This is a genomic window from Acidithiobacillus sp. IBUN Pt1247-S3 (assembly GCF_041146875.1).
Classification (GTDB): Bacteria; Pseudomonadota; Gammaproteobacteria; order Acidithiobacillales; family Acidithiobacillaceae; genus Igneacidithiobacillus.
This window is the reverse complement of sequence record NZ_JBFRXP010000011.1, coordinates 1-98,558: the sequence shown is the minus strand read 5'-3', so window position 1 is coordinate 98,558 and position 98,558 is coordinate 1. Positions and strand designations below refer to the sequence as shown.

Here is a 98,558-nt window from a genome sequence, read left to right as displayed (position 1 = left end):
AACCAGCCGCGTCTCAGCAACTGACTCTGTTGTAGTGGAGCGTTTTAAAATCGCTATTCGCAATATCAATGAGTTATAAAATTAACTGTCGAACTCGGGGGGTCTATATGGAAGATTCAGTAAACACCAATATTCTGCAAACAGTAACCGGACTGCTTACCCGCCAAGTCGTGCTTGGCCGCGAGCAGTTGGAACAGGCGATCGGCGACATCGTTGGGCGCTTTACCGGACTGCATCAACGTCTATCCAGTGCCGTATCAACAACACTACAAGGCGATGGTGAAAGCTCCAGCACGGCAGAAGACGATACTGCGCAGATCTTTCAGGAGACCGAGCAGGAACTGCAGATGATCCTGAGGCACATCGAGAGCTCGGCGGAAAAACATGAAGCCAATCGGGAGACCATTCGGGCCCTCATGCAACAGGTGAGCACCCTTGAACAGATGGCAAGAGAGGTTGGTGAGATCGCCGCGCAAACCACGCTGCTAGCGCTCAATGCCGCAATCGAGGCGGCTCGGGCGGGGGAACAGGGGCGCGGTTTTGCGGTAGTGGCAGACGAAGTACGCAAACTCTCTTCGCGCTCCAAAGAGAGCAGCGTGGCGATGGCGGATAATGTAAAGGAAATCACCGGTGTCATTCGTCGGGTGGTCGCGGCCTCGGCCGAGTCCATCGAAGCCGAACGAGAATTTCTGAAAAATGCAAGGATTTCGACGCACAACGCCCTGGATCGAGTTCGACTCATAACCGACGAACTGCGGAGTTCTCGCACCCAAATGCAGCAGGAAGGCCAGGATATTGCCGAGGATATGGACCATCTGCTGGTTGCCCTGCAGTTTCAGGATCGGGTGAGCCAGATTTTGCAGCATGTAGAAGAAGGACTCGGGGAGCTACCGAAGCACCTGCACACGCAGGAATCCATTCACGATGTGCAAGCTTGGCTGGACGGTATGCAAAGTCGATATAGCACTGCGGAAGAACGCGCAGCCCACAGCGGCGAATACAGCGTCACGAACAGCGGCGACGACGACATTACTTTTTTCTAATCGATAAGGACAAGATCATGGCGAAAACGATTTTGATAGTGGACGACTCCGCATCCTTGCGGCAAGTCGTCGCCATCGCACTGAAAAGTGCTGGGTATGAGGTGGTTGAGGCCGGCGATGGAGTGCAAGGGCTCGCGCAACTACAGGCGGCGCAGAAAATCCACCTAATTATTAGTGATGTCAACATGCCGAATATGGATGGCATTACCTTTCTCAAAAATATCAAACAACTGCCAAACTACAAATTTACCCCAGTCATCATGCTCACCACCGAGAGTGGCGACGACAAAAAGCAGGCCGGGCGCGAGGCCGGTGCCAAGGCCTGGGTAGTGAAGCCCTTTCAGCCGCAGCAATTGCTTGCAGCGGTTGCCAAACTGGTACTTCCCTGACCATGGATCTGCACGAAACCCGGAATGGTGATTCCCTGCGCATCTCTCTGGATGGCGCGTTGGATATCTACGCCGTCACCACGGTACTAGCGCAGATACGTCCACTCCTGGCGAGCAACCATCAAGTAGAACTGGATTTGCGTGGTGTGGAAGAGTTGGACGGGGCTGGGCTGCAACTCCTGATGGCGCTCAAATCCGGGGCATTGGCGCTGGGATGCAAGCTGGGCATCAGCGGGCACTCCTCAGCCGTCATCCAAGCACTGGAACTTTGTCGGCTATTACCCTTTTTTGGCGACCCCGTACTCCTTTCGCAGGAGGGCAAACGATGATCGACATTGATCCCGCCTTGCAAGGCGCCCTGGAGACATTCTTTGTAGAGAGTCAGGAACTGCTGCAGGAGATGGAGAAAATCCTGCTCAGCGTCGAGCAGGAGGGACTCGATCCCGAGCGACTCAACGCGCTATTTCGCGCCGCACATACGATCAAGGGCTCAGCGGGGCTCTTTGGCCTGGACCCACTGGTACGTTTTACCCACCGTTTGGAAAACCTGCTGGACGGTGTGCGCGCCGGAAAGCAGGCGTTCGTGGCTCAGGAGATGGTCCCCTTACTTCTTGCCTGCGCTGATCATCTGGCTGCGTATCTGGACATGCTACAGGGCAATGACATTTTTCAGTCAGAATTTCTCGCCGAGGACGTCCGCCTCCTCGAGGCCCTAGAGGCCGTGCAGCGCAACGGCGCCGCCGTGGTCGAGCCGAAGCAAAGCCCAAACGCCCCCCCCGCCCTAACGGTTCCGAGCAGCCAACCAAGCAAGGCAATTCCGGTATCGCCGAGCGTCCCAGCCCAAGCAAACTGGCATATCTCCCTACGCTTTGGCACCGACACCTTTCGCGACGGCATGGACCCGTTATCTTTTCTCCAATATTTGCAACAGATCGGCAATATTGTAGGGCTGGTCACCATCACCGATCCGCTCCCCCGGCTGGAGGATTTTGATCCGGAAAGCTGTTATCTGGGTTTCGAGATAGCCTTTGCCGGCAATGTTGGTAAGAGAGAGATCGCCGAAGTCTTCGACTTCGTCAAGGACAGTTGCGTCCTCCACATCCTCCCCAGCCACGAACGCCTCGCCGACTACTTGCAGATGATCGCGGCGCTGCCCGAGACCGAGCAGCGTCTGGGAGAAATTCTGGTTGCGGTGGGTTCGCTGACCACAGAGGAACTCCAACAGGCTTTAGGAAAACAACAGGCCGCAGAGAAAAGCGAGGGCACCCATAAGCCCCTTGGCGAAATCCTGGTTGCGGAACAAATGGTGCAAGAGCCCCTGATACAAAGCGCACTCGCCAAACAACAACAATCTCGCGCCCAGCAACCCCGGCAAATGCTGCGCATCCAGGCCGAGGAACTGGATCAACTCATCGATTTAGTGGGAGAACTGGTGATCGCCAGTGCCGCCAATCGGATCCAAGCGGCTGACGAGGAGTGTGCGCGCGAATCGAGACTCGAGGCCGCAGTGCAGGTTGCCCGCTTGGTAGAAGAGATCCGCGATCGCGCCCTGCACCTGCGTATGATCGAGGTGAGTGAAATCTTCCAGCGCTTTCCCCGGGTGGTGCGCGATACGGCCAAGCAACTGGGGAAAGAAATCCAGCTCGAGATTCGTGGCGAGCAGACCGAACTCGACAAGAGCATGGCGGAAAAAATCGTCGACCCCCTCATGCATCTGGTGCGCAATGCCATGGATCACGGTATTGAACCCGTAGCTGAGCGATTGGAGGCCGGCAAGTCGGCCGCAGGCCGTATCATCCTCGAAGCACGTCACGACGCCAGCGGTATCATTATTGAGGTACAAGACGACGGCGCCGGCCTGCGCCGTGACAAGATTCTCAACAAAGCGATCGAGAAAGGCCTCGTAGCCGAAGGACAGAAGCTCACGGATAGCGAAGTCTACGCTCTGATCTTTGCTGCAGGCTTTTCCACGGCGGACAAGATCAGCGACATTTCCGGCCGCGGTGTCGGCATGGATGTCGTCAAACAAAATATCGAGGCGGTCCGGGGCAATATCGAGATCGACAGCCAACAAGGCAAAGGCAGCACCTTTCGCATCCGCCTGCCGTTGACTCTCTCCATTATCGACGGCTTCGTGGTACGGGTTGGTAAGGGACTCTTCGTCATCCCCTCCGATGTAGTAGAGGAGTGCATCGAATATCCGGCTACAAAGAGTGGTGGCTACATGCAACTGCGTGGCCAAGCCCTGCCGTTGCTCGATCTCGCCAAGACTTTTCAGGTCGAAGAAAAAGCCCACAGCCGGCGTAACGTGATTGTCGTCGGCCAAGGGGCCGAGCGTGTCGGGGTTCTGGTAGGTGCCATTCTCGGCAATCAACAAACCGTAATTAAACCCTTGGGGCGACTCTTCGAGTCGCTCCCCGGCATCTCTGCTGCCACCATCCTCGGCAACGGCGAGTTGGCACCCATTCTCGATATTTCCCATTTACTGCAACACCCGGCACGGTCCACCCGCAGCGGCCTGCCGAACACCGTCTGAAAGGAGACTCTCGATGTTCGCAAATCTACGTATTGGCCTGCGCCTGGGCTTGGCATTCGCCCTGCTTATCGTCTTTTTGATCGTGGTGGGGGGGATCGGCTGGTGGGGCGCACAACGCCTGCACTCCGATCTCGATACCGTTACCGGCCCCATAGCCACCAATGTCGACAAAATCAATACGATGATGTTGCACGTTGGGCGCATGAAAGCAGATTTCAATCTTTCCTATGGGCTACCCAATCTGGCGCCACAAGCATCGAGCCAAATCGCCAGGATCGATAAGCAAATTCGCACTTACTTTCCCTACCTACGGAAAAACTTGATTGATCCCAAGGCGCGAGCCAATCTTGAAGTCTCTTTCAGCACCTATGTGGACTTTTACAACGGGTCGCAACACTACCTGCAGATGCTCGCTGCAGCCCCAGCCAACCCAAAAGCACAAGCGCAAGCTATCACCGTCGCGAACCAGTACCTAGCCACGCATGTGACTCCGGTCGAGCAGCACCTCTTCCAAATCAATCACGAGTTACGTGCTGCGGCGGAAAGCACTCTCGCACACAAACGCGAGACCGGCGAAAATGACGCACAACTGGTCAACACCATAATTGTTGCGATTTCTATTGTCGCCATTCTCCTCAGCATACTCATTGCCTGGGGCCTGTCGCGCTCCATTACCCGACCGCTGCTAGAGGCGGTACGGGTGTCGGAGCGGGTTGCCAAGGGCGACCTGAGTATGCAGGTAGAGGCGCGCGGCAAAGATGAAACCGGCCGGCTGATGGCAGCGATGCGCGATATGGTACAGAACTTGACGCAGATCATTAGTGACGTGCGCTCTGCCGCCGACAATCTCTCCAGCGCCTCAGAGGAGGTCAGCGCCACCTCTCAATCGCTTTCCCAGGCAGCATCGGAACAAGCTGCCAGCGTCGAAGAGACCTCCGCAACGCTGGAAGAGGCCGCCGCCTCGATCAAACAAAACGCCGAAAATGCTCGGGTCACAGACGACATTGCCACCAATGCCTCGGCCGAGGCAAAAAAGGGAGGGACTGCCGTCGAGCAGACCCTACAGGCCATGAAAGATATTGCCGAGCGAATCAGCATCGTCGACGACATTGCCTATCAGACCAACATGCTGGCATTGAATGCCGCCATTGAGGCAGCCCGTGCAGGCGAGCACGGCAAGGGTTTTGCTGTCGTCGCCGCCGAAGTACGCAAACTGGCTGAACGGAGCCAGGTAGCCGCGCAAGAAATTGGCACCCTCGCCAGTGGCAGTCTCAAGGTTGCCGAAAATGCGGGAGAGGCACTAAAGGCGCTGGTCCCCGCCATTGGCAAGACCTCCGACCTGGTACAGGAAATCAATGCTGCCTCCAATGAGCAGGCTGCCGGCATCGATCAGATCAACATTGCCGTTGGCCAACTGAATCAGGTTACCCAACAGAACGCATCGGCGTCCGAGGAGTTGGCAGCAACGGCTGAGGAAATGAGTGGTCAGGCCGGTCAACTGCAGGAATTGATGGCGCAATTCCGCCTTGCGAGCGCCCAGGAGCGCCTGCCAGGCAGTAAAAAAGCTACGGCGAGCAAGCCTACAGTAGCGCACATCGAAGCCCATAAAGCATCGGGTAACGAAGAATTTGTGCGTTTTTAAGGAGCCAGATCATGGAGAATCTTCCTGCCTTAGCAAAATCTCCCGGAGGACTTTTCTCCGGTCAATATCTCATCGTGCAATTACAGGATGAGGCATTTGGTCTAGATATCAGTGTCGTTCGGGAAATTATCGCATATACCGTTCCAACACCCGTACCGATGATGCCGGGTTTCGTATTGGGGGTAATCAACTTGCGCGGCCAAGTAGTGCCAGTCATTGACATGGCATTACGCTTTGGACGTAAGGCAACGTCCATATTCAAACGCAGTTGCATTATCATTCTCGACTTTGAAGAAGGCGCACAAAAACAACGCCTAGGAATTGTCGTGGATGCAGTAAATGAAGTGATCGAACTCAGCGAACGACAAATTGAACCAGCACCACAATTCGGCACGGGGTTGCGCAGTGATTTCTTGCGCGGCATGGGAAAAATCGACGACCGCTTTATCGTCTTGCTCGATATGGAAAGGGTGCTTTCACTGGAGGAAATGGCACAGCTCGTCTCTCTGAATACTGACGAGGCAGAAGACAATGGATCGAAAAATTGAGATCAACGCTGCGCCAAGCCCGCGCGAATACCAAAAAATTCAGGAATTTATTTTTGCCGCATCGGGAATTACCTTAGGCCCCGGAAAACAGGCCATGGTCGCCGGGCGTTTAGGGAAAAGGCTACGCGCCCTCGGTAGTAGCAATTATGAAGATTACTTGCAACATCTGCTCCGCGACCCGCAGGAGAAGCAGCTGGCTGTAGATCTCCTCACCACCAATGAGACTTATTTCTTTCGCGAACCAAAACACTTTGCTTTTTTTTCCGAAAAGGTAATTCCTGAGTGGAACCATCTCAACAAACCGCGTATCTGGAGTGCTGCGTCCTCTTCCGGCGAGGAGGCCTTCAGCATTGCCATGGTCCTCGCCGAGCGCCGCGGACAAAGACCCTGGGAGATTTTTGCCTCTGATCTCAGTCAGAGCATCTTGCAAACCGCACAAGCGGCTACCTATCCTCTGCAGCGTGGCGAAAAAATACCCAAGCCCTATTTACAACGATTTTGCTTGAAAGGTATCGGCAGCAAAGAAGGGACCTTTCAAATTGATGCAGCGCTGCGCCAACGTGTGCAATTTCACCAAATCAACCTAATTAACCCACTGCCGGACCTGGGCGAGTTTGACATGATCTGGCTACGTAATGTTCTAATTTATTTTAACTTTGATACAAAGGCGGCGATTTGTCAGGAGATATTGCAGAAATTGCGTCCAGGAGGCTATTTTCTGGTGGGACACTCCGAAAGTCTGCAGGGGATAACTTCTGGCCTGGAAATGGTGCAGGCGGCTGTCTACCGCAAACCATGAATGCCCCACGCGAGGTTTTTCTTCAACCCGGCGACTGGCACTTCGGCGGCCCTGACCTCATTCTGCGCACACTGCTTGGGTCCTGCATCTCCATTACTCTTTGGCACCCGCAGCGCCGGATCGGCGGCATGTGTCATTTTCTGCTGCCGCAGCGCTGTGGCCCCCGCGACGCGACTCTCGATGGCCGCTATGGTGCAGAGGCCGTTGCCTCCCTCTGCACCACCATTCGCCAAAACCATAGCAAAAATAGTGAGTATCAGTGCAAAATCTTTGGCGGCGGCAACATGCTCCACAGTCAACCACCTCGCCCCGGTGTTGAAGAACCCTGCGCCGACGTCTCCTGCCGCAATGTGCGAGCGGCGGTACAACTCGTGCGCGACGCTGGTTTTACGCTGCACGCCCTGCATGCCGGTGGACGGGGACATCGCAACTTATCTTTCGACCTGAATAGCGGCGAAGTCCTGTTGCGCTTTTCCGGCACCGATGCACAGATCTGGAGGCGCGCGCCATGAGTCCCACCCGCGTTTTTTTGGTAGACGACTCGGCGGTAGTGCGGCAAGTATTGCAGGCAGCTCTGGCCCAGGATCCGGGCATCGAGATCGTTGGCTCCGCCCAAGATCCGATCTTTGCTTGGCAACGCATACAGGGAAACTGGCCGGACGTTCTCATCGTCGATATCGAAATGCCGCGCATGGATGGCATCAGCTTTCTACGCAAGATCATGGCCGAGCACCCCATGCCGGTGATCATCTGCTCCAGTCTGGCGGAATCCGGCACCCAGTTTGCCATCGACGCCCTCGCGGCAGGTGCCGTTCAGATCATTACCAAACCACAGTCAGGCGTAAAAGATTTTCTGCAGCGGGATGCACAGAGCTTCATTCAAGCCGTAAAAGGTGCCGCCCGCGCCCGCATTCGGCCAGCCCCGAGCCTACCGCACAATGCCGTGGCGCAAGCTCCATCAGCGCTGTTGAGTCAGCGCAGTACGGAAAAGGTGATCGCCATTGGCACCAGTACCGGCGGAACCCAAGCCCTGGAATTTGTGCTCAGTCACCTGCCAGCCACCCTCCCTGGCATCGTCATCGTGCAGCATATGCCAGAAAAATTCACTGCCGCCTTTGCTGCGCGGCTGAACACCGTAAGTGCGCTGGAGGTGCGGGAGGCGCGCGACGGCGATCGCGTGCTGAGCGGGCGCGCCCTGATCGCGCCCGGCGGCAAACACACGCGCTTAGTCCGCTCCGGGGCGCAATTTCAGGTACAAGTCTTCGATGGGCCAATGGTCAAGCACCACCGCCCCTCGGTGGATGTGCTGTTTCGCTCGGTTGCCGAAGTCGGCGGTCGTAACGCCTGGGGTGTGATCATGACCGGCATGGGCGATGACGGCGCGCAAGGGCTGCAGGCCATGCACCAGGCCGGGGCTCGGACCCTGGCCCAAGATGAAGAGAGCTGCGTCGTCTTCGGCATGCCCAAGGAAGCGATCCGCCTGGGTGGCGTCGATGACATTCTGCCGCTCGCGCAGATTCCGCTTCGCCTTATCCAGCTCGCGGGGTAGATCCATGGCACCTGAGTCTTCGCACAGACTGTTGACGGTAACGGAACCACAGATGCTGGAAAACGGATGCCAAACAGATCCATTGCGGCGACGCAGCCTCTTGCTCTACGCCGCATGGGCGGTATTTTTCCTGGCGCTGTTCGCCTTCACTTCTGCAGTTGCCTGGAACTGGCAAGAGCAGATCCATGAGCGAGCAGTCCATCGGCAGGATCTCGCTGCCGAAGAGAGCCTGCACCGCATGAGTGACTTGCTTGGCATCATGTTGCAAATCCACGCGCGCAATCTGCTGCCCTTCGTCGTTGCCGGTAAGCAGTATTGGCCAGCGCAGCTCCCGCGCTATGAAAGAGTGCACCCGTACACAGAACATCTTGCCTGCACCCGCTTCCAGGAAACCCTGCCGTTTCCCCTTACGGGTTGCTTGAGTGGACACGGGATGCCCGGGATGAGCTGCCAGATCGGCACACCGAAAACGCTCGCCGACGGCGACTTACATATTCCTATGCAGGTACAGGACTCCACTACCGGCCGCTCTTGCTCTGCCACCCTGCGCTTTAGTGGCTTGAGCACGCGCCAATCCGAGCAATTTTTTCTCTACGCCGGACACACGGCATTGGCAAGCTGGCAGAATGGCGCTTGGGGCGCGGCAGTAGCCGAACCCAAGCACTGGCTGCAGCGTAGTCATCCGGTGCAGGGAACACCGCTGGAAATGCGCGTCTTTTGGCAAAACACGCTCAACGCTACGGCGCGGCAAACCCTCCTGCGCATGCGTTCTGGTACGGCGATCCTGCTGGTGCTGGAACTGATCTTTGCGCTGGCGTCGCTGCTCTGGCTCTACCGGTACGACATGGATCTGCGCTTTCGCTGGGCGCAAGAGCAGATGCGCGCGCTGATGCTGCGTAACGTGTCCAAGACCAGGTTACTGCGTTCCCTGGTGGAACTGAGCGTGCACGTTACCCAAGCACACGGCGCCTACATAGCTGAACCCGATGCTACGCGCAGGTTTCTGCGCATTACTGCGATTTGCGGCATTCGCGAAGAAATTCATAACGCCTTACGGCAACTACCGCTAAATTTGGATGAAGGTGTTTCGCCTTGGGGTCAACTCTTCCCGACCCTGGCCTTTCACCGCAAGGAGCGAACCGATCGATACCGTCCTCATGTGTCCGGCGCATGGTCAAAGGTCTGCGCAGAATATCCCGCCCTACGCGGGCTGCGCGAGGTTATCGTCTGGCCCATTTTGTATTCCGTGAACCACGATCCGGCAGGGGTTTTCAGCCTGGAGATTCGTCGCTGGCAACGGTGGCTCTTCGGTCAGCAACTGATTGCGCATTGGGACCTGATTCTCAATGACCTGCGCCGACATCTGCAGTCGCAGCATGAGCAGGCGGAAAAAGAACGCTTGCAGCATTTCGACACATTGACGGGCTTGCCCACGCGACGGCATTTTTTGACCTTGGCCGAGGAAGTGTTGCAGAGCGCGCAGCCCTGCTGGTTGGGGATTCTTGATCTCGATCATTTTAATGAACTGAACACCATTTACGGTGACCAGGACACGGATCACTGTCTGGCGGAAATCGCCACCCAGATCCAATCGGCTCTGCCATCCGAGGCAATTATCGGTCGCGTTGGTGGCGACGAATTTGCGTTGTTGCTGTGTCAGGAAAAAAACACCCCGGCCCTGGCCAGCCCAAAGATCGCCCGTGCAATCGGTAGCGCCGGCAAGAAGGTGCTCTGCACCAACCTAAGCGGCTCTCTGGGTTGGGCACATTTTCCGAACGATGATAACAGTATCGGCAAGCTCTTCCATCATGCCAACGAGGCCCTGGCCCAGGCAAAGCGCAATGGTCGCGACGACTGGCAACTCTATGCTGGCCCCGTGCGGGAGCGCGCGCAAAGGCGTTTACATGTCAATCATCACTTTGCCAATGCCCTGCAAGACGGAGAAATCCACTTCTTTCTGCAAGGCAAAGGCGATTTGCAGACCCGTCGCATTACCGGTGTAGAACTCTTGGCGCGCTGGATCACACCAGACGGGCGACGGATCGGTCCTGGCAGGTTCATGCCCTATGTAGAGGAAAACCAGCACCTCATCCGGCTCCTCGGGCGTCATGCCCTTGCCGAGGCGGCACGCCTGCGCGCCAAGACAGCCAGCCTCGGCCTCGAAAATTGGTCGCTGTCTGTCAATATTGGCGCCCGACATTTCCTGGCGCCAGAGTTCATTGATGACCTCAAGGAGATTTGCCCTGATGGCCGGGGGCTGATTCTGGAGCTCACCGAAACTGCCCAGGTCTTGGGTAGTCGTCCGGCACGCCCAATCATGGAGAGCTGCCACGAGCTTGGATATCAACTTTCCATGGACGACTTTGGTACGGGCTATTCGTCGCTGCTCTCCATCGCCCGCCTACCCTTTGATGAGATCAAGCTCGATCAAGGTTTCGTCCGGCAATTTCGCTCCGACATTGCCAGTTTCAGCATTGCCGGCGCCGCGCGCCTGCTCAGTCACTTGAGTCATATCCGTCTGATTGCCGAGGGCATCGCAAGCCCCGCAGAGCTGCGCTTGTGGCAACAGCTTGGCGGGCGCTACGTTCAGGGTTATCTCCTCGCCCCCGCCCTACCGGAAAACGCCTTCTTCACCTGGCACGGCACGCTCATGCCGCAGCTTCTGCACCCGGAGCCCGTTGTGCCCTTACAAGATCTGAATTGGCTGTGGGAGCTGATGCAGAGCCATCAACCCAGCAAGCGCCGGCGTAACAGATAAGCGGCAAGCACGTACGCGCAAATAGAGTACGCCAGCAAGACCCCGATGTGCAGCGCTACCTGCTGTGGCACCTGTCCAGTGAGCAAGGGGCGCAACAGCAGGACAGCGTGGGTAAGGGGCAGTACCGCTGCGATATTCTGGGCAAAGTTGGGTAAGGTATGCAGCGGATAGAACACACCGCAAAACAAAAACATGGGCGTGACTGCCAGGGTGAAGTAGTACATAAAAAAGTCGTAGCTGCGCGACAAGGCGGTAAAGGCCAGCGCGATGGCGCCAAAGCTGAAGCCGGTGAGCAGGATGACCGGTAGCGCCAGTATGACCTGCCAATGCCAATCGATGGCACCGAAGAAGCTCGCCACAATGATGATCGCCAAGGCGCTGATGGCCCCCTTGACCGCGCACCAGAGCAATTCGCCCGTCACGATGTCACCAATCTGCAGAGGTGTGGCCAAAATCGATAAGTAGGTATTCTGCACCGCCATGCGCGTGTAGGCCGAATACAGACCCTCGAAGGTCGCGGTATTCATCGCCGAACTGGCAACAATACCGGAGGCGATGAAGGTGATGTAGGGCATGCCTTGCATCTTGCCAACGAAGTGCCCCAAGCCATAGCCCAGGGCCAGCAAATAGAGGAGAGGGTCGACAAAATTGCCGAGCAGGCTCGGCAGCAAGAGCTTGCGCCAGACCAAGAGATTGCGGCGCAACAACGCAAAAGCGCCCCAACCAGGTATGGCCCAATACCCGCCCATCAACCTTCCTCCTCACGCAGCTCGCGCCCGGTAAGGCGCAAAAAGACATCCTCCAAGGTCGCCGGACGTTGCAAGATTTGATATTGCGGATCAGCAGCAAAGTGAGCCCGCAATGGATCGAGTTGCTTGTCAAAGAGCAGCAAGGTATCTCCGGCCCGCTCGGCGGCCGCCACCCGTCCCTGATGCCAGTTTTCCGCATCCGGCATGGCACCATCGCGGCGGCGCAGTTCCAACACCTCACCCGGGATATGGGTACGAATCAACCCCGCTGGCGAATCTTCCGCGCGGATGCGTCCTCCATCGAGAATCCCCACCCGGTCGGCCAGGCGTTCTGCCTCATCCAGGTAATGCGTCGTAAGCAGGAGCGTGACGCCGCTACGCTGCAGTTCGCGTAGACGCTGCCAGAGTAGATGTCGCGCCTGCGGATCGAGCCCAGTAGTCGGTTCGTCGAGAAGGAGAAGCTGCGGCTGATGGATCAGGGCGCGTGCCACAGAGAGGCGTCGGCGCATCCCCCCGGACAAGGCATGAATGGGGCGCTTCGCAAAATCCTCGAGCGACAGGAAAGACAGCAGTTCCGCACTGCGGCTGCGAATCTCGCTTGCCGGCAGGCGAAAATAGCGGCCGTAGATCCACAGATTCTCTTCGACACTAAAATCTGGATCGAGTTGATCGCTCTGCGGCACCACACCAATCCGTCCGTGGCCACCAGCAGGCCAGTCCGCCAGCGGGCGCCCTTCAAGGCGAATATTGCCAGCATCAACAGGCGTCAAGCCCTGAATGCAGCGTACCGAGGTACTCTTGCCCGCCCCATTGGGGCCGAGCAGGGCGTAACATTCGCCAGCGGCCACACGGAAGGACAGCCCGCGCAGAACCGGACGTTCGCCATAGGCCTTAACGACCGCGTCGAGCTCAAGCCGGGGAGAAGGCACGGCAGGGCTTGGCGTCGTCGCGCTTCTCGGCACCCAACTGTGCCTGATAGGTATCCAGCAGGGCGTTCTGCAGCAGGTTCAATTTGCCATGAAAGAAATGATCGGCCGGCAGTTCAATACGCTCTGGCTGTACCTCCAGGCCTTGCAGCCAGGTCGCAACGTCCTGCGCTGGCACCAGCTCATCATTCTGCCCCTGTACCACGGTCCAGGGGCAACTCGGCTCGGCTATCGTAGAAAAATCGAAGAGATTGACCGGCGGAGCAACCGTCAACAGGCGTTCGACCCGCGCATCGCGACTAGCCACCTGATAGGCAACATAGGCACCAAAGGAAAAACCCGCCAGCCAGATGGGAAAGCCTGGGCGGCGTTCGCTCACCCAATCGAGGACCGCCAGGCAGTCGTCCATTTCACCGCGGCCAGCGTCATAGTGGCCGGCGCTCTTGCCCACCCCACGAAAATTGAAGCGCAGCGAGGGGATGCCGAGCAGATTGCAGGTGCGGCTGAGGTAGTGCACCACCTTGTTGTTCAGGGTACCGCCGTACAAGGGGTGCGGATGCAGGATCACCGCAACAATGCCGCGCGTCTCTTTTTCCGGACAAGCGGTCAGACCTTCCAAAATCCCCGCTGGGCCGGGGATCTCCACGACCTCACCCACACACTCAAGGGCAAGCTCGTCCTTACCGTCATAGAGATGGCTACGATCGATGGGCAGCATCAGATGCGCAACCGTTCTACCGGCTTGCCATCGCGCAGGTGCGATTCGACAATCTCTTTTACGTCTTCGGCATCGATGTAGGTGTACCAGACCGCATCGGGATAGACCACTGCAATTGGGCCTTCACTGCAACGCCCCAGGCAGCCGGCACGATTGACCCGCACTTGGCCGTCCCCATGGATGCCCAGCTTCTTGGCATGCTTCTTTGCTTGATGAAAGACTTCCTCAGCCAAGCCGCCGTTGTTGCAGGCCTGTTCGCCATTCTCGCGCTGATTGAGGCAGAGGAAGAGATGACGTTGGTAAAAACTCATGTTTGACCCTCCACTGACATGGCGCCATCATAACCTGAAATAGCAGCTCGGGTCAGATAGCCTATGAATATCCTTGATCAGGCAATACTCTCCGTCGATAACGCCCTGCGTACCCTCAGCGGACAAAGCCGCGGCAGTGGCCGGGCCAATCCCGCTGCAGAAGAGCAGGACAAACTGCTGCGCCCTTGGGAACGCCGCCGCGCCGGACGCATGATGCGCGTCAATCATGCCGGCGAGGTCATGGCGCAGGCGCTCTATACCGGGCAGGAAGCGGGCAGTGACGATCCCGAGCTCTGTGCAGCCCTACGCCGCGCCCGCAGTGAGGAAGAAGATCATCTGCGCTGGTGCGAGGAGCGCCTGGCAGAATTACACAGCCGCCCCAGCCTGCTCGGGCCACTCTGGTATGCGACGGCCTGGGGTATGGGCTATGCTGCCGCGCGCCGCGGGCGTGGCAGCAATCTCGGCTTGGTCGTTGCCGTGGAAAACCTGGTCGAAGAACATCTCAAGGAGCATCTGCAGGACCTGCCCCTGGAAGACGAGCGCAGCCGCCGCATCCTGGAGCAGATGGAATCCGATGAGGTGGGTCATGCGGAAAGGGCCGAAGAACTGGGCGCCGAGGCCCTACCCATCCCTCTGCGCGTTGCCATGCAGGGCCTGTCAAAAATCATGACCCGCAGCGCCCTCTGGATTTAGCAGGAGTTAAGCGGAGGCCTTCACGCGCAGTGTGCTACCACCGGGAAGGTGGATGCGATACTTCCCGGCGCGCACCGCCTCTGCCATGCTGCCAATAGTCTGCTGACTGAGCAGGTCGATGACTTCGGCCTTGAGCGGCTTCCAGGCGTAGTGCACCGGGCAAGCGGTGGCATCCTCACACTTCTTCAGTCCGAGAACACAGCCCTGCCCCAGGGGCTTGCGCTCGACGATCTCTACCACATCGAGGATATTCTTGTCCTCAGCGCCCGGCGCCAGCACAAAGCCGCCGCCGCGCCCTTTCCGTGATTCGAGGATGCCGCTTTTGCTGAGGTCTTGCAGAATTTTTGCGAGGTACTGGCGCGGTGGCACGCGCGGGTCATCGGGATCCTTGAGGTACTCCCAGATTTCGCCGCTCAACACCAATTCCCCAGGCGGTTGGGTCGCCAAATAAATCAATGCCTGCAGGGCATATTCGCTGGTTTTGCTCAATAACATTTCAGTCCACCGCCGTAATGGTATAGTCGTGGGTGATTTTTGCGGTCTTGCCGAGCATGATGCTCACTGAGCAATATTTGTCAGCAGAAAGCTGGATGGCGTGGGCTACCCGTCGCGCATCGAGTTCTTTGCCCTCGACAAAAAATTGCAGATGGATTTCGGTAAAGACCTTGGGGTCTTCGCTGGCGCGCTCCGCCTGGATTTCCACGCGGCAAGAGCGGATATCCTGGCGCGACTTCTGCAGAATCATCACCACATCAATACTGGAGCAGCCACCCAGCCCCATCAGGATCATTTCCATGGGCCGCGCGCCCAGGTTGTGACCACCAATGTCGGGGGAGGCATCCATCACCAGTCCATGCCCACTGTCGGCATGGGCGAGAAAGGCCATTCCTCCCGGCCCGGTCCATTCTACCGTCGCTTGCATATTGTTCTCCATCGAATAGCTCAGCGTATCCGATGATTACACTACCGCTGAGAACAAGATGCAATCAATTTGCAAACAGTTCTTGCAGCGCAAGCCCCGGACTCGGCGCGCGCATGAATCCCTCGCCCACCAGAAAGGCATGGATGCCGGCGCTACGCAGGGTTTGCACGTCCTCGGGACGGCGAATACCGCTCTCGCTAATTAGCAAGCGATCCGCGGGGACTTGCGGCAAAAGCTCGATACTGCGCTGAATATTGGTGACAAAGTGGCGTAGATCGCGATTATTGATGCCGATCAGTGACGTGCGCAGACGCAAAGCACGTCCCAACTCTGCGGCATCATGCGACTCGACCAGAACACTCATACCCAGTTCCAGGGCGCAGGCTTCGAGTTCGGCCATCTGCGCATCGGACAATGCCGCAACGATGAGCAGAATCGCATCGGCGCCAATGGCACGGGCCTCCCAAACTTGATAGGGATCGACGACAAAATCCTTGCGCAGCACCGGCAACGGGCAGGCCTCCCGCGCTGCCGTCAGGTAACTGTCGCTGCCCTGAAAAAACACCTCATCGGTAAGCACCGACAGGCAGGTTGCTCCATGCGCTGCATAATCGCGGGCAATCTCTACCGGATTGAAATCTTCGCGGATGACTCCGGCCGAGGGGGAGGCCTTCTTGATTTCGGCAATCACCGCCGCCTTTCCTGCCGCTACCCGCTCGTGCAGGGCCTGGGCAAAATTCCGTGGTGGCGCGACCAGATGTGCCGCCGACTGCAGATCGGAGAGCGGCAAGCGTTTTTGTCGCTGCGCCAGCTCGCGGCGCTTTTCTGCCAGAATTTTTTGCAGAATGTCTTCCATACTCAGACCTCACGCGCGCACTGCAGCAGGTCTTCCCACTTGGCCCAGACCGCGCCGCTGTCCATCACCTCGCGCGCACGCTTGACGCCAGCCGCCAGATCGGAAACCACATCGGCGGCGTAGAGGGCTGCCCCAGCATTGAGGAGAACGATGTCACGACGCGGACCTGCCTGGTTCTGTAGCACACCCAGAAAGGCCGCCGCCGCCTCAGCCACATCGGCAATTTGCAATGCTGCCAGAGGCGCCGCCTGCAGCCCAAAATCCCCAGGCTGCAGACGATAGCGATGCACTTCGCCGTCGCGCAACTCCGCCACTTCTGTAGGACCAGACAGGCTGATTTCATCGAGTCCATCGTGGCCGTGCACCACCAGAACATGGCGCTCGCCAAGCTCGCGTGCCGCTTCGGCAAGGGGTGTGAGCCACGACTCACTATACACTCCAAGAACCTGGTGCGGTGCTCCAGCGGGATTACTCAACGGCCCCATCAGATTGAAAAGCGAGCGAATTCCCAACTCCTTGCGCGGACCTACGGCGTGACGCATAGCACCATGATGGGCAGGGGCAAAGAGAAAGCCAATTCCCACATGATCGATACAGGCAGCCACCTGCTCGGGCCGCAGATCGAGATTCAGGCCTACCGCCTCGAGCACATCGGCACTGCCGCTACGCCCAGACACCGCGCGATTACCATGCTTGGCCACCCGTGCGCCAGCAGCGGCAGCAACCAGGGCCGCTGCGGTAGAAATATTGAACGTGTTGCAGGCATCGCCGCCGGTACCGCAGGTATCGACCAGATGGCTGCCATCGACCTCGACGCGGGTCATGAAGGCGCGCAGGGCGCGGGTGGCACCCACCAGCTCCTCCACTCGCTGCCCCTTCATGCGCAGGCCCATGAGCAGGGCGCCCATCTGCGCCGGGCTCCATTCGCCGCGCATAATAGCGGAGAAGATTGCCTCGCTCTCCCGCGCCGAAAGGTCCTGTCCGGCAACAATCCCTTCCAGGATCTCACGCGTCGCTTTCATCAAGCTTCCCCCACAAGAAAATGATGCAAAATTTCTTTGCCATGGGCACTAAGAATGGATTCGGGATGAAATTGCACCCCTTCCACCGCCAGGCTCCGGTGGCGCAAGCCCATGATTTCGCCTTCCGCCGTCCACGCCGTCACCTCCAGGCAGTCGGGGAGGGTGTCGTGGGCGACGATCAGGGAATGATAGCGCGTTGCCGTAAAGGGGTCGGGCAAGCCAGCGAAAACACCCTGGCCGCGATGATGGATGGGGGAGGTCTTGCCATGCATTACCTGTTGCGCACGCACGACCTCGCCGCCAAAGGCCTGACCAATGGCCTGGTGGCCCAGGCAAACACCCAGGATGGGGATCTTGCCGGCAAACTCACGGATCACGTCGAGGGACACCCCGGCCTCGTTGGGCGTACAGGGCCCCGGCGAGATACAGATATGCTCAGGGCTCAGGGCGCTGATCGCCGCGAGGTCGATAGCGTCATTGCGCTCCACCCGCACCTCAGCACCGAGCTCGCCAAAATACTGCACCAGGTTGTAGGTAAAGCTGTCGTAGTTGTCGATCATCAGCAACATGGCTTATCTCCCCTCAGGGTCGAGGCCATTCTCGGCCATATCGACGGCACGGAACATGGCGCGGCGCTTGTTCAGGGTCTCTTCCCATTCCGCCGCCGGTTGGGAATCGGCAACGATGCCACCACCGGCCTGAATATGTAGCTGTCCGTCCTGCACGACGGCGGTGCGGATGGCAATGCAGGTATCCATGTTGCCATTCCAGCCCCAGTACCCTACCGCCCCGGCATAGACCCCGCGCGCCACCGGCTCTAGCTCCCGAATGATCTCCATGGCGCGAATCTTTGGCGCCCCGGATACCGTCCCTGCCGGAAAGGTAGCGCGCAGGGCATCCATGGCGTCGAGATCGGGGCGCAATCGCCCGGTAACCTGGGAGACGATGTGCATGACGTGAGAATAGCGTTCGATAGCGAAGGAGTCCGTAAGCTGCACACTGCCAATCTCGGCAATTCGTCCCACGTCGTTGCGCGCCAGATCAATGAGCATCAGGTGCTCGGCGCGCTCCTTGGGATCTGCCAGAAGTTCTGCTTCCAGGGCCAGGTCGGCCGCTGCCGTCTTGCCGCGTGGGCGCGTACCGGCAATGGGCCGCACGGTGACTTCGCCCTCTTCCACCCGCACCAGGATCTCGGGGGAGGAACCCACCAACTGGGTGCGATCCAGGTCCATGTAAAAGAGATACGGGGAAGGATTGATACGGCGCAAGGCACGGTAAAGATCCAGCGACGCTGCGGTAAAGGGGATGGACAAGCGCTGCGATGGCACCACCTGCATCACGTCACCCGCGGCAATGTATTCGCGAATCTGTTCCACAGCCACCATATAGCCTTCGCGGCTGAAACTTGCCTGAAAATCGTCTTCGTGGACTTGGCCACGCCGCTCGCCCTTGCTGCCCGGTGGCAGTGGGCCGCGCAAGCGCTCTTCCAGTTCTGCGAGGCGGGTCAGGCCGGCAGCATAGGCGTCCGGGCGTTGCGGATCGACTTGGAGCAGGAGCCGCAGAGTGCCACGCAGGTTGTCGAAAATCAGAATCTCATCGGCTACCAGTAGCTGGATCTCGGGCAAATCCAGCGGGTCGGGCAATGGCTCGATGCGCGCAAGGCGCGGTTCGATATAACGCACAATGTCGTAGCCGAAATAACCGACTAGGCCACCCGTAAAACGATCCGCCAGATCATCCAGCGGCGCGGCGCGGAAGCGTTGGCGAAATTCGCTGACCCAAACCAGCGGATCAGCATGGGCACATTCTTCCTGCAAGACCCCGGCGACAAAGCGCTGGATTTTCTGCCCGCGGATCTCTATGCGCTCACTGGCGGGTAGGCCAATGATGGAATACCGCCCCCACTTCTCGCCGCCTTGTACCGACTCGAAGAGATAGGCATAAGGGCCATCCACAACCTTGAGAAAGGCGGATAGAGGGGTATCGAGATCAGCGGGGATCTCGCGGCTCAGGGGAATACGGTTGTAGCCCTCACGGGCCAGGGACTGGAAACGCTCGGCACTCAGCACGGGTCACCTCGAAAATTGGCAATAACAATCATGGACAGCCTGCAATCAGCAGCTGCGCCATCGCCAAATTTTCCACCCGAAACCTGTCATATCACCCGCATTTCCCTATCAAAATTTACCGCAAAAGCGGTAACAGCTGCGGCAGTGTATCGATAACAACATCGGCTGCCAAGTCTGCGAGGGGCATATCACCACGGTAGCCGTAACTCACGGCCACTACTGGCATCCCGGCCGCCCGCGCTGCCTGGGTGTCGTTGATCGAGTCACCGACAAGCAAGCCCCGTTCCGGCGACAATCCAAAATGTGCCGCGGCGTGCGTTAGCGGCAAGGGATCGGGCTTTTTGCGCGGCAGGCTGTCACCGGAGAGCACCAGATCAAAATAGTTGCAGAGTCCTAGACGTTCCAAGAGCGGCTCGGTAAATTGCCCGGCTTTGTTAGTGATACAGACCAGCTTGCGCCCCTGCGCATGCAATTCCTGTAGGGCCTCTTCCACCCCTGGATAAACAACACTGTGCGCAGTGAGATGTGCCCCATAATAGGCGGAAAACTCCGGCATGGCGGCGTCTACCTCGGCCTCCGTAGGCTCTGCCTCAATGGCCAGGGCGCGGCGCATCAACTCGCGCACGCCATTGCCAATGAAACCACGAATCACGGGCATCGGCGCCGGCGGGCGTCCCAAAGACTGCAGGACATGGTTAGCCGCCCCGGCAAGATCCGGGGCGGTGTCGATGAGGGTGCCGTCGAGATCGATCAGCACCATCTGTGCGGCAAAGCTCTGCGTCGTCATCTGCGCGTAACTCAGCCGGCCAAGGCGGCACGGAAGGCGCCGATGGTCGCCTTGTAATCCGGGGTGTTATAGATGGCACTGCCAGCGACGAAAACATCCGCCCCGGCATCCGCCACCTGGCGCACATTGTTTACCTTCACGCCACCATCCACTTCCAGTTCAATCGCTTTGCCGGTGGCATCGATGCGCTTACGGATTGCCTCGATTTTGCGCAGGCTGTAGTCGATGAAACTCTGACCGCCAAAACCGGGATTGACACTCATCACCAGGACCAGGTCGATGCTTTCAAGAACATAGTCCAGTACCTCCAGGGGGGTCGCCGGGTTCAGCGAAACGCCGGCCTTACAGCCAACGCTGTGGATGAGCTGAATAGTACGATCAAGATGGATGGTACCCTCGGGATGCACGGTAATAATGTCTGCACCGGCCTTGGCAAATTCGGGGATAATACCATCCACTGGCGAGATCATCAGGTGCACGTCCAGGGGCTTCTTGGTGTGCGGCTTGATGGCAGCGGCCACCAGCGGTCCGATGGTGAGGTTGGGGACGAAATGGTTGTCCATCACATCCACATGGATGTAATCGGCACCGGCCTCGTCCACCGCCCGCACTTCCTCGCCCAGGCGGGCAAAGTCGGCGGACAGAATCGAGGGAGAAATCTTGTACTGAGGCATATTACGACTCCTTGCAGACGACTGGAGCGCCCGCAGGCGCCCCAGTACAGCATGCCACCCAGAGGCGGCGGAGGGGGCGAAGAGACTTAGACGCCCTTGACCCGCGGATCGAGATCACCCGCCTTGTAGTGCTTGACCATGGTATCCATCGGGATCACCTTGATCTTGCTGGCCTGACCGGCAGAACCGAAGGCCTCGTAACGTGCCTTGCAGATATCACGCATGGCGTCGAGGGAGGCGGTGAGGAACTTGCGCGGATCGAAGTTCTTCGGGTTCTTGTACAGGCTCTGGCGGACGGCACCCGTCGCCGCAAGACGCAGATCGGTGTCGATGTTTACCTTACGCACGCCATACTTGATGCCTTCCTGGATCTCTTCCACCGGCACGCCATAGGTCTCGCCGATATCGCCACCGAATTCATGGATGATCTTCAGCCAGTCCTGCGGCACCGAGCTGGAGCCGTGCATTACCAGGTGGGTATCCGGGATACGCTCGTGAATTTCCTTGATACGGTCAATACGCAGGATTTTTCCGGTAGGCGGCTGGGTGAATTTGTAAGCGCCGTGGCTGGTACCGATAGCAATGGCCAGGGCATCGAGCTTAGTTGCCTTGACGAACTGGGCGGCCTCCTCAGGGTCGGTGAGAAGCTGGTCGTGGCTTAAACAACCTTCCGCGCCGACGCCATCTTCCTCGCCGGCCATGCCGGTCTCGAGGGAGCCGAGGCAGCCCAGCTCGCCCTCGACGGTCACGCCTACGGCATGCGCCATTTCCACCACCTTGGCAGTGACGGCGACGTTGTAGTCGTAGCTGGCGGGGGTCTTGGCATCCTCCAGCAACGAGCCGTCCATCATGACACTGGTAAAGCCCGAACGGATGGCCTGGATACAAACTGCCGGGCTGGCACCATGGTCCTGATGTAGCACCACCGGAATATCGGGGTATTCTTCCACAGCGGCAAGAATCAGGTGGCGCAGAAAAGGCTCGCCAGCATATTTACGGGCGCCAGCAGAGGCCTGCAGGATGACGGGGGCGTCGGTTGCTGCAGCCGCCTCCATAATCGCGCGCACCTGTTCCAGGTTGTTGACGTTAAAAGCGGGAATGCCATACCCGTGCTCGGCGGCGTGATCGAGCAGTTGCCGCATAGATACCATTGCCATAACGATTACCTCACTTGCAGTAGAAAAAACGGTTACGCTTCAAATCTGGCTGGCCGCACCCACACGTACCAGCTTCAGGGTATTTGTGCCCCCCGGTGCGCCGATCGGCTCACCGATAGTAATCAAGATCAAGTCGCCATCGCGCACTACCCCACGGCGACGCAACTCGTCTTCCGCCGCGCGCATGACCTGCAAGGGGTCATCATGCCGGCTTTGCGGGAAGTTAACCGGATGCACACCACGGTACAAAGTCACCTTGCGGCGCGTGTAGACCTGTGGCGTCAAGGCGTAGATCGGCACGCGCGAGTCCGTGCGTGATAACCACAAAGCCGTAGAGCCGCTTTCGGTAAAGGCGGCGATCGCCGCAATGGGTGCCCGTTGCGTGGCGAGGATCGCGGCGGCCGCAATCGTCTCATCCACGCGCTCCAGCGCGCGATTGAAGAAGGGTTCATCGGCATCGCAGGGCATCTGCCGCTCGACTTCGAGGCAAGTACGCGCCATCGCCGCGACCGCCTCTACAGGATACTGCCCAGAGGCCGTCTCGGCGGAGAGCATAACGGCATCCGTGCCGTCCAGTACCGCATTGGCAACGTCGGACACTTCCGCCCGGGTAGGAATGGGTTGATGGATCATCGACTCCATCATCTGCGTAGCCGTGATGGTGATGCGATTGTAGCGATGCGCCATGGCAATGATACGTTTCTGTACCGGTGGCACCGCCGCATCGCCAATTTCCACACCTAAATCACCACGGGCAACCATGACTGCCTCGGAGGCCTGCAGGATCTCCTCGATAGCATCAATCGCCTCGGCACGCTCGATTTTGGCCACCAAGGCACCATGCCCACCCGCTTCGCGGAAGAGACGGCGCGCTTCGTCCATATCGGCGGCGCTGCGCGGAAAGGAGACGGCGAGATAATCCGCTTCTAACTGCGCTGCGGTGATGATGTCCTGGCGGTCCTTGTCGGTGAGCGCCGGGGCGGTGAGCCCGCCGCCAGCACGGTTGATCCCCTTGTTGTTGGAGAGTTCACCGCCCTGCACCACCCGGGTGTGGATCTCGTTGCCCTGCACTTTGTCTACCCAAAGCACAATCATGCCGTCGTTGAGCAACAGGGTCGCGCCACGCTCGACGTCCTTCACCAACTGCGGGTAGGTTACTCCTACCCGCGTCTGGTCACCCAGATCGCAGTGGATGTCGAGGATAAAGGGGTCACCCTCGCGCAGCTGAATCTTGCCTTCGGCAAACTTGCCAATACGGATCTTCGGCCCTTGTAGATCGGCCAGAATACCGATGGCCCGGCTATGCGCCCGCGCCCGCTCCCGCACCAACTCTGCCGTGCGCAAGTGGCCCTCGGCACTGCCGTGGGAGAAATTGAGGCGCACTACATCTAGCCCCGCCTCGATCAAACGATCGATCACTTCGGCGGAACTACTAGCCGGTCCTAACGTCGCAACGATCTTGGTGCGGCGAATCATGGGTCTACCCCCGGGCACGAGCCTCAAGAATTTCAAAAGCCGGCAGGGTCTTGCCCTCGAGTACCTCGAGGAACGCCCCACCACCAGTCGAGATGTAACCAACACGGTCGGCAATGCCATACTTGGCAATTGCCGCCAAGGTATCCCCACCACCCGCTATGGAGAATCCAGTACTGGCAGCGACCGCTTCTGCCACCGCCTTGGTGCCACTGGCGAAGGCATCAAACTCAAACACCCCTACTGGACCATTCCAGACAATGGTCCCCGCTTTCATGAGCTGTTCGGAAAGCTGGGCCGCCGTCTTTGGGCCAATATCGAGGATTAGGTCGTCGGCGCTGACATCCGCGGCTGCCTTGACCGTAGCCTTGGCATCGGCGGCAAAGCGATCGGCGACTACTACGTCTACAGGGATCGGTACCGCAGCGCCACGCGCCTTCATTTTTTCGATGACCTTTTTGGCTTCCTCTACCAAATCCGCCTCCGCCAGACTCTTGCCAATGGGCAGGCCAGTGGCGAGCATAAAGGTATTGGCAATACCGCCACCAACGATCAGCCCATCGACCTTGTCAGCGAGACTCTGCAGAATGGTGAGCTTGGTCGATACCTTGGAGCCGGCAACGATGGCGACCAAGGGCCGCTTAGGATTGGCCAGCGCACGATTGATGGCGTCGATTTCCGCCGCCAGGAGGGGGCCGGCACAGGCAATGGGCGCATACTTCGCGATTCCGTAGGTACTGGCTTCCGCCCGATGAGCGGTGCCAAAAGCATCATGCACGAAGATGTCGCAGAGCCTGGCATATTTCTGCCCAAGCGCGTCATCGTTCTTCTTTTCGCCTTTGTTCAGACGGCAATTCTCGAGCATCACCACTTCACCGGGATGCAGCTCGAAGCCGCCATCGACCCAGGCCTGCTGCAAGCGCACTGGCTTGCCCAAGAGCTCGGACATACGTTGGGCCACTGGCGCCAGAGAATCTCGCGGATGAAATTCCCCCTCCGTCGGGCGCCCGAGGTGCGAGGTAATCATCACCGCCGCGCCGGCGTCCAGCGCCATCTGCACTGCCGGCACCGAGGCCCGCACGCGAGTATCCTCGGTGATTTCACCGGCGTCATTCAGGGGAACGTTGAGATCAGCACGGATGAAGACGCGCTTGCCCCGCGCCTCCCCGCGCTTGCACACTTCTGCAAAGGTCAGGATCTGCATGCTCGCCTCCCGTCTCAGTTGCTCGCTACGTGGTTGACGAAACGCAGCATGTTGCAGGTATAGCCATACTCGTTGTCATACCAGGACACGACTTTGACGAAGGTGGTGTCGAGTTGGATGCCAGCCTTGGCGTCGAAAATGGACGGCGCCGAGTAGCCGCGAAAGTCTGTCGAGACCACGGCATCTTCGGTGTAGCCGAGCACGCCTTTCAGTGGGCCTTCGCTGGCGGCCTTCATCGCCTTGCAGATATCCTCGTAGCTGGCTTCTTTGTTCAGCTCCGCAGTCAGATCGACTACCGAGACGTCCGAAGTCGGTACGCGGAAGGCCATACCAGTCAGCTTCTTGTTCAGCTCCGGAATGACCCGGCCTACCGCCTTGGCAGCGCCGGTGGAGGAAGGAATGATGTTCTCGAGGATGCCGCGGCCGCCACGCCAATCTTTGTGCGACGGGCCATCCACGGTTTTCTGCGTGGCGGTGGCGGCATGCACGGTGCTCATCAAGCCGCGCTTGATGCCGAAGTTATCGTTCAGCACCTTGGCCACCGGCGCCAGGCAGTTGGTGGTGCAGGAGGCCGCAGAAACGATCTTCTCCCCAGCGTATTTGGCGTGGTTGACGCCATAGACGAACATCGGGGTGTCGTCCTTGGACGGCGCCGATTGCACGACTTTCTTGGCACCGGCATCGATATGTTTCTGGCAAGTCTCCGTGGTCAGGAAAAAACCCGTGGACTCGATGACGATATCCACATCCACATCGCCCCACTTCAGGTCGGAAGGATCCTTCTCCGCCGTCAGGCGGATGGTCTTGCCATTGACCACGAGATTGTTCCCCTCGACCTGCACATCACCGGCAAAACGGCCATGCACGGAGTCGTACTGCAGCATGTACGCCAGGTAGTCGGCGGAAAGGAGGTCATTGATAGCAACCACTTCCAGATGACGGAACTCGGCCTCTTTGGCGATCGCACGGAAGGCCATCCGGCCAATACGTCCAAATCCATTGATACCCACACGAATGCTCATGGCAAACTCCTCAGATTTTTTGAATGAAAGTCTTACAGTGCCTGGTACCGGGCAACCACATTGTCCACGGTAAAGCCGAATTTCTCGAACAGGACCGGGGCCGGGGCCGAGGCGCCGAAGTGGTCAATACCTACCACCGTGCCTTGCAGACCCACATATTTGTACCACAGGCCCGTAGTACCCGCTTCAACTGCCAAGCGCTTGCTCACGGCCGCGGGCAACACGCTCTCGCGGTACGCCGCATCCTGGGCATCAAAGAGCTCCAGACAGGGCATGGAGACCACGCGCACGGCAATGCCTTGCTCGGCCAGTTTGGCCTGCGCTGCGAGGGCCAATTCCACCTCGGAACCACTGGCGAGCAGGATGCCGGCAGGCTTGCCACCCGCGGCATCCTTAAGGACATACCCGCCACGGCGCGCGGCTGCGACACTGGCATCATCATGCCCAAGGGCAGGCAAATTCTGGCGGCTCAGGGCCAGCAGGGAAGGCGTCCGCTCCTGCTTGACAGCAGACTCCCAGGCAATGGCCGTTTCCACCGCATCCGCCGGACGCCAGACGTGGAGGTTGGGAATCAGACGCAGACTGTTGACCTGCTCGATGGGCTGATGGGTGGGGCCGTCTTCACCCAGACCGATGGAGTCGTGGGTCATGACATACACGACGCGCAGGCCCATGAGGGCCGACATGCGAATGGCATTGCGGCTGTAATCGGAGAAGATCAGGAAGGTGCCGCCGAAGGGCAGGAAGCCACCATAGAGGTTGACACCATTCATGATGGCGGACATACCAAATTCGCGCACACCATAGTGGATATAGTTGCCATCGACCTTGTGCTTGCCCAGGTCCACCGCTTCTTTCCAACGGGTGTTGTTGGACGGACTCAGGTCCGCCGAACCGCCGATGAATTCCGGCAGCGCCGCCGCAATCCCTTGAATGGTCTTGCCCGAGGCGACACGGGTAGCGATTTTGGGGGCCTCGCTGCGGAAGTCGGCGATCACCTTGGCAATGGCCGCATCAAAGGCCGGGCTGGTCTTGCCCGCCAGCCGGCGCTCAAACTCTGCTGCCTCCTGGGGGAAGGCCGCCTGGTAGGCCGCGAATTTTTCCTGCCAAGCGGACTCGGCAGCCTTGCCCTTGGCCTTAGCATCCCAGCTCTGGTAGATGTCCTGGGGGACGAAGAAGGACTCTTCGTACTGCCAGCCCAGGTGCTTGCGGGTAGCCGCCACTTCGGCGGCGCCCAGGGCCGAACCGTGAACATCGTGACTGCCCGCCTTATTGGGCGAGCCTTGGCCGATAACGGTCTTGCAGCAGATCAGGGTCGGTTTGGCCGTCTGGCTGCGCGCCTCAATGATGGCCTGCTTCACCGCCGCGGCATCGTGCCCGTCCACCTTGCGCACTACATGCCAGCCGTAGGCCTCGAAACGGGCTGGGGTGTCATCGCCAAACCAGTTATCCACATGCCCGTCAATGGAGATGTCGTTGTCATCGTAGAAGCAGATGAGCTTGTTCAGGCCCCAAACGCCGGCCAGGGAACAAGCCTCATGGGACACGCCTTCCATGAGGCAGCCATCGCCCAAGAAGACATAGGTGTAGTTGTTGACAATCTCGTGCCCGGGACGGTTGAACTGACCTTCCAGCATCCGCTCGGCCAAGGCCATGCCCACGCCATTGGCCAAACCCTGGCCCAGGGGGCCCGTGGTGGTTTCCACGCCGGGGGTATCGCGATATTCAGGGTGTCCCGGAGTCTTGCTATGCCACTGCCGGAAAGATTTGAGATCATCCACGGACACGTCATAGCCCGTCAGGTGCAAGAGCGCGTACTGCAGCATGGAACCATGCCCGTTGGACAGAAGGAAACGGTCACGGCCCGACCAATGGGGGTTGGCCGGGTTGTGGACGAGGAAGTCGTTCCACAGCACTTCAGCGATATCCGCCATGCCCATGGGCATTCCGGGGTGGCCGGAATTGGCTTTTTCAACAGCATCCATACTGAGGACACGGATGGCATTGGCGAGGTCGGTGCGAGTCACAGTCATGCAAAGCTCCTTAAGAGGCGATCCGGCCGAGCCAGTCGCCTGTTCCCAGATGAAAATTAGTCGTCGGCCCGCTGATGGGTGCGCACCCGGCGCAGAATGCCATCGTGGCCAGAAATCACGAGGCTTTCGCTCTCGATGAAGAAATGCGAGCGCGAGACACCGTCGAGGATGTCGCCACTGGTAAGACCAGTAGCGACGAAGAGCACATCATCACTGGCCACCAACTCGTCGCGACCAATCCACTGGCCCACCTTGAGGCCCGCTTCGGCGATAGCCTCTGCCTCGCCCGGCTTCTGCGGCGCCAGAGCGCCAAACATCTCGGCGCCCATGGCACGCGCGGCGCAAGCGGTAATCACGCCCTCGGGAGTGCCACCGATACCCATCATCGCGTCGACCTTGGTGCCCAAAGCGGCCATGATGCCGCCACTAACATCGCCGTCCGTCTGCAGGCGCACCGTGGCACCCGCAGCCTGAATTTCCTTAATCATCGCTTCGTGACGTGGCTTTTTGAGCAAAAAGACACGCAACTCTTTGACATCCTTGCCAAGCGCCTTGGCCAAGGCGTGCAGCTTGTCTTTCATGGGCGCTTCCGGGTCGATCTTGCCGCGCGCCGGCGCCGGCACTACCAGCTTGTCCATATAGAAGGCCGGCCCGGGGCGAAACATGCTGCCCTTGGGGGCGGCGGCGAGAACGCAGATGGAACCAGGCATGCCGCTGGCGAGAAAGTTGGTACCTTCTACGGGATCGACGGCGATGTCGACCTCGGGGCCGCTACCGGAACCGACAGTCTCACCATTGTAGAGCATGGGCGCCTCGTCCTTCTCGCCCTCACCAATCACCACCGTACCGCGCATGGGCACCTGAGCGATCGCTGCGCGCATGGCATCCACCGCCGCCCCGTCACCCAGCTCTTTTTCCCCCCGGCCAATCCAGCCACTGGCAGCGCGCGCTGCGGTTTCGGTGACGGGGAGCAGGCTCAGAGCCAGATTGCGGATGGTGGCCATAGGGGATGTCCTTCAAGTGGCGATAGAAATAGGCCCAAGGATAAATCAAGCTTGGCTTTTTGGGAACTCGACGGCGAGATATTCCCGCCAAGCGATGTGCAATTGCGGGTCCAGGGTGGCCAAAACCGAGGTTTTCTGCAAATCTCGCTGCGGCAGCAGCGCAGCATCCAGGGTGCTCATCTGCCCACCTGCCTCTGTTAGAATCAGGCTTCCCGCGGCGCGATCCCAGAGTTGTTGTGCCCCATGCAGGTAAAAATGGTAACGCCCGGCCGCCAACCAGCTCCACTCCAATACACAACTGCCGAAGTTGCGCTGACTGTGGAAGGGTTGTTGGGTGAGCAGCCGGAGCGCAAGCTCACGCGTCAGGCGCTTGTAGTCCACCACGCCCACCGTCGCGCGCAGGGCAGGCGCCTCCCGGACGTGCAGCGCTTTGCCGTTCAGAAACGCACCAGCTCCGCGCAGAGCGGTGTAGAGGTCTTGGCGCATTGGATCGTAAATCCAGGCCTGCAGCGGTCCTGCCGCATCCATAAGCGCCAGACTGATGCCAAAGACTGGCACACCGGCAGCGAAATTGCTGGTGCCATCCAGAGGGTCCAGACACCAGAGAAGATTGCTCGAATCTAGCACTTGCTGCTGCTCAGCGGCGGACATTTCCTCACCAAGGAGCGGAATATTCGGGTACCGTTGCGCCAACTGGCCCTGCAAAAAGCTTTGACTGTCGAGGTCGGCACTAGTGACGATACTGCCGTCGGGCTTGCGCGCACTGGCTACCCGCTGGTAACCCGGCAAAATGATGCGCTCAGCGCAGGCTCGCAACTGCGCCGCAACCCAGTCCCCATCAATATCCATTCTCTCTTGCATTTTCATCAGCTAAGCATAGAGCAGCGCAAGGCCAAGGTCATCCGGCCTTTGCAGAGGCCGCCGAGATCCCCCAGAATAGCGTCATGCCTCGCATCCACTTGTTTAGCGAAATCACGCCCCAGATGGGTGCGTTTGTGCTCGCCGACGCGGCCAGCCATCACCTCCTGCGCGTGCTGCGGGCGCGCCGCGGGCAGGAGCTTACGCTCTTCACTGGCGACGGCTGGGAATACTCGGCGACGCTCGGCGGAGTGGCAGGAAAAGACGCCGTGCTAGAGGTAAGCGAGGCAATCTTCCGCAGTACGGCTAGCCCCCTTGCGCTGACTCTCGCGCTGCCTGTATTACGCGGGGAGCGCTGGGACTGGTTGTTACAGAAGGCCACGGAACTAGGTGTCGCAAGCATTCAGCCGCTGCACAGCCGCTACTGCCAGGTACCGCTGGCCGAGGCCAAGAGCGAAAAACGGCAAGGACGCTGGCGAGAAATTCTCGTTGCCGCCGCAGAGCAGAGTCAGGCCACCCATCTACCCATCCTGCTGCCAGCGGTGTCACTCTGCGACTATCTGCACCAGGCAAAAGCCCCGCTACGCGTGGCTTTCGATGCCGCAGCGCAACTGGGCATAAGGGATTTACCAACGCCGAGTTCGGCGCAAGCAGAACTCTTGAGCGGTCCCGAGGGCGGCTTGGCGCCCGAGGAACTGGAAGCCGCCGAGAAAGCAGGGTTTCTGCTGCGCCGCTGTGGGCCGCGAATCTTGCGCGCCGAAACCGCACCGATCGCCGCCCTCGCGATTCTGCAGGCACAATGGGGCGATCTCGGTTGACAGAAAGACGCTAGCGCCGGACCATGGGCGAAATCGTTTGGAGCCCAAACCCATGGATATCCTCTTAGCCAATCCGCGCGGCTTTTGTGCCGGCGTCAATCGTGCTATCCAAATTGTCGAACGTGCCCTGGAGCTCTTCGGTGCGCCCATTTATGTGCGGCACGAGGTCGTACACAACCGTCACGTAGTTGACGATTTGCGCAATCGTGGGGCCATTTTCGTGGAAGAGCTCGACGAAATCCCCGATGGTGCAACGGTCATCTTCAGTGCCCACGGCGTTCCTCTGGCGGTGCGCCAACGTGCCGAGGAGCGTGGATTGACGGTCTTCGACGCAACCTGCCCACTGGTTACCAAGGTGCACATGGAGGTCAAGAAATATAGCCGTGAGGGCATGGAGATGGTGCTCATTGGCCATGCTGGCCATCCCGAGGTAGAGGGAACCATGGGGCAGGTCGCGAGCGGCATGATGTATTTGGTCTCGAATGTCGAAGACGTGGCCCGCCTGCAGCCACGCGATCCGGAACGCCTCGCCTATATTACCCAAACCACTCTGAGTATGGACGATACCGCCGAAGTGATAGTGGCTTTGCGCGAACGTTTTCCCGCCATTCAAGGCCCGAAAAAGGACGACATCTGCTATGCCACCCAGAATCGCCAAGATGCGGTGAAAAAGCTCGTACCCGAAGTCGACATCCTGCTGGTAGTGGGGGCACCGAACAGCTCCAACTCCAGCCGTCTTGCCGAACTGGGCCAACGACTCGGTACCGCAACCCATTTGATTGAAGATGCCTCCCAGATGCGCAAAGAATGGTTCAATGGCAATCCCAGTATTGGCATCAGCGCCGGGGCCTCGGCGCCAGAGAGCTTAGTGCAAGAAATCATCGACACACTGGGTTCTTGGGGCGCACAAAAGCCACAGGAGTTACCTGGGGTGGAAGAAAAGGTAATTTTCAGTCTTCCCTTGGCCTTGGCACAGGCGAAACCGGCGGCAGATCGTCCGTAGCGCTGGTCGCTTCCGTCTCGCGCACCTGTAAGTTGCGCACTTGCAACTCTACGGGTTCCAGCGTGGAAATCTCGCGGTCGCCAATTGTCGCGCCGAGTTCGGGAAACTTCCGTGCCGAAACCAAAACCCGCGTTTCCAAAGATGCTGTGGCCTGATTATAGGATTGCACGGCACTTTGCAGTTGTCGCCCGGCCTTGGACCAATGTCCACTCAAAGTGAGCAGGCGATCGTGCAGCTCCCGTCCCAAGGCGCTAACGGCCTGGGCATTGGCGGCTACCGCTTCTTGCCGCCAGCCATAGGCCGCGGCGCGGAGCAGGGCGATCAGCGTCGTCGGAGTCGCCACGATCACCTTTTGTTCCATCCCATATTCAATCAGGCTTGGATCACTTTGCAGCGCAGCGCTGAAAAAATCCTCGCCCGGCAAGAACAGTACGACAAACTCCGGGCTACCCGGCAGTTGCTCCCAATAGGATTTCCTGCCGAGCTGTTGCAAGTGGGTGCGCAACTCTGCCGCATGCTTGAGCAGGTGACGCTGACGCTCGGTGTCATCGCGCGCCTCAACGGCCTGCAGGTAGGCGTTCAGCGGCGCCTTGGCATCGACAATGATCTGTTTGTTGCCAGGCAGGCGCACCAGCAGATCTGGGCGCTGTACCCCATCTTCCGTCTGTATCGATGCCTGTTCGATAAAATCGCAATGGGAGAGCATCCCCGCCATCTCCACCACGCGCTTGAGCTGCATCTCCCCCCAGCGTCCGCGCGCAGCTGGCTGCCGCAGGGCCTTTACCAAGGCAGCCGTTTCTTCATGCAAACGCGGCAGATGGTCCTGCACCAGCCCACGCAACTGCTCGGTGAGGGCACTATAGGCAGAATTACGCACCTGTTCGAGACCGTCCAGGCGTTCATTCATCTTGCCCAAGGATTCGCGGATCGGAGCAACAATCTGACCAAAGTTGTTCTGCCGACCCTCCCAATCCTGCCGTGCCTGCTCCTGGAAGCGGGTGAGATTTTCGTGAGCCAAGCGGAGAAAGTCTTCATTATTGCGTCGCAAGGCATCGCTCGATAAAGCGGCAAAGGTCTGGCGCAAACGTTCTTCCGCCTCGCTGAGCAGACGCTGCTTCTCCTCCGCTTGCCGGCGTTCCTGTAGCAGGCGCTCTTGTAGTTCGGCCAATTGCCCGCTTTGCCTGACACCCTGCTCTTGCAGTCGCCCGTGTTCTCCCTGCAACTGCTGCAGCTGTGCAGCCATCGTTCGCGCAGCCGCCAACTGCACCCGCGCGTCTTGCAGATCTGCTGTCAGCGACTGAAGCTCGGCACGCGCCTGGCACAGCAATTCCTCCGCTTGTAGCCTTGTTTCTTGTTGCTGAGCGAAACTTTGTTCCGCAATAGCAAGGCGGGTTTGCCAGGATTGTCTTTCACCCCGCCACCAAAGCCAAAAAACGAGTGCGCTCAGCAGGACGCCGATGCCCAAGGCAACGGCTATCCAAACTAGGCTAGACACCAGGATCAGACTCTACTCAGGAAGCCAGCTGCGAGGTGCAGTTGGGGCAACGGTTGGCAGCCAGAGGAATGGCCGTCGCACAGAACGGACAATCTTTGGTTGTGACGGGCGCGGCAGGTTTCGGATAGAGGCGATTGATACTATGCACGAGGAGAAAGATAACAAAAGCAATGATCAGGAAACTGATAATGGACATAATGAACAGACCATAGTTCCAGGTGACTGCGCCGGCCTTTTCGGCGGCGGCCAGAGTCAGGTATGGCCCCGGCGTTTTGCCCTCATGGAGTATGAGAAAAAGATTACTGAAATCCACTTTTCCCAGTACCAGCCCAATGGGTGGCATCACAATGTTGGTCACTAGCGACGTGACAATAGCGGAGAAAGCACTGCCAATAACAAACGCTACAGCCAAATCAATAACATTGCCGCGTTGTAAAAAGGTTTTGAAATCTTTCAAAAACTGTTTCATATTCCCTCCCTTGGGATTTTGTCTGACTGCTATTCGAGTCTAACAAAGTTGCTGCGGGGAGGAATAGAGTAAGGGCGACGTCCAGTTTACCGGGATGTTGCGTTGCCCTGTGCCGCACAGAATTGACTGACCGCGGCTTTCTGCCCCTGCATCTGCGTCTGATTGGCTTCTTGCAAGCAGTTTTGCACGCTACTGCGACAGAGCTGTGCCCAAGCCTGGGTCTGTTGGAAGAAATTTCCCGCCGTCTGCGCTGGTGCGGCGTAGGCATGCCCGGCAAACAGGCGTTGCAGAGCCGAATAATAGTCGCTCTTGGCACCAGCCCAGCTAGAGACTGCGTCCCAGCAGCTGCCTTGCTGCTCCGGTGTGGTATGCACACAGCCAATGGCATCACGACGCATCAAGTCGAGCGAGCTGCGCCAGGATTCACAGAAACGCGCCTCAGCCGCTTGGCGTTGGGCAGCGACGGCGGCAAGACGTTCCTGAGCGAGCTGCGCCGCCTGCTCGGCCTGCGCCGAACGCGTCTCAGCCACAGCGGAGCGGCTTGGCTGGGGCGCAGGGAGCTGGGCACAAGCGCCCAGTAGACCTACGGTAAGAAGTAGCGGCACTTGTCGTTTGCGCATGAAAGTTCCTCACTCTTTCGTTAGCGCGCATTTATACCATAGTTTTTACGAGCTTGCGTCTTTGTACGAAGAACGAGCGCGGCGCCGCGCGAAACGCTGAGAAAATCGTTCTTTGAGCCCCTCAAAAAACACATAGAAGGCTGGTGTCACAAAAAGCGTAAGGAACTGCGACACGACAATGCCCCCTGCCACCGCCACCCCCAGCGGTACCCGCGATTCTGCTCCAGCGCCAATACCAATGGCGATGGGCAGGATGCCCAGCACCGCCGCCAGATTGGTCATCATGATCGGGCGAAAACGGGTGATACAGGCATCGACCATGGCGTCCACCGCCGAGGCCCCTTCGCGCCGCCGATGAATGGCGAAATCCACCATGATGATGCCGTTCTTTTTCACCAGGCCCACCAACATGATGATGCCCACAAAGCTGAACAAATCCAGTTCCTGATGAAAAATCCAGAGCGCCAACAGCGCCCCAAAACCGGCCAGGGGCAGGGCGGTGAGGATGGTCAGGGGGTGGATGAAGTCCTCATACAGAATGGCAAGGATGGCGTAAATGAGGGCAATGGTGGCCAGGAGCAGCAGGGGCAGAGAACTGTTGGACTGCTGGAAGGCCTGGGCGGAACCACCAAAACTTCCTTGCACACCCGCCGGCAGGACCTGGGCAGCGATCTTCTGTACCGCTTGGGTCGCTTGCCCTATGGAGGTTCCCTGGGCCAGATTGAAAGATATCGTCACGCTGGGAATACCGTCATAGTGGCTGATGCTCAAGGGGCCAACACCATAGCCGAAATTCGCCACTGCCGAGAGCGGCACAAGACCTGCCGTGCCCGGCAGGGTAATAGCCCCCAAGGCGCCAATATTCTCCTGAAAGCGTCGCGCCAGATCGAGGATGACCTCGTACTGGTTGGTGGAGGCATAAATCGTCCCGACTTGCGTTCCGCCAAAGGCAAAGTTCAGTGCCTGTTCGATGGACTGCGGAGTAACTCCTAAGGCTTGCGCTCGGCGATGCAGCACGCGGACATCAATTTGCGGGTTGGCCACCTGTAGATCACTGTTCACCGCTTGCAAACCCTGCACCTTGCGCAGCTCTGCAACCAGTTTCGGCACTGCCGCATCAAGAGTCGCTTGGTCTTCACTTTGCAGTGTGTACTGGTAATTGGACTGCGAAGAGATGGGGCCCATCTGGATGGCGGGCGGCAGCATAAAACTCGCCTCTACCCCCGGAAAGTTTGCTACGGTGCGCCGCAACTGGGCAATGACCGTATCGCCACTGGCCCGATCACCCAAAGGCTTGAGGCGGATGATGAGCCGTCCGGTATTGGCCGAACCAAAGGCGCCTGCCCCCTGCCCAGCACTGGACATCACCGACGCAATGGCGGGATTTTTCTCCACTGCTGCCGCCACTCGCTCCTGCAGGGTTTCCAATTGGGCAAAGGAAATCCCTTGGGGATACTGGAGGTTGCCCATGATCATGCCGCTGTCTTCGCTAGGGATGAAGCCCTTGGGCAGGATCATAAAGAGCCCGATCATCCCCAGCAGGCTCAAGCCTGCCCCCAGGTAGATCCAGCCCCGATGCTCCAGGCTTTTCCGCAAGCTGCGCCCATACCAGGCACGCAGACGGGCAAAGCCGCGTTCAAAACGACTCGGCGCTTCGTGCTTCACCTGCAAGTAGCGGGCACAGAGCATGGGGGTCAAGGTCAGGGACACCAGACCCGAGAGCAGGATCACCACGGCAATGGTAACGCCAAATTCGCGGAACAGGCGCCCGATGATCCCCCCCATGATCAGGAAGGGCAAAAACACCACCGCCAGGGAGAGGGTCATGGACAAGACCGTAAAGCCAATCTCCGAACTGCCGGCGTAGGCCGCCTGTTCCGGTTCTTCGCCACGCTCCTCGTGACGGGCAATGTTCTCCAGCATGACCACCGCATCGTCCACCACAAAACCCACGGACAGGGTCAGGGCCAGCAAGGTCAGGGTATTGAGGGTGTAGCCCAGGTAGGAGATGACCGCAAAGGTACCAAGGATGGAGGTGGGGATCGCCAGGGCACCAATGAGGGTAGGGCTGCCCCGACGCAGGAAGAGCCAAAGCACCCCGGCCACCAACAGCGAGGCCAGGAGCAAGGTGTATTCCACCTCTTGCACCGCCGCGCGAATGTAGTCGGCCTTGTCGTAAATGATCTGCAGCTTGGCGCCACCGGGCAGGCCGGCGGTGAAACTGGGCAGGCGTTTCTGGATAGCGTCGGAGATCGCCACGGTGTCGGCGCTGGGCTGCCGCACTACCGCCAAAATCAAGGCGCGGTGCCCGCCCAGCCAACTGGCAATCTGGTCATTATCCACCCCATTGTTGACCGTCGCCACGTCCGCCAGGGGGACTACCGTCCCGCCGCTCTGCATCACCGGCATATTGCGGAAGTCCTGGGCATCGTTGAGCTGGCCGTGCACATTGACCGCATAATTGCGCGCCGTCCCCAGCAGGGTACCTTGGGGCAGATTGACGTTATGACTGCCCACCGCCTGATCCAGGGCCTGCAGGGAAAGTCCATGGGCCTGGAGGGCGAAGGGATTGGCATGGATGCGCACGGCATAGTTCTGCTCGCCAAAGATCTGTACCTGGGCCACCCCCGAAATGCCGGAAATGGCGGGCACTACCTTATCCACCGCGTAGGCATTAAGTTTGTAGATGGGCATATCGGGCGCCGTCAGGGCGATGAATTCAACGGGTGCCGCCGACGGATTCATCTGCTTGACGAAGGGCAGGCTGGGCATACCCGGCGGGAGAAGGTGCTGCGCCTGGGTAACGGCGTTTTCTACGTTTTGCGTGGCCACGTCGATGTTCTGACTGAGATCGAACTGCAGAATGATTCGCGTGGAGCCGACGCTACTGGTGGAGCTCATCGCTGACAGACCGGGAATACTGGAAAATTGCTTCTCCAACGGCGTCGCTACGCTGCTCGCCATGGTCTGGGGGCTGGCTCCAGGTAAACTAGCGGAAACCAGAACCGTAGGAAAATCAACGCTGGGGAGCATGGCCACCGGCAGGCTCTGAAAGGCGAAAATCCCATAGATGACCAAAGCGAGGCTAAGGATGATGGTCATCACCCGCCGGCGAATGAACAACGCCGAAATATTCATGCGCCACCCGCATGCCGGTGACCGTGCTCCGTCCTAGCAGGCGCCTTCTGGCCCGGCAAAAAGACATGAACCCCGGCATAAACCCGCGCCGGCACCGGATCGATCACCTGCGCATCCACCGGCAGACCGGAAATTACGGCCGTTTGGCCATCTTCCCAGAGCACCTGCACGGGGGTCGCCTGTACTACGCCTTTGGGTGCCTGATACACGAAGTTGCCGTTGCTACCCTGCTGCACCGCCGCCACTGGCAGGGTCAAAGCCTGCTTGACCTGCTGCACTGGCAGACGAACCTCGACAAATTCTCCCGGCCACAGGCCAGCGCCAGCGTTGTCGGCCTGCGCCTGCACGCTCACCGTGGCTGTCGTGGCGCTGACGCTGTTGTCGATGATGTGCAGAATGGCCGTATCCAAGCTCTTGCCCTGCTTCTCATCATCGACCATCAGCTTCCAGGCCTGTTCCTTGGCCATGCGTGCAGCGCCAAGCAGACTCTGTGGGATCTGAAAGTTTATGCCGATGGGGCTGATTTGGTTGATCGTCGCCAGTTGCGTTTGGTTCGCCACCACCAGGTTGCCGGGTTTGACCAAGGCCATGCCGATGCGCCCACTGATGGGTGCGGTGATGCGGGTGTAGCCCAAGGTGATCTGTGCCTGCTGCACAGCTGCGGCGTCGGCGGCCACTTGCGCCTGGCTCGCCTGCGCCTGGGAGACCGCCTGCGCGTAGCTCTGTTTGGTAATAAAATCCTTTTCAACCAGAGGCTGGTCTTGCTCAACCAAGGTCTGGTTGTAATGCGCCGTTGCGCGTGCCGAGGCTAGATTTGCCCGCGCTTGCGCCAGAGTCGCGGCGGCTTGCGCCGGATTGATGGTGAACAGGGTCTGCCCCTGCTGGACCATGCCCCCCTGGGTAAAGGACAGGCTAGCCAACTGTCCCGAGGTCTGCGGCACGATATTGACGGTCTGCAAGGGCGTCACCGTGCCCAAAAAGCTTTCGTAATGGATCATATCCTGGGCCTTGGGTTGGACCAGGGTAACCTGTACCGGCGCTGGCCCGCTCCGCTCGGCCTTTTGGCAGGCGGACAGAAACAAGGGCAAGGCCAGAAACAGGGCAATAGCGCCCCAACGATGTGCTTTCAAGGTTGTTTTGCTCCCACGGGCATGCCCACGGCCTGACTCAACTGCGCCAGGGCCACGTAGCTATTAACGAGATTGGCGATAAGGGTATAGCGGGATTGGGCCAGGGTAGATTCGGCCTGCAACACGTCCTGAATGGTCGCCTGCCCGACCTTATACTGCGCCAGCACCACTTCCCGGGCCTTACGGGCATTGGCCAAACTGCTACTGGCGCCGGGATAGGCCGCCAGATCGCCCTGAAAACCATGATAATCCTGCCAGATACTGGCCATGGTGCTGTTGCGCGTCGCCGCCAGCGTGTCCGCGTCTTGCCGCGCAGTGGCCTCGGCCTGGCGCACGGCATAATGATTGTTGAAGCCGGTAAAGAGCGGGACCGTTAGCGTCAGACCCACGCTCCAAGTATCGCCGGGCTGAAATCCACCCTGAAACTGATAGCCATAAGAACCCGTCACGCCCAAACTAGGTAAGCCTTGCGCGCGGGCAGAGTGAATATTGGCGTTGGCCACGGCCACCTGCGCGCGCGCCTGCTGCAGAGCCGGGTTCGCACTTTCCGCAGCATGCATCAGAGAATCCACCCCCTGCCGCAGCTGACCTGGCGACGAACTGTCAGCGGTCAAAGCCGCGATATGGATCACACTATTGGTAGGCAGACCCAAGTCGCTGGCCAGGGTACCCTGACTACTGCGCACCGTCTGCTCCTGGGCAGCGTAGGTGGACTGGGCCGTAGCCAAGGACGCCCGCGCCTGGTAGAGGTCGCCAATGGTGGCTTGCCCGGCACGATGCAACACCTCCGCCGCCTCCAGGGCCTTCTGGTTTTCTGCCACGGTCTTGGCATCGGCGGCCAGCAGGGCCTGATTGCCGAGGAGCTTATAATAGGCCTGGGTAACGTTGAAAATGACCGTCTGCAGGGTCTGGTTCTGGGTATAACCCGCCACCCACTCCTGCGCCTGGGCGGCATCGGTCTTGGCCGCGCGCAGGCCAAAGTCCCAGAGGGTGTAACTCAAGCTCAGGCTGGGCATCACGCTATTGCGCGCCGGCACACTGAAGCCCGCCGTAGACACCGCCTGGCGGCGCGACGCACTGGTACTGAGCGTAAGCGAGGGTAGCCAAGCGCTATCTGCCATGCCCAAGGCCGCTGCCTGCGCGCGCAAGCCCTCCCAGGCTGCCGCCGTTTGCGGATTATGGGCCAAGGCCCAAGAGCTAAGTTCGGGCAAAGTCCAGGTTTTGCCCGCGAGCGCAGCCGACCAGCTTTGCGGCTCGGGTAGGGCCGGCAACTGCTTGGGCACCCCCTGCCAAGCCTGTCCCGGTTGCTGTGGCAGGCCGCTATCCGTAAAAAAGGGATCGTCAAAGGCCACACCAACGCCCGCGTGCGCGGTGGCGCTCAACAGAAACAGGCCTAAAGAGATCCATTGCCAGCGCATGATTGCAGCATCTCGTCCGCGGAAATTTGCCGTATTGTCGACGATTTCCGAGCTGTGCGCACCCACTCGGCAACGGATAAATTATGTACATCTGCAACTGGACGTGTTGATTTTTGTAAGAATTTTTCACTGGCTTTCGTATCACTGGCGCACGTACTCTGAGCCTCGAGCAATTACGCTCGATTTTTCGGAGGTGCTCGTTATGCGCAAAACCATGCTTTCGCTCTTTACCTGGTCAGCTCTGGCTCTGGCACCCGTCGCCAGCATCGCGGCAGACATGCCACCACCTCCAGCACACGGACCGATGCAGGGCCCTATGCACGGCGGCCCGCGCGCTGAGTGGATGATGAAGAACGCCCCGGTGCCTATGCTCCTGCCCATCGTTTGGCGCCACGCCGTGGAGCTCAAACTTAGCCCGCAGCTGGAGACCCAACTGGAGACTTGGCGCAAGGAACAGAAAGGTCAGTGGCAGTCACAAATGGAAACCATGCGCAGTCATAACCGCGCGCTGCAAACTGCCCTCCTGCGCGGTGAACCGGACAATGCGCTAAAACCGTTAGAAACCGCTGTGTTGGCCGATCATCAGGCGATGCTACAACGCGGAATCGCACAAGTCGCTTTCGTGCACAAACTGTTGAATGCAGAGCAATGGCAGAAAGTAACGGCAATTTATGCGAAGATGGAAAAAGGCCCGCATTGGGGAGGATGGCACAAACCGTGAGTACTAGCGCCCGCATCTTGTTGGTGGATGATGACGCCAAGTTGCGCACCATTCTGACGCGTTACCTGGAGTCTCAGGGCTACACGGTTCATGGCGCCGCTTCGGCGGCGCAGATGGACCGGCTGTTGGAGCGGGAGCGCTACGATCTCCTGCTCCTCGACGTAATGATGCCCGGTGAGGATGGTTTTCAGATCTGCGAGCGACTGCGCGATCAGGAGTCGTTGCTGCCCATCATCATGCTCACCGCCCGCGGAGACCTGGATGATCGCATCCAGGGCCTCTCCATTGGCGCCGATGACTATGTCGCCAAGCCCTTTGAGCCTGCAGAGCTCCTTGCCCGCATCGGCGCCGTCCTGCGACGCAGTCAGGACAGCGGTACCGTCGAGCCGAGCCCCGGCGCCATCGATTTTGGTCCGTTTCATCTCGCCCTCGACTACCGTCGCCTGTACCGTGGCGATCAGGAAATCGACATCACCGAAACCGAATTTGCATTGCTGCGTGCCCTCGCCGAACATCCCTGGCAGACCCTGTCGCGCGACAAACTTCTGGGCATGATTCACGGCCATAGCGAGGACATCCCTGGCCCGCGAGGAATTGATGTCTTCGTGTCGCGCCTGCGCCGCCTGATCGAAGACGACTCGAGCAAACCGCGCTACCTACAAACGGTATGGGGACGCGGCTACGTCTTCGTTCCCGATGCCGGGAGTCCGGATAAACCCGCGTGAAGTTCTGGAGGCTCTGGTCCGACACCCTATTCGGGCGGATATTTTTGCTGATTGGCGCGCTGTTGTTGATGAGCCAGTTCGCTGTGTATTGGTACTTCACCATCTATCTAGGCAACCCGCAGGCGCGTCACCTGGCACAAAGCTGGGCGCAGATCCTGACCTTGAGCAGCGCCCTTGATGTCGGCGAGGCGGAATGGCTTGCCCCGCGCCTGGCCAAAATTGGCATTGCCTTTTACCCCGTTGACGAGATGAGCGGGAACCCGCCGCACAACCCAATCATGCGCAATGCGCAGCGACTCCTACACGACATGGGTTGGCCCCATGCTCAGGTATTGGAGGACAGTCGGCATCACCTGCTCTGGATCGATCCCGACCCCCATAGCCATGTCGCCGTCGCCATGCCCATTCCCAAGCCCCCCCCGGGCCCCTCACCGCAGTGGTTTAAGCTCAGCGCCATCCTGCTGCTCTCCCTACTCGGCGCCTACCTCATCGTGCATCAAATCACCGGCCCCCTGCGCCGCCTGGTGCACAGCCTCAAAGCCAACCGGAGTCGCGAAGGGCCGGTGGTATTGCCCATCGAAGGGCCAGAGGACATCAAACACCTGGCTGGAGAACTGAATAGTGCCTTGCGCGAGCGCTATGAGCTAGCGGAAGAGCGCGAGATGGTCTTGCTTGGTGTCTCCCACGACTTGCGCACACCCCTGACACGCATGCGTATGCTCGCCGAATTTCTCCCCAAAGAGGCGGCCGATATTCAGCAAGATCTGATTGATAACCTGTGGGAAATGGATGAGACCCTGCACCAGTTTCTCGACTATGCCCGCAGTGGCCGCGAGGAACTTGCGGAAGAGATCGATCTGCTCGCCTTCCTGCGGCAGTTTGCCGCGCAACAGGGCGATGATGTTCTCCTGCGTGAAGAAGTAGCACAGGAATCGCTTTACCTTTCCGTCACTCCGGTGGCCCTGCGGCGCGTCCTGCAGAACCTGGTAGAAAACGCCCGCCGCCATGGCAAGGCACCAATCGAATTGGCGGTGATGACGGAAAACAACGGAGTTGCCATTGAAGTCCGCGATCATGGCGAAGGGATCTCTGCAGAAAACCTGGCCATGCTCGGCAAACCCTTTGCCTTGGCGGGTCGCGGCGGCGGCACCGGGCTGGGGATTGCCATCGTGCAGCGCATCCTGCAACGGCTTGGGGGGTCCATCCAATTCAACAATGCGGCCGATAGCGGGCTACGGGTGCGACTGTTTCTGCCCCTGCACTCCAGCTGAAGCCGCTTGCTTCGGGCACAGCTTACGCAATTCCTTTAGCTCCTGCGGATCGAGCTTTTGCCAGGCAATATTGCCACAGCGACCCTCGATCGCGCCCTCGAGAGTCCCCTCCTGCGAGATCCCTGGTGCTACCACAAAGTCAGGCACCGAGACCGCACCACTCGTCGGGCTAACCGACTGCAACACCGATGCCGTGCTTGCCGTTTTGGCAACTGGCTGGACCCCAGGTCCCGCAGGCTGTAGCCAGAGAAAGAAAAATCCGACGAGGACGATCAACGCAAGAATCACAATGACTACCGCCATCCACGATGCCTTGCTGTTCGCGTCTGTGCTCATCTGTGCCCCTCCGTATTCTCCATCAGGATAGTCTTTCCAGACTCACAATGCCCAGCGCCAGCCATTTGGTACCGGAACTGAACTGGATTTGTACCCGCCCCTGGCGTCCACCCGACTCGTAATCGAGCACCGTCCCTTCGCCAAAAACGGGGTGGCGAATGCGCCCGCCCAAGGGGTAGGGGCAATCACTGCGCCGACTGCTCGCGGCCGGAATAGCGGGCGCCAGCGGCCGACTGATCCGTGCGCGCGGGCGTAACTCTTCGATCTCCTCCGTGGGCAGATCGCGCAAAAAACGTGATGCCAGCGCCAAACGTTCGCTGCCATGCAAACGCCGGCTCTCGGCATGGCAGAGGACCAGCTGCTGCCTGGCGCGGGTCATTCCCACATAACAAAGGCGGCGTTCCTCGGCGAGCCCCGCGGGGTCTTCCAGACAACGTTGGTGCGGGAATAGCCCCTCCTCCAACCCCACCAGAAAGACCTGGGCAAACTCCAGGCCTTTGGCACTATGCAAGCTCATCAGTTGTACCGCATCTTCCCAGGCCTCGGCGCCACCCTCTCCCGCCTCCAGGGCGGCGTGGGTGAGGAATTCACTGAGCATGTCGCCGGGGATCGGACTCAATTCGCGCAAGCTATCAGAGCTATCCTGCATCGTAAAACTGCGCGCCGCGTTGATCAATTCCTCCAGGTTCTCCAGTCGCCCTTCACCGCGATCACCATCGCGCGCATGCCAGTCACGCAAGGGGATCTGCTCAAGCACTAGCTGTACCTGCTCGTCGAGTTCCTGGTTTGCGCAGGCTTTAGCCAGCGTATCGATGAGGGTAAGAAAGCCGTTGAGTTTGGGCTGCACTATCTCACCCGCCGCCTGCCACAGCGAGATGCCGCGCTCCCGGGCCAGGCTGCGCAGGCGCTCAATGGTGACGGCACCAATGCCGCGCGCCGGCACATTGACCACCCGCTCGAAGGCGGCATCGTCGTGCCGCTGCAAGACCAAGCGCAAATAGGCGAGCACGTCCTTGATCTCGGCGCGCTCAAAAAAGCGCAGGCCACCGTAGACCCGGTAGGGCATTCCGGCACGTAAGAGCTGCTCTTCAAAGACCCGTGACTGGGCATTGGAACGATACAGTATGGCGCAGTCCGCACGCTTACCGCCGCCCACCACCCAGTGCTCGACGCGAGCAACGACAAAGCGCGCCTCATCCTCTTCGTTGTACGCGCGATAGAGCTGCACCGGACTGCCTTCGTTGCGCTCCGTCCACAGGGTCTTGCCCAAACGATCAGTATTCTGGGCAATCACGGCATTGGCGGCGGCCAAAATCGGCGCGGTGGAGCGGTAATTTTGTTCGAGACGAATCAAGCGCGCTGCCGGAAAATCGTGCTGAAAACGAAAGAGATTTTCCACTTCCGCCCCGCGCCAAGCATAAATCGATTGGTCATCATCGCCAACCACAAAGAGGTTTTTATGGGTCTCGGCGAGGCGTCGCAACCATTGGTATTGGACGGCATTGGTATCCTGAAATTCGTCCACCAAGACCTGCTGAAAACGCTCCTGATACTGCGCCAGGAGTTGCGCATCGTCCCACAGGCGCAAGGCATAGAGGAGCAGGTCAGCAAAATCCAGGGCACCAGCGCGCTCACGTAGCAGCTCGTAGCGTTGATAGATCTCGAGTAGCTGTGGCGGCACGGAGCGCTCACCAGAGAGATCTTGCGGCCCCAACCCGCCGTCTTTCCAGCGGCTGATGCGACCGGCAATCTGCCGCGCAGGCCAGTGTTTTTCGTCCAGTTGCAATTCCCGTACGGCTCGGCGTACCAAGCGCTGGCTATCATCGGCATCGAGGACAACAAACTGCGCTGGCAGGCCAACTGCCTCGTGGTGCATGCGCAGTAGACGATGGGCAATGCCATGAAAGGTTCCCATCCACAGGCTGCGCAGGTCCATATCGAGCATGGCCGCCAGGCGCTCGCGCATGGAGCGCGCGGCCTTGTTGGTGAAGGTCACAGCCAGGATCTGCCCCGGGTGCAGGCCATCTTCCAGCAAGTAAGCAATGCGGCTGGTGAGCACGCGCGTCTTGCCCGAACCGGCGCCCGCCAGGACCAGCGCCGGCCCTGGTGCCAGCAATACTGCCTCACGTTGCCGTTCGTTTAACTCCATGCTTGCCTCATCCCGCCGGTGACTTGAAAAAACACCGCTGCGCCCCCACTGTCGCATCAGGTCCATCAGTTGCCATCGCGGCATGATACGGGGGGTTCCCTTGGAATACAAAGACTACTACCAGATCCTGGGGGTGGCGCGCGACGCCGATGCCGGCGCAATCAAATCCGCATATCGGAAAATGGCGCGCAAATATCATCCCGACGTTAGCAAAGAGGCCAATGCCGAGGATCGTTTCAAAGACCTGCAAGAGGCCTACGAGGTTCTCAAGGATCCGGAAAAGCGTCGCGCCTACGACCAACTCGGCAGTAATTGGCGCGCCGGCCAGGATTTTCGCCCGCCACCAGGCTGGGAAAATTTTGCTGGCGGCTTTGCTGGCGGCCACGCTGGTAGTGCGGGCGGCCCCGACATTGGCGGCTTCAGCGACTTCTTCGAGGAGCTTTTTGCCCAACAGCGCGGGCGGCGCGGTGCCCATGGCGGGGCACCATTCCGCACGCGCGGTGAGGACAGCGAAGCCGAGATACAGATTCCTTTAGAGGATGTCTTGCATGGGGCAAAACGGGAGATCTCCTTGGAGGTGCCGGTCCATGGCCCAGACGGACGCATGTACCGGGAACGACGTCAGCTGAGTGTAAAGATTCCAGCAGGCATCGCCGAAGGGCAGCGTCTGCGCATGAGCGGGCAAGGGCAGCCGGGGCAAGGCGGCGGACCAAACGGCGATTTGTATCTACGCGTACGCTATGCGCCACATCCGCAATTCCGTGCCGAGGGCAAGGATCTGTACCATGATCTGCCCATCAGCCCCTGGGAGGCCGTACTCGGCGCCTCGGTGTCGGTACCCACTTTGGATGGACAATTGCGGGTGAAGGTTCCAGCCGGGAGTAGCAGTGGGCAAAAATTGCGGCTGGGGGCTAAGGGGCTACCCGCCCCCAAGGGCGACAAGGCGGGAGATCTCTACGCGGTCTTGCAAATCGTCGCCCCGAAACAGATTAGTGAGGCGGAAAAGGCACTTTGGGAAAGGCTCGCTGCCGAAAGCAGTTTTCGGCCGCGCAACGAGTGACGCTCAGGGGCGCGAAAACTCCACCACCTGATTGCGCCCCTGCCGCTTCGCTTCAAACAGAGCGTGATCAGCAGCTTGAATTAAGCCCTTTGCGCAAGACATCTGCGCATCGCGGCTCGCGACCCCAATACTTACCGAAACATCATGCTGCAGGCCAGTCCACGTTTCTATGGCGGCCAACCGCGCGCAAATTCGCTGCGCCAATACCTTTACACCGAGAGCATCCGTCTCCGGACAAATAATCAAAAACTCATCGCCGCCAACACGGCAGGGAATATCTTGATGGCGAGCAAAATCGTCCAGAACTCGCGCCACTCTGCTGAGCACCTCGTCGCCAACATCGTGCCCAAGTGAATCGTTGATATTTTTAAAATTGTCTAGATCAAGAAGCATCAGGGCTAGATTTTTGTCATGCCGTTCAGCAATCGTCCATTCCTGCTCGAGCCTTTCGTCAGCATAGCGACGATTGCGCAGGTTCGTAAGCGGGTCGGTTAGCGCTGCTTGACGCAAGTCCCGATTGATGCCCACCAAAGAGCCCGAGAACCGGCGCATGCGCTGCTGTCGGTGCAGGTATTTTTGCCTTGCCTCACGACGGCGTTGAGCGAGTTGCAAGTGCTTTTGCATGTTTTCAGACTGGAGAGGTTTGGACTCGTACGCATCAATGCCGAGGCGAAACAATTCAGACTCACTCTGCGCCTCGAGCTTCTCGCCAAAGAGCAAGACGTATGGCCCGAGCACCGGGTCCAGGCCGGTCAAATTCTCTGCTATCCACTCAACATTGTTTGGTTGGTAGGGGATAAATAGCAAATCCAGACCAGCGACATCATTGGCATTTGGCAGCGTTCCCAGCGGCAGATCTAAAAGTGACATCATTTCTGCGCACTCTACCGGTAACTCGCTCTGCTTCGCGAGGCAGGCGACCCGCAACTGCGAAAAATCGGTCGATCGAACATCCTTCTGACCCGTCAAACCATCCCAGTCAAATGGTTCCGAAAGCAAGGGAGCGGCTTCTAACAAAAGACTTTGCCAATACTCCCAACCCAAAAGCAGGCGCGAGACTTGCTCGCGGACGAGCATATCGTCCAAGCCGAGCTTGGCAATCTCTAGGGCCATTTGCTCCGCGTCATCCGATCGTTGCGTATTCTCGCGCAGACAGATTCCCGCCATGCCCTGACCGAGACGGAGAAGGCGGGCAAGAAAAAGGGACCGGCTCGCGTCAGGAAAGGAGCCCAATGCCTCCGGCTGCGATTGATGAAATACGGCCTCGACGAAGACCATCGGCAATCCCCATTCCTCTACCAGCAACGAAGATAACTCGTCATGGTCGATGCCATACTGCTGGCGTTCCGCACGCAACCGCGCATTAACATCGGATGGCGACGCGTTGCCGAGCAATTCCACATAACTCTCGGAAAACAAGCTCACCAAGGCGAGTTCTCCCACTTTGGCTAACAGCGCCACGACAAATATTTCGTCTGAATTGACCTGCCCAAGCTGCTCTGCCATTGCCCGCACCGCCAACGCCGACAACAGCGCAAGCGTCCAGAAACGGCTGTAATCAAAACCCGCCACTCGTGGAGTGGTCGATTGAATGAGAGCCAACGCCAAAATCAGGCGTTTAATTTGCGCTTGTCCAAGAACCAGAATTGCATCAGAAACCGCTACAATGGGGCGTGAGCGCGTCCGAATCGAGACATTCGCGAGCTGTAAGAGGCGCGCATTTGTTGCCGGGTCAGATTGCAGCACTCGGACAAGTTCGCGATTGTCGACTTCCTCTTGCTCCAGAAGCCGTAATGCTTCCAGATACACACCTTTAGGCGAGGGGAGTTTACCACCCTGGCGATACTGGGATAGCCAATCTGCATTCCTCGTTGCCATTTTCCTCCCCAGTCAACTACGCAAAATAACTAGCCTTATATATTAGGCTAGTTATTGCAAAATGCTGCGCCTACTAAATCAATTTGACCATGACTTTCGCTATGCCCGATCGCTACCGGCGCGGGTACAGACCGTTCCACCGCCATGAAGACGGGAACAACGGGTCGTACTGGGACCCCACCCTGAATACTGACGTGTTCCACTCCTCCCCAGGATAGCCCCAAATTTTGGCAGACGGCCTGAGCGTCTTTGACGAAGCGATGTACTACCGCCGCACGCGCCTGCTTTTGCGCGGCGGCAATGGCGGAAGTGGAGGCCTCGGACTGCAGCGAGCGCAACTGCAAACGCGACTGGAGTGTCGCCAAAACCGGCAGCAATAGCTTGGGTTCCGCGCGCAACGACAAGTCCCCTTCCATTTGCCAGCCCTTGTCGCCCTGGCGATTACTACTGTAGCCAGCCAATTGCCAGTGGATTTGTGGGTACGCTTGCAACTGTTGCTCTGCCCAGCGAAGGTCGGCATTGACCGAACTAGCTGCCTGATCCGCTTGTGCTCGGGCAGCCGTCGCGGTCAGGCGGGCGACGAGCTCACTATTCGCAACGGTGTATTTCTGCGTCAGTTGCAGTTCTACCTGTGGTTTTGCGCTTTGGGTAGCTGCCCAAGCCACGGGGGTGATGAAACAGGCCAACACGGCCAAACTGCACGTCAGACTTTTCATTCTGCTCTCCATGAGATGGCTACGGGAGCAACATCATTCACTCTGCCGTAGCTGTTCGGCAAGTCACCGCGCCCCGTCCCAACCAATCAACCTAAGCACACCCTTAGCACACTGCCCGGCAGTCTCTCTACGATCCTCGCAAATAGCTGTTGAAGCTCTCCACGGGCATCGGTTTACCGATGCCGAAGCCTTGGCCCTGCTCGGCACCTAGCTCACGCAACAAGCAACGTGTCTCCTCGTCCTCAATACCCTCTGCGGTGACGGTCACCTCCAAGGCCTGCGCCATCTGCAGCATGGCCTGCACCATTCGCCGGTGACGGCGGCTGTGGGCCATAGGTATGACGAAGCTATGGTCGATTTTGATCTGGTTGCAATCCAGCTCCAACAGATACTGCAGTGCCGCTGGCCCGGTACCAAAATCATCCAGAGCAAAATGCACCCCTATACCCCGACAGTCGGCAATCATCCGGGCCGTTTTTTGGATATCTCGCAAGGCGATGCGTTCCACTAGTTCCAGGCAAACCTTGGCGGGAGGAAGAGCGGGGCAGTCACTCAGGGTACTTCGTAGATCGTCGCAGAGGCGATGGTTTTCCACTTGGCGGGCAGCCAGATTAATGTGGATGTCGAGGTCCATACCCGCGGCATGCCAGATTTCTCCTTGACGGCAAGCGGTCTTCATCACCCACTGCCCTATGCGCTGCATAATCGGAGAATCTTCGGCCACCTCCAAAAAAGTGCCGGGCAAAAGCAGTCCATTGCTCGGGTGTTGCCAGCGCAACAACGCCTCAGCGCCCACACAGCGTCCCGTGCGCAAAGAGATGATGGGCTGCCAGTACAGGAGGAATTCAGACGCTTGCAGAGCGCGATCCAACTCGCTGCGCAGCCGTTGCCGCTCCAAGGCACTTTGATCCTCATTTTGATCGTAGATTCGCCAACTATTTCCGCCTTCATTTTTGGCTCGGTAGAGGGCTAGATCGGCGTGGTGCAGCAATTCTTCGGGGCTCCCTTCGTCCAGGGGATACACGCTGACCCCAGCACTGACGGAAACACTAATCCGTTGCTCGTGCAGACCCATGCGGATTTTTAAGGCCGTCATGATGCGGGTCATGAGCTCTTCAATTTCGCGTACGCGGCGCAAGTCCTCAGCCAGGAGAATGAACTCGTCGCCAGCGTACCGCACCAAAGTGTCCCCGGGGCGAACAACATCTTGGAGCCGGCTGACAATCTCCCGTAGCAGTCGATCACCCGCCTGATGCCCCATGGCATCATTGATGGCTTTGAAGCCATCCAGATCAAGCAGGATCACGGCTAATAGCGCTTCCTTGTGTTGCGCTCGAGCACAGGCTGCGGCGATGCGTTCTTCAAGCTGATAACGGTTGTGAATGCCAGTGAGGCTATCGCTCGTAGCGATGCGCTCCAAGTCCGACTCGATCCGCATTCGGTACCACGCTGCGCCCAACATGTCGGCCAAGAGCTCGGCCAAATGCAACTCGCTATCCGGAAGCTGCGACGGAGCGGAACGGAACCAGGAAACCGCCAAAATACCACTGCAACCTTCCGGACCATGTACCGGTATAGCCACGCTACCCCGTAAACCGGTTCCCACGTACTCGGGCATAGCCCAGATACTGTTGGGATAGTCCGGGGCGTAGATGGCCGTATCCTGGTGAAAAGCTTCGCCACTAATCCCCTCATCATCAGAAAAAACATGCTGCGACAAAGAGTTATAACTATCCGGTAGGCCATGAAAGAATAGATAGCGCAGAGAATTGCCTTCATGGACAATGAAGGCGGCGCCATCGGCGTGCAGGCTTTCTGCCGCCAAATTTGCGGCCATCAAGAAAAAGGCGGAAAAGTCATACTGCCGGCTTAATGCCCTCAGGCGCTCCAAGAAAGGGGCAGGAATCATCAGCAGGCTCGGTTCAGGGGACGCAACACCGTCACGCATAAGGAGAACTCGGCGCCACTGGTGCAGAGGCTACTGTGGCTCCAGCGATGGCTATTCGAAAACAACGCAGGCTGTAACCAAGCATGGGCCATGGACTCCACAATTCAAGAGCGACTCCACCCAACCGACTGGAAGGAATTGCAACGATCGGTGGCTGGAAAGTTTGTCCCATCTGCGCATCGTCATCTACTGCCAAAAAGTAATCCCTCTGTAAAAAGATGGCTGATCGCCCAGCCAGTTAAGCATTTCGATCATAATTAAGGGTTACGACACAGGTACCGGAAAACTTAAACGGATCTGTCGAGCAGGACATACCCACGACCCTGCACCGTAGCTATGTGCAGCTATTAGTCTATCCAGACCTGCTTTGTTCATAGCCCAAGTTGTCGCGGTTCATGATGGTGCCACGCAACGGGTAACTCAGCGTGGATAAGCCAATGTGGGGAGCAACACAGAGTGCTGCTCCCGATAAGGACAGGTCGAAGGCTTACCAGGTCAAGATGCGGCCAGCAGCGCCTAAGATCGGCATTGCTGCACTTGGGGTAACCAAGGGAATATCCCAGGCCAAATCCTCTTTGCTCATACCGTTGAGTTCCAGGGACTGGAGACAGCCGACGAATTGTACACCGTTATCTTCTGCGAGCTTCATAAAACCGGCCAAACTCTTGCCGCCAGGCATAGGGAAAATGGTCTCGGCTTTGCCCTTTGCCAATAATTCCGTCGCCGGGCCGGTAAAGTACATCAACACCGATTGCTCATTAGCCGCCGCCGTGGATGACAAGAAGAAAGCCGAAGGTAAACGCTTCGGATTTTCTGGGCCAGCGATCAAAATAATGACGAGATCAGGTGCTTGCTGTTCAGACATGATACTCTCCTTTCATCGTGAATCTGCCGATAAAATTTGGATAACTACTGAAGTGGTTATCGGCTAGACACCCCAGCATCGGGAACTACACTACCCACCTTTTTAGTGTAGACGATCAGTTCGCCTTGGCCAGTTTTTTCCTTGTACGCGGTGAGGTTGGTTACAGAACAATAATGTAACTTACTGTCTGCTCACTCCACCGTCACCGCCTTGGCAAGGTTGCGTGGACGATCCACGTCGGTACCCTTCACCAGGGCAGCATGGTATGCCAGGAGTTGCACGGGGATGGCATGCAGTACCGGTGAGAGCAAGCCGGCGTGGCGCGGTAAGCGAATCACATGCACGCCGTCACTGGCTTCATAGTGACTATCCAAGTCGGTAAAGACGTAGAGCTGTCCGCCGCGAGCATAGACCTCCTGCATGTTGGCTGCGACCTTCTCCAACAACTGATCATTGGGGGCAATCACTACCACCGGCATTTGCCGATCTACTAACGCCAAGGGGCCATGCTTCAACTCTCCTGCGGGATAGGCTTCGGCATGGATGTAGGAGATTTCCTTGAGCTTCAGCGCCCCTTCCAACGCAATGGGATAATGCAGGCCACGGCCCAGGAAGAGCGCATGTTCCTTGTCGGCAAATTGATTGGCCCAAAGCTGGATTTGCGGCTCCAGATTGAGAGCCTGCTGAATGCTACCCGGCAGTTGGCGCAAGGCCTCGCGATGCTCCTGCAGCGCGCTGTCGTTAACCCGCCCACGCAGTACCCCAATGCTCAAGGCCAGCAGATACAGCGCCACGAGTTGGGTGGTAAACGCCTTGGTCGAGGCGACCCCGATTTCCGGTCCCGCCCGGGTCAAAAAGCGCAGCGCTGAGGCCCGTGGGATTGCACTCTCGGCGACGTTACAAATCGACAAGGTCTGCGTATGTCCTAAGGCCTGCGCGTGGCGCAGGGCCTCGTAGGTATCCAGTGTTTCCCCGGATTGCGACAACGTAACGATGAGCTGGCGGGGGTCGGCGATACTCTCGCGATAGCGATACTCGTGGCCCAGCTCCGTTTGCGCGGGAACACCGGCGATGGATTCCATCCACTGGCGACCCACAAGACTCGCGTAATGGCTCGTCCCCGAGGCGAGGAAGAGGACGCGGTCTATCTGCCGCAGGCGTTCCGATGCGCCCTCCCCCCACAGCTGATCAATGGAGAAATCCCCATTCACGGCGGCCTCCAGAGTATCCGCAACGGCGCGGGGCTGTTCGTGGATTTCTTTCTGCATAAAGTGCCGGTAGGGACCGAGGTCGATGGCCGCGGAACTGAGCTGGCTCCAGTGCTCCTCCCGTTGCAGGGGTAAACCCGCTACATCTTGCAGAGTCAACTGCGTCTGCTGTAGTCGGGCAAAATCACCATCTTCCAAGTAGATTACCCGGCGCGTGACCGGCAGCAACGCGGCTACATCTGAGGCAAAATAATGTCCGGTTTCGGCGATGCCCAGCAGCAGAGGGCAGCCCTTGCGGTGCAGAATCAATTCCTCGGGGTCGCGACGACTGAGCACCGCGAAGGCGTACGCCCCCTGGAGCTCGCGACTGGTGGCCTGGACTGCAGCTAGCGGAGTCGGCAGCTGTTGGCGATACCAGTGCACCAGATGGGCTATGACCTCGGTATCGGTCTCGGAGCTAAACAGGTAGCCTAGGGACTGCAGACGACTGCGGATGCTCTGGTAGTTTTCGATGATGCCGTTATGGACCACTGCAATTTCGTCGTGGGACACCAGCGGGTGGGCATTGTTCTCGGCAATGCCACCATGGGTCGCCCAGCGAGTGTGGCCAATACCCACGCGACTATGAAAGCCCTCGCTTGCCTGCAAGGCCGCCAACTCCGCCACCCGGCCAACGCTGCGCCGCCGCTGCAGATCACCATCGCCATCGACAAAGGCCAAGCCTGCAGAATCGTAGCCACGGTATTCCAGGCGCCGCAGGCCCTCCAAAATGACAGGGACCACATCCTCTGCCGCAATCCCACCAACAATTCCGCACATGCCGCTTTTATCCTCTTCCGAGTTCGTTCAAGGTGTACAGGATTTTTTCGGACCCTGCCAGTGGGGCACCGATTTTTGCGGGCTACGGCTGAGGGTCAAACCGCCCTCCGGCACCGCACGGGTAATGGTGCTGCCGGCACCAATGGTGGCTCCGGCCCCCACGACCACCGGCGCAACCAACTGCGTGTCGGAACCCACAAAAACATCGTCGCCGATTTGCGTACGATGCTTGTGCACCCCATCGTAATTACAGGTGATCACTCCGGCTCCAATATTCACGCCGCTACCAATCTCAGCATCGCCCAGATAACTCAGATGATTGGCCTTGCTCCCTTCACCGAGGACGACTTTTTTCGTTTCGACAAAGTTGCCCACATGGGCACGCGCGCCAATCTCGCTACCCGGTCGAATACGCGCAAAAGGACCAATCCGCGCAGCCGAGCCAATGCGCGCATCTTCAAGCAAAGAGTAGGGTAGAATCTCCGCGTCGTCGGCAATTTCGCAGTCGCGCAAGATGGCCCCGGCACCGATCCGCACCCGATCCCCCAGGCGCACCTTGCCTTCGATAATCACATTGGGATCGATCCAGCAGTCGGCACCAAACTGCAGTTCTCCGCGCAGGTCCAGGCGTGCAGGATCCGCACAACGCAAACCGGCACGCTGCAGACTCTCCACTTGCCAGCGCTGATAGAGCCGTTCCGCCATCGCCAGTTGTACCGGATCATTCACCCCCAGGGCCTCCTCTGGCTGCGGCAGGCGGAAGCCGTGCACCGCCACAGCGTCGCTGCGGGCAAAGGCAACCAGATCCGTCAGGTAGTACTCCCCTTGGGCATTGCTGGCTTGCAAGCGCGCCAGCCAGTCGGCGAGGCGGTGTGCGGGCAGGAGCATGATTCCGAGATTCACTTCTCGCAGCGTCCGCTCGTCCGCGCTGCAATCACGCTCCTCGCGAATCCCCAAAACTTCGCCATCAGGGCCGCGCACGATGCGACCGTAGCCTTCGGGCTCAGCCAAGTTCCCGGTGCACAGTCCGAGGGCGTCGGCGGGCGTGTTCTCCAGAAAGCGGCTCAGGGTCTCGGCGCGCAGTAGCGGCACGTCGCCACACAGCACTAAGACCCGCGAGGCATCCTGCAAGGCGGGCAGTGCGTGGCGCACGGCATCGCCGGTACCCAGCTGCTGCGCTTGCTGGTGCCAGAGCAGATCGTCATCTTGCGCGAAGGACGAGCGCACCGCGTCCGCAGCGAAGCCGACAACGACATGAATGCGAGCTCCCCCAGGGAGCGCGCGCGCCGTCCCCAACACATGTGCAAGCAGCGGCTTTCCTGCCAAGGGTTGCAACACCTTGGGCAACGCCGACCGCATGCGCGTGCCCTTGCCTGCGGCCAAGATGACAACATCAGTAGTCATGCTGCGCTCCAAAATAAAGGCCCCAGTACGCGAATGCGTTGGGGCCTTGGACAAGAAGTAGTACCGAGGAACAGAACCCTAGCGCAGAACACCCTGTTCACGCAGCCGCTGCAGGGTCCGCAACCGCGCGACCTGCTCCATGAGCTCGGCTTGCGCTGCTGCGTAATCAAGATCGTCAGCCTGGTTGGCGATGCGCGCCTCGGCGGCCTCTTTCGCCGCCTTAGCTTTGGCCTCGTCGATATCGGCAGCACGCTCTGCCGAATCGGCCAGAACCGTGACTACGTCGGGCTGAATTTCGAGGATCCCACCATTTACGAAGAGATACTCCGTTTCAGCACCTTGCTTGATGCGCAGCTCACCCGGACGCAGCCCAGTCAGCAAAGGGGCGTGCCGGGGCAGTATACCCAGCTCACCCATCTGTCCCGGCGCAACCACCATATCTGCGGTGCCTTCGTAGATACTGCCCTCAGCGCTGACTACCCGAACGTCAATGGTCATAGCCATGCGTCTCAGCCTTGCTGCAGCTTTTGCGCCTTGGCTAGCGCTTCGTCGATGGTGCCAACCATGTAGAAGGCCTGCTCTGGCAGGTGATCATATTCGCCTCCGACGATTGCCTTGAAGCCGCGGATGGTCTCTTTGAGAGACACATACGTGCCTGGGCTACCGGTGAAGACTTCGGCCACGAAGAAGGGCTGCGAGAGGAAGCGCTGAATCTTGCGCGCCCGCCCCACCAAGACCTTGTCTTCGGCAGAAAGCTCGTCCATGCCGAGAATAGCAATGATGTCCTGCAATTCCTTGTAGCGCTGCAAGGTCTTTTGGCAGGAGCGCGCGACGTCGTAATGCTCCTGACCCACGATCTGCGGATCCAACTGACGGCTGAAGGAGTCCAGGGGGTCCAAAGCCGGGTAGATACCGAGCTCGGCAATCTGGCGCGACAACACCACGGTCGCGTCCAAGTGCGCGAAGGTGGTCGCCGGAGAAGGGTCGGTAAGGTCGTCGGCGGGAACATATACCGCTTGCACTGAGGTGATGGAACCCACCTTGGTGGAGGTAATACGTTCCTGCAGCTTGCCCATCTCTTCCGCCAGGGTCGGCTGATAACCCACCGCCGAAGGCATACGCCCGAGCAGCGCCGAGACTTCGGTGCCTGCCAAGGTATAACGGAAGATGTTATCAATGAACATCAGGATGTCACGGCCTTCGTCGCGGAAGTGCTCAGCCATGGTCAAGCCGGTGAGACCGACGCGCAGACGGTTGCCGGGTGGCTCGTTCATCTGTCCGTAGACCAGCGCGACCTTGTCGATCACGCTCGACTCGGTCATTTCGTGGTAGAAGTCGTTGCCCTCACGGGTACGCTCGCCAACGCCGGCGAATACCGAGTAGCCGGTGTGCTCGATGGCAATGTTGCGGATCAACTCCATCATCAATACCGTCTTGCCTACACCAGCACCACCGAAGAGACCGACCTTGCCGCCCTTGGCGAAGGGACAGACCAGATCAATGACCTTGACGCCGGTTTCCAGCACTTCCGTGCTCGCCGCCAACTCATCGAAGGAGGGCGCCGGGCGATGAATTGCCTTGCGCTCCTGGGTCTGAACAGGACCCTTGCCGTCCACGGGATCACCAAGGACGTCCATGATGCGTCCGAGCGTCTCGTGGCCAACCGGCACCGTAATCGGGGCGCCCGTGCGGCGCACTGCTAGGCCGCGCTTCAGCCCCTCGCTGGAACCCATGGCAATACCACGCGCCACACCGTCACCCAGCTGGGTCTGCACCTCAATGGTGAGATGGCGATCTTCAACGACGATCGCTTCCATGATCTCGGGCACCTGCCCACGGGGAAAGGCAACGTCAATGACCGGCCCAATAACCTGGACGATGTGGCCGACGGCCTGCTCTGCAACTTGTGCTTCGCTCATGCTCTGCTTCCTCAATAATCCAAAAATTTACACCGCCGCGGCGCCCGCACTGATCTCGGCAATTTCTTGCGTAATCGCAGCCTGACGCGCCTTGTTGTAGGCTAGCTGCAGCTCGCCCACAAGCCGTTTGGCATTGTCCGAGGCATTTTTCATTGCCACCATACGCGCGCTCTGCTCACAGGCCAAATGCTCCACTACCGCTTGGTAGATGATCGACTCAACATAGCGCTGTAACAAATGATCCAACACCGGCCGCGCTTCGGGCTCATAGATGTAATCCCAGCGCTCGCCCGCAACGACGGTCTTTTCCTCCGGTTTTTTTACCGGCAAGACCTGCTCCAGGGTCGCCCGCTGGAGCATGGTGTTGATAAAGCGCGACGAGATTAGATACAGCGCATCAATTTCACCGTTGCGATAGGCCTCGGTCATCACCCGAATCGGTCCAACCATGTCTGCCAAGCCCGGGCGATCGCCAAGGCCGGTGAGCTCCGCACTGAGATGAGCACCGTGGCGGCGGAGGAAACCAACACCCTTGTTGCCGATTGCCGCAACCTGCACCTCTATGCCTTTTTCCTGCAGCTCATGCATCTGCTGCACGACAATGCGCAGGACGTTGACATTCAGGGCACCACACAATCCACGATCAGAGCTGACCAACAAGAAACCGACGCGCTTGATGGGGCGATCCTGCAGGAACGGATGTGCATACTCGGGGTGCGCCTGCGCCACGTGCGCAAGCACTTCCCGAATCTTATCCGCGTAGGGCCGTGAAGCCGCCATCCGTTCCTGGGCGCGACGCATTTTGCTCGCCGCCACCATTTCCATGGCCTTGGTGATCTTGCGCGTATTTTTTACGCTCTTGATCTTGGCGTTGATTTCCTTCGCCTTTGCCATTGCCGTTCCTTAGTAGCTCGCCGTGGACTTGAACTGCTTCAATGCCGCATCCAGTTCGGCCTTGATCTCGTCCGTCAACGCCTTCTTTTCATTCAGGGCATCAACCGTCGCCTGATGGTTGGAGTGCATGTAGGCAAGTAACGCCTTCTCAAAGGGCCGGACCTTGGCCACTTCCACGTCATCCAACGCGCCACTGCTGGCCGCGAAGAGGGAAATCGATTGCTCCGCCACAGACATCGGCGAGAACTGATCCTGCTTCAACAGTTCCGTAACGCGCTTACCGCGCTCTATCTGCTTGCGGGTGATTTCATCCAAATCCGAGGCGAACTGCGCAAAAGCCGCTAGCTCCCGGTACTGCGCCAGATCCAGACGAATACCACCGCCCAATTTCTTGATGACCTTGGTCTGCGCCGCGCCACCTACACGAGATACCGAAAGACCGGCATTGATGGCCGGGCGGATACCCGAGTTAAAGAGATCGGACTCCAGATAGATCTGGCCATCGGTGATGGAAATCACGTTGGTTGGCACGAAGGCGGAGACGTCACCGGCCTGGGTCTCGATGATCGGCAGTGCAGTCAAGGAGCCGGTCTTGCCCTGGACTGCGCCATTGGTCTTTTGCGCAACGAAGTCGGCATTGACACGCGCTGCCCGCTCCAAAAGGCGGGAGTGCAAATAGAAGACATCGCCGGGGTACGCTTCACGGCCGGGAGGGCGCCGCAACAATAGGGAGATCTGGCGGTAGGCCCACGCCTGCTTGGTCAGATCGTCATAGATGATCAGGGCGTCCATGCCGCGATCGCGGAAATATTCGCCCATCGTGCAACCGGCGTATGGTGCCAGATATTGCATCGCCGCAGAATCCGAGGCATTGGCTGCCACCACAATGGTGTACTCCATCGCACCATATTCTTCGAGCTTGCGTACCACGCTCGCCACCGTGGAGGCCTTCTGGCCAACGGCGACATAGACGCAGAAAACGTTCTGGCCCTTCTGGTTGAGAATGGCGTCAACAGCAACGGCGGTCTTGCCGGTCTGCCGATCACCGATGATCAACTCACGCTGACCCCGCCCAACTGGAACCATCGCGTCGATGGCCTTGATACCCGTCTGCATTGGCTCGTCGACACTCTGCCGCTCGATGACGCCAGGGGCGATCTTTTCGAGGACGTCATAGGCCTCTGCTTCCACCGGCCCCTTACCATCCAAGGGCTGACCGAGAGAGTTGACCACTCGGCCCAAGAGACCCTTACCGATCGGAACCTGCATGACCTTGCCGGTACATTTGACGACACCGCCCTCTTCCAGGCCGGAAAATTCGCCGAGTACCACTGCGCCGACATTATCGCGCTCCAGGTTCAATGCCAAAGCGTACTTGCCGCCCGGCAGCTCCAGCATTTCGCCGTACATGACTTCTTCCAAGCCATGAATACGGAGGATACCGTCGCTCAGGCTGGTAATTGTTCCTTGCGAGCGGGTCTCTACCCGCCCCTCGAAACCCGCTATCCGCGTGCGGATCAGGTCACTGATTTCCGAAGGATTCAGTTGTTGCATGCCATTCCCTCAATTCAATTGCGAAGATTTTGCGCCAGCTGCTCTAGCTGACCGCGCACGGATGCGTCAATGGATTCGTCACCAGCTCGTACTACCACTCCCCCCAACAGATCCGGGTCGATGGCCTCGCGCATAGTAACCTGCATTCCTGGATGACGTCGTTCCATCGCCGCTATCACAGCGGCTTTCTGACTATCGTCCAGCGTGAACGCACTGGTGACCAGAACGTCAAGTTCACCCTTGGCACGCCGCAGGGCATCGCGGAAAAGCTCGGCGATCTCACTGGCGAGCGGCCAACGCTCGTTGTCGATGAGCAGGTGCACGAAGCGCGTCCAGGCCTCGGCATCTACCGCTACCGGGATCCCGCCAAGCAGAGCAGCCTTATCCGCATCGGTTCGCTCGGGATCCGCGAGAAAGGCACGTGCATCTGCATCCTGCACCCAGGAGGCCAACGCCTGCAGCGCATCGTCCCAAGCTTGCGTGGACGCGCTCGCCGCCGCCATCTCAAACAGGGCTTCGGCGTAGGGGCGTGCCAACGTGTTGAAATCTGACATCGACGCCTCCGTCAGAGCTGCGCAACCATACGATCGACGATGTCGCGATGATTGTCAGCGTTGATTTCACGATGCAGGATCTGCTGCGAGCCGTCGATGACCAGACGCACTACCTCACCGCGCAACTGCTCCCGCGCTCGATTGCCTTCCACCTCGATCTCGGCACGCGCACCGGCAAGAATGCGATCCGCCTCTTCGCGCGCCTTGACCTGGGCCTCCTCGCGCATCTCGATCCCGCGCCGCTCGGCCAGGGAGATGATTTCACCCGCTTTTTCTTTGGCTTCCCGCAGGATTTCTGCTGCGCGCTTCTGCGCCAAATCGAGCTCTTCCTGACCACGTTCGGCAGCCGCCAGTCCATCAGCGATCTTTGTCGAACGATCATCCATTACTCGGCGCAACGGGCCGTAAAGATACTTGTAGAGCAAGATCACCAGGATCACGAAGGTGATCAGCTGGATAATCAGCGTTCCATTGATACTTACTGGATTCATGATGTCCTCTCTTGCACGGAGGCCGGTTTACCCAGCCAGGGGCATCAGCCGACGAAGGGGTTGGCGAAGAGGAACCAGAAACCAAAAGCGAGAATGATGAAGGGGAAAGATTCCATCAAACCAGCAAAGATAAAGGTATTAACCAACAACTGTGGGCGCATTTCTGGCTGCCGGGTGATGCCCTCGATGGTCTTGGAGGTGATCAAGCCCCAGCCAATTGCGGAACCCAGGCCGGCGGCGCCAAAAATGATACCGACGGCAATGGCAGTCGCTGCAACGATAATGGTATGTGCGTCCATGTTCAGACTCCTTGAAAGTCAAAGTAAAAGAAGAATTAGTGATCCTGCATATTGGCCATGCCCAGGTACACCACCGTGAGCACGGTAAAGATGAACGCCTGTAACATGATGATAAGTGACTCAAATAGTGACCAAACCTCGCCCATGATCAACGTTCCCCACCAGGGCAACAACGCCAAGAGCAAAAATACCAGCTCGCCAGCAAACATGTTACCGAAGAGTCGCAGGCCAAGGCTGAGAGGCTTGGTTATCTCTTCGATCGCCGTCATGACGATATTGATCGGCCAGAGATATTTGCCGAAGGGATGGGTGAGATAGGTCTTAAAATAGGCAAAGCCTTTCACCCGCAAGCTGGTAAAAATCATCAGCCCGAATACCGTCAGCGCTACAGCAAAGGTAGTGTTCAGATTTACCGTTGGCGTGATACGGAAGTGCTCAAGGCCAAACCAGCCAGCCACTACGCCAGGCAAGTAAGCGGGGAGCACGTCCATGCTATTCATCAGCAGAATCCACATAAATACCGTTAGCGCTACCGGCGCAATCAGGGGATCGCGGACAGGAAAACTGTCGGTAACTAGCTTGTCGATGAACTCTACAGTACCTTCGAGCCAAGACTGCATACCCGCCGGTGCTCCATGTTGCAGGCGAGCGCCAACAACCATGGCGGTAATTACCAAAATGGCGGCCAGTACCCAGCCGACAACAATAGTATCGAGATCAAAGGTCCAGAAGCCCTGACCAGCAGTCCAGTTGGTCAGGTGGTGGGCGATGTCGCCAGATGCCACGTTTCATCTCCTTTTCCTGCTGCGTTCCCGCAACATGAAGCCTAAGTATACAAAGTGTGCGAGCAAGAAGCCGATTACCAAACCGGGGACCGGCAGATGTAACCAGGCTACTGCCAACAACAATGCCACAATGGTGAAGACCCAGCGCTGCAGCACCGCTCCACCGAGTCGCTTGGCCGCGACCGCAGGTGCAGCGGGGAGCGCCAAGAGGCGACTTCCCAAGATGAGCATATTGATGACGCTCAAACCGGCGGCGTAGAGAATGGCCCAAGCTTCTCGCTCGTTCCAGCGCCATACACAGATGGCAGCGACGAGCAGCGCCAACACCAAGACCCACGCGGCAACCCGGCCCACATAGGCCGATAATGCCCAGGAGGCCGTTGATGATGATTTTTCGGGCATCGGCCTCACCGCAAATTGGCAGGGAGTCTAAACAGGCCGTCGAGCGAGGTCAAGAGAGGGACTCTGGGTCTTCGGTCAAGCCCAAACGCTGCCAGAGCACGGCAGCCTCGCCCGCATTGCGCCAACGAATGCGCAACTCTCCCGCTTCGCCGCGCAAGGAAATACGGGCTGGCAAGCCGAGCTCTTTTTCCAGCTGTTCCTGAAAGGCAGTAAGGTTGGGGTCTATTTCTGCAAGTTTGTGGTCTTCTCGCTCTTGCCGGCGTTGCACCAAGCGCTCGGCCTGGCGCACGTTCAGGTCGCCAGCAATGATCTCCGCCGCCACCTGGCGCTGTGCTGCTGCTGGCAAAGGTAACAACGCCCGCGCATGGCCAGCGGTGAGGGCACCAGAGGCCAGCTGGGGCGCTAAAGACGCGTCGAGGCGCAACAGACGCAGTTGATTACTGACAGCGGCCCGCGACCGCCCCAGAGCCTGGGCAAGCTCCTCATGGCTGAGCTGGAACTCTGCCAACAAGCGCTGCAGCGCCGTTGCTTCTTCTAAAGGATCAAGATCCTGGCGTTGGATGTTCTCGATGATACCGATCACCAGGGCCTGCTGTTTCGAAGCCTCGCGGATCAGAGCAGGGATTTCGCGCAAGCCAGCCAGTTGCGCTGCCCGCCAGCGTCGCTCTCCCGCCAGCAACTCATACGTCCCGCCCATCTCGGCACGCACGAGAATCGGTTGCAACACGCCTTCCGCGCGGATAGATTCGGCCAATTCGGCGAGAGACGCCTCGTCAAAATGCTTGCGCGCCTGCTGTGCGCCGGGATGCACCAGATCGAGGGGTAGGTTACGCAAGGTGCTGGTCTCGCGGTTGCCGGCAAACAAGGCATCGAGACCGCGCCCCAAAGCGGCGGGTTTTTTACTCATGGACGTTGCTCACGTTGCAAAAACTCTTGTGCCAATAGGCGATAGGCCTCGGCGCCCGCGCACTGCGGGTCGTAGTCGATGGCCGGGCGGCCAAAACTGGGTGCCTCGGCGAGGCGCACGTTTCGCGGAACGATGACATTGTATAAGCGCTCGGGAAAATGTCGCTCCAACTCCCCGCTGACCTCGGCCGTGAGGCGGTTGCGCGCATCAAACATGGTGCGCAAGAGCCCATCAACTTCCAGACCTGGATGCAACTGTGCCCGCACTCGCCGCAGGGTATCGAGGAGTTGGGTTAGTCCTTCGAGAGCGAAATACTCACACTGCATGGGGATCAATACCCGATGGGCGGCGACCAAGGCATTCAGGGTGAGCAAACCCAGGGAAGGCGGACAGTCAATAAACACATAGTCCCAGTCCTGCACTCCTTGCAAGGCATTGCGCAGGCGCAGCTCACGCGCCTCCTGACCGGCTAGCTCCAATTCCAAAGCTGCCAGATCCGGGCTTGCGGCAACCAAGGCCAGTTCGCCATAGCTTTGCAGTGTCGCCGGCAGATCCACTTCACCCATCAGCAGATGATAGACATTGGGCCAGCGCCCCTTCTCCGCACCAAGACCGGTACTGGCATTGCCTTGGGGATCGAGATCAACGAGAAGCACGCGTTTGCCCAACGCCACCAAGGCCGCAGCCAGATTTACTGCCGTGGTGGTCTTCCCAACGCCACCCTTTTGGTTGGCTATGGCCACAACCCGCATTATCTACCTCTCTCTATACTTTCCGCTCCAAGGATACCGATTGCGGCGGGACCCGACTAGTGACTAGGCAAGCCCACGTTGCCGAGCTCAGCGAAGAGGACAAAGCGCGGCGGTTGTCCAGGAACCGACAATGGCAGGGCAACGAAGCGCTCTGCCCAAGCAGGAGGCAGCTTAGTCAGCTCTTCCGCCCACGCGGGACCTTTTGCCAACAACAGCGCAATTCCCGGTTGAAGGCAGCCGTGCACGATGCGTAAAAATTCAGCCAACTCGGCGGTGGCGCGACTGGTCAGTACCATCTGCTCAACGTATGGCAGCTCCTCCGCACGCTGTGCCAGCACCTGCACTTGCTCTGCCAAACCCAGCAGGGCGAGAACATGGCGCAGAAACGCCACCCGTTTGCCGGCCGGCTCGACGAGCACGAAACGCTGCTGCGGTCGGGCAATCGCCAGGGGGATGCCCGGCAGGCCCGCGCCACTGCCGATGTCATACACCGGACGATCCACCGGCAAGAAACTTAGCAAAGCGAGGCTGTCGAGCAGATGACGATTAATGGCCGCAACGGGATCACGCACCGCACTCAGGTTATGCGTCTGATTCCAACGCATCAACTCTGTCAGATAGAGCAACAACCGTTCACGAGCGCGCGTGTCGATTTGCCCGTCCAGCTCCATGGCACGCAGGCCCTCATCGAGCTGCATACGCAGGACGTGTTGGTCAATCTCGGGGCTGCGAGGCACCTAACTTGCCGCCGCCCAATGCTGGCGTTTCACGTGAATCAAGAGCAATGACACCGCCGCCGGCGTTACGCCCGGGATACGGCTTGCCTCGCCCACCGTACCCGGTTGCTGCTTTTGTAGGCGCTGCCGCACTTCCGTAGACAAGCCGGTAATCGCGCCATAGTCGAGCTCAACCGGAATCTCCATCGACTCCCAGCGCTGGTTACGCTCCACTTCCTCTTCTTGCCGCTGCACATAGCCGGCATATTTGCAGTCGATTTCCAATACGGTGGCCAGGGCAGCAGGTAGCGGGTCGCTGATGGCGCAATCTGCGAGAAGCTCGGCGTAGCCCAACTCTGGCCTGCGCAATAGCTCCCATAGGCTGTGGTCACGGCGCAAGGGCTGGGCCAGGCGCTCGGCCATCCGTTGCGCCGCCTCCGAATCCTCACGGATGCGGGTCGCTTCCAGCCGTTGCCGTTCTGCCTGCAAGGCGCCCTGCTTTTCCGTAAACCGTTGCCAGCGTTCGTCATCAACCAGGCGCAAGTCTCGTCCTACCGGCGTCAGGCGCTGGTCAGCATTGTCTTCGCGCAGACGCAGGCGGTATTCGGCACGGCTGGTGAACATGCGATAAGGTTCGTCGAGGCCGCGGGTAACCAGATCATCAACCATTACCCCCAGATAGGCCGCGTGCCGCGCCGGACACCAGCCAGTCTCATCAAGCACCCAACGGGCGGCATTGATGCCCGCGAGGAGTCCCTGCGCAGCCGCCTCTTCATAGCCGGTGGTGCCATTGATCTGACCGGCACAGAAAAGGCCAGGCAAAAGCTGGCTCTGCAACTGGGGGGTCAGGGCACGGGGATCGAGATAGTCATATTCGATGGCATAACCGGGGCGCAGTAAAACGGCATTTTCGAGGCCACGCATACTGCGCACCAGGGCCTCTTGCACCGCGAAGGGGAGACTGGTGGAGATGCCATTGGGATAGACCTCGTGGGTGCGCAGACCCTCGGGCTCCAGAAAGATTTGGTGCGCCGCCTTGTCGGCAAAGCGCACGATCTTGTCCTCAATCGACGGACAATAGCGCGGCCCCTTGGACTGGATATGCCCACCGTACATGGCCGAGTGCTGCAGGTTATCGGCAATGATGCGATGGGTCTCGGCATTGGTGTAGGTGATGTGGCAAGGCCGTTGCTCTACCCGAATAGCGTCGGTGAGGAAAGAGAAAGGCGGCGCCGGGTCATCGCCGGGCTGTTCTTCGAGCAGCGAATAGTCGATGCTGCGCCCGTCAATGCGCGGTGGGGTGCCGGTCTTCAGGCGGGCAACCGGAAACTCGAGGGCGCGCAGGCGTTCTGCCAGGGCATTGGCGGGGGCGTCACCAGCACGACCAGCGGGATAGCTCTGGTCACCAATATGGATGCGCCCGGCGAGGAAGGTACCCGTAGTGAGAACCACAGCGCGGGCACGAAACTCCTGTCCGTTTTCCAGTCGCACCCCGGCGATGACACCACCCTCGACTAGCAGGTCGCCGACACTGCCCTGGAAGATCTGCAGCAGCGGCAACTCTTCCAACAGTTCACGCACAGCGAGTTTGTACAGGCTGCGATCAGCCTGCGCCCGTGTGGCACGCACCGCTGGACCCTTGCGCGCATTGAGAATGCGAAACTGGATGCCGGCGCGGTCGATGGCACGGCCCATGAGCCCACCCAGGGCGTCGATTTCCTTGACCAGGTGCCCCTTGCCAATGCCACCAATGGCCGGATTACAAGACATCTGCCCGATAGTGTCGATGTTTTGCGTGAGCAGCAGGCAGCGGCTACCGCTACGTGCCACCGCGGCAGCGGCTTCGATACCGGCATGACCAGCGCCTACTACAATGACGGAAAAGGTGTTTTTCATAGGCGGATTATCCACCGCCGGTGCACGGGGGACAAGTAAAAATCGGTTTTACAAATTCAGGCGTGTACGATGTTGTTCAAGATAGGCCTGATGCCGTTCCTTCATCCAACGCAGTTTCAAACCCGCGCGGATACCCTGACACTTCATACGACCACGACGTTCAACCCCAGTGCCTGTGCTGCCAGACACTGGCGCTGGTCGGCAGAGAGAAATCTATCGGCGTTAGCGGCCAGTGCGGCACCCACGTGGATGGCGTCCATACCCCGCAGGGGGTACTGTTCCAAGGCGTGCACGGCGCGCTGAATGACCGGGGGCGCCATTTCGCAGATCAGAGCATCGGAGATGTCTGCCAGTAGCGCCTGCTTGATGCCGTGATACTGCTCAACGCTGAGGCGTACCTCCCGCTGCAAACGACAGAGGGCAGAGATGATCTCCGGCACAGTTATGACCGACAGAAGCATTTCGTTCGCCCTTTGGCACCATTCCAGCACCGTGTCTGTACCGGCCTCCTGGATGTAGCGTTTTGCAAAAGCGGAAGAATCGAAATATACCCGCATCAATCACCGCGCTCATCGAGAATGAGTTGACTGATTTCTGCCCCACCGATAAAAATGGGGCGTGCGGGATGTTGTTTCCAGGAGGGCTGTATTGGAGGAATGGGGTGGATTTCGGCGATGGCTTTACCGTTGCGCAGAACCCGTACAGTCTGCCCATTTTCGACCAAATCGAACCAGTCCTTGGCGTGGTTACGCAATTCAGTAAAGGTGGTTTCGTGCATGTTTGAGTCCTCGATAAAATCTGTACATCAAAATGTACGCTACAAGGAGTCGGGTAGCAAGACATAGACGCCGATGACGTCGACGGGCAGACAAGGATTCACTTCACACTGTCCGACGTCGCGGGTCGCTTCGCGCGCGCCCATGATTTCCTGGCGCGCTGCAGATCAGCTCTCCCCACGAATCCTTGGCAGGAGCTCATGGAGATTGCAGGGGCGATGACGAATGTCGAGCTGCGCTAGGATGATTTGACTGACGCCGGTGCGTACGGCGCCGGTAGAGCCGGGCAACAGGAAAAATATCGTCCCTGAGCAAATGGCCGCCTCGGCACGCGACTGGATGGTGCTGGTGCCGATCTCCTGATAGGAGAGATAGCGAAACAGCTCGCCAAACCCTGGGATGGGCTTGCTGACCAGGGGTGCCATGGCCTCGGGACACACATCGCGGCCGGTGAGCCCGGTGCCACCGGTACTGACCACCACATCAACCTGCGGGTCGTCAATCCACGCCTGCATCTGCGCGCGCAAGGCCTGCAAATCATCGGCGACGATGGCGCGCGCGACGATGTGGTGCCCCGCCTCGCGCAACAGCTCTGCAGCAGCATCGCCAGACTTGTCGGTGGCTGCTGTACGCGTGTCGGAGGCCGTCAAAATCGCAATGCCCAAGGGCTGGAACGCTTTCTCTTCCATCAGTCCTCCAATTCGTCTTCCGGGTGCCGTTCGCCGCGCAGGCCAATGCCCAGGTTTTTCAGTTTGCGATAGAGATGCGTGCGCTCCAGGCCGGCAACTTCCGCCGTGCGCGCGATATTCCAATCATTACGCGCCAGATGGTACTCAAGGAAGGCACGTTCGAAACGCTCGCGTGCACGCTTCAGGGTGCCGCCAAAATCCTCGGGTGAGGCATTACCGAGGGGCATCAGGCGCTGATCCAGGCCCAAAGCACCCTCCACCTCTTCGGCGCTAACCTCCGGCCCCTCGCTCAAAATTAACAGGCGCTGCACCAAATTCTCCAACTCTCGCACATTCCCAGGCCAAGGATAATGGCGCAAAACCTCCATCGCCTCGGGCAGAAACTGCCGCCGGCTGAGACCATCGCGCCGACGATACAGCCCCATAAACTCTTCGACCAGTTCGGGGATGTCCATGCTGCGCTGGGCCAAGGTCGGCACCTGTAAGGGCAGGGCCTGCAAACGGTAGAACAGATCCTGGCGGAAATTTCCTTCGGCCACCGCCTTCTGCAGGTCACGTCCGCTGCCAGCAATGACGCGCACGTCCAGCGCCACGGGACTCGTGCCCCCGATCCGTAGAATGCGCCGTTCCTGTAGCGCAGAGATCAGGCGCGACTGGCTCTCGAGATTCATATCCGCAATTTCATCGATAAAGAGCGTGCCGCCATGGGCCAATTCCAGGCGTCCGCGCTGCACTCGCCCATCCTGCTCAGCACCGAAGAGCTCAACGGTAACGTTCGGCTGGGCGATAGCTGCAGCGCGCAGGTCGATGAAGGGACCCGAGGCACGACGGCTTTGCCCGTGCAGGTAACGCGCGGCAACTTCCTTGCCACTTCCCGACTCTCCCAGGAGCAGGACCCAGGAGTCCACTGCCGCCACCCGTTTCAGCTGCTCACGGAACTGTTTGATGGCCGGACTCTGCCCCGTAGGTCGCTCGATTACGCCGCTCTGTTCGCGCAATTCCCGATTCTCGCGCTGCAAGCGAAAGGCCTCGAGGGCATGACCCACGCTAAGCAGGGTCTTGTCGAGAGACAGGGGCTTCTCGATAAAGTCGTACGCACCCAGTTTGGTCGCCTGTACCGCCGTCTCGATGGTGCCATGTCCAGACATCATCACCACTGGTTGCTCGAGACCGTTACTGGCTAGGCGCTGGAGAAATTGCAGTCCATCTTCACCGGGCATCCAAATGTCGAGGAGAAGGAGGTCGAAGATCCCATCACGCAGACGTGCCTCCGCCTCGGCGGCGCTCGCTGCCTGGGTAACACGGTACCCTTCATCTTCGAGGATGTCAGCCACCGTGCTGCGGATGTCTGGCTCGTCATCTACCACCAGAATACTCAGTCGTCTCGTTTCCATCATCCGTCCTCTGCCACCCTCACTGGGAGGGGAAAATGCATGCAAACTCGGGCACCCGTTGTCGCCCCCCGACTACCCGCCTCAATCTGGCCGCCATGTTCCTCGACGATGCGGCGCACAATGGCCAGCCCCAAACCCGAACCCTTGGGCTTGCTCGTCACGTAAGGCTCAAAGACGCGTGCCAAGAGCTCCGCTGGGAAGCCTGGACCGTCGTCCTCTACGGTCCATTCTAGCATGGGTGGACTCTGCTCGAGAGTCGCGCGCGTGTGGATCCAGATGTGCTTATTGCTGGTGCTGTTTTCGGAATCCGCAGCAATCGCATCAATGGCGTTGCGCAGCAGATTGTTGAGAATCTGCCGCAGACGATGGGCGTCGGCGCGCAGGAGCGGGAGATCCGGCGCCAAATTGCAGCGGATTTCGACCCCGGCACCCTGGCCACGGTAGAGTTCGACGACATCCGCAATCAAGGCATTCAGGTCGATGGGGCGTAGTTCGAGCTTCGGCGCACGGGCATATTCAGAGAAGGCATCTACCAGCACCTTCAGCGCATCGACCTGCTGGATGATGGTGTGCGTCGCTCGATCCAGGGTCTCTCCCTCCCCGCCGAGTTTGTCGAGATACTTGCGTCGCAGCCGCTCCGCCGAGAGTTGGATCGGCGTGAGGGGGTTTTTGATCTCGTGGGCGAGACGCCGCGCCACCTCACCCCAGGCGGCACTGCGCTGGGCGGCCACCAAAGGACTAATGTCGTCAAAGACGAGGACAAAACCTTCGGCCCCTCCCAACTCCGCAAAACGCGCGCCGTGCAAGAGCAAGGTCTGGGCACCCTCACTACGTTCGATTTGCAGCTCACGTTGCATGTCATTGCGCGGTTGCTGAATCCAGTCTTGTGCCTGCGCCCAAAACTCCTCCAACTGTGGCTCTTTTTCTGGCTCTGGTAACTCTTCTTCCCCCGCTAGACGCAGGATTTGCCGCGCCGCGGCATTGATCTCCGAAATGGTTCCGTCGTTGGCATAGATCAGGATGCCGCTGGAGATCTGTGCGAGGATGGTCTCCAAATAATACCGCCGCTGTTCCGCCTCCTCTTGCGCCCTGGCTGCCTGTTGTTTGGCGCGCGCGAGCTGACGTGTCATGTTGTTGAAGGAATGCACCAAGACGCCCAGTTCATCGTTGCTGGGAATGATTTGCAGCGGAATGAACTCACCGCGTGCAACGGCTTGCGTACCGGCGGCGAGGCGGGCGACCGGAGCCGTCAAGCGCCGGGCCAGGAGAAGAGCGATCCACAGAGCGCTGAGGGCGGTCAGCAGCAAGGCAACTGCCAGAGTCATCTGAAAGGCCGTCTTCATTGGCCCACGCATCAAGGTAAGCTGGCGATAGCGATGATCGGCATTCTGCACTGCCGCTGCCGCGCGACTGAATTGCTCCGGCACGACTTGCTCAACATAGAGCAGGCGATTGCCATGCCCAAACTGCGGATTCATCACCGGGATGAGTACCCGTACCAACATCTGCCCATCGTCGCTGGCCATCTTTACCACCGGATGATTCGCATGCACGTTGAGCAGGAGATCGCGCGGTAGGCGCGGTACCAACTCGAGGTTGTCGCTGCTGGTGGCGATGATGCGATTGCTGCTGGAAAACAGGGTGACGCTGCTCAGGCGAAATTGGTCGCGCATCTGAATCACCGTGAGCACGGCGGCGCTGTTCGGGGCGCCGGTGAGGGATTGGGCGATGGTCTCTGCCGACAACAGGGTACTACTGCGGTAGCGATCTACCCCGGCCTTGGCCACATCTACCGCTTGCTCCAGCGCGATCTCCACCGCTGAACTCAGCCACGAGTCGATGCCTTGATTGAGATAGCGCCAGGAAAAGGCAAACACCACCGCCGCCGGGGTCAGGCTCAGAATGGTAATGATCACCACCAAGCGCGTGGCCAGCTGGCTACCCACCTCACCGCGCCGCAGGCGCAGCAACAGACGCGCCACCGCGAACATCACCAACACCAGCAGCAACAGAACGATAGCCGCTGAGGCTAGCAACATGGGAACAAAAAACGGACTGAGAGGCCCCGCAGCACTGACGAAAAAGGTAAACGCGAGGAAACCCAGCACCAAGAGAATCAGCAGGATCGCCCACCAACGGAGGAACCCGCTCGCCACCTCCTCACTTTCGTTTTGGCGCAGGGCGTGCAACCAGCGGCGGCGCGGAGACGGATGTTGGCGTTCGCTCATAACGTGGCGTCTGCCTTGCGTAACAGTGCGTAGAAGAAACCATCCATGTCCCTATGACCTGGCAAACGCTGCCCACAGCGCGGGTCTTCCACTCGTTCTGCATCGTGCTGCTCCGCGAGAAAATTCTGCACCTGGATCTCGTTCTCTTGCGGTAGAATAGAGCAGGTACAATAGAGCAGGCGCCCCCCCGGCCGCAGCCGCGCCCAAAGCCCGCGCAGCAAACGTGCCTGTTCCGCGCAGAGACTGACAAGGTCTGGCTCGCGATAGAGGATGTCCGGATGACGCCGGATGATCCCCGTGGCGCTACAAGGGGCATCGAGCAGGATGGCGTCAAAGGGATGGCCATCCCCATAGGTATCTGGCAACGCTGCATCCGCCACCTGTGACTCTGTCATCAAACCCTGGCGTTGCAGGGCCTCCTCCAGGCGGCGCAAGCGTGGCGCTGAGCGATCCAGTGCCAGCAGATGCTCGGCGCCCAGGGCGAGTAGGTGGGCGGCCTTGCCGCCCGGCGCAGCGCAGGCATCAAGAACCCATTCACCCGGCAGGGGCGCGAGGATCTCCGCCGCCAGTTGTGCCGCGCCATCCTGCACCGCGACCCAACCTTCTTCCCAACCCGGCAACTCCCGCACCGGCAGACTCTGCGGCAGGATCAAGGCATCGGGTAGTTCGACACAACTCTGGCTGGCAAGCCCTTGGTCCTGCAGGCGTTGCTGATAGGCGTCGCGACTGATCTTTTGCCGATTGACCCGCAGCCAGAGGGGGGCGGGCCGGAGATTGGCAGCAACGATCTCCGACCAATTGCCGGGATAGGTCTCTTGCAAGTGCTGCAACAGCCATACGGGATGCTCGGGCTGCTCGTCCTTGGCGTCGAGCTCCGCACGCTCACGCAGATAACGGCGCAGCACAGCGTTGATCAGGCCCTTCGCCCAGGTCTTGCCGAGCAGTTGGCTGGCACTTACCCAGTCGTTGACGATGGCAAAGTCTGGGCGCTGCCCGTGGCGCAACTCATATAACGCAAGTTGCAGTAGCGCGAGCACCTGATCATCCTGTTTGCCGGGGCGTAACAAACTTTGCAAGAGACTTTTTAGCGAGCCGCTCTCGCGCAAGGCGCCGCTGAGCAACCACTGCAGACTGGCGCGTTCGGTTCCCTGCAGGCCGGAGCGATCGAGGAGAAAATCCAGGCGCTCTCCCGCCAAGGCTGCCGGGTAGGCCACCAAGGCAGCGCGGCGCAAGCGTGATCCTTGCAATGCCTCGCTCACGCGAAGACCTCGCCCTCTTGCAGACGATAGCCACGCCCAAAGTCGCCGCCAGAAAGCTGTGCCTTACCCGCCGGCTGGACCCGCGTCAGGACCAGGCTGCCGCGTCCACAGGCGACCTCCGGCCCCTCTGGGGTATTCACGATGAGCGTGCCCGGCGTGCCCGCTGCGTTACCGAGCCTTGCTGACCAGACGCGTAAAGGTTGCTCACGAAAACCGGTGTGGGTTACCGGGTAGGGGTTGTAGGCACGCACCAGGCGCGCGAGCGTCGCCGCATCTTTTGACCAGTCGATATGCGCCTCTTCCTTGCGCAATTTTTTCGCATAACTCACCTGTTCATGATCCTGCGGCACGGCTTGCAGTTCGCCGAGCCAGAGACGATCTAGGGCCTCGGCCAAAGCATCGGCACCCAGTTCGGCGAGGCGATCGTGCAGGCTGGCTCCGGTATCGGTATCCAGGATCGGAGTTTTGCGCGTCCACAGTACCGGGCCAGAATCCAGTCCTGCCTCCATTTGCATGATGCAGATGCCCGTTTCGCTGTCACCCGCGGCCAGGGCGCGGACAATTGGCGCCGCGCCACGCCAGGCCGGCAAGAGACTGGCATGGACGTTGATGGCGCCAAGACGCGGGGTATCCAGAATCGCCTGCGGCAGGATCTGGCCAAAGGCAACCACAATGAGCAGATCGGGAGCCACATTGCGCAACCAGTCGAGGGTCTCGGGGGCGCGACTCGACTCTGGCTGCAGAATGGGCAAGCCTGCCTGCAAGGCCAGGGCTTTGACCGGGCTGGCCTGCAGCTTGCGCCCACGCCCGGCGGGGCGATCCGGTTGCGTCACTACTCCGACGATTTCCTCGTGACGCGCTAGCAGCCGGGCGAGCACCCGCTCGGCAAAGTCCGGGGTGCCGGCAAAAACGATGCGTCGGCCCTCAGCCATGCTGTCGAACCCGCTTGTCGGCTTTGCGGCGGATCACGCTCTGCTTGAGGCGGGAGAGGTGATCGACAAAGAGCACGCCATTGAGGTGGTCGATCTCATGCTGCAGACATACCGCCAGCAGGCCGTCGGCCTCTAGCTCTAGGGTCTTGCCGGCAACGTCCTGAGCGCGCACGGTAACCCGCTCGGCGCGGCGCACCGTTTCCAGCACCCCAGGTACGGAAAGGCAGCCCTCTTTCATCTCCTCCTCACCGATTTTGTCGATGATCTCGGGGTTGATCAGGGTAAGCAGTTCATTTCGCCCATCGGAAACATCGACGACAATAAGCCGCTGCCCCGCCGCAACTTGTGGGGCCGCCAAGCCAATACCCGGGGCATCGTACATGGTCTCGGCCATATCATCCGCCAACTGCCGGATTTCCCGATCGATCCGCGCCACCGGCTGGGCCATGCCTTTGAGGCGGGTGTCGGGATATTCGACGATCTTCAAAAGCGCCATAGCATCACCGTTCTCGCAAAAATTCGTATCTTGGACTAATACTATGGGGCGCGGAAGTCCTGAGGAGAAGAGATCATGCGGAAACGTGTTGCACCCCTAGTTATTGCCTGCGCCCTGTTGGGCCCTCTCGCCCCTGCTGTGGCGTTCGCCCAGCCAGCGACAAGTACCCAAGAGCTAGGCAGTTATGTTGTGCAACCGGGCGATACCTTGTGGGGTATTGCCGCACATTTTCTCAAAAACCCCTGGGAGTGGCAGAAGATCTGGCGCGCCAATCCGCAGATCCGCAATCCCAATTTGATCTATCCTGGTGATCGCATCGTTTTATATCGCATGCCCAACGGCGAGCCTGCCGCCGAGGTCATTCCCTTGCAGCCCAAGCTGCAGGTAACCGCCATTCCCAGCTATCATACCGGCATCATCATGCCCTTTTTGCACAGCCCGGCGATCATTGCCAGCAAAAAGGACTATGAGAAGCTGCCCTACCTCGCCGCTGCGCTGCACGAGCGTCCCGCTTACACCGCCGGGGACAAGCTCTTTGTCAGCGGCATCGGCAAAGCGACCGTAGGAACTCGCTACAGCATCGTGCGTATGGGTGCGGTCCTGCATCGCCTGGCCGATCCCAAGCCCTTAGGCTACAGCATGGTCAATTTGGGCACTGCGGAGTTGCGGCGCACTGGTAGCGAGGCGGAAATTCGCATTGTCTCGGCGCGGCGGGAGATCGATCTTGGCGATCGCCTGGTGCCCATTACCTCGAGTCCAACCCCGCATTATTTCCCGAGCGCCCCGAAGAAGGCGGTGGCCGCACAAATCGTCGCCAAAATGAATAACGCCGCGGAGCTGACGGTGGGTCAGGTGGTCGTGCTGGATCAGGGTGCCAATGCGGAACTGGAACCCGGCAACGTGCTGGAGATCGCAGAATCGGCGCGCATGGGCAAAAATGCCGTCACCGGCAAGGACTTCCCTCTGCCCCCGGAGAAGATTGGCAACCTAATGATTTTCCGTGTCTTTCCTGAAGTTTCCTACGCAGTTATCACCTCTGCCAAGCGTGGGATTCCGCTCGGCGCCAATATCTATTACCCTACCTCCGGTCCAGCAAAGCTGCGCAAAGAGGCTCAACTCACCCCTTGATAGACATTGCTTGGCTTGCCCTGCTGCGTTGTCCGGGGCTAGGTCCGCGGCGGCAGCGCATCCTAATGGAGAAGTGTGGAACGGCAGCAGCCTGCTTCGCGACTCGACATCCAGAACTGCCGGCGGCGAGCCAGGAATGGTTGCGCCGGGATCCTGCGGATTGTCTCACGGATGCCGATCGTCAGTGGCTGGAGAACCCGGAACAGGACATCTGTACCTGGTTGGATGACGACTATCCTCCACTGCTGCGCGAAATTGACGATCCGCCTATGGCCTTGTTTTTGCGCGGCCAGCGGGCACGTCTACGCGACCCCCTCTTTGCCATCGTTGGTAGCCGCAACCCCACGCCTGTTGGCAGCGCTACGGCGCGTGCCTTTGCCGAAGAGCTGGGCAACAGTGGTCTGGTAATTGTCAGCGGCCTAGCCATTGGCATCGATGCCGCCGCTCATCAGGGGGCGCTAGGTAGCGGGACCGTGGCGGTTCTGGGTACGGGTACTGACCTAGTCTACCCGCGCGAAAATCTCGACCTCGCGCGCTCAATCCTGACTACCGGCCTCATCCTTAGCGAACAAGTGCCGGGCACGCGCATTCATCGCGGGCTCTTTCCCCGCCGCAATCGCCTGATCAGCGGTCTGAGTCTCGGGACCCTGGTGGTTGAGGCCGCGGAGAACAGTGGCTCGCTGATCACCGCACGGCTGGCCATGGAGCAGGGACGCGAGGTCTTTGCCATCCCCGGCTCCATCCACAGCCCGCTGGCCCGCGGACCGCATCGTCTCATTCGCGACGGTGCAAAACTGGTGGAGACGGCGCAGGATATCCTTGAAGAACTGGGACCACTCTTCGCTGCCACGCAGCAGATGGTGCGGGCGCAGCGCGAACCCGAGGATGCTCAGGAACGACAGGTATGGGCCGCCCTGGGGCAGGAGACCTTGAGCAGCGAGGAGATCGCCAGCCGTTGCGGATTGACGCTACAGGCGCTTTCGTCCATCCTCTTGCACATGGAAATCCAAGGATATATCGCCTCCTGCCCTGGGGGGCGCTTCTGCCGCCTTCCCGATGCCAAATAGGGGTCTACCATGGAAGACGTCATCGACATCATCAGCTACCTGCTCGATCACCTCGACGATGAGGACGAAAACAGCGAGATCGAGGAACAGTTGCTGGCCGCGGGTTACCCGGAAGAGGGAATCCAGCGCGCGCTCGACTGGATGGACGGCTTTGAAGAGGAATACAGCCCAGAAAATAGCCGCGCTGCGGTACGCAGCTACCAACCCTGGGAAAGTCTGCAGCTATCCATGGCGGCCCGCGGGCAGCTCGCCGAATGGGAACATCTCGGCGTCATCAACAGTAGTATCCGGGAACGCATCATCGACCGCCTACTTGCCCTGGAGTTAGAGGAGACAGATCTAGAGACCCTCGACTGGGTCGCATTTCTGGTGATGGTCAACGAGGACGGCCCCGAGGGCTACTGGATGGACCAGCTCCTCAGCCCCGACGGCACACGCATTCTTCACTAACGCATGGCGCAACTCCTGATTGTTGAGTCGCCCGCCAAGGCGAAGACCATCCAGAAGTACCTGGGGGGAGACTTTGCCGTGCTAGCCTCCTACGGGCATGTGCGCGACCTGCTTCCGAAAGAGGGGGCGGTCGATACCGAACACGATTTTGCCATGCGCTACGCCGAGATCGCGCGCAATAGCAAACATGTCGATGCCATTGCCAGCGCTTTGCGCAAGGCGGATGGGCTCTGGCTCGCCACTGACCCGGATCGCGAGGGAGAGGCGATCTCCTGGCATCTCGTCGAGCTATTGCGGCAGAAAAAACTGCTCGAAGGAAAACCGGTACAGCGGGTAGTCTTTCACGAGATTACCCCCCGCGCTGTGAAAGATGCGGTCGCCCATCCGCGCGCCATCGCCATGGATCTGGTCAACGCGCAGCAGGCACGACGCGCCCTTGATTACCTCGTTGGCTTCAATCTTTCCCCGCTGCTTTGGCGCAAGGTGCGCCCCGGCCTCTCCGCCGGTCGCGTGCAAAGTGCAGCGCTACGCATGGTTTGCGAACGTGAGACCGAGATCCGCGCCTTCGTCGCGCGCGAATACTGGACCCTGAGTGCGCAACTGGAGCAGGAAGAGAAGCGCTTTCCGGCCCGTTTGACGCAGTGGCAAGAGAAAAAACTCGAACAGTTCGACATCGCCAATGAAGAGGCCGCAGAGGCGATCCGCAGCGAGATCCTTGCCGACCTCGCGCAGCAACCACTGCAAGTCGTCAAGGTCGAGCGTAAGCAACGGCAGCGGCAACCAGCAGCGCCCTTTACCACCTCGACCCTGCAGCAGGAGGCATCGCGCAAGCTCGGTTTCAATGCCAGTCGCACCATGCGCGTAGCGCAGCAACTGTACGAAGGGATCAGTGTTGGCAACGAGACGGTCGGCCTGATCACCTACATGCGTACCGACGCGGTGAATCTGTCGGAAGATGCGATTGCCGCGTTGCGTGACTTCGTGCAGCAACACTTTGGCGGCGAATATCTGCCCAAAGAAGCGCGTCGCTTCAAAACCAAGGCCAAGAATGCACAAGAGGCGCATGAGGCGATCCGCCCCACCGACATCCGGCACCATCCCGACAGCCTGCAGGGACGCTTGGACAAGGACCAGTGGCGCTTATATGACCTGATTTGGAAACGAGCCGTTGCCTGCCAGATGGCCGCCGCGCAACTGGACTTGGTAGCAGTGGATTTTGCGGCCGGTGGCCATTGGCAGCTACGCGCCAACGGTTCCACTGTCACCTTTCCTGGCTTTCTGGTGGTGTACCAGGAAGGCAAGGATGAGCAAGACGAAGATGACGAGCAGCGCCTGTTGCCCGCCATGCAGGTTGGTGACCGACCCATCTTCCACGGCCTCGAGGCCGAACAACACTTCACCGAGCCGCCACCTCGCTACAGCGACGCGACTCTGGTCAAAACCCTGGAAGCCCACGGCATCGGCCGGCCGTCCACCTACGCAAGCATCATTCAGACCCTACAGAATCGGGAATACGTCGCTGTCGAGCAGCGTCGCTTTCATCCCACAGACTTGGGGGAAGTGGTCAACCAATTCCTGGTGCAGCATTTTGACCAATATGTAGACTATGGCTTCACCGCCAACCTGGAAGATGAACTCGATGCCATCTCGCGTGGCGAAAAACAATGGCAGCCGGTGCTCAAGGAGTTTTGGCAACCTTTCCACCAGCGCTTGGAGGAGAAGGCCAACGTCAGTCGGTCCGAGGCAACCAGCGAGGCCATAGACGAGAATTGTCCCGAGTGTGGCAAACCTCTGCGCCTCAAGCTCGGTCGCTATGGACGCTTCATCTCCTGTAGCGGCTATCCCGACTGCAACTATGCCCGCCCCATTGATGGACCGCGCGAGGCCCCAGAGCCAGTTGGGCGCGACTGCCCGGATTGTGGCAAGGCTTTGGTGTATCGCCAGGGGCGTTATGGGCGTTTCATTTCTTGCAGCGGTTATCCCAGCTGTAAATATCTGGAGAGCCTGAACGCCGCCAAGTCCACCGGCGTTACCTGCCCAGAATGTGGCAGCGGCGAACTGGTGGAAAAGCGCAGCCGCTACGGTAAGATTTTTTATTCCTGTAATACCTATCCCAAATGCAAGTATGCGGTTTGGGGTGAGCCGGTTGCCCGCACCTGCCCACGCTGTGCGTGGCCGGTGTTATACAAAAAGAGTACCAAGCGGCGCGGCGACGAGCTGGTTTGCCCGCAGGCAGAGTGCGCCTTTCATTTTCCAGAACAGGCCGAAGCAGCGGAAATTGAGGAATTGCTGCACGAATATCAGCCTCCGGAACCCAAGGCAGCAGACGAAAAAGGCGAAAGTAGTCCCAAAAAATCCACGCGCGGCAAAAAGTCCTCCACGACCGCAAAAAAGGCGACCACTGCCAAAAAGCCCGCCGCTACCCGCAAGAAACCCAGTCCTGCCAAGGTTTGATGCATGACCTATGTCGTTACCGAAAATTGTATTGAATGCAAATACACAGACTGCGCCGAAGTCTGTCCCGTAGAATGCTTTCATGAAGGGCCGAACTTTCTCGTCATCGATCCGGTCGAGTGCATCGATTGCGCCGCTTGCATACCGGAATGCCCGGCTGACGCCATCTATGCCGAAGATGAGGTCCCAGAAGATCAGAAACACTTTACGGCCTTGAATGCCGAGCTTACCCCCCACTGGCCGGTCATTCTGCGCAAGAAAGCGGCGTTGCCCGACGCAGAGGAATACAAGGGGAAAAAAGACAAGCTGCCGCTTCTGCGGCGTGAGCAACCCTGACTGGTTTCACGTGAAACATGAGCGCTTCCAAGACGGCAAAATCCACCCTGCGCTTTAGCGGCGGGGTATTCACCCTCAGCATCTTGCACCTAACCGTTGCTACTGCCGATAGCCTGCAGCGTGAGCTCGCGGCCCAGGGCAGCGCCCTACAGCTCTTGCAGGGTGCCGCCGTGGTCCTTGATTTGGCCGAACTAGACCCCGCGCGGCCACTACCTTTCAGCGACTGGCTTCGTATTCTGCGGGACAACGGCTGCTTTCCGATTGGTGTGCGTAATGCCAGTCCTACCCAAGCCGCAGATGCCGCCGCGAATGCCTTACCGCATCTACGCGGGAATGAGGCGAAGGCAGCATCTCCTGCCCTTAGCACGCAAAGTGCCGCGTCAAGTATCAGCCTCGCGACCGTATTGACACACCCCCTGCGCTCGGGTCAACGCCAGTATGGTCGCGGCGGTGATCTGGTGTGCCTCGCTGCAGTAAACGCTGGCGCCGAAGTCCTGGCCGACGGTCATGTTCACGTCTACGGGCCACTACGCGGCCGTGCCTTGGCAGGCGTACAGGGAGAAGAAGGTGCGCGCATCTTTTGCCAGCGTCTGGAGGCAGAGCTGGTGGCAATCGCCGGGGTCTACATGACGCTCGACGCAGAACACCCACTCTGGGGCAAAGCCGCGCAGGTTTTCCTTGATGGCGAACACTTGCATATAATCGCCTTGGATAAGTAGAGGAGAGAAACATCGTGGCCCAAACCGTCGTCGTCACCTCCGGCAAAGGGGGGGTGGGCAAAACCACAACCAGTGCCGCCTTCGCCAGCGGCCTCGCCCAGCGCGGTCATCGCACCGTCGTCATCGATTTTGATGTCGGCTTACGCAATCTTGATCTGGTTATGGGTTGTGAGCGCCGCGTCGTTTATGATTTCATCAACGTCATTCACGGAGAGGCGCGCCTGCAGCAGGCGCTGATTCGCGACAAGATGCTGGAAAATCTCTACATCCTGCCCACATCACAAACCCGCGACAAAGATGCGCTGACGACAGAAGGCGTAGCGCGAGTGATGGAAGAACTGCAATCCCAATTCGACTACATCATTTGCGACTCTCCGGCGGGAATCGAAAGTGGCGCCCTGCGCGCCCTCTACCACGCCGACGCGGCCATTGTCGTCACCAACCCGGAAGTGTCCTCGGTACGCGACTCCGATCGCATCCTCGGTATCCTCGCCGCCCGCTCCAAACGCGCCGAGGAGGGCGAAGAACCCATCCGCGAGCATCTGCTACTCACGCGCTACGCACCCAAGCGGGTACAGGGCGGCGAGATGCTCTCTCTCGACGACGTCCAGGAGCTCTTGCGTATCCCCCTTCTTGGCGTGATTCCTGAGTCCGAGGTGATTCTCCAGGCGTCAAACCAGGGCATACCTGCCATCCATATGCAGGGCAGCGACGTCTCTCTCGCCTATGAAGACGTGGTCGCACGCTTTCTCGGCGAGGAGCGGCCGCTGCGTTTTGTGCAACCCGAGAAGAGCGGCTTTTTCAAGCGGCTCTTTGGAGGTTGAGATGTCCTTCCTCGACTACTTCCTGGGCTCCAAGAAAAAAACCGCCACGGTCGCCAAGGACCGTCTCAAGCTCATCCTGGCGCATGAGCGTAGCGCCGACACCCCCGATTTTCTCCCCGCCCTGCAGGCGGAGTTATTGACCGTGATCAGCAAATACATTCCGGTGGAGAAAGACCAGATCTCCGTGCATATGGAACGGCGCGGCGACTTTGAGGTTTTGGAACTGAACATCCTCTTTCCCGAACAACACTAAATCCGCTGCCGGGCGGCTTGATGCGCCATCGAACCATGGTTTCACGTGAAACCACTACATCGGGCAATTGCACCGCCAAGGTCTTCTTCCTGCAAGACTTCGCGTCCTGAACAGCGAGCGCGACGAGGGTGGAAAGTCAGCGCGGGGAAAAAGGCGCTTAGAGTGCAATCAGGAGAGAGCTTCCAGCCCTCATTCAGGTTCGTCGTTGCGCAGCTCTTGTATCACCCCAGCAAAGCTGCGCGGGCTCATGGACAAGCGCCGTATGCCTGCCGCCACCAGTGATCGCGCAAGCCGTGGATCGCCCGCAGCTTCGCCACAAACCGAAACCGGCACATCGATATCGCGCAACAATTGCTGAATCAAACTGAGTATCGCGGGATGTCCTGCACCACCGAGGTCATGCAGCCGATCATCTCCACGATCTGCCGCCAGTACATACTGGGTGAGGTCATTTGTGCCAACCGACACAAAATCCGCGACTCCGCGGAAACTTGCGCCCTCCAGCAACATGGCGGGCACCTCAGCCATAATGCCCACCGGCACTGGCCACGCATGGTCAATACCTTGCGCATACAGTGCCGTATGGACTGTCGCCAGCAGAGTGCGTAGTTCGTCAACTTCCTCGGGATTGGTAACCATGGGGAGCATTACAGCAATGTCCAGTCCATAACCCGCCCGCAAAATGGCACGCAACTGAGATTGTAAAAAATCTGGCCGCGCCAACAGGGCGCGAATGCCCCGCAAACCGAGAGCGGGGTTCGCTTCCTCGGGCAGCCTGAGAAAAGGAAGGGGCTTGTCGGCACCGGCGTCCAGAAGACGGATGATCGACCGCCGTCCGGTCAGCGGCGTTAGAATTTCTAGCAGCCGCTGAATTTGTTCTTCTTCACTGGGGACCTGCCATTGGTCAAGGTAGAGAAACTCCGTGCGCAAGAGCCCAATGCCGCAGGCGCATAGACGCTGCGCCTCTCTGGCCTCGGCCGGCGATGCCACATTTGCCCAGAGTTCCACTTGCGCACCATCAACAGTGGCGATGATTCCGGCAAAACCCGCGGGCTGCTCAAGTTGTTTCACTTCGCCATAGGGCGCGCGCATCGCCCGCAGCTGCTCCTCGCTCGGGGCAACGATGATCTCACCCGAAGCGCCATCCATCGCCACCCGCACGCCAGCCCGCAGCGCAGGGTAGTGCGCGTCGATGATGTAAGGAATACCGGCCCCGCGCAACAGGATGGCGGCATGACTATTCTTTGCACCCCTACGATCAATCACCCCCAACACCAGCGACGGATCCAGTTTGGCCGCCAGAGACGGCGATAACTCATCAACCAAGAGTATCCGGGGGCCAACTGTCTGAGCGCTTTCGTCGGTCACTCCAAGAAGTTGCTGCAATACCTGCCGGCCAAGATCACGCCAATCTGTGGCGCGGGCGCGCAAGAGCGGTTGACGCAAACGCTCGATTTCTTGCGCGAGAGCCTCAACAGCCGTTGCCCAAGCGTGCGCCGGACCTTTTCCCCGCGCCAGCTCGGCGTCGACCATCTGCAGCAAGCGCGGATCTGCGAGCAAGGCGCGCTGCGCGTCGAGAATTCCCTCCCCCTGCGCTTTTTCGCCCACTGCGGCCATGGCCAAACGAATGCGTTCTGCGGCATCAGCAACCGGCGTCTCCGTCGTTGGTAGCAAATCCAACAGGTTGCCTTGCACCTCTGTCAACAACGCAACAGCAAAACCGGGGACTATCCCGTGTGGACTTGTTTTCTGCAATTCCGCTGCCGGACTACCCAGTAGCGCATCCAGCTGCGCCACCAGCGTTGCATTGAGAGCATCCCGGCTATAAACACAGAGATCCTCTCCCTGGCGCAACTCTAGGCCAAGCAATGCGCTGAGACTTTTGGCTGGTGCTAGAAGCGCCTCAGCCCCGGAACGTCCGATCCAGACATCCTCGCTTGCCTCACCGGCAAGGCGCACCAGCTCGGCCGCTGGGCGGAGATGCAACCCAGCGGGGTCTTGCAGGCTGTAGCAGCGCTTTGCCATACGCGCATCCGCGTGCAGCTCCCGCGTCGCCTCGGGAACAGCCTCCTGATCTGAGAACTCTGCCCGCTTACCCCGCAACGCATTATTGGCCTCCTGCGCAACCTCGCTGAGGCGCGCTCCGGCCTGTGCGGCCAATGTTGCCGCCAGAGCCCCTTCCACGAAGGGTGCCGGGCAAAGTGCTACCTGAGCACGCCGTTCACTAGGCAGAAAATCCATGGCCATCTGAGCACTCAGAAGTGCACTGCCCAGATCCATGAGAATCAGCACGGGCTGCGCCGCAAGCGTCTCCAACGCCGCTACAATGCGGGTCGCATCGGTGCCGAGCTCTGCTCCTTCCTCTCCCGCACCAGCAGCAAGGGCAATCTGTACCGAGTCCCGAGTCACTTGCCGTACCAGGGTTTCTGTTGCCTCGGCCAAGGCGCGGCTGTGGGAAACGAGCAGCAGCGCGACCGATTCCGTAACGGACATAGTCAACTACCCGCCTTTGCCAAACAGGCAAAGAGCAAAGCAGTAGAAGCAGCGCCAGGGTCGGCGTGGCCGATGGAGCGCACCCCAAGATAACTAGCACGCCCCTTGCGCGCCTGCAGTGGAATGGTTGCCGCAAGGCCCTCTTCGGCCGAACGCGCGGCGTCCGTCGCACTGCCATGTGTCGCAAGTGCATCGACAGCAGGAATCAAAGCGTCGAGCATGGTCTTGTCACCAGCACTGGCCTTGCCCAGGCGCTGTATCCCCGCAATTCCGTTCTGTAAACAGCGTGCGAGCTCCTCGGGACTGAACGAAGCCGTCGTTCCCATGGCCTTCGCGGCCTCCAGGAAAAAAGTGCCATAGAGTGGCCCAGACGCACCGCCGACAGTACTGATCAAGGTCATTGCTACCTCTTTCAGCAAGACGGCGGGCGAGCCCGGACTCGCCCCCTGCAGCTTTTCCACTACCTTACTGAAGCCGCGCGATAGATTGCTGCCATGATCGCCATCACCAATCTCCGCATCCAGGCGATCAAGGTGGCCACGCTCCTCGCCCAATCGCGCCTGCACACAAAGCACCCAGGCCAGTAAAGCGTTGCTGTCATAGTTCATCAGGAGCTCCTCAGGCGCCCCAGCGCAGCGCGGCAGTACAGACGGGGGCATCCCACCATTGCCGCAAATCTGGCTCCAGACGCAAAACCGTGATCGCCACCCCGGCCATGTCGAGGCTGGTCATATATGGCCCCACCAGACGCCGCTCGACCCGTAGACCATGCTCACCCAGAACGGCTTCCGCGGCACGATAGACGATGTAGAGTTCCTGCAGCGGCGTCGCCCCCAGGCCATCGACAAAAAGTAGCACGGGATCGCCTGGATGGAACGGTAAATCACTCAAGATCGGTTCCAGCAACATCCGTGTCAGCTCGTCCGCTGTGGCCATGGAGATTCGTTCTCGTCCCGGCTCGCCGTGAATGCCAACTCCAAACTCGATTTCCTTGTCGCCGAGCTGAAAGCCGTCCTGCCCAGTACTCGGGTTATGGCAAGGCCCCAGGGCCAGACCCATGGAACGGGCTTGTGCATTTACCCGCTTGCCGAGCGCTGCCAAGTCGGCGAGTTTGAGCCCCTCCGCCGCTGCGGCGCCACAGATCTTCTCTGCCAACACCGTTGCCCCCACGCCACGCCGCCCAGCCGTGTAGAGAGAGTCCTGGACCGCAACGTCATCGTCAATCAACACCTGCTCCACCGCCACGCCCTCGGCCTGCAAGATCTCTGCCGCCATTTGAAAGTTGAGCACGTCGCCAGTGTAGTTCTTGACCAGATGCAGAACTCCCGCGCCGCCATGGGCGGCAAGGGAGGCGGCAGTGATCTGGTCCGGGGTAGGACTGGTGAATATTGCCCCGGGACAGGCGGCATCCAACATCCCCCGCCCAACAAAGCCGGCATGCATGGGCTCATGACCGGAGCCGCCGCCGGAGATGATAGCCACTTTCCCGCGTATTGGCGCGCCCTTGCGCAGAACATAACGGGGATCCTCGTGTACCTGTAATATTTCCCCATGCGCCAAGGCCATGGCCCAACCCCAAGTGATCAGGAGCCAACCGCCGGCACCTTGAAAGATCACCAAGGTACGATGCGATTCCGTCAAACCAACTACCGCCACCGCGACACAGCCAGCCCCAAAAGCCAGCAAGACAAAACAGCCAAGAAACTCGGCGATCATTTCTGCCCAAATAGAGCGCGCACGCCAACCCGTTTTTACGCCCGCAGCGATCTGTGTGCTCATCTCAGTCCCCCTCCACCCAGTCAAAAGAACGTGTTACCGCCTTCTTCCAGGAGTGATAGAGGCGTTCCCGATCGCTGGCCTCCATCTGTGGCTCCCAGACATAATCGATGCCCCAATTGGCGCGGAGATCTTCCACATTCTGCCAAAGCCCCGTAGCTAGGCCCGCCGCATAGGCAGAACCCAGGGCGGTGGTCTCGACGATGCGCGGTCGTTGCACCGGCACGGCAAGCATATCGGCCTGGAATTGCATGAGCAGATCATTGACCACCATACCCCCATCGCTGCGCAAGGCGCGCAGAGGAATGCCACTATCTACCTGCATCGCCTCGACCACGTCACGTACCTGGTAGGCCACTGACTCCAGGGCGGCGCGGGCGAGATGGGCCTTGGTGGCAAAGCGCGTAAGGCCGGCGATCACCCCCCGCGCATCCTCCCGCCAATAGGGGGCGTATAGTCCGGCGAAGGCGGGGACGATGTAGACGTCGCCATTGTCGGGTACGCTGCGTGCCAGCGACTCAATCTGGTCGGCCACATCAAAGAAGTGCAGATTGTCGCGCAACCATTGGATCAGAGCGCCGGCAATGGCGATGGAGCCCTCAAGGGCATAGTGGGTCGGCTCCTTACCAAAACGGTAGGCGACGGTACTCAACAACCCGGCCTTGGATTGGACGGCTTCGGTACCAGTGTTCATAAGCAAAAAACAACCCGTACCATAGGTGTTTTTGGCCTCGCCCGGGGCAAAGCAGGTCTGTCCGACCAAGGCGGCTTGCTGATCACCGAGCATGCCTGCCAAGGGTGTACCATGCAGGGGGGCGGTGCGGATTTCGCCATAGACTTCGCTCGAGGAGACGATCTTCGGCAAGCAGGCGGGCGGGATCTGGAACTCTTTGAGCAGATCGTCATCCCAAGCGCAGTTGCGCAAGTCCATGAGCAGGGTACGGCTGGCATTGGTGACGTCGGTGATGTGCAAGCCGCCGTCCTTGCCTCCGGTGAGGTTCCACGCCAACCAGGTATTGATGTTGCCGAACAAGGCGTCACCCTGTTCGGCCTTGCGCCGCGCCCCCGGAACATTCTCCAGAAGCCAAAGTAGCTTGAGTACGGAAAAATAAGTCGTCAGCGGCAGACCGCTCTTCTCCCGATACCAAGCCTGCTCGCGTTTTTGCAGAAAGCGGCGCATCAATTGATCGGTGCGCGTATCCATCCAGACAATGGCGGGCGCCAGCGGTTCGCCACTGTGCCGATCCCATAGCACGGTGGTCTCGCGCTGGTTGGTGATACCTACGGCGCACAGGTCTTTGCCGCTGAGATTGGCGCGCGCCAGAGCGGCGCCGACCATCTCGTTGCTGTTGTTGAGGATCTCCATGGGATCATGCTCGACCCAACCCGGTTGCGGATAAATCTGCCGGTGTTCTTTTTGCGCCTGGGAAATAATCTTGCCTGCGTGATCAAAAATAATGAATCGAGTACTGGTGGTTCCCTGATCGATAGCTCCGACGTAGTTGGACATAATGTATTCTCCTACTCTCGTTTGTCAGTTTTTACTGACAGTCTTCTCCAGATAATGGCGCAACCGTTGCTCGGTCCCCGTCGGTACATGCAGGGAAAGCTTGGAGCGTCGCCAAAGGATGTCCTCGGGCGCGTGCGCCCACTCGTGCTGGACGAGATACTGCACCTCTGCCTCATACAGCCCACCGCCCAGATCTTCGCCTAGCTCTTCCGGGCGCTGTGCGCCTGCCAGAATCCGCTCCGTGCGGGTACCGTAGGCACGGGCATAGCGATGCAAAAGCGCCGCCGGAAAACCCGCATGCTGGGCGAGCAACTGGTGGAAAAACGTGCCGAAGTCAGCACTCGGTAGATCCCCCCCAGGAAGAGGTGCCGTCGCCGTCCACGACTGCCCAGCGGTCTTGCCTAGCTCTGGCTCCAGGAGTTGCAGGGCATGTTCGGCCAAGCGCCGAAAGGTGGTGATCTTGCCGCCAAAGACCGAGAGCACTGGTGCGCCCAGGCCTTTTTCGAGGTCGAGGACATAGTCTCGGGTCACCGCCGAGGCATTGGCGGCGTGATCGTCATATAAGGGACGGACACCAGAATAGCTGCGTACTACATCTGCCGGTACAACGGGTTTGCGCAGGTAATGAGAAGCGCTGGTACAGAGGTAGGCGGTCTCCTCAGGACTGATCTGCACCTGGCCTGGATCTCCGTCGTAGGGGATATCAGTCGTACCGATCAGGCTGAATTCGTGCTCGTAGGGAATCACAAAGACGATCCGCCCGTCCGGGTTTTGCAAGATAAAGGCGAAGTCCTCTGCGTAGAGGCGCGGTACGATGATGTGACTGCCCTTTACCTTGCGCACGCTCTTGTGGGTATGCAGATCGAGCGCAGTGCCCAGTACTTCCCCCACCCATGGCCCAGCGGCGTTGACAAGACAACGCGCGCGCAGGGTTTCCGGTTTGCCAGCGGCAGTCTCGATTTCTGCATGCCACAGGCCATCGACCACTGTCGCCTTCGCCAGCGAGGTATGCGGGCGAATCTCCGCACCGCGTTCTTGCGCATCCATAGCGTTGAGCACCACCAAGCGACTGTCCTCCACCCAACAATCGGAGTAGCTGAAACCGCGCCGGCTGCTTTCTTGTAAGATTTTGCCGGCCGGATGTCGGTCAAAGCGCAAAGCACGCGATGCCGGCAGACTCTGGCGCGGCGCGAGATGGTCGTAAAGCCAAAGGCCGGCGCGAAGCTTCCACGCCGCGCGGCTCTGCGGCCCCTCGGGCAAAACGAAGGTCAACGGCCAGATGATATGCGGCGCGATATGCAGCAGCCGTTCGCGTTCCATGAGCGCCTCGCGTACAAGATGAAACTCGTAATACTCGAGATAGCGCAAACCGCCATGAATCAGCTTGGTGCTCGCCGAGGAGGTGTGTGACGCTAGATCATCCCGCTCGATCAAAGTAACGGAGAGACCTCGTCCGGCCGCATCGCGGGCTATGCCCACCCCGTTAATACCACCACCGACGACAAGAACATCTTTTATATTATCCATTGAAATCCCCGATGTTTTTATAATTTGCGTTATCGCGTTACAACATCATTATGAATGCAGTATAGCAAAGGATTTTTCTCGGCACGGAACAAACTATTTATATATTCTGAAAATCTAACATGACACACGTAACCATATTTACAGATATTTTTATTTTATCTGGCATCAGCATCATTAAAATCACTCACAACGAATTTTTCTACGGACGGGCACATTTTACAGAAGATGCCACACCACAGAATTTGTTCAGGCTTCCCCGGAAGGTTTACAATACAAGCCTAATGGACGGGCATGACATATTGTTAGTGGACGATGACGCGCGCCTGCGCAGCTTGGTAGAGGCGCATTTAGTAGAATACGGCTTTATCGTGCAGAGCCTACCGGATAGTGAAAGAATTGAAGAGGTCTTACAGCTGCGGCCAATCGATCTCGTCATTCTTGACATCGGTCTGCCGCACGAGGATGGCCTGTCTATTTGTCGTCGCCTGCGGGGGGTTTGGGATCTCCCCATCCTTATGTTGACTGCACGCGGTGATGAATTGGACCGTATCATCGGTTTAGAGATGGGCGCCGACGATTACCTTGCCAAGCCTTTTCATCCGCGCGAACTGGTCGCCCGGGTTCGGGCCATTTTGCGACGCAGCAAAAACGTCAATGGTTCTCTCAGTGCTTTGGACAGCGAACTCTGCATTGGCCCGTTTCGCTCGCGAACAGATCAGCAAGAAATAAGTTTTCGGGGCAAGCGTCTCCCTCTCTCCCGCGCCGACTTTCTGTTATTGCACACACTCATGGAGCGTGCTGGCGGCCCGGTTAGCCGCGAACAACTGCTGTGGATCTCTCGTGGGCGCCGCCTGGATGCAGAGGATCGCAGTATAGACATGCATATTTCCCGCCTGCGTCGCATCCTCGGGGCGGAGGGTAATGAAATTATTCGCACCGTACGTAATTACGGATATCAGTTTTTCGCCCCCGACCAATGATATCGCGTTATTTTCCTCGTCGTACCCTGACTCGTACCATGTTGCTGCTCGCCGCCGTATTTCTCCTAGGACAGGCAGGTGTATATCTTCTTTTTCACAACTACGTGCTGTTGCCTGCTGCCCAGCGTTTCGGCGAACTGCTCTGGCAAACGGATATGGGCCTGCGTCACGCCGAGGCATGGAAAAGTTCCGACAATCATCTGCTGTGGCGATCTGGTAACGACGCGCCTGGGCATCCGGCGACGGGCTTTTTCCTCCGCGAGACCGCCAACGCGTTCGCCAAGCAAGCGCCGGGTGCTGACCTTCGGGTAGGCGCCAATGGTTCTGGGCAAACAATATTGTGGATTCGTTCTGGGCAAAATGCGCGTTGGCTTGGCATCGAATCACCGCTGATGAGCTTTGGCAATGATGAGTTCATGCTCATGCGCCTGGGCGTAATCGCAATCGTGACACTGCTGGGCGCCCTACTCGCAGTGCGACACATCAACCGCCCCTTAGCACAATTGGCCAAACAAGTGGGGCGCATCGGCGGCATACTCGAGCATAAAGAGACTTGGCCCAGCGTTGGTGGACCCCTGGAGGTAGCCCATTTAGAGCAAGCCATTTTAGCCATGCGTAAGGACCTTCGACGCCTACACGAAGAACAAACGCTGCTGCTCACCGGGATTTCGCACGAGCTCCGCACGCCGTTGTCTCGTTTATTGCTGAGTATCCATCTTCCAGAGTCGAAGTGGCCCGATGAGAACAGGAGAGTCGGCGTGCTCAGCAAGCCTTTTCGCGCGTCGTTGCGCGATCGGCCTTGCGCTGCCGACCAGATAATAGACCCCAGCCGCCCTGGTCATCGGCGCACCGTCACGCCCTCGTTGGGGCGCCGTCGGTGCACTCGTCTCCCAAATGGCTCGACGCCAACCATGCGGCACAGCACGCGCCTGCACTCCCAGCTTACGCGGTCGCTTCGGCGGATGCAGTACACCGCGTTGGCTTCTGGGGACTACTCGCCCCCGCTTCGCTCTCCTGGCTCGCAGCGAGAGGCCATGCTGGCAGATATTGAAGAAATGAATAGCACCATCGGTAAATTTCTCGCTTTGGTGCGCAGCGAGGACGGGGAACACTTTCAATCTTTGCGATTTTTTCCCTGGTTCACGGAGATGTTGAGCATTGCCGAAGAACGCTACGGCCTGGAAATACTGTGCTCTACAGCGATATGCCGTAAAAATCATTTATTTTTCAGTGCTCGCCCCATGGCTCTGGAGCGCGTAATGCGCATTCTGTTTGATAATGTTCAGCGGTACGCCGGGCGACGCATGCAGTTGCATGGAGTATGCCATGCGGAGGGCCTGACTCTGCGCCTCTGGGACTACGGCGTTCCGGTACCGGCACAGACGCTCGCAAGTCTAAATAGCGGAGAAATGACTGCAAGCTCCAGCCATGGCTGTGGCTTGGGGGTTCGGATTTGCCATCGTGTCCTGGCTGAACACGGGGGGGGTGTGCAGTTTTCGCAAATTCCCGGAGGGGGGTTATGCGTTACCCTGATTCTGCCAAACGGCGCTCTCACCGAGAACGCCGTAAGCAGAAGAGCTGTTGTTACCCTTCCATCTGCGCGGAAATAGACATTCTTTTTCCGTTTATCCCCAAGATCTGTAGCTGATAGGGGCCGGTACCCTTACCGATAAATCCGGAAGAATCACTTACCGGCAGATGTACGGTAGCAGCGGCGCCTAATCCCGCCTGCAATCCTAGAACCTTATCCGGGTCGATTTTCTGGTAGGCGTAATCGTTATGAATGTTGTCTGCTCCTAGATGGGAAAGTTGTTTGCCATCCCAGACCTCAACGACTTTTCCGGAGTAGTTCAACAAGCGCGCTGAAATGATGTGCGCAGGTACGGAAGCGGTACCAGCATTCACATACATATGTACCGTAACACTTCCGTCCGGTGCAATTTTCAGATCACGCATCTGCACATGATGTACTTTGACACCAGTGGGATCACCATGGAAGGGAGTAATCACTGAGCCGCGATAATAAGAGTAGGTGGCGACAATGAAGATCACAGCAATCCAAAATAGAGACAGGGCAAGTTTTTTGAAGGCCGCATCTGACAATGGAAGAGGGTCACTCCCGCCAAGCCAGCGAAACCAGCCTCGCTGTACCAGCGCGGGATTCCGCTTGCGCAGCCAATTGTCGACGGAATACGCGCCCCCACCGAGAAGGAAGAGACTGATACCCATACCAAAATTGGAAGCGGCCATCGTCCATTCATCGATGCAGGTTGCTCCCTGCCACCCAAAAAGCAGCATCAAAGTGAATGACAGGCCAAGTGTCAGCAAAGCTGCAAGGCGAGTCATGAATCCCGAAATCAACATGAGGCCAGAGATCAGCTCGACCGCGCTGAAAATGATCACTCCAGCATATAACAACACAAAATGATGCAGGAGAAAGGAAACCAGATGGCTCGTGCCAAGAATGGCACCAGGCATGGCCGTTTGAAATTTGTACGCCATCCAGTGACCGGCAGGATTGATCTTTTGTGGTCCGTAAATAAATCGGCGAGACCCCCCCCCCCAATAGATCCAGCCCTGCACAAAACGGACCGCGAGCATGCCAATTGCCAATACCCTCCACAAGTGTTTGCTCTCGGCAGTCATACCGCCTAGTCGTTCGCTAGTCGTCGACATAACACCTCCAATATAATTCATAAATACGTTTAGTTAAACTGAGGATTGACGTCTTTCACCGGTACCGCGTTCACCCAATCCCACGAATTTCCAAGATACATGGTGCCACCAACAATCGTCGGGTTAACAATCCCAAAACGTCCCCCGACATGATAGCTATGGATAAGCTGGCCATCGTCGGCTTGCACCGCATAAATATCAGGACCAGTAGAAATATAGAGGATTCCTTGATAGAACGTCGGCGCCCCTCTGCCGGCACCTGCGGGCCCTGGATTGGGAACCTTCCAGCTCCACTGCACTTTACCGGTGTGCAGGTTCATCGCAGTGTAATCTGACGTTACCGGGGTCCCCACGTACACGGTATCGCCGTGGATCATCGGTACACCACCCTTAAATGCGGGGATTTTTGGACCACGCCCTAAATTTACTGTCCATAACACCTGCCCGGTTTTTCCGTTAAAGGCGCGCACGATGGTTTCCATTGTGGGCTTACCATCAACGACCTTGGGATCGGCAACGGTATCCATGACGACAATGCCCTTCGCAGCGGCCGGCGACACGTCTCCCATGCCGGTATTTACCGCGCCGGGAATTTCGCCTTTCCAATCCACCTTGCCGGTGTGGATATTCAATGCATACAAGCCAGGAATGACCGACATAGACACGTATACGCGACCATCCATCACCACCGGGCTAGACATGTTCGCAATACCACCCACATGGGTTTTCCACTCCTGCTTTCCGTCTGCCGCTGAAATTCGGTAAATATTCCCGTCGCCGGTACTGATGAACAAGGAATGCTCTGCATATGCCGGGGTGGGCATCGCGTCACCGGCGGTCTTGAAACTCCATACCAATTTACCTGTATTGCGGTTCAGACAGAACACACCATTATAGCTGATGTCTTTTCCTCTCCCCGCTTTTTGAGGGTCTTTGGCATACGTCATTACGTTTTCAAAATTGAAAGACACGCTTCCGGCAGACAAATAGACGTGATTACCAACCACAAGGGGATTTCCCATCAGATTATTGGCTACTGGGCTTGCACGCCAGATCAATTTACCGGTTTGCGCGTTGATCGCATAGGCAAACATGTCGTCACTTTCTGCATAAACCACACCACGGACCACAGAAACACCCAGAGCGTTGCCATAAAATTGCGTCTGAACAGGCAGCGCCTCTTTCAAACCATCGACTTTCTCGCCGTAGGGATGGTTATCGTTGAGCGGCCATGCCCGCGCCTCGGGAAAATTCCATCGCACACCCTGGCGCACCCAGGCCGGAGCATTTTTTGCCACGGGGAATGCCGCATTGTGCTGCGGATTTCCATAAGCATGCGTCCAGGAATCTGGTCCTACCTGATTCTCAGCACTTGGCGTATTTTGCGACAAATAGAGTGTTGCATAAGGGCTTTGCGGATCCAACGTATTATTTTGTGGATCCATCGGTATAGTCACGGCAAAAGCCGTGGCCGGCATGAGGCTTGCTGTTGCTACGGCTAAAGTTACTTTTTTCCAATTCATGATCAACTCCTCATTTATCGAGTTTTTCAAATCCGCGCTCGCAAAGTGAATTAGAATATGATAATATATCTATCATATTATTCATCTTATGAGCAAAAATAATAATAGTTTTTTCGGTAAAATTGGGCAAATATTTTTTTGTAACGTAGCGTAACAAAATTACATTCAGTTACAAATAACGAGAGAATATTATTTAAAATACTCTCTGGTAAATAATACATGAATAAAACTTGTCTAGCCTCGCGGGAAACAACGGGAGGCATCCCGACCGCTGTCGATTTCCTCTGACCTGGTAACCGCGAACCTTGTCCTATACTGAAAGGCGATGGCTTTGGCGCAAAGTGGAACACTGATGGCAGACACAAGAACAAACCTGCTCTGGCCCGAAGGAGAGGCAAAACAGATCCCCAAGCCTGCCAGGGCGATTTTTACCGATCTCCACATACAAGAGATCATCGATGCCGTTTGCGCAGCGGTAACCGACTATGCGCTCGCCGACTGGTATCAAGCGTTTCCCGGTAATGCGGCGGTCATTCGCCATCGTCACGCCGTACTGCGCGATCTTCTCGATCCGATGCAACACGAAGCTTGGAGCAGTTTTGCCCAGGACATGCGAGGCTTACGCCGCCAAGTAGACCTTGCGCGACAGTTGTATCACCAACGACAACGGCAGCGCGTTTTCCTCGGCATTATTTGTACCTATCACCAAGCCCTCTGCAGCCTGACCAATTCTTTCGCGCTAAGCAGCCCACAGTCTCCGGCGCTGCGCGCCGTATGCGAGGCGGTACGCAGCGAGTGGAAAGCGCCGCAAAGGCAGGAGTTGCATGCTACGGCAGCAACATTGCGCGACGAACTGGATACCCTGGGCTATGATCTGCAAATTTCCGGCAGCCACCTGAGTCTTTGGCGACAGCGGCAGGAACGCAATGTAGACGCGGAAATTGCCAACTGTTTTTCTCGTTTTCTGGCTGCGGAGCCAAGCGCAGAGCAAGCGCGAGACGAGGAAGTAAGTGGCCAAATGGACCTCGATCCGGTGGAGGCGCGGGTGCTCGATGCCGTTGCCGAACTCTACCCCGAAACTTTCGCGCGCCTGGCGAGCTTTACCGAGCGCTGGGTGCAGCCGGGCGAGAAGACCGCGCAGGCCACTGTCCCCGCGCTGGATATTGGCCGCTATCCCTTTGTCTTCGCGCCGCTTTTGCACTGGGAACGCGAGATCCACTTTTACCTTGCTTATCTGGATTATCTCGCGCCCTTGCAGGCAAACGGCCTGCCAAACTGCATCCCGGAGCTGTGCGATGCGGAAAAGCGTACCCTCGCCGCAGACGCCTACGACCTGGCACTGGCGCAGAGCTTGCGCCAGGAGCAAGGGCAAGCCCTGGTACTGAATGACATCGAATTGCGCGGAAACGAACGCATCCTGCTCGTTAGCGGACCCAATCAGGGGGGTAAAACCACCTATGCCCGCTGCTTTGGTCAATTACATTATCTTGCCGGAATCGGTCTGCCGGTGCCGGCACGCCATGCAGAGATCTTCGTTTGTGATGCCATTTATACCCAGTTCGAACGCCACGAGGACGCCAACACCGGGCGTAGCAAGCTCGAGGCCGATTTACGCCGACTACACAAAAACCTGCAACACGCGACTCCACGCAGTATCTTTATTCTCAACGAGCTTTTTCACTCCACCACCCTGGCGGACGCGCGTTTCCTCAGCCAGGAGTTGCTAGAGCGTCTGCGGCATTTGGACGTGTTGGTACTCTGGGTCAGTTTTCTCGAGGAACTCAGTCGCGCCGGCGCAGACATCATCAGCATTCTGAGTACCGTAGCGAAAGAAGATCAGGAAAGGCGCAGCTTCCGACTGCTGCGCGAACCAGCCGATGGTCTGGCGCACGCCCTGTCTCTGGCCAAAAAATACGGCCTCGACTACCAGAAGCTCGTGGAAAGGATACGCCATGCTTCCCCATCTTCTTGATCCGAAACAAAGTCTTCCTGCGCTAGCGGCAGCGGCGCAGGAGAAAAACTTGATCGAAGATCTCGGACTCGCTCCACTCTTCGACGCCATGGCCGAGGGTGACGAGGGCCGTCGCGAGATTGTGCAGCGGGTGGTCCTGCGCTGGCCTTGTCGCGACAACGCGACAGTACGCTATCGGCAGGCGGTATTTGCCGACCTGTGCGCCCAGCCCACGCGTGCGCAGGCGATCTTTACTCTTGCCGAGACCAGTCTTGCCTTGCCCGGACAAAGTCATCAGTTTTGGCTGTTCAGTAAGTCCCCCAGCCGACGCCTACGCGCCAACACCGCACTCATGCGGGAGCTAATCAAGCAATTGCAAGCTCTGCGCGATTTGGGTAGTAGCGGCAGCGATAGCTTCCACTCAGAGGCCCTGCGAAAGTTATTTTCCAATTTGCAAAAAGAGATTGATGCGGAATTTCTCCGTGCGGCACACGAGGCTCTAGCCGCCTTGCAGTTGGATGCGGGGCTGCGCAGTGCAGCGACCGTGGATGCCCTGGGTCGCTGTACTGCGTCAGTGCTGCATGGCGGCGTTGCCAACGGGAGCTGGCTGGGAAGGGTCTGGCATGCCACTGGCGAAGATGCCGGCTTTAGCATTGCCGACCGTGATGAGGCGGGACAAACTGCGCTCGGCAAACTACGTGAGCGTCTCCTGACCCAGACGGCGCGGGTTCTGGATGATGCCGTCGCACGCGTTCTCCAGTTTTTTCGCCTATTGCGTGATGAGCTGCATTTTTATCTCGCAGCGCATACCCTCTACCAAAAATTACAACGGCAGGGCATGCCCTGTAGCCTGCCGGAACTGCAGGAAGAAGGCGGCCTACTAGACGCGAGCGGTCTCTACTCGCCGCTCTTACCCCTGCGCGGGGAAGCGACCGTGGGCAACGACATCCATGCCCTGGATAAGAAATTGGTACTCATCACCGGCGCAAATCGCGGCGGCAAATCGACACTGCTGCGCGCCATCGGCATCGCGCAGCTCTGGGCGGAAAGTGGTCTCTATGGTTTTGCAGTAGAAATGCGTACTGCCCTCTGTGGGGCGGTGTTCAGCCATTTTCAGCAAGAAGAGGATGCCAGCCTACGACGGGGAAAATTTGCCGAAGAGCTACAACGCATGCACAACATGGTTCCGCAACTGCGGCCGGGGGTGATGATGCTGTTCAATGAATCCTTTGCGGCGACGAATGAGCAGGAAGGCTCGGAAGTTGCGCGGCAAATAACCTTGGCGCTGCGCGACGCCGGGATTCGGGTGGTTTTTGTCACCCATCTATACAGCTTTGCCAAGGAATTATTTGATAAAGAACATGAGAATATTCTATTTTTACGAGCCTCTGGAGAACAAGGAAACGCGCCCTTTCAATTGCTTCCTGGTGCGCCGGAGGCCAGCAGCTTCGCGCAGGAGATCTACCAAAAGGTTTTTTCTGAATCGCTCCAAACACAAAAATAATCTATCATCTTCTTCGAATATTTTTATAAAAAAGAAAATCCTCATTAAATTTTTCTAAGAAAAACTTCCTTGCGCAGCGCTTTTCCGTGACCTATACCTAAACAGTTATTAAAACATTAGACAATAATGACGGAGAAACCAGAATGCTGGGGATTCATCAGGGTAACGTCTTTGTGCCCACTTTTCGGCGCTGCGCAAAATATTAGTCGTTATTGGTAGTTGCAATATTGACCTGCTGTTCCAACTGGACCAAGTTCCCGGGCCAGGAGAGACACGAATTGCGCGCAGCTTCAGTCTGCATCATGGTGGCAAGGGTGCGAATCAGGCCGTGGCGGCGCGGCGCGCGGGCGCAGAGGTCCGGCTCATTGCTCAGCTCGGGCAAGACGAGCAGGGGGACCGCCTCTATCGGGCACTGGCAGCAGAAGGAATCGACCTGGGCGGTGTCCTGCGTAGCCTATTACCAACGGGTTCCGCCTGTATTCTGCTGGAAGACTCCGGCGAAAACCGGATCACCATCTACCCTGGCGCCAACCGCGATCACTTCGATCATGATCTCCCGTGGCAGCTGCGGGATGCGAGCTATGTGTTGGCACAACTCGAAGTAGACCCACAACTGGTCCTGGCTGCCGCGCAAATTTGCCGAGCGAAAAGGATCCCTTTTGTGCTCAATGCCTCACCGGTGCAGGGCCTTTCTGCGGAGCTTCTTGCTCTTAGCGATATTCTCCTCATCAACGCCCAAGAGGCAGCGCAGATTCTTGGCCAAGAAGTACGCCCAGACACGGCATTACCCGCGGCCAAAGAACTGGCGCGCACGCGCATGGGCGCGGTGATTACCCTAGGGGAGCATGGACTGGTTTGGGCCAGCGGCGCAGAGAGTGCGCAACTGCCCGCCTACTCGGTAACGGTCACCGACAGCACTGGTTGCGGCGATGCCTTTGCCGGGGTCTTCGTCGCGAGCCTGGCAGCCAAGGCATCGCTATCCGCCGCCGCCCGTCGTGCCAACGCCGCCGCGGCCCTCACCGCAACCGTAGTGGGAGCCCAAGACGCTCTCCCTTATCAACCAGACATCGAGCAATTTCTTACTTCCCACACCCCGCACACGGAGGACCCGTCATGAAAGCCAAAAAACCCGCTGCCCTAATCCTTGCCGCCCTCAGCAGTCTCAGCCTGCTCGGCACAGCCGCTGCCGCACCACAGTACACCTTCGGCCTGCTGCTCTCGGCCATGACCCCGTATTTTGCCAGCATAAAAGGTGGTGCTGAAGCCGAGGCAAAAAAACTGGGGGTGCAACTTCTCGTTGAAAATGGCAACAATAATTCAGCCACGCAATCCAATCAGGTCGATACCCTCATCGCCCGTAAGGTCAACGCGTTGTTGATCAATCCCACGGACGCCAAGGCCCTAGTTCCCCCCAATTTCCGCGATTACCTTTGCGTTGCGGCGCATTGTGGGCACGGGCAGGGCGATTCTGGCTGCATAGCGTGACTGCCGGAAGGTTCCCACGGCGATCA

The 98,558-nt window shown here is 58.7% G+C and carries 92 protein-coding genes; 31 read left to right on the top strand and 61 right to left on the bottom strand.

The window, feature by feature from the left end; genetic code table 11:
- Nucleotides 1-107: 107 nt before the first annotated feature.
- Genes AB4090_RS09530 through AB4090_RS09485 form a run of 10 tightly spaced genes read left to right on the top strand, consistent with a single transcriptional unit; the run spans nucleotide 108 to nucleotide 11,264 of the window.
- On the top strand, nucleotides 108-1,043 hold the full coding sequence (locus AB4090_RS09530) for a methyl-accepting chemotaxis protein (protein ID WP_369573635.1): 936 nt from the start codon (nucleotides 108-110) through the stop codon (nucleotides 1,041-1,043).
- A gap of 17 nt (nucleotides 1,044-1,060) precedes the next feature.
- Nucleotides 1,061-1,432: a response regulator gene (locus AB4090_RS09525; protein WP_369573634.1), complete on the top strand. Its 372-nt coding sequence runs from the start codon at nucleotides 1,061-1,063 to the stop codon at nucleotides 1,430-1,432.
- Nucleotides 1,433-1,434: 2 nt separating this feature from the next.
- On the top strand, nucleotides 1,435-1,761 hold the full coding sequence (locus tag AB4090_RS09520) for a lipid asymmetry maintenance protein MlaB (protein ID WP_369573633.1): 327 nt from the start codon (nucleotides 1,435-1,437) through the stop codon (nucleotides 1,759-1,761).
- Nucleotides 1,758-3,968, top strand: a complete 2,211-nt coding sequence (locus AB4090_RS09515) for a chemotaxis protein CheA (RefSeq protein WP_369573632.1) — start codon at nucleotides 1,758-1,760, stop codon at nucleotides 3,966-3,968. Before AB4090_RS09520 ends, AB4090_RS09515 begins: the two co-directional genes overlap by 4 nt.
- A gap of 13 nt (nucleotides 3,969-3,981) precedes the next feature.
- On the top strand, nucleotides 3,982-5,610 hold the full coding sequence (locus tag AB4090_RS09510) for a methyl-accepting chemotaxis protein (protein WP_369573631.1): 1,629 nt from the start codon (nucleotides 3,982-3,984) through the stop codon (nucleotides 5,608-5,610).
- Nucleotides 5,611-5,621: 11 nt separating this feature from the next.
- Nucleotides 5,622-6,158 (top strand): chemotaxis protein CheW, encoded by a 537-nt coding sequence (locus AB4090_RS09505; RefSeq protein WP_369573630.1) that lies wholly within the window; start codon nucleotides 5,622-5,624, stop codon nucleotides 6,156-6,158.
- Nucleotides 6,142-6,957 carry a protein-glutamate O-methyltransferase CheR gene (locus AB4090_RS09500; protein WP_369573629.1) on the top strand — a complete coding sequence of 272 codons (816 nt, stop codon included), beginning with the start codon at nucleotides 6,142-6,144 and terminating at the stop codon, nucleotides 6,955-6,957. Before AB4090_RS09505 ends, AB4090_RS09500 begins: the two co-directional genes overlap by 17 nt.
- The gene (locus AB4090_RS09495) at nucleotides 6,954-7,469 is read left to right on the top strand and encodes a chemotaxis protein CheD (RefSeq protein WP_369573628.1); all 516 of its coding nucleotides are present in this window, start codon (nucleotides 6,954-6,956) and stop codon (nucleotides 7,467-7,469) included. The genes AB4090_RS09500 and AB4090_RS09495 overlap by 4 nt, the downstream gene beginning before the upstream one ends.
- Nucleotides 7,466-8,506 carry a chemotaxis response regulator protein-glutamate methylesterase gene (locus AB4090_RS09490; RefSeq protein WP_369573627.1) on the top strand — a complete coding sequence of 347 codons (1,041 nt, stop codon included), beginning with the start codon at nucleotides 7,466-7,468 and terminating at the stop codon, nucleotides 8,504-8,506. Before AB4090_RS09495 ends, AB4090_RS09490 begins: the two co-directional genes overlap by 4 nt.
- 4 nt (nucleotides 8,507-8,510) lie before the next feature.
- Entirely contained in the window at nucleotides 8,511-11,264 is a 2,754-nt protein-coding gene (locus tag AB4090_RS09485) for a putative bifunctional diguanylate cyclase/phosphodiesterase (protein WP_369573626.1), read from the top strand.
- On the opposite strand, the gene AB4090_RS09480 is transcribed toward AB4090_RS09485, so the two are convergent.
- Genes AB4090_RS09480 through AB4090_RS09465 form a run of 4 tightly spaced genes read right to left on the bottom strand, consistent with a single transcriptional unit; the run spans nucleotide 11,234 to nucleotide 13,968 of the window.
- Complete coding sequence (locus tag AB4090_RS09480; RefSeq protein WP_369573625.1) at nucleotides 11,234-12,013, bottom strand: ABC transporter permease; 780 nt, start codon at nucleotides 12,011-12,013, stop codon at nucleotides 11,234-11,236. The two genes, AB4090_RS09485 and AB4090_RS09480, sit on opposite strands and share 31 nt — an antisense overlap.
- A complete protein-coding gene (locus AB4090_RS09475; protein ID WP_369573624.1) occupies nucleotides 12,013-12,942 on the bottom strand; it encodes an ABC transporter ATP-binding protein in 930 nt (309 codons plus the stop codon). Before AB4090_RS09475 ends, AB4090_RS09480 begins: the two co-directional genes overlap by 1 nt.
- Complete coding sequence (locus tag AB4090_RS09470; protein ID WP_369573623.1) at nucleotides 12,923-13,657, bottom strand: alpha/beta hydrolase; 735 nt, start codon at nucleotides 13,655-13,657, stop codon at nucleotides 12,923-12,925. The genes AB4090_RS09475 and AB4090_RS09470 overlap by 20 nt, the downstream gene beginning before the upstream one ends.
- Complete coding sequence (locus AB4090_RS09465; protein WP_369573622.1) at nucleotides 13,657-13,968, bottom strand: ferredoxin; 312 nt, start codon at nucleotides 13,966-13,968, stop codon at nucleotides 13,657-13,659. Before AB4090_RS09465 ends, AB4090_RS09470 begins: the two co-directional genes overlap by 1 nt.
- A 63-nt stretch (nucleotides 13,969-14,031) precedes the next feature.
- On the opposite strand from AB4090_RS09465, the gene coq7 reads away from it, so the two are divergent.
- Entirely contained in the window at nucleotides 14,032-14,661 is a 630-nt protein-coding gene (coq7, locus tag AB4090_RS09460; RefSeq protein ID WP_369573621.1) for a 2-polyprenyl-3-methyl-6-methoxy-1,4-benzoquinone monooxygenase, read from the top strand.
- A gap of 6 nt (nucleotides 14,662-14,667) precedes the next feature.
- Here the strand turns inward: coq7 and AB4090_RS09455 are convergent, their stop codons facing one another.
- The 15 genes from AB4090_RS09455 to AB4090_RS09385 all read right to left on the bottom strand — a co-directional run bounded on the left by AB4090_RS09455 (nucleotide 14,668) and on the right by AB4090_RS09385 (nucleotide 29,733).
- On the bottom strand, nucleotides 14,668-15,156 hold the full coding sequence (locus AB4090_RS09455; protein WP_369573620.1) for an Rrf2 family transcriptional regulator: 489 nt from the start codon (nucleotides 15,154-15,156) through the stop codon (nucleotides 14,668-14,670).
- Between the two features lies 1 nt (nucleotide 15,157).
- Nucleotides 15,158-15,583, bottom strand: coding sequence for an OsmC family protein (locus AB4090_RS09450; protein WP_369573619.1), 426 nt, complete (start codon nucleotides 15,581-15,583; stop codon nucleotides 15,158-15,160).
- A gap of 64 nt (nucleotides 15,584-15,647) precedes the next feature.
- A complete protein-coding gene (trpC, locus tag AB4090_RS09445; RefSeq protein ID WP_369573618.1) occupies nucleotides 15,648-16,439 on the bottom strand; it encodes an indole-3-glycerol phosphate synthase TrpC in 792 nt (263 codons plus the stop codon).
- 2 nt (nucleotides 16,440-16,441) lie between these two features.
- Entirely contained in the window at nucleotides 16,442-17,461 is a 1,020-nt protein-coding gene (gene trpD, locus AB4090_RS09440; protein ID WP_369573617.1) for an anthranilate phosphoribosyltransferase, read from the bottom strand.
- The gene (locus tag AB4090_RS09435) at nucleotides 17,461-18,030 is read right to left on the bottom strand and encodes an aminodeoxychorismate/anthranilate synthase component II (RefSeq protein WP_369573616.1); all 570 of its coding nucleotides are present in this window, start codon (nucleotides 18,028-18,030) and stop codon (nucleotides 17,461-17,463) included. The genes trpD and AB4090_RS09435 overlap by 1 nt, the downstream gene beginning before the upstream one ends.
- 3 nt (nucleotides 18,031-18,033) lie before the next feature.
- On the bottom strand, nucleotides 18,034-19,530 hold the full coding sequence (gene trpE / locus AB4090_RS09430) for an anthranilate synthase component I (protein WP_369573615.1): 1,497 nt from the start codon (nucleotides 19,528-19,530) through the stop codon (nucleotides 18,034-18,036).
- Between the two features lie 115 nt (nucleotides 19,531-19,645).
- Nucleotides 19,646-20,317 carry a phosphoglycolate phosphatase gene (locus AB4090_RS09425; protein WP_369573614.1) on the bottom strand — a complete coding sequence of 224 codons (672 nt, stop codon included), beginning with the start codon at nucleotides 20,315-20,317 and terminating at the stop codon, nucleotides 19,646-19,648.
- Between the two features lie 11 nt (nucleotides 20,318-20,328).
- A complete protein-coding gene (gene rpe, locus AB4090_RS09420; protein WP_369573613.1) occupies nucleotides 20,329-20,991 on the bottom strand; it encodes a ribulose-phosphate 3-epimerase in 663 nt (220 codons plus the stop codon).
- Nucleotides 20,992-21,077: 86 nt separating this feature from the next.
- On the bottom strand, nucleotides 21,078-22,148 hold the full coding sequence (gene fba / locus AB4090_RS09415; protein WP_369573612.1) for a class II fructose-bisphosphate aldolase: 1,071 nt from the start codon (nucleotides 22,146-22,148) through the stop codon (nucleotides 21,078-21,080).
- Nucleotides 22,149-22,187: 39 nt separating this feature from the next.
- Nucleotides 22,188-23,624 (bottom strand): pyruvate kinase, encoded by a 1,437-nt coding sequence (pyk, locus tag AB4090_RS09410; RefSeq protein WP_369573611.1) that lies wholly within the window; start codon nucleotides 23,622-23,624, stop codon nucleotides 22,188-22,190.
- A 4-nt stretch (nucleotides 23,625-23,628) separates the two neighbouring features.
- Nucleotides 23,629-24,825: a phosphoglycerate kinase gene (locus AB4090_RS09405; protein ID WP_369573610.1), complete on the bottom strand. Its 1,197-nt coding sequence runs from the start codon at nucleotides 24,823-24,825 to the stop codon at nucleotides 23,629-23,631.
- Nucleotides 24,826-24,839: 14 nt separating this feature from the next.
- Entirely contained in the window at nucleotides 24,840-25,847 is a 1,008-nt protein-coding gene (gene gap / locus AB4090_RS09400; RefSeq protein WP_369573609.1) for a type I glyceraldehyde-3-phosphate dehydrogenase, read from the bottom strand.
- Nucleotides 25,848-25,879: 32 nt separating this feature from the next.
- Nucleotides 25,880-27,880, bottom strand: a complete 2,001-nt coding sequence (tkt, locus tag AB4090_RS09395) for a transketolase (RefSeq protein WP_369573608.1) — start codon at nucleotides 27,878-27,880, stop codon at nucleotides 25,880-25,882.
- Between the two features lie 56 nt (nucleotides 27,881-27,936).
- Nucleotides 27,937-28,884 carry a class II fructose-bisphosphatase gene (gene glpX / locus AB4090_RS09390; protein WP_369573607.1) on the bottom strand — a complete coding sequence of 316 codons (948 nt, stop codon included), beginning with the start codon at nucleotides 28,882-28,884 and terminating at the stop codon, nucleotides 27,937-27,939.
- A gap of 45 nt (nucleotides 28,885-28,929) precedes the next feature.
- A complete protein-coding gene (locus AB4090_RS09385) occupies nucleotides 28,930-29,733 on the bottom strand; it encodes an inositol monophosphatase (RefSeq protein ID WP_369573606.1) in 804 nt (267 codons plus the stop codon).
- Between the two features lie 95 nt (nucleotides 29,734-29,828).
- On the opposite strand from AB4090_RS09385, the gene AB4090_RS09380 reads away from it, so the two are divergent.
- Together AB4090_RS09380 and ispH are read left to right on the top strand one after the other, a co-directional pair.
- Entirely contained in the window at nucleotides 29,829-30,560 is a 732-nt protein-coding gene (locus tag AB4090_RS09380) for a 16S rRNA (uracil(1498)-N(3))-methyltransferase (RefSeq protein ID WP_369573605.1), read from the top strand.
- Nucleotides 30,561-30,612: 52 nt separating this feature from the next.
- The gene (gene ispH / locus AB4090_RS09375) at nucleotides 30,613-31,563 is read left to right on the top strand and encodes a 4-hydroxy-3-methylbut-2-enyl diphosphate reductase (RefSeq protein ID WP_369573604.1); all 951 of its coding nucleotides are present in this window, start codon (nucleotides 30,613-30,615) and stop codon (nucleotides 31,561-31,563) included.
- Here the strand turns inward: ispH and rmuC are convergent.
- From rmuC to AB4090_RS09345, 6 genes are all read right to left on the bottom strand, one after another.
- The gene (gene rmuC / locus AB4090_RS09370) at nucleotides 31,511-33,058 is read right to left on the bottom strand and encodes a DNA recombination protein RmuC (protein ID WP_369573603.1); all 1,548 of its coding nucleotides are present in this window, start codon (nucleotides 33,056-33,058) and stop codon (nucleotides 31,511-31,513) included. The two genes, ispH and rmuC, sit on opposite strands and share 53 nt — an antisense overlap.
- Before the next feature lie 16 nt (nucleotides 33,059-33,074).
- Nucleotides 33,075-33,527 carry a large conductance mechanosensitive channel protein MscL gene (gene mscL / locus AB4090_RS09365; protein ID WP_369573602.1) on the bottom strand — a complete coding sequence of 151 codons (453 nt, stop codon included), beginning with the start codon at nucleotides 33,525-33,527 and terminating at the stop codon, nucleotides 33,075-33,077.
- Nucleotides 33,528-33,613: 86 nt separating this feature from the next.
- A complete protein-coding gene (locus AB4090_RS09360; protein WP_369573601.1) occupies nucleotides 33,614-34,147 on the bottom strand; it encodes a hypothetical protein in 534 nt (177 codons plus the stop codon).
- A 45-nt stretch (nucleotides 34,148-34,192) separates the two neighbouring features.
- On the bottom strand, nucleotides 34,193-37,285 hold the full coding sequence (locus tag AB4090_RS09355) for an efflux RND transporter permease subunit (RefSeq protein ID WP_369573600.1): 3,093 nt from the start codon (nucleotides 37,283-37,285) through the stop codon (nucleotides 34,193-34,195).
- Entirely contained in the window at nucleotides 37,282-38,415 is a 1,134-nt protein-coding gene (locus tag AB4090_RS09350) for an efflux RND transporter periplasmic adaptor subunit (protein WP_369573599.1), read from the bottom strand. Before AB4090_RS09350 ends, AB4090_RS09355 begins: the two co-directional genes overlap by 4 nt.
- Nucleotides 38,412-39,833 (bottom strand): TolC family protein, encoded by a 1,422-nt coding sequence (locus AB4090_RS09345; RefSeq protein WP_369573598.1) that lies wholly within the window; start codon nucleotides 39,831-39,833, stop codon nucleotides 38,412-38,414. The genes AB4090_RS09350 and AB4090_RS09345 overlap by 4 nt, the downstream gene beginning before the upstream one ends.
- 202 nt (nucleotides 39,834-40,035) lie before the next feature.
- Between AB4090_RS09345 and AB4090_RS09340 the strand changes: the two genes are divergently transcribed.
- The 3 genes from AB4090_RS09340 to AB4090_RS09330 are packed head-to-tail and all read left to right on the top strand — an operon-like array spanning nucleotide 40,036 to nucleotide 42,550.
- Nucleotides 40,036-40,554, top strand: a complete 519-nt coding sequence (locus AB4090_RS09340) for a Spy/CpxP family protein refolding chaperone (RefSeq protein WP_369573597.1) — start codon at nucleotides 40,036-40,038, stop codon at nucleotides 40,552-40,554.
- Nucleotides 40,551-41,279 carry a response regulator gene (locus AB4090_RS09335; protein ID WP_369573596.1) on the top strand — a complete coding sequence of 243 codons (729 nt, stop codon included), beginning with the start codon at nucleotides 40,551-40,553 and terminating at the stop codon, nucleotides 41,277-41,279. Before AB4090_RS09340 ends, AB4090_RS09335 begins: the two co-directional genes overlap by 4 nt.
- Complete coding sequence (locus AB4090_RS09330; RefSeq protein WP_369573595.1) at nucleotides 41,276-42,550, top strand: ATP-binding protein; 1,275 nt, start codon at nucleotides 41,276-41,278, stop codon at nucleotides 42,548-42,550. Before AB4090_RS09335 ends, AB4090_RS09330 begins: the two co-directional genes overlap by 4 nt.
- On the opposite strand, the gene AB4090_RS09325 is transcribed toward AB4090_RS09330, so the two are convergent.
- Entirely contained in the window at nucleotides 42,512-42,886 is a 375-nt protein-coding gene (locus tag AB4090_RS09325; RefSeq protein ID WP_369573594.1) for a hypothetical protein, read from the bottom strand. The two genes, AB4090_RS09330 and AB4090_RS09325, sit on opposite strands and share 39 nt — an antisense overlap.
- 22 nt (nucleotides 42,887-42,908) lie before the next feature.
- On the bottom strand, nucleotides 42,909-45,035 hold the full coding sequence (locus AB4090_RS09320; RefSeq protein WP_369573593.1) for a UvrD-helicase domain-containing protein: 2,127 nt from the start codon (nucleotides 45,033-45,035) through the stop codon (nucleotides 42,909-42,911).
- Between the two features lie 100 nt (nucleotides 45,036-45,135).
- Between AB4090_RS09320 and AB4090_RS09315 the strand changes: the two genes are divergently transcribed.
- On the top strand, nucleotides 45,136-46,095 hold the full coding sequence (locus tag AB4090_RS09315) for a DnaJ C-terminal domain-containing protein (RefSeq protein ID WP_369573592.1): 960 nt from the start codon (nucleotides 45,136-45,138) through the stop codon (nucleotides 46,093-46,095).
- Between the two features lie 3 nt (nucleotides 46,096-46,098).
- Here AB4090_RS09315 and AB4090_RS09310 read toward each other — a convergent pair whose 3' ends face one another.
- From AB4090_RS09310 to def, 27 genes are all read right to left on the bottom strand, one after another.
- A complete protein-coding gene (locus AB4090_RS09310) occupies nucleotides 46,099-47,973 on the bottom strand; it encodes a diguanylate cyclase (RefSeq protein WP_369573591.1) in 1,875 nt (624 codons plus the stop codon).
- 47 nt (nucleotides 47,974-48,020) lie between these two features.
- A complete protein-coding gene (locus AB4090_RS09305) occupies nucleotides 48,021-48,689 on the bottom strand; it encodes an SIMPL domain-containing protein (protein ID WP_369573590.1) in 669 nt (222 codons plus the stop codon).
- Nucleotides 48,690-48,816: 127 nt separating this feature from the next.
- Nucleotides 48,817-50,637, bottom strand: coding sequence for a putative bifunctional diguanylate cyclase/phosphodiesterase (locus AB4090_RS09300; RefSeq protein WP_369573589.1), 1,821 nt, complete (start codon nucleotides 50,635-50,637; stop codon nucleotides 48,817-48,819).
- Nucleotides 50,638-51,124: 487 nt separating this feature from the next.
- A complete protein-coding gene (locus tag AB4090_RS09295) occupies nucleotides 51,125-51,502 on the bottom strand; it encodes a DsrE family protein (protein WP_369573588.1) in 378 nt (125 codons plus the stop codon).
- A gap of 191 nt (nucleotides 51,503-51,693) precedes the next feature.
- A complete protein-coding gene (gene glmS / locus AB4090_RS09290; protein ID WP_369573587.1) occupies nucleotides 51,694-53,529 on the bottom strand; it encodes a glutamine--fructose-6-phosphate transaminase (isomerizing) in 1,836 nt (611 codons plus the stop codon).
- Between the two features lie 27 nt (nucleotides 53,530-53,556).
- Nucleotides 53,557-54,933 carry a bifunctional UDP-N-acetylglucosamine diphosphorylase/glucosamine-1-phosphate N-acetyltransferase GlmU gene (gene glmU, locus AB4090_RS09285; protein ID WP_369573586.1) on the bottom strand — a complete coding sequence of 459 codons (1,377 nt, stop codon included), beginning with the start codon at nucleotides 54,931-54,933 and terminating at the stop codon, nucleotides 53,557-53,559.
- A 78-nt stretch (nucleotides 54,934-55,011) separates the two neighbouring features.
- Complete coding sequence (locus AB4090_RS09280; RefSeq protein WP_369573585.1) at nucleotides 55,012-55,437, bottom strand: F0F1 ATP synthase subunit epsilon; 426 nt, start codon at nucleotides 55,435-55,437, stop codon at nucleotides 55,012-55,014.
- Between the two features lie 5 nt (nucleotides 55,438-55,442).
- Entirely contained in the window at nucleotides 55,443-56,852 is a 1,410-nt protein-coding gene (atpD, locus tag AB4090_RS09275) for a F0F1 ATP synthase subunit beta (RefSeq protein WP_369573584.1), read from the bottom strand.
- A gap of 27 nt (nucleotides 56,853-56,879) precedes the next feature.
- Nucleotides 56,880-57,746, bottom strand: a complete 867-nt coding sequence (atpG, locus tag AB4090_RS09270) for a F0F1 ATP synthase subunit gamma (RefSeq protein WP_369573583.1) — start codon at nucleotides 57,744-57,746, stop codon at nucleotides 56,880-56,882.
- Between the two features lie 9 nt (nucleotides 57,747-57,755).
- Complete coding sequence (gene atpA, locus AB4090_RS09265) at nucleotides 57,756-59,300, bottom strand: F0F1 ATP synthase subunit alpha (protein ID WP_369573582.1); 1,545 nt, start codon at nucleotides 59,298-59,300, stop codon at nucleotides 57,756-57,758.
- Nucleotides 59,301-59,314: 14 nt separating this feature from the next.
- Nucleotides 59,315-59,854 (bottom strand): F0F1 ATP synthase subunit delta, encoded by a 540-nt coding sequence (locus tag AB4090_RS09260; protein WP_369573581.1) that lies wholly within the window; start codon nucleotides 59,852-59,854, stop codon nucleotides 59,315-59,317.
- An 11-nt stretch (nucleotides 59,855-59,865) separates the two neighbouring features.
- Entirely contained in the window at nucleotides 59,866-60,345 is a 480-nt protein-coding gene (locus AB4090_RS09255) for a F0F1 ATP synthase subunit B (RefSeq protein ID WP_369573580.1), read from the bottom strand.
- 44 nt (nucleotides 60,346-60,389) lie between these two features.
- Nucleotides 60,390-60,644: a F0F1 ATP synthase subunit C gene (atpE, locus tag AB4090_RS09250; protein ID WP_215872117.1), complete on the bottom strand. Its 255-nt coding sequence runs from the start codon at nucleotides 60,642-60,644 to the stop codon at nucleotides 60,390-60,392.
- A 35-nt stretch (nucleotides 60,645-60,679) separates the two neighbouring features.
- Nucleotides 60,680-61,429 (bottom strand): F0F1 ATP synthase subunit A, encoded by a 750-nt coding sequence (atpB, locus tag AB4090_RS09245; RefSeq protein ID WP_369573579.1) that lies wholly within the window; start codon nucleotides 61,427-61,429, stop codon nucleotides 60,680-60,682.
- Between the two features lie 3 nt (nucleotides 61,430-61,432).
- Nucleotides 61,433-61,831 (bottom strand): ATP synthase subunit I, encoded by a 399-nt coding sequence (locus AB4090_RS09240; protein ID WP_369573578.1) that lies wholly within the window; start codon nucleotides 61,829-61,831, stop codon nucleotides 61,433-61,435.
- 49 nt (nucleotides 61,832-61,880) lie between these two features.
- Nucleotides 61,881-62,738 (bottom strand): ParB/RepB/Spo0J family partition protein, encoded by an 858-nt coding sequence (locus AB4090_RS09235; protein ID WP_369573577.1) that lies wholly within the window; start codon nucleotides 62,736-62,738, stop codon nucleotides 61,881-61,883.
- Entirely contained in the window at nucleotides 62,735-63,493 is a 759-nt protein-coding gene (locus AB4090_RS09230; RefSeq protein WP_369573639.1) for a ParA family protein, read from the bottom strand. The genes AB4090_RS09235 and AB4090_RS09230 overlap by 4 nt, the downstream gene beginning before the upstream one ends.
- A 53-nt stretch (nucleotides 63,494-63,546) precedes the next feature.
- Complete coding sequence (gene rsmG / locus AB4090_RS09225; RefSeq protein ID WP_369573576.1) at nucleotides 63,547-64,227, bottom strand: 16S rRNA (guanine(527)-N(7))-methyltransferase RsmG; 681 nt, start codon at nucleotides 64,225-64,227, stop codon at nucleotides 63,547-63,549.
- A complete protein-coding gene (mnmG, locus tag AB4090_RS09220; protein ID WP_369573575.1) occupies nucleotides 64,228-66,102 on the bottom strand; it encodes a tRNA uridine-5-carboxymethylaminomethyl(34) synthesis enzyme MnmG in 1,875 nt (624 codons plus the stop codon).
- 143 nt (nucleotides 66,103-66,245) lie between these two features.
- On the bottom strand, nucleotides 66,246-66,659 hold the full coding sequence (locus AB4090_RS09215; protein WP_369573638.1) for a type II toxin-antitoxin system VapC family toxin: 414 nt from the start codon (nucleotides 66,657-66,659) through the stop codon (nucleotides 66,246-66,248).
- Nucleotides 66,659-66,880, bottom strand: coding sequence for a type II toxin-antitoxin system Phd/YefM family antitoxin (locus tag AB4090_RS09210; protein WP_369573574.1), 222 nt, complete (start codon nucleotides 66,878-66,880; stop codon nucleotides 66,659-66,661). Before AB4090_RS09210 ends, AB4090_RS09215 begins: the two co-directional genes overlap by 1 nt.
- 165 nt (nucleotides 66,881-67,045) lie before the next feature.
- On the bottom strand, nucleotides 67,046-67,567 hold the full coding sequence (moaB, locus tag AB4090_RS09205) for a molybdenum cofactor biosynthesis protein B (protein WP_369573573.1): 522 nt from the start codon (nucleotides 67,565-67,567) through the stop codon (nucleotides 67,046-67,048).
- The gene (locus tag AB4090_RS09200) at nucleotides 67,567-68,961 is read right to left on the bottom strand and encodes a sigma-54-dependent transcriptional regulator (RefSeq protein WP_369573572.1); all 1,395 of its coding nucleotides are present in this window, start codon (nucleotides 68,959-68,961) and stop codon (nucleotides 67,567-67,569) included. Before AB4090_RS09200 ends, moaB begins: the two co-directional genes overlap by 1 nt.
- A complete protein-coding gene (locus AB4090_RS09195) occupies nucleotides 68,961-71,189 on the bottom strand; it encodes an ATP-binding protein (protein ID WP_369573571.1) in 2,229 nt (742 codons plus the stop codon). The genes AB4090_RS09200 and AB4090_RS09195 overlap by 1 nt, the downstream gene beginning before the upstream one ends.
- A complete protein-coding gene (rsmB, locus tag AB4090_RS09190; RefSeq protein WP_369573570.1) occupies nucleotides 71,186-72,448 on the bottom strand; it encodes a 16S rRNA (cytosine(967)-C(5))-methyltransferase RsmB in 1,263 nt (420 codons plus the stop codon). The genes AB4090_RS09195 and rsmB overlap by 4 nt, the downstream gene beginning before the upstream one ends.
- On the bottom strand, nucleotides 72,445-73,380 hold the full coding sequence (gene fmt / locus AB4090_RS09185) for a methionyl-tRNA formyltransferase (RefSeq protein ID WP_369573569.1): 936 nt from the start codon (nucleotides 73,378-73,380) through the stop codon (nucleotides 72,445-72,447). Before fmt ends, rsmB begins: the two co-directional genes overlap by 4 nt.
- Nucleotides 73,373-73,876, bottom strand: coding sequence for a peptide deformylase (def, locus tag AB4090_RS09180; RefSeq protein ID WP_369573568.1), 504 nt, complete (start codon nucleotides 73,874-73,876; stop codon nucleotides 73,373-73,375). Before def ends, fmt begins: the two co-directional genes overlap by 8 nt.
- Before the next feature lie 75 nt (nucleotides 73,877-73,951).
- Between def and AB4090_RS09175 the strand changes: the two genes are divergently transcribed.
- From AB4090_RS09175 to minE, 8 genes are read left to right on the top strand one after another with little or no spacing between them, the layout of a single operon-like run.
- Nucleotides 73,952-75,004 (top strand): LysM peptidoglycan-binding domain-containing protein, encoded by a 1,053-nt coding sequence (locus AB4090_RS09175; RefSeq protein WP_369573567.1) that lies wholly within the window; start codon nucleotides 73,952-73,954, stop codon nucleotides 75,002-75,004.
- A complete protein-coding gene (gene dprA / locus AB4090_RS09170) occupies nucleotides 75,001-76,071 on the top strand; it encodes a DNA-processing protein DprA (protein ID WP_369573566.1) in 1,071 nt (356 codons plus the stop codon). Before AB4090_RS09175 ends, dprA begins: the two co-directional genes overlap by 4 nt.
- A gap of 9 nt (nucleotides 76,072-76,080) precedes the next feature.
- Nucleotides 76,081-76,521 (top strand): DUF494 domain-containing protein, encoded by a 441-nt coding sequence (locus AB4090_RS09165; protein WP_369573565.1) that lies wholly within the window; start codon nucleotides 76,081-76,083, stop codon nucleotides 76,519-76,521.
- Nucleotides 76,522-76,524: 3 nt separating this feature from the next.
- Nucleotides 76,525-78,975, top strand: a complete 2,451-nt coding sequence (gene topA, locus AB4090_RS09160; protein WP_369573564.1) for a type I DNA topoisomerase — start codon at nucleotides 76,525-76,527, stop codon at nucleotides 78,973-78,975.
- A 3-nt stretch (nucleotides 78,976-78,978) separates the two neighbouring features.
- Nucleotides 78,979-79,311: a ferredoxin FdxA gene (gene fdxA / locus AB4090_RS09155; protein ID WP_369573563.1), complete on the top strand. Its 333-nt coding sequence runs from the start codon at nucleotides 78,979-78,981 to the stop codon at nucleotides 79,309-79,311.
- A 17-nt stretch (nucleotides 79,312-79,328) separates the two neighbouring features.
- Nucleotides 79,329-80,030, top strand: a complete 702-nt coding sequence (minC, locus tag AB4090_RS09150; RefSeq protein WP_369573562.1) for a septum site-determining protein MinC — start codon at nucleotides 79,329-79,331, stop codon at nucleotides 80,028-80,030.
- A gap of 14 nt (nucleotides 80,031-80,044) precedes the next feature.
- The gene (gene minD, locus AB4090_RS09145) at nucleotides 80,045-80,854 is read left to right on the top strand and encodes a septum site-determining protein MinD (protein ID WP_369573561.1); all 810 of its coding nucleotides are present in this window, start codon (nucleotides 80,045-80,047) and stop codon (nucleotides 80,852-80,854) included.
- Nucleotide 80,855: 1 nt separating this feature from the next.
- The gene (gene minE, locus AB4090_RS09140) at nucleotides 80,856-81,107 is read left to right on the top strand and encodes a cell division topological specificity factor MinE (RefSeq protein ID WP_369573560.1); all 252 of its coding nucleotides are present in this window, start codon (nucleotides 80,856-80,858) and stop codon (nucleotides 81,105-81,107) included.
- Nucleotides 81,108-81,296: 189 nt separating this feature from the next.
- Here minE and dhaM read toward each other — a convergent pair whose 3' ends face one another.
- The 5 genes from dhaM to glpD are packed head-to-tail and all read right to left on the bottom strand — an operon-like array spanning nucleotide 81,297 to nucleotide 88,413.
- Entirely contained in the window at nucleotides 81,297-83,600 is a 2,304-nt protein-coding gene (gene dhaM, locus AB4090_RS09135) for a dihydroxyacetone kinase phosphoryl donor subunit DhaM (protein WP_369573637.1), read from the bottom strand.
- Nucleotides 83,601-83,602: 2 nt separating this feature from the next.
- The gene (gene dhaL / locus AB4090_RS09130) at nucleotides 83,603-84,208 is read right to left on the bottom strand and encodes a dihydroxyacetone kinase subunit DhaL (RefSeq protein ID WP_369573559.1); all 606 of its coding nucleotides are present in this window, start codon (nucleotides 84,206-84,208) and stop codon (nucleotides 83,603-83,605) included.
- A 10-nt stretch (nucleotides 84,209-84,218) separates the two neighbouring features.
- A complete protein-coding gene (dhaK, locus tag AB4090_RS09125) occupies nucleotides 84,219-85,379 on the bottom strand; it encodes a dihydroxyacetone kinase subunit DhaK (protein WP_369573558.1) in 1,161 nt (386 codons plus the stop codon).
- A gap of 1 nt (nucleotide 85,380) precedes the next feature.
- Nucleotides 85,381-86,886, bottom strand: a complete 1,506-nt coding sequence (glpK, locus tag AB4090_RS09120) for a glycerol kinase GlpK (protein ID WP_369573557.1) — start codon at nucleotides 86,884-86,886, stop codon at nucleotides 85,381-85,383.
- A 24-nt stretch (nucleotides 86,887-86,910) separates the two neighbouring features.
- Nucleotides 86,911-88,413: a glycerol-3-phosphate dehydrogenase gene (glpD, locus tag AB4090_RS09115; protein ID WP_369573556.1), complete on the bottom strand. Its 1,503-nt coding sequence runs from the start codon at nucleotides 88,411-88,413 to the stop codon at nucleotides 86,911-86,913.
- A 281-nt stretch (nucleotides 88,414-88,694) separates the two neighbouring features.
- Between glpD and AB4090_RS09110 the strand changes: the two genes are divergently transcribed.
- Both AB4090_RS09110 and AB4090_RS09105 read left to right on the top strand, forming a co-directional pair.
- On the top strand, nucleotides 88,695-89,393 hold the full coding sequence (locus AB4090_RS09110) for a response regulator (RefSeq protein WP_369573555.1): 699 nt from the start codon (nucleotides 88,695-88,697) through the stop codon (nucleotides 89,391-89,393).
- Nucleotides 89,390-91,003, top strand: a complete 1,614-nt coding sequence (locus tag AB4090_RS09105) for an ATP-binding protein (RefSeq protein ID WP_369573554.1) — start codon at nucleotides 89,390-89,392, stop codon at nucleotides 91,001-91,003. The genes AB4090_RS09110 and AB4090_RS09105 overlap by 4 nt, the downstream gene beginning before the upstream one ends.
- On the opposite strand, the gene AB4090_RS09100 is transcribed toward AB4090_RS09105, so the two are convergent.
- Both AB4090_RS09100 and AB4090_RS09095 read right to left on the bottom strand, forming a co-directional pair.
- On the bottom strand, nucleotides 90,978-92,069 hold the full coding sequence (locus tag AB4090_RS09100; RefSeq protein WP_369573553.1) for a TQO small subunit DoxD: 1,092 nt from the start codon (nucleotides 92,067-92,069) through the stop codon (nucleotides 90,978-90,980). The two genes, AB4090_RS09105 and AB4090_RS09100, sit on opposite strands and share 26 nt — an antisense overlap.
- A 29-nt stretch (nucleotides 92,070-92,098) precedes the next feature.
- Nucleotides 92,099-93,592 (bottom strand): PQQ-binding-like beta-propeller repeat protein, encoded by a 1,494-nt coding sequence (locus tag AB4090_RS09095; RefSeq protein ID WP_369573552.1) that lies wholly within the window; start codon nucleotides 93,590-93,592, stop codon nucleotides 92,099-92,101.
- Between the two features lie 352 nt (nucleotides 93,593-93,944).
- Here AB4090_RS09095 and AB4090_RS09090 point away from each other — a divergent pair, with 352 nt between their 5' ends.
- The 4 genes from AB4090_RS09090 to AB4090_RS09075 all read left to right on the top strand — a co-directional run bounded on the left by AB4090_RS09090 (nucleotide 93,945) and on the right by AB4090_RS09075 (nucleotide 98,532).
- A complete protein-coding gene (locus AB4090_RS09090; protein WP_369573551.1) occupies nucleotides 93,945-95,564 on the top strand; it encodes a hypothetical protein in 1,620 nt (539 codons plus the stop codon).
- Nucleotides 95,545-97,047: a hypothetical protein gene (locus AB4090_RS09085; RefSeq protein ID WP_369573550.1), complete on the top strand. Its 1,503-nt coding sequence runs from the start codon at nucleotides 95,545-95,547 to the stop codon at nucleotides 97,045-97,047. The genes AB4090_RS09090 and AB4090_RS09085 overlap by 20 nt, the downstream gene beginning before the upstream one ends.
- 190 nt (nucleotides 97,048-97,237) lie before the next feature.
- Entirely contained in the window at nucleotides 97,238-98,164 is a 927-nt protein-coding gene (locus AB4090_RS09080; protein WP_369573636.1) for a ribokinase, read from the top strand.
- The gene (locus AB4090_RS09075; protein WP_369573549.1) at nucleotides 98,161-98,532 is read left to right on the top strand and encodes a substrate-binding domain-containing protein; all 372 of its coding nucleotides are present in this window, start codon (nucleotides 98,161-98,163) and stop codon (nucleotides 98,530-98,532) included. The genes AB4090_RS09080 and AB4090_RS09075 overlap by 4 nt, the downstream gene beginning before the upstream one ends.
- Nucleotides 98,533-98,558 lie beyond the last annotated feature (26 nt).

Coding starts and splice junctions, on each gene's coding strand:
- AB4090_RS09530 (WP_369573635.1), top strand. CDS start 108: ATGGAAGATTCAGTAAACACCAATATTCTGCAAACAGTAACCGGACTG.
- AB4090_RS09525 (WP_369573634.1), top strand. CDS start 1,061: ATGGCGAAAACGATTTTGATAGTGGACGACTCCGCATCCTTGCGGCAA.
- AB4090_RS09520 (WP_369573633.1), top strand. CDS start 1,435: ATGGATCTGCACGAAACCCGGAATGGTGATTCCCTGCGCATCTCTCTG.
- AB4090_RS09515 (WP_369573632.1), top strand. CDS start 1,758: ATGATCGACATTGATCCCGCCTTGCAAGGCGCCCTGGAGACATTCTTT.
- AB4090_RS09510 (WP_369573631.1), top strand. CDS start 3,982: ATGTTCGCAAATCTACGTATTGGCCTGCGCCTGGGCTTGGCATTCGCC.
- AB4090_RS09505 (WP_369573630.1), top strand. CDS start 5,622: ATGGAGAATCTTCCTGCCTTAGCAAAATCTCCCGGAGGACTTTTCTCC.
- AB4090_RS09500 (WP_369573629.1), top strand. CDS start 6,142: ATGGATCGAAAAATTGAGATCAACGCTGCGCCAAGCCCGCGCGAATAC.
- AB4090_RS09495 (WP_369573628.1), top strand. CDS start 6,954: ATGAATGCCCCACGCGAGGTTTTTCTTCAACCCGGCGACTGGCACTTC.
- AB4090_RS09490 (WP_369573627.1), top strand. CDS start 7,466: ATGAGTCCCACCCGCGTTTTTTTGGTAGACGACTCGGCGGTAGTGCGG.
- AB4090_RS09485 (WP_369573626.1), top strand. CDS start 8,511: ATGGCACCTGAGTCTTCGCACAGACTGTTGACGGTAACGGAACCACAG.
- AB4090_RS09480 (WP_369573625.1), bottom strand. CDS start 12,013: ATGGGCGGGTATTGGGCCATACCTGGTTGGGGCGCTTTTGCGTTGTTG.
- AB4090_RS09470 (WP_369573623.1), bottom strand. CDS start 13,657: ATGCTGCCCATCGATCGTAGCCATCTCTATGACGGTAAGGACGAGCTT.
- AB4090_RS09465 (WP_369573622.1), bottom strand. CDS start 13,968: ATGAGTTTTTACCAACGTCATCTCTTCCTCTGCCTCAATCAGCGCGAG.
- coq7 (WP_369573621.1), top strand. CDS start 14,032: ATGAATATCCTTGATCAGGCAATACTCTCCGTCGATAACGCCCTGCGT.
- AB4090_RS09455 (WP_369573620.1), bottom strand. CDS start 15,156: ATGTTATTGAGCAAAACCAGCGAATATGCCCTGCAGGCATTGATTTAT.
- AB4090_RS09450 (WP_369573619.1), bottom strand. CDS start 15,583: ATGCAAGCGACGGTAGAATGGACCGGGCCGGGAGGAATGGCCTTTCTC.
- trpC (WP_369573618.1), bottom strand. CDS start 16,439: ATGGAAGACATTCTGCAAAAAATTCTGGCAGAAAAGCGCCGCGAGCTG.
- trpD (WP_369573617.1), bottom strand. CDS start 17,461: ATGAAAGCGACGCGTGAGATCCTGGAAGGGATTGTTGCCGGACAGGAC.
- AB4090_RS09435 (WP_369573616.1), bottom strand. CDS start 18,030: ATGTTGCTGATGATCGACAACTACGACAGCTTTACCTACAACCTGGTG.
- AB4090_RS09425 (WP_369573614.1), bottom strand. CDS start 20,317: ATGACGACGCAGAGCTTTGCCGCACAGATGGTGCTGATCGATCTCGAC.
- rpe (WP_369573613.1), bottom strand. CDS start 20,991: ATGCCTCAGTACAAGATTTCTCCCTCGATTCTGTCCGCCGACTTTGCC.
- fba (WP_369573612.1), bottom strand. CDS start 22,148: ATGGCAATGGTATCTATGCGGCAACTGCTCGATCACGCCGCCGAGCAC.
- pyk (WP_369573611.1), bottom strand. CDS start 23,624: ATGATTCGCCGCACCAAGATCGTTGCGACGTTAGGACCGGCTAGTAGT.
- AB4090_RS09405 (WP_369573610.1), bottom strand. CDS start 24,825: ATGCAGATCCTGACCTTTGCAGAAGTGTGCAAGCGCGGGGAGGCGCGG.
- gap (WP_369573609.1), bottom strand. CDS start 25,847: ATGAGCATTCGTGTGGGTATCAATGGATTTGGACGTATTGGCCGGATG.
- tkt (WP_369573608.1), bottom strand. CDS start 27,880: ATGACTGTGACTCGCACCGACCTCGCCAATGCCATCCGTGTCCTCAGT.
- glpX (WP_369573607.1), bottom strand. CDS start 28,884: ATGGCCACCATCCGCAATCTGGCTCTGAGCCTGCTCCCCGTCACCGAA.
- AB4090_RS09385 (WP_369573606.1), bottom strand. CDS start 29,733: ATGGATATTGATGGGGACTGGGTTGCGGCGCAGTTGCGAGCCTGCGCT.
- AB4090_RS09380 (WP_369573605.1), top strand. CDS start 29,829: ATGCCTCGCATCCACTTGTTTAGCGAAATCACGCCCCAGATGGGTGCG.
- ispH (WP_369573604.1), top strand. CDS start 30,613: ATGGATATCCTCTTAGCCAATCCGCGCGGCTTTTGTGCCGGCGTCAAT.
- mscL (WP_369573602.1), bottom strand. CDS start 33,527: ATGAAACAGTTTTTGAAAGATTTCAAAACCTTTTTACAACGCGGCAAT.
- AB4090_RS09360 (WP_369573601.1), bottom strand. CDS start 34,147: ATGCGCAAACGACAAGTGCCGCTACTTCTTACCGTAGGTCTACTGGGC.
- AB4090_RS09355 (WP_369573600.1), bottom strand. CDS start 37,285: ATGAATATTTCGGCGTTGTTCATTCGCCGGCGGGTGATGACCATCATC.
- AB4090_RS09345 (WP_369573598.1), bottom strand. CDS start 39,833: ATGCGCTGGCAATGGATCTCTTTAGGCCTGTTTCTGTTGAGCGCCACC.
- AB4090_RS09340 (WP_369573597.1), top strand. CDS start 40,036: ATGCGCAAAACCATGCTTTCGCTCTTTACCTGGTCAGCTCTGGCTCTG.
- AB4090_RS09325 (WP_369573594.1), bottom strand. CDS start 42,886: ATGAGCACAGACGCGAACAGCAAGGCATCGTGGATGGCGGTAGTCATT.
- AB4090_RS09320 (WP_369573593.1), bottom strand. CDS start 45,035: ATGGAGTTAAACGAACGGCAACGTGAGGCAGTATTGCTGGCACCAGGG.
- AB4090_RS09310 (WP_369573591.1), bottom strand. CDS start 47,973: ATGGCAACGAGGAATGCAGATTGGCTATCCCAGTATCGCCAGGGTGGT.
- AB4090_RS09305 (WP_369573590.1), bottom strand. CDS start 48,689: ATGAAAAGTCTGACGTGCAGTTTGGCCGTGTTGGCCTGTTTCATCACC.
- AB4090_RS09300 (WP_369573589.1), bottom strand. CDS start 50,637: ATGCGTGACGGTGTTGCGTCCCCTGAACCGAGCCTGCTGATGATTCCT.
- AB4090_RS09295 (WP_369573588.1), bottom strand. CDS start 51,502: ATGTCTGAACAGCAAGCACCTGATCTCGTCATTATTTTGATCGCTGGC.
- glmS (WP_369573587.1), bottom strand. CDS start 53,529: ATGTGCGGAATTGTTGGTGGGATTGCGGCAGAGGATGTGGTCCCTGTC.
- glmU (WP_369573586.1), bottom strand. CDS start 54,933: ATGACTACTGATGTTGTCATCTTGGCCGCAGGCAAGGGCACGCGCATG.
- AB4090_RS09280 (WP_369573585.1), bottom strand. CDS start 55,437: ATGGCTATGACCATTGACGTTCGGGTAGTCAGCGCTGAGGGCAGTATC.
- atpD (WP_369573584.1), bottom strand. CDS start 56,852: ATGAGCGAAGCACAAGTTGCAGAGCAGGCCGTCGGCCACATCGTCCAG.
- atpG (WP_369573583.1), bottom strand. CDS start 57,746: ATGGCAAAGGCGAAGGAAATCAACGCCAAGATCAAGAGCGTAAAAAAT.
- atpA (WP_369573582.1), bottom strand. CDS start 59,300: ATGCAACAACTGAATCCTTCGGAAATCAGTGACCTGATCCGCACGCGG.
- AB4090_RS09260 (WP_369573581.1), bottom strand. CDS start 59,854: ATGTCAGATTTCAACACGTTGGCACGCCCCTACGCCGAAGCCCTGTTT.
- AB4090_RS09255 (WP_369573580.1), bottom strand. CDS start 60,345: ATGAATCCAGTAAGTATCAATGGAACGCTGATTATCCAGCTGATCACC.
- atpE (WP_215872117.1), bottom strand. CDS start 60,644: ATGGACGCACATACCATTATCGTTGCAGCGACTGCCATTGCCGTCGGT.
- AB4090_RS09240 (WP_369573578.1), bottom strand. CDS start 61,831: ATGCCCGAAAAATCATCATCAACGGCCTCCTGGGCATTATCGGCCTAT.
- AB4090_RS09235 (WP_369573577.1), bottom strand. CDS start 62,738: ATGAGTAAAAAACCCGCCGCTTTGGGGCGCGGTCTCGATGCCTTGTTT.
- mnmG (WP_369573575.1), bottom strand. CDS start 66,102: ATGAAAAACACCTTTTCCGTCATTGTAGTAGGCGCTGGTCATGCCGGT.
- AB4090_RS09215 (WP_369573638.1), bottom strand. CDS start 66,659: ATGCGGGTATATTTCGATTCTTCCGCTTTTGCAAAACGCTACATCCAG.
- AB4090_RS09210 (WP_369573574.1), bottom strand. CDS start 66,880: ATGCACGAAACCACCTTTACTGAATTGCGTAACCACGCCAAGGACTGG.
- moaB (WP_369573573.1), bottom strand. CDS start 67,567: ATGGAAGAGAAAGCGTTCCAGCCCTTGGGCATTGCGATTTTGACGGCC.
- AB4090_RS09200 (WP_369573572.1), bottom strand. CDS start 68,961: ATGGAAACGAGACGACTGAGTATTCTGGTGGTAGATGACGAGCCAGAC.
- AB4090_RS09195 (WP_369573571.1), bottom strand. CDS start 71,189: ATGAGCGAACGCCAACATCCGTCTCCGCGCCGCCGCTGGTTGCACGCC.
- fmt (WP_369573569.1), bottom strand. CDS start 73,380: ATGGCTGAGGGCCGACGCATCGTTTTTGCCGGCACCCCGGACTTTGCC.
- def (WP_369573568.1), bottom strand. CDS start 73,876: ATGGCGCTTTTGAAGATCGTCGAATATCCCGACACCCGCCTCAAAGGC.
- AB4090_RS09175 (WP_369573567.1), top strand. CDS start 73,952: ATGCGGAAACGTGTTGCACCCCTAGTTATTGCCTGCGCCCTGTTGGGC.
- AB4090_RS09165 (WP_369573565.1), top strand. CDS start 76,081: ATGGAAGACGTCATCGACATCATCAGCTACCTGCTCGATCACCTCGAC.
- topA (WP_369573564.1), top strand. CDS start 76,525: ATGGCGCAACTCCTGATTGTTGAGTCGCCCGCCAAGGCGAAGACCATC.
- fdxA (WP_369573563.1), top strand. CDS start 78,979: ATGACCTATGTCGTTACCGAAAATTGTATTGAATGCAAATACACAGAC.
- minC (WP_369573562.1), top strand. CDS start 79,329: ATGAGCGCTTCCAAGACGGCAAAATCCACCCTGCGCTTTAGCGGCGGG.
- minE (WP_369573560.1), top strand. CDS start 80,856: ATGTCCTTCCTCGACTACTTCCTGGGCTCCAAGAAAAAAACCGCCACG.
- dhaM (WP_369573637.1), bottom strand. CDS start 83,600: ATGTCCGTTACGGAATCGGTCGCGCTGCTGCTCGTTTCCCACAGCCGC.
- dhaL (WP_369573559.1), bottom strand. CDS start 84,208: ATGAACTATGACAGCAACGCTTTACTGGCCTGGGTGCTTTGTGTGCAG.
- dhaK (WP_369573558.1), bottom strand. CDS start 85,379: ATGAGCACACAGATCGCTGCGGGCGTAAAAACGGGTTGGCGTGCGCGC.
- glpK (WP_369573557.1), bottom strand. CDS start 86,886: ATGTCCAACTACGTCGGAGCTATCGATCAGGGAACCACCAGTACTCGA.
- glpD (WP_369573556.1), bottom strand. CDS start 88,413: ATGGATAATATAAAAGATGTTCTTGTCGTCGGTGGTGGTATTAACGGG.
- AB4090_RS09110 (WP_369573555.1), top strand. CDS start 88,695: ATGGACGGGCATGACATATTGTTAGTGGACGATGACGCGCGCCTGCGC.
- AB4090_RS09105 (WP_369573554.1), top strand. CDS start 89,390: ATGATATCGCGTTATTTTCCTCGTCGTACCCTGACTCGTACCATGTTG.
- AB4090_RS09100 (WP_369573553.1), bottom strand. CDS start 92,069: ATGTCGACGACTAGCGAACGACTAGGCGGTATGACTGCCGAGAGCAAA.
- AB4090_RS09095 (WP_369573552.1), bottom strand. CDS start 93,592: ATGAATTGGAAAAAAGTAACTTTAGCCGTAGCAACAGCAAGCCTCATG.
- AB4090_RS09090 (WP_369573551.1), top strand. CDS start 93,945: ATGGCAGACACAAGAACAAACCTGCTCTGGCCCGAAGGAGAGGCAAAA.
- AB4090_RS09085 (WP_369573550.1), top strand. CDS start 95,545: ATGCTTCCCCATCTTCTTGATCCGAAACAAAGTCTTCCTGCGCTAGCG.
- AB4090_RS09075 (WP_369573549.1), top strand. CDS start 98,161: ATGAAAGCCAAAAAACCCGCTGCCCTAATCCTTGCCGCCCTCAGCAGT.